Source organism: Ciceribacter ferrooxidans, from assembly GCF_004137355.1.
GTDB classification, from domain to species: domain Bacteria; phylum Pseudomonadota; class Alphaproteobacteria; order Rhizobiales; family Rhizobiaceae; genus Allorhizobium; species Allorhizobium ferrooxidans.
Genome location: NZ_SDVB01000253.1, coordinates 1 through 111,855 on the forward strand (window position 1 = coordinate 1; position 111,855 = coordinate 111,855).

Genomic DNA, 111,855 nt, shown 5'->3' on the forward strand with positions numbered 1-111,855 from the left:
CCTTTTTGCTTCAAAGAGTAACGCGGGGTGGAGCAGCCCGGTAGCTCGTCAGGCTCATAACCTGAAGGCCGCAGGTTCAAATCCTGCCCCCGCAACCAACAACAATCCCTGCGATAACAAAGAGCCCCCTCCGCGGGGCTTTCTGCGTTTCTACGCCACCAAAACCAATCCCATAAACCAAAGCCCCACAGCCAGATACCGCAGAGGCACAAAAATCCCCCTCCTGTTCAGGCAGGTCCTTCGATCCCGTCGGAAAGTCTCCGCCGCATCCACCATCCCTCATTGCACAGACCAGCATCCCGTTCGCAAAAGGAGGGAACATCTCCAGCGTCGGCTGGTTAGGCTGCGCGTATCTCAACACGAATGAAGACGAAGGGTATCTCTCATGCACGTCAAGGAGATAATCTCGACACATCCCCGGGTTCAGAGCAACACGGCTGATTCGTTGTTGCGCTGCACCGAGAAATGCTATGCCTGTACGCGGACCTGCACCAGTTGCGCCGATGCGTGCCTCGCCGAGGAAAACGTCAAGGAACTGACGCAGTGTATTCGCCGCAACCTGGACTGCGCCGACATTTGTGCGGCGACGGGTTCCATGGCCTCGCGCCGAACGGGATCGAACATGGACGTCCTGCACGCGGTCGTTCAGGCCTGCGCGGAGGCGTGCTGCGTGTGCGCCGAAGAGTGCCGGAAACATGCCGCACGTCACTAGCATTGCCGCGTGTGCGCCGACGCCCGCCGGAGCTGCGAGGAGGCTTGCCGCCGCGCCTTGCCTCAGATCCACTGACCCTGTGACGGCCGCCTCGGCATCGTCTCAGCGCATCTCGAAGCGGACCGGCGCCACAATCGTCGTGCTGGCGCCCGGTGGTGGCGCCGGGACGGGAGAGGCGCGGCGCACAAGCTGGAGCACCGCCTCGTCGAGGATGGCGTGACCGGACGACCTCGAGAGCTGGACGGAAAGCACGTTGCCGGAAGTGTCGATCCGGAAACGCACATAGACCGTGCCTTCCTGATGAGCCGATCGCGCCGCCGCAGGATAGCGTTTTCTCCGTTCGAGATGTGCCATGAGCCGAGATTGCCAGCGCGCGGGAGAGACTGCCGCACCCCGGCCGGCGGTTGTCTCGGAAGCTGCAGTGCGTTCGGACTTGGTGACGTCGATCGTGGCTTTGCGGGCCGCCTGCGAGGGCGGCGGTGCCTTGTGGGCGGGTGCCGGCTTCGGGGCCGCAGGGCGGGTGACAGGCACGGGAACCTCGACGTTTTCGAGAGCCGCAAGAACCTGCTGTTCGACCGGTTTCGACTCGACCTGCTGCGGTGGCACGGTCGCCGGTTCGGGGCTGGGGACGACCTTCTCCGCCGGTCTGTCCTCCGCCGGAGTGATCGGTTCCGGCGTCGTCTTATTGTTTGTCTCCAACGGCTTCGGTTCGTCGGGCGCTGGATCTGCTGCAGGGGAGATGATCTCCTCCGCATCCACATTGTCGGAAAAGATCTCTTCTTCTTCCCGGGTTTCCGTCGCTTCCGGTTCTGCGGCGAGCTCGATCATGATCGCCGCCTGCGGGCCCGGATCGGCGCCGATCTCCGGGGGCGTGTGCATCATAACGGCAAGAGCGGCAGCGTGGGCGGATGCAACGATCAGTGCCGCAGTGCCCCAGGCGACACTGTCTCCGGCGAGACTGCGGCGAAAGTCGTTGTGCAATACGGTCACGGCACGTTCGCCTCACTGCGCGGCGCTGCCCCGACCTCTTCTGTGGCAACCCGCCCGCTCTCAAGGCCCACCAGCGCGATCTTCAGGTAGCCGGCATCGCGCACGAGATTCATGACCTCCATGAAGTGTCCATAGTCGACGACCTTGTCAGCCCGAAGGAAAATGCGGCTCTCGTGATCTCCTTTGGTTACCTGTTCGAGGCTCGTCCTCAGGCCGTCCCGACTGACGGGGATATCGCCGAGCATCAGGGATAGATCGTCCTTGAGCGTAAGGTAGATTGGCTTTTCAGGCCGCGGAGCCGCCTTCGCCGTCGACGCCGGCAGGTCGACATTGGCGTCAACTGTGGCCAGCGGCGCGGCCACCATAAAGATGATGAGGAGCACCAGGATGACGTCGATAAACGGCGTGACGTTGATCTCGTGGTTTTCAGAGAGCTCGTCACCATGGCTTTCCCGAATTCCTCCGGCCATCGATCTATTCTCCAGCGGATGCCAGTTTCGCCCGACCCGGGTCGGCGAGATTCCGGAAATCGAGATCGCGGCTGACGATTCGTTCTATTTCAGCTGACGCGTCGGCAAGCAGATGCCGGTAGCCTGTCACGGATCGCGCGAAGACATTATAGATGATGACGGCGGGAATGGCCGCCACGAGGCCGATCGCTGTGGCCAGCAGCGCTTCGGCAATCCCAGGAGCAACGATTGCAAGGTTGGTTGTCTGTGCCTGCGAGATGCCGATGAATGAATTCATGATGCCCCAGACCGTACCAAACAGTCCGACGAACGGCGCCGTCGAGCCGATCGTCGCCAGCACACCCGTGCCCCTCGCCATGCGGCGTCCCGCCCTTGCTTCAGTCCGTGCGAGAGCGGAGCCGACGCGCATCTTCAGGCCCTCACCGCCCGCGTGATCGATCGCCGGATCAGAGAGTTCGAATTCCTGTTGGGTAGCGAGAACCATGTCAGCGACCGTACCGCTCCGCCCAGCAAGCGCAACGAGCGCGCCCGCCATCGTGGGCGTTTCCGACAAGAGGCGCAGACCGCGGCTTGCGCGAAATCGCGCGGCGGCGAGTTGCAGTGTCTTGGCGAGCCATATGGTCCAGGTCACGACCGAGGCGAAGACCAGAGAAATCATTACTCCCTTGACCACGTTGTCTGCCGCGAGGAACATTCCCCAGGGCGAGAGATCGTGCGGCAAAGCGGGAGGAGGAACCTCGGCGGCAGCGTTGTCGATCGCAAACGGCCCTGCCGGCGGGGGCAGGGACGGCACGACCTCCGTCGTCGTCGGACCGCTCTGTTGCTGCGCAAGGGCTGCGGTGGTTGCGCCAGCGAGCCAGAGAACGGGGCATATTATGAGAAGAGCCGTGGTGGCGATTGGTAGGAAATGAAGCCGCACCGTCAGGTCCTTTCACAAGATCAGGCCGGCATCGTGGTTTTTCGAGGCGCCGGCGCCGTGATTACCTCTCGTGGACCTGTAATAAACATGAGTAAAAAAGACAAGTAATAATGCGAGGGCAGATGCGGGAATATCGGGTCCCCTCGCCAATGTGGGGGCGTGTGAGAGATCAGCGATCTCGCGGACAAACGCTCTCAGCGTGAAAGTGAGAGTCCACTCTGAAAGACAAAGGAAGAACGATGCGAGCCGGTGACCTGGAGATTAGCGGCAGCCGTAATAGCGTTCCCATTGCTCTATGAGGTTGACACGCTGTGTCTCGTTGCGCGTGAGTTTCCCGAAGGGCGGGAAACATGCGCGCCCGAAAACGCTGCGCGCGCGGTCGGTTTTAAAACAATATCCCTTGGCGGCATAAATGGCGTTTCGCTCGTACCAGAGCTCGTCACAGCTCATCCGGTCGTAATCCTGTGCGAACACCTGCTCGGAGGTGACGGCGCAGAGCGGAACGACAATTGTGAGCATCAAGACTGCGGCGGATATTCTCTCTCGGGTCATTGCTGGATCCTCCTGGAGCCGGTCGCGACCGCATATTAGCACAAGCCCACGCACGGATACTGACACAGATCAAGACGCTATCCGCAAGGACCGTCCAACGTCGTCGCTCCTCGTTTGACGATCGGCGACCATGCCGCGGCACGGCTGGAGGGATAACGGAATTCGATGTGGTGCAAGAGATCCGCCCGGCAGCTGGCTCGATGCTCGACACGACGATAGAGTAGCTCGCCGTCGCGCGTGCCGGAAAGGACAAACCAGGTCCGCCCTTCGGGCAAATAACTCAACGTCCAGCCGTCCTCTTCCAGCACGCCTGTGAGGAAGCGGCGGTATTCGGCGAGGGAACTCCCCATCGGATTCAGGCCGCCGAAGATCGTTACGCTGCCGCCGTCGGAACTCGTAAATGTCTGGCCGTCACCATTGTCCGGAGGCGATGCCCTGACGAAGCCTGCCGGTACGTCGGCACTTGTGCCGAAGCGGGCGTTGACATAGTGCTGCCAGTCCGCAGCGGCACCTGAGGAGCCGGTGACGAGAACGGCCAGGGCAAGCATCGGAACTGATTTCATTCTCATGTGGCCTCCGGATCAAGGGGGCATTTCGACAATGCCTGCGGGATCGCTACCAGCTCCCTTTGGCGATGCAAAAGACCGCCGGTGCTGTTACACCGGCGGCCCTTGTCGTTGATCACGGGGCAGTACCCCGCCGCCGTTACTTTTGCCAGCTCTTGACGAGTTCGTCGTAGTTGACCGTAACCGCCTTTTCTTTCTCGTTTTCGACCTTCAGCTGCGGAGCGAGGTTGCCCTTCGAAACGGCATCCTTGTTCCAGTACTCGAGGTCATGCTCTTCGGCGAGCTTCGGACCGACATCGCCCTGCACGCCGGCACGTTCGAGACGCTGAAGGACCTTTTCCTGCTCGGCACAAAGCGAGTCCATGGCTTCCTGTGCCGTCTTTGCGCCGGAGGAGGCGTCGCCGATTGCCTGCCACCACAGCTGGGCAAGCTTCGGGTAGTCCGGGACGTTGGTGCCGGTCGGCGACCACTGCAGGCGCGCCGGCGAGCGATAGAACTCGATCAGGCCGCCGAGTTTCGGCGCACGATCGGTGAACGACTGATGGTCGAGGGTCGACTGACGGATGAAGGTCAGGCCGACATGGCTCTTCTTCACGTCGACTGTCTTCGAGGTGACGAACTGCGCGTAGAGCCATGCGGCCTTGGCGCGATCGTCCGGCGTCGACTTCATGAGTGTCCACGAGCCTGCGTCCTGATAGCCGAGCTTCATGCCGTCCTTCCAGTAGACGCCGTGTGGCGAGGGAGCAAAGCGCCACTTCGGCGTGCCGTCTTCATTCACGACGGGCAGACCTTCCTTGACGAAATCAGCCGTGAACGCCGTGTAGGTGAACATCTGCTGGGCGATTTCACCCTGGGACGGAACCGGACCGGATTCGGAGAAGGTCATGCCGTTGGCGGCCGCCGGCGCGTAGGCCTTCATCCAATCGAGATATTTCTGGATCGAGTAGACAGCGGCGGGGCCGTTGGTGTCACCACCGCGAGCAACGCAGGAACCAACCGGACGCGAGTTCTCGTCGACCTTGATACCCCATTCGTCGACGGGCTTGCCATTCGGAATGCCGCGATCGCCGTTCCCGGCCATGGACAGCCATGCATCGGTAAAGCGCCAGCCGAGGGACGGATCCTTCTTGCCGTAGTCCATGTGACCATAGACTTTCTTGCCGTCGATCTCGCGACCGGTGAAGAACTCGGCAATATCTTCGTAAGCCGACCAGTTGACCGGCACACCGAGGTCGTAACCGTACTTGGCCTTGAAGTCCGCCTTGTTCTTTTCGTCGTTGAACCAGTCGTAGCGGAACCAGTAAAGGTTTGCGAACTGCTGGTCGGGCAACTGGTAGAGTTTGCCGTCCGGCGCCGTCGTAAACGACTTGCCGATGAAGTCGTCGATATCAAGATTGGGGTTGGTGACGTCCTTGCCTTCATTGGCCATGAAGTCGGTCAGCGCGCGGGCCTGCTGATAGCGCCAATGGGTACCGATCAGGTCCGAATCGTTGATGTAGGCGTCGTAGATGTTCTCGCCCGACTGCATCTGCGTCTGCAGTTTCTCCACGACGTCGCCCTCGCCGATCAGGTCGTGGGTGATCTTGATACCGGTGATGGCGGTGAAGGCGGGTGCGAGCACCTTGGATTCGTATTCGTGCGTGGTGATGGTCTCCGACACCACCTTGATGTCCATGCCGGCGAAAGGCTTCGCCGCATCGACGAACCACTGCATTTCCTTTTCCTGGTCGGCGCGCGAGAGCGTCGAGAGATCCCCCACCTCCTTGTCCAGGAACTGTTTTGCCTCATCCATTCCGGCGAAGGCGGTGCCGGTCAGTGCCAGCAGCATGGCTGCCGTAGTCGTCAAGAGATGCCGTCGCATTGTATCCTCCCAGGGTTTTGCGATTGCAGATGCGAGTACCGGGCGCGGTGTTTGCGCCCATCTTTCTGCCCTAGACGAAGCGGAAAACGCCGATTGCGTAGACCACTGACAGGGCGAGAGCCCACCAAAGGTTCGAACCGAGAAGCCCGAGCCAAGCAAGATGGATGAATGCCGAACCGAGCAGCGAGACGAACAGCCGGTCCCCGCGGGTCGTTTCGAAGCGCAGGACACCGACCCTCGGATTCCCGCCGGGTGCGGCGTATTCCCAAACGGCCATCAGAGCGATCAACAGTCCGATGGTGAGAAAGAACAGCGCCCCCGGAAACGACCAGGCCATCCAGCCGCCCGGTACCAGCGGAGCGAACCAGTCAATCATGCCATCCTTCGCGGGCAGCATGGAATAGAGCGCCAGCACCGCGCCGGCATAGACGAGAAGGACCAGACCGAGTGGAAGCGGCCACCGACGTGCAGTATTCATCAGACCCTCCCCAGGGCGAAGCCCTTGGCGATGTAGTTGCGGACGAAATAGATGACCAGTGCGCCGGGAATGATGGTCAGGACGCCTGCTGCAGCGAGCACGCCCCAGTCCATTCCCGACGCTGACACCGTGCGAGTCATGGTCGCGGCGATCGGCTTGGCGTTGGTGGTGGTCAACGTACGGGCGATCAACAGTTCGACCCACGAAAACATGAAGCAGAAGAAGGCTGCGACGCCGATGCCGGAAGCGACCAGCGGCATGAAAATCCTCACGAAGAATCGTGGGAAGGAATAGCCGTCGATATAGGCGGTCTCGTCAATTTCCTTCGGTACGCCCGACATGAAACCTTCGAGAATCCAGACCGCCAGCGGCACGTTGAACAGGCAGTGGGCGATTGCGACCGCAATATGGGTATCGATCAGACCGAATGCCGAATAAAGCTGGAAGAAGGGCAGTGCGAAGACGGCCGGCGGCGCCATGCGGTTGGTCAGCAGCCAGAAGAACAGATGCTTGTCGCCGAGAAAGCGGTAGCGTGAGAAGGCGTATGCTGCCGGCAGCGCCACCGTCACCGAGATTACCGTGTTCAGCACGACGTAGATGATCGAGTTGATATAGCCGCTGTACCAGGAGGGGTCGGTAAAGATCACCTTGTAGTTTCGAAGGGTCGGATTCTCCGGCCACAACGAGAAGGTGCCAATGATTTCCGCATTCTCCTTGAAGCTCATATTGACCAGCCAGTAGATCGGCAGCAGCAGGAAGACGATGTAGAACGTCGGGATGATCCAAGAGAAGCCGGCTCGGGAATTTGCAGTGCTCATGATCTCGTCTCCACCCTAGTTCTGCGCGTCGTGACTGGTCATGACCGTGTAGAAGATCCATGACAGCAGCAGGATGATCAGGAAGTAGATGATTGACATCGCCGCAGCCGGACCGAGGTCGAACTGACCGACCGCCATCTTGACGAGGTCGATCGAAAGGAAGGTCGTGGAGTTGCCGGGGCCTCCGCCGGTGACGACGAACGGTTCCGTGTAGATCATGAAGCTGTCCATAAAACGTAGCAGCACGGCAATCAGCAGGACGCGCTTCATCTTCGGAAGCTGGATGTAGCGGAAAACGGACCAGCGCGAGGCGCCATCGATTTTGGCCGCCTGGTAATATGCGTCCGGGATCGAGACGAGGCCGGCATAGCAGAGGAGCACCACCAGGCTCGTCCAGTGCCAGACATCCATCACGATGACGGTAATCCAGGCATCGGTCGGATCTTGTACATAATTGTAATCGAGGCCGACTGCCTCCAGGGAGCGGCCTAGAAGCCCGATGTCGACACGACCGAAGACCTGCCAGATCGTACCGACGACGTTCCACGGTATGAGGAGTGGAAGGGCCATAAGGACGAGGCATACCGGCACGCCGAGGCCGGACTTCGGCATGTTGAGAGCAATGAAGATCCCGAGGGGGATTTCGATCGCCAGAATGACGAACGAGAAGATCAGATTCCGCAGCAGCGCATCCCAGAAGCGGTCGGAATGTAAGATTTCCAGGAACCAATCGGTACCGGCCCAGAAGAATTCGTTGTTCCCGAACGTATCCTGTACCGAGTAGTTGACCACGGTCATCAGCGGAATGACGGCCGAGAAGGCGACCAGCACAAGCACCGGCAGAACCAGGAACCAGGCTTTGTTGTTCCACGTCTTCTGCATTGTTCAGCCCCCCGTGCCGATGCGCCAGGAATCGGCGTACATGTTTATTTTCGTGGGCTCGAAGGTGACGCGCGCTTCGGCGGGTATCTCGCTGTCCTCCGGAACGACGATCGCCACCGAATGGCCTTCGAACCGGGCACGAACGATCTTCTGACGTCCTATATCCTCGACCTTGACGATGTTGACGGGCATGCCTTCGCGCCCAAGGCGCACGAACTCCGGACGAATGCCGAGTTCGACCTTGCTGGCCGCGCCGACGTTCGGGACAGCAGCAAGCGTGATCGTCTGATCGCCGACGGTGACCGTATTGCCCGCTACCTTCGCCGGTAGCAAATTCATGCCGGGGGAGCCGATGAAGTAGCCGACGAAGGTGTGGCTTGGCCGTTCGAACAGCTCGACAGGTGTTCCGATCTGGACGATTTCGCCTTCATACATGACGACGACCTTGTCCGCGAAGGTGAGAGCCTCCGTCTGGTCGTGCGTCACGTAAACCATGGTGAAGCCGAACTGCTTGTGGAGGCGCTTCAGCTGCGAGCGCAAAACCCATTTCATATGCGGATCGATGACGGTCAGCGGCTCGTCGAAGAGAATGGCGTTGACGTCGTTGCGCACAAGGCCGCGGCCGAGCGAGATTTTTTGCTTCTGGTCGGCGGTAAGGCCGCGCGCCGTTCGCTTGGCCCAGCCCGTCAGGTCGATCATCTCGAGTATCTCGCGGACGCGACTGTCGACTTCGGCTTCGGGAACGTGCCGATTCCGGAGTGGGAAGGCGAGGTTGTCGTAAACAGTCATCGTGTCGTAGATGACCGGGAACTGGAAGACCTGCGCGATGTTGCGGCGCTGCGTCGAAAGATTGGTGACGTCGAGCCCATCGAAAAGAATGCGCCCCTCGGACGGCCTCAGAAGCCCGGAGATGATGTTCAGCAAGGTCGTCTTGCCGCAACCGGAAGGGCCGAGTAGAGCGTAGGCGCCGCCGTCGTTCCATTCGTGATGCACTTCCTTCAGCGCGTAATCCTTTTCGGACTTCGGCGTCGGGCCGTAAGCGTGGCGGATATGCTCAAGGGAGATCTTTGCCATATGCGCTCTCCTCAGGCTGCCGTGCCGGCTTCGCCGATGGCCTTGCCGTCTGGCGCAAAGGCCATCAGGTGGCGGGTGTCAAGATGGAGCTCGACGGGCTGATCGGGATCGATATCGTGAATGCCATGCATGAGTGCGACCCATCTGGCGCCCATAAAGCCGACGTGGATGAAGCTCTCGGAGCCGGCGATTTCGGAAATCTGCGTCCGGGCGGAAAGGGGCACCGCCATGGGCGATGCCTTGAGCGAAAGTTGATGCGGCTGGAAGGCGATAGTCATGGGACCGTCGGTGATCGCGGACAGATGCGCCGGAACCGGGAATGCCTCGGCATCATTGACGCGGAACATGCCCCCGGACTTCATAACCGCAAGCGTATTGAGCGGCGGATCGGCGAAGGTCCGGGCCGTGACGAGGTCATGCGGCTTACGGTAGACGTCTATGGTGCGGCCGAACTGGGTGATGCGACCTTCGTTGAGGGTGACCGTGTTTCCGCCGAGGAGCAAGGCCTCCGAAGGCTCCGTGGTTGCGTATACGAAGATCGCACCCGATTCGGCGAAGATGCGTGGAAGCTCTTCGCGAAGTTCCTCACGCAGCTTGTAATCCAGGTTGGCAAGCGGTTCGTCGAGAAGAACGAGACTGGCATTCTTGACGATCGCACGCGCGAGCGCCGTGCGTTGCTGTTGCCCGCCGGAAAGATTGAGGGGCGTGCGGTCGAGATAAGGCGTGAGCTTCAGGAGATCGGCCGCCCGCCGCACTTCGCGATCGACCGTTGCGGCTTCCTTGCCGGCGATGCGCATCGGCGAGGCAATGTTCTCATAGACGGTGAGCGCAGGATAGTTGATGAACTGCTGGTACACCATTGCGACGTTACGGTTCTGCACGCGCACGCCGGTCACGTCGGCGCCGTCGAAGAAAATCGCGCCGCTCGTCGGTTTGTCCAGCCCTGCCATCAGGCGCATCAATGACGTCTTGCCCGAAAGCGTCGGTCCCAAAAGGACATTCAGCGTGCCCCGTTCAAGAACAAGGTCGGTCGGGTGGATGTGAACTTCTCCGCCCACTATCTTCGCGGCATTCCGCAATTCGAGCATTACGGTTCCCGTGCCTCCTCATCGACGGGACCACATGCGCTGCTATCCGGCCAATTGTGCCGGAACGGCAGCCATGTACTCCTCCAAATTCTTCGCTTCTTCCTGCGAGAGCCTGAGCCCCAGCTTCGTCCTCCGCCACAATACATCCTCGGATGTCCGGGCCCATTCCTGTATCATCAGCCAGCGGACCTCGCACTCGTAGAGGTCATGCCCGAAGTGACGACCGAGATCTGCCAAAGTCGACGTGCTGCCGAGCAGATCGTGTGCACGGGTACCGTAGGACCGGACGAGCCGTTCCGCATGACGCCCACTGAGGAACGAATAACGTTCCCTGAGCTTGCGTACCTCCGCGGCGTAGCCGGTCGGCGGAAAGTTGCCGCCAGGAAGGTGGCTGTCAGCCGTCCACGAGGTTCCCTTGATGCCGATCTTCTCGCCGATTTTTTCCACGGCGTGCTCCGCCAGCCGGCGGTAGGTCGTAAGCTTGCCGCCGAAGACGTTGAGCAGCGGGGCTTCGCCCGCACTCCCTTCGGTCTTCAGCACGTAGTCCCGGGTCGCTTCCTGCGCCTTGCTTGCACCATCGTCATAAAGCGGACGAACCGCCGAATATGTCCAGACGATATCTTCGCTACGGATCGGCTCAGCAAAATACTCGCTCGCCGCTGAACACAGGTAATTGACCTCCTCCGGCGTTATCTTCACGTCGCGCGGATCGCCGGTATAGTCATGATCGGTCGTACCGATTAGTGTGAAATCGCGTTCGTAAGGGATTGCGAAGATAATGCGATTGTCGGGATTCTGAAAGAAGTAGGCACGCGGGTCGTCGAACTTTTTCCTGACTACGATGTGGCTTCCCTGAACAAGACGGACGTTGTGCACGCCACTGTTCGCCATCGTCTCTGCCAGAACCTTGTCGACCCACGGACCGGTCGCATTGACGAGCATACGGGCTCTGACGGTGTTGATCGCGCCGGTCTCCCGATCTTCGATCTCAATCGCCCAGCAATCCGCTTCCCGGCGTGCGGAGACGACGCGGGAACGGCTGAAAATGCGGGCGCCACGATCGGCAGCGTCACGGGCGTTGAGAACGACCATCCGGGCGTCGTCCACCCAGCCGTCGGAATACTCGAATGCCTTGCCAAACAGTGGTTTCAGGGGCTTGCCGGCAGGGTCTCGTCGCAGATCGAGCGTCGTTGTTGCGGGCAGGAGCTTCCGCCCACCGAGGTGGTCGTAGATGAAAAGGCCGAGCCGGATCAGCCAGGCCGGACGGATGCCGCCTTTCTGAAAGGGGAGCACGAAGCGCAACGGCCAGATGATATGAGGTGCCATGGCCCAAAGGACCTCGCGCTCCATGAGCGCTTCCCGCACCAAGCGGAACTCATAGTATTCGAGATAACGCAGTCCGCCATGGATCAACTTCGTCGAGCCAGAGGAGGTGCCCGACGCAAAATCGTTCATCTCCGCCAGCGCAACTGAGTATCCTCGCCCGGCTGCGTCGCGAGCTATCCCGCATCCGTTGATGCCGCCGCCGATGACGAAGATGTCGTAAAGCCCTTGGACCACCATTTTCCCCGAATTTTGCGCATTGCACAAATTATGCGCAATTGCGAAAACGCAAGATAATTAAATTGAAAATAAATCGAATGTCAAACGAAAGTTTTCCGCGCTTCTTTCAGGTGTCAGCCGAACTGGGTGCTTCGATCAAATCGACGTCGTTCTCTACACAAATTCGTCGAATGGATTCGAGAGGGCAGTGGTCGGTTATGAAGGTATTGACCTGTGAGAGGTGTCCGATACGGACGGGTGCGGTCCGTTCGAACTTTGTCGAGTCCGCCACCAGAATGACGTGCCTTGCATTGGCGATGATTGCCTGCGCGACTTTCACTTCGCGAAAATCATAGTCGAGAAGAGCGCCGTCGGCATCGATGGCCGAGGCCCCGATCACCGCGTAGTCGACCTTGAACTGTCGGATGAAGTCGACCGCCGCCTCGCCAACAATACCACCATCCGAAGCGCGGACGACGCCACCGGCGATGACCACCTCGATTGCCGGGAGAAGTCGCAATTTGTTGGCTACATTGATATTATTGGTGATGACCATCAATTCCTGATGGCCTGCGAGAGCCTCTCCCACGGCCTCCGTCGTCGTTCCGATATTGATGAACAGCGAGGCGTTGTTGGAGATGAGCTTTGCCGCCGCGACGCCGATCGCCTGTTTCTCCTGCGCGGCGATCTGCCGGCGGGCCTCATACTTCATGTTGACGGTCCCGGAGGGAAGCGTCGCTCCACCGTGGATACGGGACAGGACACGCGCGTCGCAGAGGTCGTTCAGGTCTTTTCGGATCGTCTGCGGTGTTACGGAAAAACGTAATGCCAGTTCCTCGACGAGCACACGCCCATTGGCCTTTGCGAGCTCTACGATCTCGGCCTGTCGCCCGGTGAGGTACATTTCGCTTACCTTTCGTTTCTTTCGTGAAGCGCGGCAGATACGAAAATGCACTTATGTCGGTCCGAGTGCAACCGGGTTTCTGGTGCCTCGGGGCTTGTTTTCGCCTTGTCGACGCGGTGTTGTCGGCATCAGCCGATTAGATCGAGAAGTGTTCCCAGGCGGTCGGCGTCGCGCGGCAGCTTGTCGGTACGTAGCCGCGCGATACGCGGGAATCGCATGGCGACGCCTGATTTATGCCGTGTCGAACGATTGATCCCCTCGAAGGCGACCTCGACGACGAAGCCGTGGTCCGGCTCGGCACGCAGTGCACGCACGGGTCCGAAGCGGTCGACCGTGTTATGCCGGACATAACGGTCGAGGGTCTCAAGCTCGGCGTCGGTGAAGCCGAAATAGGCTTTACCCACCGGGACCAGTACGTCGCCCTCCTCGCCCGCCGTCCACACACCAAACGTAAAGTCTGAATAGTAGCTGGAACGTTTGCCGTGGCCCCTTTGTGCATACATCAGGACGGCATCCACATTCAGCGGCTCGCGTTTCCATTTGAACCATGGACCTTTGGCCCGGCCCGCTTGATAGGCGCTGTCACGTCGCTTGAGCATGACGCCCTCGATGACGGGATCCGGAGGATTGCGTCGGAGCGTTTCGAGCTCTTCCCAACTGGAGAAGGGCACAAGCGGCGAAAGGTCGAAACGCTCCTCCGGTGCTTGTTCGATCAGGCGCCTCAGTCGCTCGCGCCGGGCGACGAACGCCTCCCCACGCACGTCTTCCTGCCCTTCGAACAGTATGTCGTAAGCTCGCACGAAGGCGGGATAGTCTTGTAGCAGACGGGACGATACGCTCTTGCGATTCAGCCGCTGCTGAAGATCGGAGAACGTCCTCGTCGGCTCACCGGAACGAGACGTGCCGCCCACCAGAAGCTCGCCGTCGACGACCCCATCGAAGACGGCCGCGTCGACCACGTCCGGAAAGGCGGCCGATATGTCGTCGCCGGAACGGGAATAGAGCCTTATCTGCCCTCCGAAATGCGAAAGCTGGACGCGAATTCCGTCCCATTTCCATTCGGCTGCAAAATCGGAAGGGTCGAGTGTGTCGAGGTCACCTTCCCTGACCGGATTTGCGAGCATAACCGAATGAAAGATGGCGGGCGTCGCCAGTACCGGTCGCTCCTGCCGGCCTTCGAGCCACGCAAACAGGCTTTCATAGGGTGGCGCCAATCCGTGCCAGAGCGTCTCGATCTCCGCGACATCCTTGCCTCCCATGTCGGCCAGGGCCTGCTTCGCCAATCTCGCGGAGACGCCGATTCGCAGGCCACCGGTGACGAGCTTCAGAAAGGCAAACCTGCCGGAGGTATCCAGACGGTTCAGCAAGTCGCGGACTGCCTTTCGTACCTCCGTCCGGCCGAGCGATTGCATGAGCCGCACGACCTCGCCCGGCCGTGGCTGGGGTCGGTCCTCGGGGTCGCCGTCCCACACCAGCGCGATCGTTTCCGCCAGGTCCCCAACGTAATCGTAAGAGTAGCGGAAGAGAGTCTCGTCCATTCGTTCGAGCACCAGATCCCGCAGCATCATCGGTTTCACGGCGTTGAGTTCCAGTGTTCCCGCGAGGGCGGCAAGGGCGTAACCGCGATCAGGATCCGGGCTCTTGCGAAAATAGTCGACGAGCAGCGTCAGTTTGGCGGTACGGCCAGGTGTGAAGATGAGACGATCGAGCAGCTCGGCAAACGCTTTCATCGATCAGTCGCCTTCGTCTTCGTAGCCGACCATATGCAATGGCCGCGCAGCGACTCCCGCGAGCTTGCACCAGCGCACCAGTGCTTCCTCGCGGCCATGGGTCACCCAGACCTGGCTCGGCGCGATTTCTTGGAGCGTCGCGGTCAGTTCCCGCCAGTCGGCATGATCGGATATTACCAGAGGTAATTCCACACCGCGCTGTTTGGCCCGCTGGCGGACCATCATCCAGCCTGACGCAAAGATTGCGAGTGGGTCGGCGAAGCGGCGTGCCCAGCGTTCGTTAAACGACGACGGTGGGCCGATCACCACCTCGCCGCGAAACGTCGCCGGATCCGTCGACTCTGCAGTCGCCGGTCGCAGATCGCCCAACTCGACGCCCTCGCTTGAATAGTAGTCACAAAGCTGTGTCAGCGCCCCATGAATGAAGATCGGCCGTCGATAGCCTTCGGCACGAAGGAGGGCGATGAGGCGCTGCGCCTTGCCGAGCGCATAGGCGCCGACCAGATGAGTACGGTCCGGGAACTGCTCAAGCGAGGTCAAAAGCCTGGCGATCTCGGCGTTCGGATCGGGATGATTGAAGACCGGCAGGCCGAACGTTGCTTCCGTGATGAACACGTCGCAGCGAAGTGGTTCGAAGGGGGAGCAGGTCGGATCGGGACGGCGCTTGTAGTCACCGGACACCACGATGCGCATCCCGTCGTATTCGAGAGCGATCTGAGCCGAACCGAGAACGTGGCCGGCGGGATGGAAACCGACCCGGACGCCGTTGAGCTCGATCTCCTTGCCGATCTCGATGGGCTGCTCGCTGCCGCAAAAGCCAGGCCCGTATCGCAGTCGCATGATGTCAAGCGTCTGGCGCGTGGCGAGGACGGCACCATGCCCCGCCCTAGCGTGATCCGAATGGCCATGGGTAACCAAAGCACGAGCGACTGGACGAACGGGGTCGACGTAAAAGTCGCCGATCGGGCTATATAGGCCTGCAGGGCTCGGGCAGAGGAGATCTTCCGGTTTCATCGCCTAACGTTAGATAGGACGTGAATCCCCGGAAGGCCAGTAGGATCTTTCTGCGTCAGCTTGCGGGTCGACCGGCATCAGGTCGTCGACTGCCAGCTCCTGATGGCATCGAGCCCCTGTCGGAGCAGTTCTTGCGCCGACTCGGCTGCCTGCGCCTCGACATAGCAGCGCATCTCCGGCGCGTTCCCCGATGGGCGGAAATGGATCACGCGTCCATCGTCGAGTGTAACGCGAAGCCCGTCGATGTCCGTCGACGATCGCACCTTGCCGATGGGAGCGAGGAAATCTGAAAGTCCATCACTCGAATGCCGGAGATGCTTCATCAGTGAGGCGCTCCGCTCCACGGCGAAATTCTCGATCCGATCGCTAAGAGCAACGGGAAGGTTGTAGCTGCCGGAAAGCTGCGAAAGCGACCATCCGTTCGCAACGGCAGAACCGAGAACGGCCAGCGCCGGAAGGAAGCTGTCGCGGGTCGGCAATGCAGCAATGTCACGCCCATCAATGTCAAAGGCAGAACCGAGCATCGTGCCGCCATTGGCCTCGAAGCCGACCACGCCCTTGTCGCCTCGGGCCAGCGCACCGTTCATCGCGGCAATCACGAAAGGAGAGCCGACGCGTGTCCGAATCACCTCGAAACCACCGATCGACTCAATGCCGGAATTGGATGTAACCGGTGTCACGACCGTCGTTGCGTGGAGGTAACGTGCCGCAACAAGCCCGAGGAGGTCACCACGAAGTGGACGCCCGGCCTCGTCCGCGACTAGCGGACGGTCGCCGTCACCGTCGGTTGACACGATCGCGTCGAGCTTGTGTTCGGCAGACCATTTCCGCAGTAGGGCTTCCTTCTCGGCGGAGACTGCTTCGGTGTCGACCGGGATGAAAGTTTCGGAACGTCCGAGCGAGACGACAGTGGCGCCGTACTGCTTGAAAACGCTCGTCATCATGTCGCGGGCGACGCTGCTATGCTCATAGACGCCGATCCGCAGGCTCTTGAGGGCATCGGCCGGCAGTATGGAGAGATTGCGGTCGACAAACAGTGCCGTCGCTTCGGCTTCCTGGTTTTCGCCAGTTCCCTTCTCTACGCTGTTGGCGGTCTGGTCATTCGCAAGTTCTGCCGCAAGGCGAGTGATGGTCGCCTCGTCATCCTTGTCGATTTCGCCGTCCGGCCGATAGAACTTGATCCCGTTTCTGTCGGCGGGAATATGTGAGCCGGTGACCATGATCGCCGCCGCACCGATCTTTTGGGCGTACAGTGCGAGCGCGGGCGTCGGAATCCAGCCGCAGTCGACGGGAACGAGACCCACCCGACGGATCGCCGCCATGACCGTCGCAGCAATCTCGGGGCTCGATTCACGGAAGTCGCGTGCCACCGCCACCACTCCGCCGGCGGGCAGGTGATTCGACTCGACAAGAAAACGGGCAAAGGCCGTGGCATAGAGCGCCGACACGCTCCCCACGAGTTGCGTCGAAAGCCCGCGGAGCCCGCTCGTTCCGAATTTCACAGCCATGCCCGTCTGATCCTCCCGCCGTGGTCCCTTGGTCTCGTCGTCCTTATAGGTCGAGCGGCGAACGCGCTCAACTGCCTGCAAGTTCCTGCAGCGGAACGAGGTACGGCCCGTCCGACGAATGCGAAGGCTACGGGACGATGAAGTAGGCCGACAAAATGAAAAGAGCCCAGCGCGGGAGGAGGTGCGCTGGGCTCTTAAACTTGATCGGCAATTGGGAGGAGGAGGAGTATTGCCGATCCTATCTGACGACGCTGGGAGGAGGAGTGCGTCGCTTCGATGATTTGAAATATATCCGTACCGCTTTGGATGAACAGCGCAATTGCTGCAATGCAGCAGTGCGAGAGATGCATGGCTGACCACGTTCACGGAATCTCCGGCGTCATGCAGCTCCGGAAAGGGGCACTGTTGGAGGGCATATATATGACTGACCTGGGGAGAAAACGAGCAGACGAGGCGCGGTCTGTCTACCAAAGATGCATGGCTGAATAGAGTTCCGACTCGTCGCTGTGCGTTCCGTCCGCGTTTTTCATTTGCCACCTGCGGCGATCAAGAGGATTGTGCCGGGCGAGCCACCGGTTCTGGCATAAATTCGGGAGTTACTGCCGCATGAAACCCAATGTCCTGCTCGTGACCGCCGACCAATGGCGGGGCGATTGCCTTTCGTCGGTTGGACACCCGGTGGTGCGGACGCCGAATGTCGACCGGCTGGCAGTGGAGGGTGTTCTGTTCCGGCGACACTACGCCGGCGCCGCTCCATGTTCTCCGGCAAGAGCCTCCATTTACACCGGTCTTTACCAGATGAATCATCGCGTCTGCCGCAATGGTTCGCCGCTGGATGCCCGTTTCGACAATATTGCCATGGCTGCAAGGCGTGCGGGTTATGATCCGACCCTCTTCGGCTACACCGACGTTTCACCGGATCCCAGGACGCTTCACCGGAATGATCCGCATCTGACGACATACGAGGGTGTGCTGCCGGGCTTTACGACTGGCCAGGTCCTGCTCGAGAACGAAAAGCATTGGCTCAGCTGGCTGCGGAGCAGGGGGCACAGGGCGGCCTTCACCCGCGACGTCCACCGAACAGGAAATGTGGAGAGCGGCACCGCAAACAATGAGGTGCCCGACTACAGCGCCGACGAGACGCAGACTGCGTTCATCACAGAGAGCTTCCTTCGGTGGATGGAGCAACAGGACGCGCCGTGGTTCGCACATGTGTCATTTCTCAGGCCGCATCCGCCCTTTTGCGTTCCGGCACCTTACAACACCATGTTTGCACCCGGCGACGGTCCGGCCTACGCACGGGCCGGGGTGCGCGAAGACGAGCAGGCGCTTCACCCGCTGCTGGCCTATGGTCACCGGTTTCTCGGAAAATCGAGTTTCGTATACGGCGCTTCGGGAGCCGTCTCTGACTGGAACGAACGGGACTTCGACGTCATCCGGGCGGTCTATTTCGGCATGATCGCGGAGGTCGATGCCCAACTCGGGAGGATATTTTCCGCCCTGCGTGAAAGTGGCCGCTGGGACGAAACGATCGTTATCTTCACCTCCGACCACGGCGAGATGATGGGCGACCACTGGCTTCTCGGAAAGGGTGGTTTCCATGATGGGAGTTATCACATTCCGCTCGTTATCCGTGATCCGGCGGCAACCGCGGATGGGCGGCAGGTCGATGCTTTTACGTCCGCTGCCGATATCATGCCCACCCTGTGCGAACGCCTCGGCGTGGAGCCGCGTAATCATCAGGACGGGGCGTCGCTGCTGCCGTTTGTCGAGGGCTCGGAACCCTCCGGCTGGCGCGATGCCGCCTTCTGGGAGTTCGATTTCCGCGAGGTTGCTACAAGCGTGGCCGAGGACTATTTCGGCCTAGCCTCAAATCGCTGTAACCTTGCGGTCATTCGCGACGACGCATTCAAGTACGTGCACTTCGCCGGACTTCCGCCTGTGCTCTTCGATCTCGCAAAGGACCCCATGGAGCTTCGAAACCTCGCGGAAGAGCCCGAATATGCTGCCGTACGGTTGCGCTATGCCGAGAAGCTTCTTGCCTTGCGTGCCGCCCATCTCGACCAGACGCTCGCCTATGTCGAGCTCACCGAAGAAGGTCCGGTCAGCCGCCCAACACGATCGCACTCGTGACGTCACGAAACCGGTAGAGCGACAACGCGGTTTCGGCTATAGGCAGCCGAACGACAACCGCTCACGCTGGAGACATGGATGGCCCCGACGATCCGCTATCACGAAGGTGACATATCCGCAGCCGACGCCGGCCGCTACACGGGAGCGATCGCGATCGACACCGAAACGCTCGGACTTGTGCCGAGGCGCGACCGCCTTTGTGTCGTCCAGCTTTCGCCCGGCGACGGCACGGCGGACATTATTCGTATCGCGACCGGTCAAGCGGAGGCACCGAACCTCGTTGCCATGCTCGCCGATCACGAGCGGCAGAAGATCTTTCACTTCGGCCGCTTCGACATCGCTGTTCTCTTCCATACCTTCGGCGTCACGACCACGCCGATCTTTTGTACGAAGATCGCCTCGCGACTGTCGCGGACTTATACGGACCGCCATGGGCTAAAGGACAACCTCAAGGAAATGCTCGAGATCGACATTTCCAAGGCGCAGCAATCGTCCGATTGGGCGGCCGAAATGCTCTCGCCCGCGCAACTCGAATATGCCGCTTCGGATGTACTCTACCTCCACGCGCTGCGCGACAAGCTCACCGAACGTCTGATCCGCGACGGCCGGATGGAGCATGCCAAGGCCTGCTTTGAATTCTTGCCGACGCGTGCCAAACTTGATCTTCTGGGATGGGAAGAGACGGATATTTTTGCGCACAGCTGATTTGCGTTCGCGAAAACTGTATCGCTAGCCGAACTCAACGGTGTGCCGAAGGGGCTGACGAAGGTCAGCTTTCATTCGGCGGCCTGCTCACGGCACCCAACCGGATCATAACTTCGCGCGGGATGCCATAGCGCTTGATCGCATCGGTCTGGCTGCGAAACCCGCAGATTTCCCTCTGGACAAGAAATGACCAAACGACGTCGGCGGCCTCATTGAGGAGGCTCTCGCGCTCGCCGGCATTTTCCGTGGTGGGCGGGCACGCACTGAGGGCCGCCAGCGCCTTCTCCACCTTCAATCCCGCACGGGCCAAGGTATCCGCCTTTTCAGACATCAGCTCGTATTCGAGTGCACTGAGCGGTGTGTCGCCGCCAAGCGTCGACATTGCAGGAGGGGGCGGACGCAGAGCCATACTTCCTCTCAGCAGTGATCGTGACCTTACGAAGAGTCGCCCGTAAAGCCGAATGTTACAAGCCCAACGGCCCCAATTCGTGACTAACACTTCGTTAACGGAAATTTCCTAAAATCCTGTTGACCTGATGGATGCCTTGTTTGGGCACGAGACGCCCTTCACCCCGTGCAAAACCATCCGCCCGCATGAGCGGCGCGATACTTCTTGTTCCCGACGCTTTTGATGCGAGACGAGCGCCCATGTTGTCCGCCGTAACCGCGAAACACTCTTCCGTGGCCGATGCTCCGCTTCCGGGGAGCGGAAGAGAAGCAAGCCGAATGATGATGTCTTCTTCCGCCTCGGCGGAGCTCGTTACGGCGCCAATTTCCCGGAGGAGTCCGTCGCCCGAGGGACGACTGGCGATCCTCGTCCTTTCGGCTCAGGAGCGCGTTGCCGGCAACCTCGCTGGGCTCGCTGAACGACTGGGGGAAGAACTCGGCCTTTTTCGCGGGGAGAACGAGAGCAATGCCAGCTTTGTCGGCCGCCTTCTCGAGGCGATCGCCAGAGTGCCGAAGGAGGAACGGATCGCGTTGGGGAGTCAGCTCGCACGACTGGTCAAGGGGCTTCGTTTGGAGACGGTCCTTTCCGCTCTGCGCAACCCTGCAGGCCTGGAGGCTGCGAGAACCGCCATGGCCCTCGAGGCGAGCGGAAGGAACGATCCCGATCCGGTGGCGGGACGTGTGGTCTCGTCGTACAGGCAGAATGGCGACCAGATACCCTTGTCCACTCGGCCGGCGCCAGCATCCGACCCGCAGCAAGTGTCACCGCCGATCTCCGATTTGCCGAAACGGTCCGGATCCAAGATAGATAAGGCAGACGGGACGGCTCCTGCCAAGGCAATGCTCCGGCAGGGAGCGGAACCCGTGCGGGGAGCCACGGTCGCTGCACCGTCGGCCGGGAACATCGGGGGCACGGCAACGCGCGAAGAACTGCCGGGCCGGGCGAGCGAATACGGACCAGTCTTGTCCGATGGACCGCCGTCGAGAGCGTCATCGCCTGCTTCAACCCACTCGCAACTGTCGTTGCCGCAAGCGGACGCCGAGAGAACGGAGACCACGCACGGCCAGGAGCCCGGCGAGCGTTCCGTTTCCGACGACGCCGATGGCAGTGTTCGTGACCGCTCGGTGCAACGTGACCATAGCGGGATGCGCACGACCGTGTCGGGAGCGCGATCGGCGATCGTCGAAATCGAGGGCACATCTTCCGTCATGCGGCACAGGCCACCTGAAGGACCCTACACAGAAGGCAGGGATGGTGTCTTGCGTCCGGCCCTGAACGCGAGGCTTCTCCCTCTGCCTGCAGGGCTGGAGGAGCTCTCTGACGCCATCCCCGTTGCGCACCTCCTCAGCCACGTGCCGGAGCATGGAGGGCAGGCGGCGACCGGATCCGCAGAAATGCCAAATCGCACGCCTATTGCGACGGCCGTACAGGATCATAAGGCGGCGACATCTGTGCCGGTGGTATCACTCGATGAGGAAGCCGGCAGGAACGAGAATGGCGAAGTTCGATCGCAACGGAGGTTGTCGGGGGACGCGCCAGCACCGCTACCGGGAACCACGGAGGGGCGATTGCCTGCGGTAACGCTTTGGCGGGATAATCCTGCCTTCCCCTTCTTCGGCTACTCCCTCTTCGAGGATGATACTGTCTCTTCGGCAGAGGAGACGAAACGCCGCCGGGGCGACGAGCAGGACGGGAACGACGACCGTCGAGGCGAGAACGGGTCGGAAGACCGGCCTGGTTCAGGGGAGGCCAGCGGATCGGAGGGAAACGGTGAGAACGACGTCGATGAAGACATCGATGACGAAGCAATTGCCGATCCAGTGTCAGCTCTCGGCAGCGAAACGGTACTGGCGCATTACCTCACCATGTCGACGCTGACCTGAAAGGGCAGTTTCCCCAAATCGGCAAAAGAAAACCCGCCGGTCGTTCGACCGGCGGGTATCGTTCTTCTGAAATCGCGAGCGCTTATTCGGCGTTGCCGCGGTTCTTGAGCGCGGCGCCCAGGATGTCGCCGAGCGAAGCGCCGGAGTCGGACGAACCGAACTGTGCGACGGCTTCCTTTTCTTCTGCGATCTCGAGAGCCTTGATCGACAGCATGACCTTGCGATCCTTCTTGGAGAAGTTGGTGACGCGAGCGTCGACAACCTGGCCAACCGAGAAACGCTCCGGACGCTGTTCGTCGCGGTCGCGGGAGAGATCGGCACGACGGATGAAGGAAGTGATGTCCTCGTGATTGACGAGCTTCACTTCGATACCGCCATCGTTGATGCCGATGACTTCGCAGGAAACGACGGCGTTCTTGCGCAGGTCGCCGGAAGCGGCAGCTTCGCCGACCGAGTCGCGGCCGAGCTGCTTGATGCCGAGCGAGATGCGCTCCTTCTCGACGTCAACGTCGAGAACGACAGCCTTGACGACGTCACCCTTGTTGTACTCTTCGATGACCTGTTCGCCCGGACGGTTCCAGTCGAGGTCGGAGAGGTGAACCATGCCGTCGACGTCGCCTTCGAGGCCGATGAACAGACCGAACTCGGTCTTGTTCTTGACTTCGCCCTCAACTTCGGTGCCGGCCGGGTGGCTGTAGGCAAAGGCCTGCCACGGGTTTTCCAGCGTCTGCTTGAGGCCGAGCGAGATGCGGCGCTTGGACGGATCGACTTCGAGAACGACAACGTCGACTTCCTGGCTCGTAGACAGGATCTTGCCGGGGTGAACGTTCTTCTTGGTCCAGGACATTTCGGAGATGTGGATGAGGCCTTCGATGCCCGGTTCCAGTTCGACGAACGCACCGTAGTCGGTGATGTTCGTGACGGTGCCGGTGATCTTCTTGCCGACCGGGTACTTGGCGGCAATGCCGTCCCACGGATCCGCTTCGAGCTGCTTCATGCCGAGCGAAATGCGGTGGGTTTCCTGGTTGATGCGGATGATCTGAACCTTGACCTGCTGGCCGATGGACAGGATCTCCGAAGGATGGTTGACGCGGCGCCAGGCCATGTCGGTGACGTGCAGCAGACCGTCGATGCCGCCGAGGTCGACGAACGCACCGTAGTCGGTGATGTTCTTGACGACGCCGTCGACAACCTGGCCTTCTTCGAGGTTCTGAACGATTTCAGAACGCTGCTCGGCGCGGGACTCTTCCAGAACCGTACGGCGCGAAACAACGATGTTGCCGCGGCGCTTGTCCATCTTGAGGATTTCGAAGGGCTGCGGGTTGTGCATCAGCGGGGTAACGTCGCGGATCGGGCGGATGTCGACCTGCGAGCGCGGCAGGAACGCGACAGCGCCGTCCAGATCGACGGTGAAACCACCCTTGACCTGGTTGAAGATGACGCCTTCGACGCGTTCGCCGGCTTCGAACTTGGCTTCGAGCTTGACCCAGCTTTCTTCGCGGCGAGCCTTCTCGCGCGAGAGAACGGCTTCACCGAGCGCGTTTTCGATACGCTCGACGTAAACTTCGACTTCGTCGCCGACCTTCAGCGAACCATCCTTGGCCCGTGCGCCGAATTCCTTGAGCGGAACGCGACCTTCAACCTTCAGACCGACATCGACGATCGCGACGTCCTTCTCGATTGCCGTGATGATGCCCTTGGCAACATAGCCTTCGGCAAGATCGGTCTTGGCAAAGGATTCTTCGAGGAGGGCGGCAAAGTCCTCCCGCGTGGGGGTAGAAACAGACATGAAATCTCCTAATCGTGCCACATGGGGCACGGGTCTGCGCCGGGGGTTAGCGTTGCACTTGCCATACATCTCGTCCGCCCTCTTGGGGCTGTCCGGCGCGGGGACGGCGATGTCGGCGAATTCTTTCATATATGGAGCCGGCTCACCGGCTTCCAGATCTCTGTTCCTGCGTCAGGGCACCGTCAATGATGTCCCTGGCTGCCTGAAACGCCGCTTCTATACTCATTTCCGAGGTGTCAAGCAAGTGCGCGTCGTCGGCAGGCCGCAATGGGCTGTCGACCCGTCCCATGTCGCGCTCGTCACGCTTCTTCACGTCGGCACAAACCTCGTCGAAGACCGCCGAGCCTCCGCCGGCGACGATCTCGTCAAAGCGGCGCTTGGCACGCACCTCGGGTGAGGCCGTGACGTAGAGTTTCACCGGCGCGTTCGGGCATACGACCGTGCCGATGTCGCGCCCGTCGAGCACCGTGCCGGGCAATTTGGCGGCAAAGCGCCGTTGGGCCTCGACGAGCGCACGGCGAACCGCCGGCATGACCGCGATCCTGGAGGCGGCTTCGCCGACCTCGTGCCGGGCCAGGGTTGCCCGATCAAGTCCGGAAAGGTCGAGGTTGCGCGCGATCGTTTCCGCAACGCTTTCGTCGTCCAACGGTAGCCCCGCGTCGAGAAGCGCCTTTGCCGTCGCGCGATAAGTGAGGCCCGTATCCAGGTGGTGGAAGCCGTAATGGGCAGCGATCAGGCGGGAAAGCGTTCCCTTTCCGGCAGCTGCCGGACCGTCGATGGCTATGGTAAAGGAAGCGGTCATGGAACTCACTTTCGAGCGCCTCGGTCTCGCGCTCTTGTTCGTCATCAGATGAATAAAATCGGGAAGGCGGCTTCTAACCCGGGTGTTCTTCGCGGCCATTCTACCGTCGCGCCCGACCGACGGAAGCCGCGCATCCAATAGAGGAATTGGCGAAACGGCGGGTCGTTACCATATACGGCGCGAATGGTCATCCCTGCTGCGTCAAAATGCGGGAAACCTGTGGGCGAAGATTGCCTTTGACAGGAGAGATTGCAACGATTATGGGGACCGGCTAACAGTTTGACCGGTTGAATGCCGGATTGGCGACGAACGCCGTTATTCTTCAGGAATTCAAGAGGCTTTGACAGTGGCGAAAGCAGAACTTGGAACTAAGCGCACTTGCCCCGACACCGGCAAGAAATTCTACGATCTGAACAAGGATCCGATCGTATCACCTTACACCGGCAAATCCTGGCCGTTGTCGTACTTCGAAGAAACCTCGGTTGCCTCTATCATGGAAAAGGCCGAGGAGGAGGAAGTCGCGGAAGTCGATACCGAGAATACGGATGTCGAACTGGTTTCGCTCGAAGACGGCGATGACGCCGGTGCCGGCGATGATCTGCCGGATCTCGGCGACGACGACGTCGAACTCGGTGACGATGACGACGACACCTTCCTCGAGGCGGACGAGGACGACGACGACGAGGACATGACCGGCATCATCGGTGTCGCCGGCGACGACGACGACGTCTGATCATGTGTTTACCGGCCCGGGGAGAAAAGTTTCCGGGCCGTTCATTTTTCGGCTTGCCATCTTTCGAATCCGGAAGTAATAAGCCGCCACCCGCCGGGCAGCGAAGCCCGAAAGGTTCCCGGAACCGGCAGATGCCGGACCCTTGATGGGGCTATAGCTCAGCTGGGAGAGCGCTTGCATGGCATGCAAGAGGTCAGCGGTTCGATCCCGCTTAGCTCCACCAAAACTCTATTTTCTCCTTGATATGGCTGAAGAGTTGGCGCCGAGTGTGGGACTGCTGATTGAGTTCGTGTAGATCCTGGCGATATTATCACCTCCCGCACGATTCCCCCTGAGGTCTCTGACAGACTTTCTATGCCTGTTGTGTGCGGAATTGTGCGAGCGCCACCGCCCGCTCAGCGCTGGAGTAATGCTCCCAGTATCGACGAAGTCCATGACTGCCGCGCAAACCTCTTTCGCGCTGGGCGGCGAGGGAGGAAATGAGAAAACGTTGAGCGCAGATGGTGTTATATGGTTCTTCGCCGGCTAACCGAGGAGTTCCCCACGACCGTTGTCTTGACCTCTGTCGATCTGGCACCAGTCGGTGATGCGCGCCACGTCGAATCGAGCCTCGCGGTCCTTCAGCTGGACGCGTAGTTTGCCTTCGTCGATGCCGAGCGGGACCCCGACATAGATTCGATTGTTTCCTGCTTCATCGAGAATGTCTATTGCGAAGCGCATCGAATCTCCGGCCCGCCGCTTTCATATTTGAATCGCTTTATTCAGACTATTTTCGCTTTGCTATCTTGAGCGAGGCTTATTGAGCGTTTCCTGTATTTGCGTTTTGCCAACACCGTACGGACAACAGATCGATGTTTTTGTTTTCGAAGCTCTTTTGGATCGTCGCCCAACCACTGACGCTCGGCTTCCTCGCCGGTCTTGTCGGCACTGCCTGCACGGCGGTCCGCCGGCCGCGCATGGCACTTCTGTTCCTCGGCGCTTCTCTGACGATTCTCTTCGTCACCCTCTACACCTCCGCTGGAACTGTGGCCTTGCAGAGGCTCGAAGCACATGTCCAGCGACCGGAGCAGGATCCTGCGCAGGTGAGCTGTATGGTGGTTTTGGGCGGTGCCTTCGAAACCGAGGTGACGACCATTCGAGGTGGCACCGACCTCAACCAGGCCGCCGACCGCTTTGTCGAAACATTGCGCCTCGCCTTGAAGTTTCCCCGGTCGCGTATCCTGGTGTCTGGAGGCGACGGCTCCTTTAGCGGCACCTACGAGGGGGACGCTGCCGCCGCCCGGCGGTTCTTCACTCAATTCGGCGTCAGCGAAGATCGCCTGACAAGCGAGACGGCCTCGCGAACGACTTTCGAAAACGTCATCAACAGCAGGCGGCTGCTGGCCGACCCTGCGATGCGGCGGTGTCTGCTCGTCACTTCTGCCTTTCATATGCCGCGGTCCCTGGCATTGTTCCGCAAGGCGGGCATCGAGCTGACGCCGTGGCCGACCGACTACCGAACGAGCGGGAGAGCCACCCTGCGGCTCGATTTCACGCAGCCGACGCTCAACGCCCAGCAGACGGCCACCGCAATGCGCGAGTGGATCGGCCTTCTCGCCTACTACCTGACGGGACGAACGGCATCGGTGTTGCCGTGAAAGCCTCACGAGCCTATTTCTTGCTGATCGTCACGAACTTCGTGCCGCGGACGCGAACAGTCATTTCGCAGGGCGCGCTGTCGGTTCTCTCGCAGAAACGCGGGTGCATTCTAAAGACAAAGACCATGTTTCCGAACCGCTTGACGAAGTCGTAGCCGTAGACCTGCGCGGTTGCGATCAGCAGGTAGCCGCCCTCCTTGACCTGGACGTAGAAATTGTGGGGGCATCCGTCCTCGTTGCAGGCCGGTCCGCGTTCACTGTCACACGTGTACGCGCCGTGGTCGGAAATCGCGTCAATGATCCCGTCATTGTTGATGTCCAGCCTTCGGATGAAGCCATCGCCAAACTCGACGACCTTGCATTGGGAGCGAAAGTGGTCTTTCTCGTAGATCTCGGGATCGCTGACGAGACTCTGCTGGGCAGTGGCCGCAAGGGGCGCGCCAAGCAGAAGCGCAGTTTGCAGGAAGGCAAGCAGCAATTGTTTCACGGCAATCGTCCGAACGAATGAGAGGCCAATCGACCGGATGATGACGTTCCTGGCTTGTGCCGCCCTGACCCGAGGTGAAACTCAGAAAGGCTATCGATGACGTTGCTCGGCTTTCTCGACTACGCAGGTGTGGCCGTCTTCGCCGCAACCGGGGCATTGTCGGCATCGCGCAAGGAACTCGATGTGATCGGGTTTCTGTTCCTCGCCGCTGTGACCGGCATCGGGGGTGGCACGCTGCGGGACGTCGTGCTCGGCAGCCTTCCGGTCTTCTGGGTGGTCGATCCGGGATACATTCTTGTCTGCGTCTCGATGGGCGCTTTGGTCTTCTTCACCGCGCATCTTTTCGAATCGCGCTACCGACTGCTGATCTGGCTCGATGCCGTGGGGCTTTCGGCCTATTGCGTCATGGGTGCAGCCAAAGGCCTCGCGGCCTCAGGCTCGCCGACGGTCGCGATCGTCACCGGCACCTTGACCGCTGCCGCTGGCGGCATCTTACGCGACATCATCGCGGGCGAGCCCTCCGTTCTGCTTCGTCCTGAAATCTACGTCACAGCCGGCCTAGCCGGAGCCTGCGTATTTACAGGCGCGACTGTCGCCGGGACGCCGGTCGTCGTGGCTTCCGGGGCTGGCGCTCTCACGGCTTTTGCGATTCGCGGAGGCGCCCTGCGTTTCGGCTGGGCATTTCCACGCTACAAACCGCGACCTGGAAGGTCGCCGGAGGACGTGTTGAGATGAGGGCGGCTGGCTTTCGAACTACGCGCCTTTTTGCCGCAGGCGGATGACCACGTCGACATGACTGATCTCCAGCCCCTCGGGGGGCTCCGGGAGGTTGTCGATCACAATATTGCTCACAGGTATGTCGAGGACCTCGTTCTCGCCTTCGACGAAGAAGTGATGGTGGTCCGAGATGTTGGTGTCGAAATACGTCTTGGCGCTTTCGACGGCGAGCACGCGGATGAGGCCGGCTTCAGTGAACTGGTGCAACGTATTATAGACGGTCGCAAGAGAGACGGGAACGTCTGCCGCAAGGGCTTCTTCGTGCAGTTCCTCGACCGTCAGGTGACGATCACCTTTGGCGAAGAGCAGGCTCGCGAGCGCAATGCGCTGACGCGTGGGGCGAAGCCCAGAGCGACGCAGTCTCGCTTCCGTTTCCTTGAGGCGTTCTGCCATCATGGAGTTGCTCTCCGGTTCTACTCAAATGCGGGTCTTCTCGACTAGCGATATAACTTCTAAGCGTGGGGCTTTCAATACTTCAGTGCATGTAGGCAGCGCAAGAACGCCGGAAATACGGGATTTTCCGCCGATTGACTCTGGCCGCGTCGCGATGCTTCCTGTATGGCCACGGCTGAAATATGCGGCTCGAGGCGAGAGCGGGGCTGTCTGATGGCGGGCAGCGGCCATTGTGGGACTTCATTTTGTCCCTATCTTGCTCTATGGGTCCAACATTCGCGCAAGCCTGGGGACGACGAAGAAGAATGAAACCGAGACAATCCAGCTACAATTACGAAGAAATTCTGTCCTGCGGTCGTGGCGAGCTTTTCGGCCCCGGCAACGCGCAACTCCCCCTGCCGCCGATGTTGATGGTTCACCGCATCACCGACATCTCTGAGACCGGCGGCGCGTTCGACAAGGGTTACATTCGGGCGGAATACGACGTCCATCCGGACGACTGGTATTTTCCGTGCCACTTCCAGGGCAATCCGATCATGCCCGGCTGCCTCGGGCTTGACGGCATGTGGCAGCTGACCGGCTTTTTCCTCGGCTGGCTGGGCGAGGAAGGCCGCGGTATGGCGCTCTCCACCGGTGAGGTGAAGTTCAAGGGTATGGTCCGCCCGCACACCAAGCTTCTAGAGTATGGTATTGACTTCAAGCGGGTCATGCGTGGCCGCCTCGTGTTGGGAACCGCCGACGGCTGGCTGAAGGCGGATGGCGAGATCATTTACCAGGCGACCGACCTTCGCGTAGGTTTGTCGAAGGATAAGACGGCCTGATCTCAGGCACGTTCAATTGTGATAGCGAGAAGGTCTGTTGAGATGAGAAGGGTAGTTGTTACGGGTCTGGGTGTTGTTTCTTCCATCGGGAACGATGCCACAGAGGTTACGGAATCGCTGCGCAATGCGAAGTCCGGAATCTCCTTCTCTCCCGATTTTGCCGAGCACGGTTTTCGTTGCCAGGTCTGGGGAAAGCCCACACTGGATCCGACCGACCTCGTCGACCGGCGCGCCATGCGCTTTCTCTCCCAGGGGGGAGCATGGAACCACGTTGCGATGAAGCAGGCGATCGCCGATTCGGGCTTGGAGGAGTCCGACATCAGCGGTAACGAACGTACCGGCATCATCATGGGCTCGGGCGGTCCTTCCACACGCACGATCGTCGAGGCGGCCGACATCACGCGCCAGAACAACAGCCCGAAGCGCATTGGCCCGTTCGCCGTGCCGAAGGCCATGTCCTCGACTGCATCGGCGACGCTCGCCACCTGGTTCAAGATTCATGGCGTGAACTACTCGATCTCGTCCGCCTGCTCGACGTCGGCGCACTGCATCGGAAATGCGGCCGAGATGATCCAGTGGGGTAAGCAGGATGTGATGTTTGCCGGCGGCCACGAGGATCTCGACTGGACCATGTCGGACCTCTTCGATGCGATGGGCGCAATGTCTTCGAAGTTCAACGATACGCCCGCCAGCGCATCGCGTGCCTACGACGTCGCGCGTGACGGCTTCGTCATCGCTGGCGGGGCGGGCGTCCTCGTGCTCGAAGAACTGGAACACGCCAAGGCCCGCGGCGCCAAGATCTACGCCGAAATCGTCGGTTACGGAGCGACATCGGATGGCTACGACATGGTCGCGCCGTCGGGTGAAGGCGCCATCCGCTGCATGCGGCAGGCACTCTCGACCGTGAAGGGCGACGTCGACTACATCAACACCCACGGCACGTCGACCCCGGTGGGCGACTCCAAGGAAATCGGCGCGATTCGTGAAGTGTTCGGGACCAAGATTCCGCATGTTCAGTCAACCAAGTCGCTAACGGGCCATTCGCTGGGCGCTGCCGGTGTCCAGGAGTCGATCTATGGCCTCTTGATGATGCAGGAACGCTTCATCGGCGAGAGCGCGCACATCAGCGAGTTGGACCCGGAATTCGACGGCGTCCCGATCGTCCGCAAGCGGATCGACAACGCCAAGATCGACACCGTTCTGTCGAACTCCTTCGGCTTCGGTGGCACCAACGCCACGCTCGTGTTCCAGCGTTACAATGGATAACCGAATGATTGCCTCTATGCAGGGAAAACGCGGCCTCATCATGGGCGTCGCGAACAACCACTCTATCGCCTGGGGTATCGCCAAGGCGCTTGCCAGTGCCGGTGCCGAGCTCGCCTTCACCTACCAGGGCGAAGCTCTGGGCAAACGTGTGAAGCCGCTTGCTGCCGAGCTCGGGTCGGATTTCCTCCTGCCTTGCGACGTCGAAGACCTCGCTTCCGTCGACGCGGTCATTGCCGCCTTGAAGGAGCGCTGGGGAAAGCTGGATTTCGTTGTTCACGCGATCGGCTTCTCCGACAAGAACGAGCTGAAAGGGCTTTACGCGGATACCTCGCGTGAGAACTTCGTGCGTACAATGGTCATCTCCTGTTTCTCGTTCACGGAGATCGCCAAGCGCGCCGCCGATGTCATGTCAGATGGCGGATCGATGCTGACACTGACCTACGGTGGTTCGGTTCGTATCATGCCGAACTACAACGTCATGGGTGTCGCCAAGGCCGCGCTTGAAGCATCTGTGCGGTATCTCGCCGGCGACTATGGTCCACGTGGTATCCGCGTCAACGCTATCTCGGCCGGCCCGATCCGGACGCTGGCCGGTGCGGGGATCGCCGATGCTCGTGCCATGCTTTCCTGGCAGCAGAAGAACTCGCCGCTCCGCCGGACGGTGACGATCGAGGACGTAGGCGGTTCCGCTCTCTACCTCTTGTCCGATCTCTCGCGTGGCGTGACTGGAGAGATTCACTACGTCGACTCCGGCTACAACATCACGTCGATGCCGACCGTCGAGTTTCTGAACAAGGCCGATACGGAATAAACTCTCTGGAGGGCCAGAGAAACAAGAAAGCCCGGTGCTGTTCGTCAGCACCGGGCTTCTGTCGTTTGATGGAGACCTTTGGGATCCTTATTTTTTGGCCCACAGGACTTTGTAACGGGCGTTGCGACAGGTTTCTCCATGTTCGCGGAAGTTCTCGCCGAGTGTCGCCTCGTAGGGAAGGCCGCGATTGGCGACGAGCATCAACATCCCGCCGCCACGCAATGCCTGACTGGCGGCAGTGATCAATGCCTTCCCGAGCGATGGTTCTGCGGCGTGTCCCTCATGGAAAGGTGGATTCATGATGACCAGGTCATACTTCTCCCTGATCGGCTCGCGCGCGAGATCTTGCCAGAAAAAGCGTGCAGAGACATCCGGGCAATTCGCTGCCATGTTGGCCTTGGCGCATTCGAGCGCCTGATAATCGGCCTCGAAGAGGTCGATACGGTTGACCTGGGGGGAGCGTTCGGCGAGCATGACGGAAAGATAGCCCCAACCGGCTCCGAGATCGGCAGCATTGCCGTCAAAGTTCTCCGGCAGGCGTCCGGCGAGTAGTTCAGAACCGGCATCGATGCGATCGTGCGAGAACATGCCGGCGACGGTTTGAAAGCGGCCATCGACGGTCACTTGGGCAGCTTCGAGCGCGCCGACTGCCGCTGACCGATCTTCGGGTACCTCGAACCACAGCGCGACGCCGTGATATTTCGGCATGTGGTCCACGACGAGGCCGAGACCATCAAGGCGCTTGCGCAGCGGTTGAATGCCATCCTCCTTGCCGCCTGCTACGACGATGAGGCCGCCCGTCTTTGTGCGCTTCAATGCCTCTGCAATCCGGTTCTCGTTCTCGCCGCGATGCTTTCCGCACAGGACCAGAGCCCCGTCGTAGCCGCCTCCCTCCGGCAGAGGTCGCGGCGCGGCGCCGGCGGCCTCCAGTTGCAGAAAGGCGGGACGCAGCCCCTGCACGGCCGCGAGCGTCGCGCCGAAACCGTTCGGTGTGGCGACGCCGGCCTCAGCGCCGAGGAAGAGAAAGCGTTCTCCTGCCTGCGGCATCGGCAACACGTCGGAAGCGAACGGGTGGAACAGAGTCTTCAGGGTATCGCGGCTCATGGTTCGGTCTTCTTTCTCGGCGAACAAAAAAGGCGCGGAATTTCTCCCGCGCCTCGGATCGGGGACGAAACGTGCTTATTCGGCAGCCTCGCCTTCGTCCTTCTTCTTCTCGGCAACGATTTCCTTGCCGGTCGCCTGGTCCACGGCCTTCATCGACAGGCGGACCTTGCCGCGTTCATCGAAGCCCATGAGCTTGACCCAGACCTTGTCGCCTTCCTTGACGACATCCGTGGTCTTGGCGACGCGTTCGGAAGCGAGCTGCGAAATGTGGACGAGACCGTCGCGCGCGCCGAAGAAGTTGACGAACGCGCCGAAGTCCGCGGTCTTGACAACCGTACCCTCATAGATCGCGCCGACTTCCGGCTCTGCGACGATCGAGTGGATCCACTTGCGGGCGGCCTCGATCTCCTTGCCGGAGGAAGAGGCGATCTTGACGGTACCATCGTCTTCGATGTTGATCTTCGCGCCGGTCTTTTCAACGATCTCGCGGATGACCTTGCCACCCGAGCCGATGACTTCGCGGATCTTGTCGACCGGGATGTTCATCACTTCGATGCGCGGCGCGAATTCGCCGAGCTGGCCGCGGCTTTCGGTGATGGCCTTCGCCATCTCGCCGAGGATGTGCTTGCGACCACCCTGTGCCTGGCCGAGTGCGACCTTCATGATCTCCTCGGTGATGCCGGCAATCTTGATGTCCATCTGCAGCGAGGTGATGCCGTCGGCCGTGCCGGCAACCTTGAAGTCCATGTCGCCGAGGTGGTCTTCGTCACCGAGGATGTCGGAAAGAACGGCGAAGCGCTCGCCTTCCAGGATCAGGCCCATGGCGATACCGGCAACCGGCTTCGCCAGCGGAACGCCAGCGTCCATGAGAGCGAGCGAGGTGCCGCAGACGGTGGCCATCGAGGACGAACCGTTCGATTCCGTGATCTCGGAAACCACGCGCAGCGTGTAGGGGAACTGCTCGGCGGTCGGCAGCATCGGGTGGATCGCGCGCCAGGCGAGCTTGCCGTGGCCGATTTCGCGACGGCCCGGAGAGCCCATGCGGCCCGTTTCACCGACCGAGTAGGGCGGGAAGTTGTAATGCAGCATGAAGTTTTCTTTGTACATGCCGGTCAGGCTGTCGACATACTGCTCGTCTTCGCCGGTGCCGAGCGTGGCAACGACGATGGCCTGGGTTTCACCGCGGGTGAAGAGAGCCGAACCGTGGGTACGCGGCAGAATGCCGACTTCCGCGACGATCGGGCGAACGGTCTCGAGATCGCGACCGTCGATGCGGCTCTTGGTGTCGAGAATGTTCCAGCGGACGATCTTGGCCTGCAGGTGCTTGAAGACGGCACCGACTTCCTCGGCCGAGTACTTGGCTTCGCCTTCCTCGGGGAGGAAGTGAGCCTTCACCTTGGCCTTGACGGCGTCGACGGCGGCGTAGCGCTCGGCTTTCTGCGTGATCTTGTAGGCGTCGCGCAGTTCGGCTTCGGCGATCGAGAGCATCTCAGTCTCGAGAGCGGAATGGTCTTCCGGTTCGAATTCGCGCGGCTCCTTGGCAGCGACTTCGGCGAGCTTGATGATCGCGTCGATGACCGGCTGGAAGCCGCGGTGACCGAACATGACCGCGCCGAGCATGACGTCTTCCGGCAATTCCTTGGCTTCGGATTCGACCATGAGAACGGCGTCCGAGGTCCCGGCGACGACGAGGTCGAGGCTCGATTCGTCCATCTCGTCGAGGTGCGGGTTCAGCACGTATTCGCCATTGATGTAGCCGACGCGGGCGCCGCCGACCGGGCCCATGAAGGGGACGCCGGAGAGCGTCAGGGCCGCCGAGGTGGCAACCATCGACAGGATGTCCGGATTGTTCTCAAGGTCGTGCTGGATGACCGTGACGACGACCTGAGTGTCGTTCTTGTAGCCTTCCGGGAACAGCGGGCGGATCGGACGGTCGATCAGGCGCGAAACCAGCGTTTCATTTTCCGACGGACGACCTTCGCGCTTGAAGTAGCCGCCCGGGATCTTGCCGGCGGCGTAGGTCTTTTCCTGGTAGTTGACGGTGAGCGGGAAGAAGTCCTGGCCCGCCTTCGGCGCCTTGGCCGAAACGACGGTCGCGAGAACGACGGTTTCGCCGTAGGTGGCGAGAACGGCACCGTCCGCCTGGCGGGCGATCTTGCCGGTTTCGAGCTTCAGCGGACGGCCTGCCCACTCGATTTCTACGCTGTGAATGTCAAACATTGTCTTTTCCTTCTCCGCGGGGAAGCAGCGCTCATGTTCCTTCTTGCGGAACAGGCCGTCGCGGCCGCGGAATGCTGACGTATCACGGGCAAGACAGCAGGAAGCTTTTCAGGTGGAGCATGGCGTCCGCGGTCGAGGTTCCGCGCCATCACGCCCCGCGCTCTCGAAGCCAAGGCTTCGTTGCGCGTGCCAGATTGTCCTGGCAAAAGCACCCGGCAATCCTGCCCCATGACAGGTCATCGGTTGGTTCTGGCGGAACCGGCCCATCCGGCCCGCCATATGTTGCGGCCCGGGAGCATTTCGCTCCGGCCGGGCCATCGGGACATCTATCCCGATAGAAAGCCGGCGGACCTCCAGAAGGAAGTCCGCCGGGACACGTTAGCGGCGAATGCCCAAGCGAGCGATCAGGCCGTTGTAGCGGGCCTCGTCCTTCTTCTTGAGGTAGTCAAGAAGCGAACGACGGCTGGAAACCAGGGTCAGAAGGCCACGACGGGAGTGGTTGTCCTTCTTGTGGCCCTTGAAATGTTCCGTCAGGTTGTTGATCCGCTCGGTCAGGATTGCAACCTGTACTTCCGGCGAACCCGTGTCGCCTTCCTTGGTTGCGTATTCCTTGATCAGGGCAGCCTTGCGCTCTGCAGTAATCGACATCGCAGTATCCTTTCAATGTCAGGAGAGAAGACGCCAAATGCCGAGATGTCGTCCAGCATTGGCCACGAAAAGCAGGTGGACGGACCGCCATGCTGGCGCTGCCTATAAACCATTCAGGTCGAAATTGGAAGCGCTGATTGCAAACCGTCGTCTCAGCTGAAAACCCGCCGCGGATGGAACTCTCCACCGGCAATCTCGCCGATCGCGACAAGCTTTCCGGCGGCGAGCGCAACCGCTTCCGGTTCCGTAACGGGGGCGTCGCGACCACGCAGGATGATCGGATTGCCCATGCGGAGGCGATGTGCCTGATCCTCACTCACCCTGATCTGCGGCAAGGCGGCGAGCGCTTCGCTGGTGTCGATGAGGAATTCGTCCAGCGCCGCCAATCGCTCGTCGCGCTCCTCGATCTTCTCCAGTGCGACGAGATCCGCCAGAGGCACCATGGTTTCCTCGCCAAACGGGGCGACATAGGTGCGCCGGAGGAGCGAGATATGGCCAAAGCAACCGAGGTCGCGGCCGAAATCGCGGGCCAAGGACCGGACATAGGTGCCCTTGCCGCATTCCACCTCGAAATGTGCCTTGTCGTTCTCGCACTTGAGCAATGTCAGGCGGTGAACCTCGACCTCGCGCGACGGGATGTCGACGGTCTCGCCGTCGCGGGCAAGGTCGTAGGCGCGTTCGCCGGAGATCTTGATCGCCGAGAATTGCGGGGGCACCTGTGAGATGACCCCGGTATACCGTGGGAGCAGCGCTCGTATCGCCTCTTCCGTCGGACGAGCCGCGGACGTCTGGGTGACCTCACCTTCGAGATCGTCGGTTGAGCGTTCTTCACCCCAGGCAACGGTGAACTCGTAGATCTTTCTGCCGTCCATGACATAAGGAACGGTCTTCGTCGCATCGCCGAGCGCGATCGGAAGCATGCCGGACGCGAGCGGATCGAGCGTGCCTGCGTGCCCGGCCTTCTGGGCGTTGAACAGCCACTTGATTTTGGAAACGGCTTCCGTTGAACCGAAATCGGCGGGCTTGTCGAGGATCAGCCAGCCCGAAACTGGGCGGCCCTTGGGCTTGCGGGGCTTGGACATGCGTCTCTATTCTTGTTCGTCGTCTCGGTCGGCGTCGAGATCACGGCTGACCTCGGGCGAGCGCAGCAGTGCATCGATCTTCTGGTAGTTGTCGAAACTGGTATCGTCGCGGAAGCGGACTTCCGGCATGTACTTCATCTGCCGTAATTGCGGGCCGAGGCGCCCGCGGATGTACTTCGCATTGCGGTTCAGCGCATCGATGACTGCATCGTGGTCCGGGACGCCGAGCGGCGTCACATAGGCTGTTGCAATCTTCAGGTCCGGCGACATGCGGACCTCGGAGATGGAGATAACGGTCTTTTCGATCAGTGGATCGCGGACTTCGCCGCGCTGCAGCACTTGCGTGATCGCGGCGCGTACCTGTTCGCCGACGCGCAGCATGCGCTGGGATGGAGCGGAAGAGGTTGGTCTGGTCATCGTCATACTGCCTTAAACAAAGCGAGCGCCGGATCGCCGGCGCCCGCAACTTGTTCGGATTGTGATCGCCGGCCTTAGAGCGTGCGCGTAACGTGTTCCACGCGGAAACATTCGATAACGTCCCCGGCCCGGATATCCTCGTAGTTCTCGAAGGCCATACCGCACTCCTGCCCGACCGGTACTTCCGAGACTTCGTCCTTGAAGCGCTTGAGCGTCTTGAGCTTGCCCTCGTGGATGACAACGTTGTCGCGCACCAGGCGGACACCTGCACCACGTTCGACCTTGCCTTCGGTGACGCGGCAACCCGCGACCTTGCCGACCTTGGTGATGTTGAAGACTTCGAGGATCTCCGCATTGCCGAGGAAGGTTTCGCGCCGTTCCGGCGAGAGCAGGCCCGACATCGCCGCCTTCACATCATCTACCAGATCGTAGATGATGTTGTAGTAGCGGATTTCGATACCGCCGCGTTCAGCCGCTTGGCGGGCTTGCGTGTTTGCACGGACGTTGAAGCCGATGATTGCAGCGTTCGACGCCTCGGCAAGCGAGATGTCGGACTCGGTGACACCGCCGACCGCCGAATGGACGATGCGCGCACGAACTTCCTCCGTGCCGAGCTTCTCCAGCGCGCCGGCAATCGCCTCGATCGAACCCTGCACGTCGCCCTTGATGACCAGCGGGAATTCCTTCATGCCGGAAGTCTGAAGCTGGCTCATCATCTGTTCGAGCGAGCCGCGAGAGCCGGACTGGCGCGCTGCCGCCTTATCTCGGGCCAGACGCAGACGGTATTCCGAGATTTCGCGGGCGCGGGCCTCGTTCTCGACGACGGCGAACTTGTCGCCGGCTGCTGGTGTGCCGGAAAGACCGAGAACCTCGACCGGCATGGCCGGACCGGCTTCCTTGACGTGGTCGCCCTTGTCGTTGACGAGCGCGCGCACGCGCCCCCACTGGTCGCCGGCGACGATGATCTGGCCGGGGCGAAGTGTACCCTTCTGCACGAGGACAGTCGCGACGGCGCCGCGACCGCGGTCGAGCTCGGCCTCGATGACCGTTCCTTCCGCCGTGCGGTTCGGATTGGCCTTGAGGTCAAGGATTTCAGCTTGCAGCAGGATGGCCTCGAGCAGCTTGTCGAGATTGGTGCCGTTCTTCGCCGAAACCTCGACGTCGAGAACTTCACCGCCCATGGACTCGACGAAGACTTCATGCTGCAGCAATTCCGTACGGACCTTCTGCGCGTTCGCCGTCGGCTTGTCGATCTTGTTGATCGCCACGATGATCGGAACACCCGCTGCCTTGGCGTGGTTGATCGATTCGATCGTCTGAGGCATCACGCTGTCGTCGGCCGCGACCACCAGAATGGCAATGTCGGTCGCCTGAGCACCGCGGGCGCGCATCGCGGTGAAGGCGGCGTGGCCGGGCGTGTCGATGAAGGTGATCTTCTGACCGTTCTGCTCCACCTGGTAGGCGCCGATGTGCTGGGTAATGCCCCCGGCTTCGCCGGCTACCACGTTGGCGTTCCGGATGGCGTCGAGCAGCGAAGTTTTGCCGTGGTCGACGTGACCCATGATCGTTACGACCGGCGGACGCGACAGCAGTTCGCCCTCGCTGTCGACGACGTCGAAGATACCCTCCTCAACATCGGATTCCGAAACGCGCTTGACGGTATGGCCGAATTCGGTCGCGATGATTTCAGCAAGGTCGGCGTCGATGACGTCGCCGGGCTTCATCATCTGGCCTTCCTTCATCAAGTACTTGATAACGTCGACCGCGCGTTCGGACATGCGCTGCGACAGTTCCTGGATGGTGATGGTTTCCGGGAGAACGACCTCGCGCACGATCTTTTCACGCGGTTCCTGCATCTGACTGCGACGGAACTTCTCCTGGCGGCGGCGCATCGATGCAAGCGAACGGCCACGCGAAGGCGCGCCTTCTTCGTCCACATCGGCGCTGGTTACGGTCAGCTTGCCACGCCGGCGGTCGTCTTCACCTTTCGGACGGGCGGGAACCTTCGCCGGTGCCGGCGCCGCGATCTTGCCGCGCGCCGGACCGCGAGCGGCATTGCGCTCCTCTTCTTCTTCCTCTTCCTTCCGGCTGCGGCCGAAAACCGGAGCGGAAGGCGCTGCAGGGCGCGGGACGGGACGAACTTCGGCAGGACGCGCCGGGGCTGCTGCCGCTGCCGGAGCTTCGGCTTCCTGGACGTGCGTTCCCTCTTCCTTCACTTCCGTCGCTCGCTGCGCGGCATCCTCGGCAGCGCGCAGGGCGGCCTCTTCAGCTTCTGCCTTGCGACGCTCTTCGTCGATGGCGCGCTGTTTGGCTTCCTCGACTTCGCGCGCCTGTGCTTCCACGAGTGCGCGGCGGCGCGCTTCCATCTCGCCGGCGGACAAATCGTGAAGGACGGCACCGCGCGGGCGCTCCTGGCGGGCGGGCTGCTGTGCTTGAGGCGCCCGCTGCTGCGGCGCGCTCGGCTGATGAATGCGCGGAGCAGGCGTAGCCGGCCGCGGAGCTACCGGAGCCGGAGCGGGCTCGGCAGGACGGGCCTGTGAAACCGGGGCGGAGGGCTTCTCGTCTTCAGGACGGGTCAGGCGCCGTTTGCGCGTCTCGACCACAACCGCCTTGGTGCGACCGCGACCGATATCCTGACGCACGGTGCCTTGGCTCACGCCCGAGGGTTTCAGGGTGAGAGTCTTCTTGCCCGTTACGCTAAGTGTCTTGTCGTCTTTGTTGTCGGTCATTCCGTTCCCGTTCCTTCGAGCGTGGCCGGATGCCCTGCATCGACCGCGCCGCTCAATTCCTGTTCATCGATGCAGTGGCCGGCCGAACCGGTGACCGCGTCATTGTGGTTTCTGGCTGGCGCCACCCGTCGTTTGCGGCGCGCCGCCGCGATACGTCTTGAGCAGGTTTGCGCGTTTCACTACACCTTCACCCGCCTGCCCCGCAAGCGCTGCCGCATGGATAAAAGCATTCTGACCCATCAGTTCTTCCATTTCCGCCTCGGACAAGAGCCGAAAGGAGGGTATCTCCGCGTCGGTCTCCATTCCGAGGTGCCAAGCCTTGCGCGCCTGGTCGATTTTCCTCACGCCGTCTGCCGCCGCGTCCATCGCGTGGAAGACGGCAATCGCCTCTCCGCTGCGGACCGCCAGGTCGACCTTGGAGCTACCGGTGATGAACTGGCCGGCCTTGCGCGCCATGTTCATCATCCCCACAAGCTGTGCGACGAGCAGGCAGTCGACACGCCGGCCGAGATCGGGGTCAGCCTTGACGTCCGCCTTCAGCGCGCGCGCGAAAAGCTTCTTTGCTACCGCCTTGTCGACCGCCTCACGGCTTGCCGAAACCCAGCATCCGCGACCGGGAAGCTGCCGCTTGATATCCGCAACGACGCTGCCGTCGGGGCCGGCGACAAAGCGGATCAACGTTTCCGGTGCTCCGCTCTGCCGCGTGACGATGCACGTGCGACCATTCATGTCCGCACCTTCGGCGGTATCATCATTCGGCAAGCTTTCCAGCGCATCGCCTCGCATCATTCAGCCTTGTCTTCGTCCTCGGCCGCTTCTTCTTCAACGGCCTCTGCAGCGAGGTCGTCTTCGGTAATCCAGCCGGCCGCCAGACGGGCCTGAACGATCATGTTTTCGGCTTCCGCGCGGGAAACGTCGAACTTCGAGAACAACCCCTCGAACTTCTTGGTCTCGCCGTCCTTGCGCTCGCTCCAGCCGACGAGGTCGTCGGCCGCACAGCCGGCAAAGTCCTCGATCGTCTTGATGCCGTCCTCGCCGAGGGCGACCATCATCTGGGCCGTCATGCCGTCGATCTGGCGCAGGTCGTCGGCAACGCCGAGCTCCTTGCGCTTGGCGTCCATTTCCGCCTCGATCTTTTCCAGATAATCGCGGGCGCGGGACTGGATTTCCTGGGCGGTGTCCTCGTCGAAACCCTCGATGGAGGCGATTTCGTCGAGATCGACGTAAGCGAGCTCCTCGACCTGGGCGAAGCCCTCGGAGGCGAGCACCTGACCGATCATCTCGTCGACGTCGAGCGCGTCCATGAACAGGTTGGTGCGTTCGTTGAATTCCTTCTGACGACGCTCGGATTCTTCCTGCTCGGTCATGATGTCGATGTCCCAGCCGGTCAGCTGCGACGCGAGGCGCACGTTCTGACCGCGACGACCGATGGCGAGCGAAAGCTGTTCATCCGGAACGACGACCTCGATACGTTCGGCATCCTCGTCGAGAACGACCTTCGAAACCTCAGCCGGCTGCAGGGCGTTGACGATGAAGGAGGCCGGATCCTGGCTCCACGGGATGATGTCGATCTTCTCGCCCTGCAATTCGCCGACGACGGCCTGGACACGTGAGCCTCGCATACCGACGCAGGCGCCGACCGGGTCGATCGACGAGTCGTTGGAAATGACGGCAATCTTGGCACGCGAGCCCGGATCGCGGGCAACCGACTTGATCTGGATGATGCCGTCGTAGATTTCCGGCACTTCCATGGTGAAGAGCTTCACCATGAACTGCGGATGGGTACGAGACAGGAAGATCTGCGGGCCCCGCTGTTCGCGGCGGACGTCGTAGACATAGGCGCGAACACGGTCGCCGTAACGGAAGGTCTCGCGCGGGATCATCTCGTCACGGCGGATGATACCTTCACCGCGGCCGAGATCGACAATCACATTGCCGTATTCGACGCGCTTGACGGTGCCGTTGACGATTTCGCCGACACGATCCTTGAATTCGTCGTACTGGCGATCCCGTTCGGCTTCGCGCACCTTTTGTACGATAACCTGCTTGGCGGACTGGGCGGCGATCCGGCCGAAATCCATCGGCGGCAGCGGATCGGCAATGAAGTCACCGATCTTGGCATCCGGATTGCGGTCACGGGCAAGCTCGAGTGCAATCTGCGTGGAATAATCCTCGACCTTCTCGACGACTTCCAGAAGGCGCTGCAGACGGATTTCGCCGGTTTTGGAGTTGATATCGGCGCGGATATTCGTTTCGGAGCCGTAGCGAGAGCGGGCCGCCTTCTGGATCGCATCGGCCATTGCGGCAAGCACGATCTCACGGTCGATCACCTTCTCACGCGCGACCGCGTCAGCGATCTGCAAGAGCTCGAGCCGGTTAGCACTGACTGCCATTGTTTTATGTCTCCGTCTTCACTGCCGGGGCCGTGCCCTCAAGGCGGTTAGTCTATCGAGGTTTCGTCGTCGTTCTGATTTGCCGCCTTGGCCCGAGCCGCCTTGTCGGCCTTCAGCGCATCGCGGATGAGATCGTCTGTCAGGATCAGTTTCGCTTCCGCCAGCGCACTGAACGGAATGGTCACGCGCGGTTCTTCTCCATACGCGATCTGGTCTCGCTCGATGGTAAAGCCGTCTCCGTCAACCGCTGCAATCTTGCCGCGGAACCGCTTGCGGTTGTCGACCAGAATCGACGTCTCGCATTTGACGATGTGACCCTGCCAGCGCTCGAAGTCGGACTTGCGCACCATCGGCCTGTCGATACCCGGGGAGGATACTTCCAGATGATAGGCCTTGTCGACCGGATCTTCGACGTCGAGCACCGGCGAAATCGCCATCGAAAGCTCCTCGCAGTCCTCGACTGTCATGGTGCCGTCGTTGCGTTCGGCCATGATCTGGAGGGTAAGCCCGTTCTGGTTCAGGAGCCGAACCCGCACGAGTTTGAAACCCATGGCAACGGTCACGGGCTCTATGATTTCAGCGATGCGCCGATCCAGGCCGGTTTCCGTGACAATGCGCGGCTCGCGGTCCTGCGGCGCCGGTACTTGTTCCGACACGCGTCATCCTCCTGGATGAATTCTGCAGCTTTCCCGACCGTTAACAAAAAAGAGCGGGTCCTTGCGGCCCCACTCTTCATCCATCGATCAAGAATTTAGGCACGATATACGCTTGCTCGCGTGCAAATGCAAGCTTTGCGAGGAACCATGCCGTCCCGGTGCTATTTTCGTGTTCGGGGCAGCGGGACATAGGCAGCGTGCGTCGGATTTGCCTATAGTGGCACGCTCCGCTTCGAAAGCTGCAGGTGAACAGGACGTGTCGGATCGCAAATCGCCGTTGGCGCCACTGAAGAACGAATTCTATCGGACAATCTGGTTTGCGAGCATTTCGTCGAATCTCGGCGGTCTTATCCAGGGCGTGGGGGCAGCCTGGCTGATGGCGTCCATCTCCCGCTCGGAAAACATGGTCGCTCTTGTCCAGGCGTCCAATACCCTGCCCATCATGCTGTTTTCGTTGCTTTCCGGTGCCGTCGCCGACAGCTTTGATCGTCGCAAGGTCATGTTGCTCTCGCAGTTCTTCATGCTCGCCGTGTCGGTCTTGCTCGCGGTCTTTGCTTTTCTCGGACAGATTTCCCCCTGGTCGCTGCTGTTCTTCACATTTCTGATCGGTAGCGGCACGGCGCTCAACAATCCTTCCTGGCAGGCTTCCGTCGGCGACATGGTCCCGCGCAGCGATCTCCCGGCCGCCGTCGCCCTGAACAGCATGGGCTTCAACATTACCCGAAGCGTCGGTCCGGCACTCGGCGGCATGATCGTCGCGGCATCCGGCGCCGCCGTCGCGTTCCTCGTGAACGCCTTCAGTTATCTGCCGCTCGCCTACGCGCTCTATCGATGGCGTCCGGAAGTCCCGCAGACGACGTTACCGCGCGAGCAGCTGGGCGCCGCGATCTCTGCCGGGCTTCGCTACGTCGCGATGTCGCCGAATATCCTGAAGGTGCTTTTCCGCAGTTTCGTCTTCGGCCTGACCGCGGTCGCGATCCTCGCTCTTCTCCCGGTCGTCGCGCGCGACATGATCGCGGGCGGACCGCTCACCTACGGCATTCTGCTCGGCGCCTTCGGCGCAGGTGCGATCGCGGGGGCACTCTCAAGCGCCCGGCTGCGCGAGATCCTGTCGAGTGAGGACATCGTTCGGTTGTCGTTCGCAGGTTTTGCCCTGAGCACGGCAGTGATCGGCGTCAGCGGATCGGCGTGGCTCACCGGGGTGGCACTTCTGCTTGCCGGTGCCTGCTGGGTGCTAGCGCTGTCGCTCTTCAATACGGTCGTACAGCTTTCCACGCCGCGCTGGGTCGTCGGTCGTGCCCTCTCGCTCTACCAGACAGCCACCTTTGGCGGCATGGCGACCGGCAGCTGGCTATGGGGCCATGTGGCCGAAACCAATGGTGTCGGACATGCCCTTCTCGTGTCCGCATTGGTGATGATTGTCGGCGTCGCAATCGGATTCCGGCTTCCGATGCCGCCTTTCGCGTCCCTCGACCTCGATCCGCTCAACCGCTTCAACGAGCCGGAGCTCCGCCTCGACGTCAAGCCGCGCAGCGGTCCCATCGTCGTGCAGATCGATTACGAGATCGATGACGACGATGTGCAGGAGTTCCTTTCATTGATGGTCGAAAGGCGCCGTATCCGCCTTCGTGACGGGGCTCGAAACTGGGCACTGATGCGCGATCTCGAGAATCCGGAGGTCTGGACCGAGACCTATCACACCCCGACCTGGGTGGACTACGTGCGCCACAACCAGCGGCGGACGAAGGCGGATGCGGAAACCAGCGATCGTCTGCTCGGTCTTCACAGGGGGACTTCAAAGCCCCGCGTTCATCGGATGATCGAGCGGCAGGGCATTCCACCGGCGGACGACGTTTTCCACCAGACCCACATCGAGCCGCACTGAGGAGCGTCAGCGAAGCTTCGCCTTCAGGCTCTCGTCGGGGAAACAGGTCGGAGAAAAGCCGCTCTTCGCCTGCCACTCGCCGAGCGACCGGCGGGTTTTGTAGCCGGGCAGCCCATCGACTTTGCCGACATCGTAGTCTTTCGCGACGAGTGTCTCCTGCATGGCCAGCACGTCTGAGCGCAGCATCTTGCCGACATCACCCCATTTGCCGACGAAAGGACCGCTTCCATAGGCGATGCGATCGGCGAGATTGCCGATGAACAGGGCGTAGAGATCGGAGTTGTTGTACTCCTTGAGCACGTAGAAATTCGGTGTGACGAGGAATTCCGGGCCGTGTGTGCCGGCCGGGACCAGCATCATCGTCGAAGCTGCCGCCTCACGGTCTGGGAAGGGTTTGCCTGAGATGCGCCGGATCCCCGTCGCCACCCAGGCGGAGAGAGGCTGCGCGCGGTCCGGCCCTTCCTGGGCACAGGAGACCGCCTCCGGAATGACGACCTCGTAACCCCAGCTGCGCCCTCTCTGCCATCCCTTGTGGACGAGATAGTTCGCGATCGAGGCGAGGCTGTCCGGAACCGAGCTCCAGATGTCCCTGACGCCGTCTCGATCGAAATCGACGGCGTGCTCAAGATAGCTGGTTGGCATGAACTGCGGCTGGCCGAGGGCACCGGCCCAGGAGCCCATCATCCTGCCGGCGCTGATGTCGCCGCCATCGATCATGTGCAGCGCTGCAATCAGCTCGCGCAAGAAGAGGTCCTTGCGCGTCGACATGAAAGCCTTGGTCGCGAGCACCTCCACCGCGGGATAAGGCAGTTTGGCCTGCCCGAAGCCCGTTTCTCGTCCCCAAATCGCAAGCACGACCGATCCGGGAACGCCGTAGGTCTTCTCGATTTTCTGGAGTGTGCGAGCGTGCCGCGTTGCCAGACCACGACCGGCGGCGGCCAGCCCCTGCAGTCTATTCTCGGAAAAATAGGATCCGGGCGAGGAGAACTCGGCCTGACTCTGCTTCCGTTCCTTCGGGGGTTTGCTGCCCGGTGGGACGAGATCCGGCAGATCCCAGTTGAGATGAAGGCCGGCGGTTGCTCGCTCGAAGGCGTTGCGGCTGACGCCGGACTTCTCCGCCAGCGGCCACAATTCCTGTTGCAACCAGGTTTGGAACCGGGCTTCGACCGCACCCTTGTCGAGTGCTGCAACGGGAAGCGAAGAAAGGAGCAACAGCAAAAATGAAAGGATGGCGGAGTGTCGTCTCATGGAGCCTCACATCACCCTCGAATGGGGCGGATTTCAGATCGTCGTGCGGGCTCTCAGCGCCGCCGCCAGCGTTCCCTCGTCAAGATAGTCGAGCTCACCACCGACAGGCACGCCATGGGCGAGGCGGGTAATCTTCACCTCCAGACCCACCAGATGATCGGTGATGTAATGAGCGGTCGTCTGTCCTTCGACGGTCGCGTTCACGGCGATGATGACCTCGCGGATGCCGCCTTTGGACACCCTGTCGATAAGGCCCTTGATGTTCAGATCATCCGGCCCGACGCCGTCGAGCGGTGACAGCGTTCCGCCAAGCACATGATAGGCTGCGTTCATCGCGCCCGCGCGCTCAAGCGCCCAAAGGTCGGAGACGTCTTCCACGACGATGATTACCGACTGGTCGCGACGATCATCAGTGCACACGATGCAGGGATCGCTGGTGTCGACGTTGCCGCAATGAGAGCAAATCTTCACCTTGTCGTAGGCGTCGCCCATTGCGTGCGCGAGAGGCCCGAGCAGCTGATCCTTCTTCTTGATGAGATGCAGCGCCGCCCGACGGGCGGAACGTGGCCCGAGGCCGGGTACCTTTGCCAGCAGCTGGATCAGTTTTTCGATTTCGGGACCGGTGACTCGCTTTGCCATGGGCGGTTCTTAGCCGATATCATTGGCAAACGAAATCATTGAACGAGGCGCGACTGATGAAAATTCGGCCTGTAGCCAGGGTGGCGCCGCAATGCCTGAGGGGCACCTGGATCGGGCCGGTCGGTTGGCACCGCAAGGCCCGATCCACGACCTGAGGTTAGCGCACCCAGCCCTCGGTCGCCATCAGCGCCTGCGCTTCCGGCGTCACCAGGAATGCGAGGAATTCGGCGGTTTCCGGGTCGGCTTCGGGTGACTGGGCGACGTTGACGTCGCGCCAGATCGTCCGTTCGGGAGCAAGGTCGACCTGTTCCAGGACGTCCGAATGGGTTACCGGCCAATCCGGCCAGGTGACCCAGGCGTCGGCATCCTTTGCCTGAAATGCCTTGAGGCTAGCGCCTGAGCCCTTGCTGAAGTCGACGATGTTGCGGCGGAAGGCACGGATATCGTCCAGCCGGCCCAGCCGGCCGGCTACGTCTTCCCAGGTTCCCGTGCCGGACGTGTTGGCAATGCCCGCGCCTTCGGTCACGACGATCTTGATGCCGTCCCGGAGCAGATCGTCAAAACCATGGATACCCTTGGGATTGCCCTTCTTGACGGCGATGATCGTGGGTCGAACATAAATCGGCTCGACCTGCTCCGAGGAAAAGGTCTTGTAAGTCTCGAGGAAGGCCGTCATCGACTGTTCGGATGTTCCCCACAAGATATCGGCGTCGGCTTGCGCCTTGGCCGACCATGTGGACTCCGGTCCGGCAGTGATTTCGACTGTCTTGCCGGTCTTCGCCTTCCACGCATCGGCGACCTTCTGAAATGCAGTATGCGGCCCGCCCGCGCCATAGAAGCGAACCACCCCATCCTTGGGCTGGTGCTTGATCGAAGGATCGTAAAGCTTGCTTTCCTCGCCGAAGGCAGCCGGGGCGAGCCCCAGCAGTGCCGCTGAAAGTACCATCATGAAACGCATGAAATGTCTCCATCATGTCAGGTTCGAACGCACCGTTGCTGGAGCGCTCGTGGGCTGAGACAACTGGGGAGAACGATCTATTCCATCGGGGCCATCAACAGTGTGTGAGGCGCTGTGATCAAGAGGAGGCCGAACGGAATCTTCGGCGTGGCGGAATTGCGGGCTAGCACGTCCGTGTAGTCCGTAGGGCCGGCTCCCGCCCGATCCAGCACAGGTCGCACGCGAAGAACGGCGGTGTGCGTCATAGCCTCGCGTAGATGAGCCGGTAATACGAAACGAGGAGGCCAATGGCAGTACCGAATCCTGCACCGGCGGCGGGTTCGGTTCTCGTTGATCAGAACGGCAATTTCATGCCGGGTGGGATCGGCAGGCCGGCGGTCATTTCCCTGGTCTTTTCCGCCATCACCGCTTCCGCCTTGTCTTTCGCGTCCTTGTGGGCGGCGACGATAAGGTCTTCGAGGATCTCGACCTCTTCTTCCTTGAAGAGCGAAGGATCGATCTTGAGGCCCTTGAGCTCGCCTTTGCCGGTCATCGTCACGGTCACGAGACCTCCGCCGGATTTGCCTTCGACTTCGAGAGCGGCGATCTCCGCCTGCATCTTCTCCATCTTGGCCTGCATTTCCTTGACCTTGCCCATCATGCCCATGATGTCGCGCATCGTCACTGTCTCCCTGAAATATTGGCGAATGCCGTCTTAGAATTCGATGTCGTCGCCCGGAAGAATGTCTCCCTCGGCGGATTCGGCTGCCGACGGGATATTCAGCGTCTCGTCTTCATCACTGGCGGAGCGAATGCGCACATCGGTTATCCTCGCCCCGGGGAAGCGGGCCAGGATCGCCGCCACGTCCGGATCCTGCCGTGCGTCGAGGAGCCTCGCCTCGCGGTTTGAACTTTCGGTTTCCGCAAGTGTCGGCCTGCCGGCTTCGCGTGACAGGATGACCATCCAGCGGATTTCCGTCCACTCCTCGAGCCGTCGTTGCAGGTCTCCTGCAAGCGTCTTCGGTGCTTCGGCCGGCAGGTTGATCTCAAGTCGCCCCGGCTCAAGACTCACAAGCCGCACATAGGAACGCAGGAGAGCCTTCAGCTTCGGGTCACGGTTCTGCGTGCAGAGCTCGGCGATATCCTCGAGCGACTTGATGGGAACCTTGGGGACCGGCGTGGGTTTCGTTTCGACGCGCCCCAAGACAACTGGCTGCGATTCGAGCGTCGGCACACTCTGGAGATGGGCAGTCGGTCTTGGCGCAGTTGCTTGCGCTGAGCGATCCAGCGCCTGCCCGCCGACCGCTGCCGTGCGATAGGACGCCTGGGTGCCGCCGCCGTTGCCTTCCGTTGGAGCCGGGGAAGGCATGCCGGTTTGTCCGCGCTCTGTCAGTTCCGCAAGCCGGCGCGCCGCATCCTCGGGCGACGGCAGGTGAGCCGCATGAGCAAGCCGAATGACGACCATTTCCGCGGCACCGGCAGGGCGCGCGGAGTTTTCCGTTTCCGGAATGCCCTTCAGCAGCATCTGCCAGATGCGGGAGAGCGTCGAAACGCTGACGCTTGACGAAAGCTCGACCCCGCGAACGCGCTCGACCTCGCTGAGGGATGCGTCCTGAGCCGCCGACGGGATGTATTTGAGCCGGGTCACGAGATGGGTGAAGTCGGCAAGGTCGGTCAGGACCACGGTCGGGCTGGCGCCGGATTCGTACTGGCTGCCGAACTCGGAAAGGGCTGCCGCGACGTCGCCGCGCACGACATGCTCGAAGAGGTCTACGACGCGGGCGCGATCGGCGAGGCCGAGCATTGCACGCACCGCATCGGCCCTCACGACGCCTCCTCCGTGGGCAATCGCCTGGTCGAGCAGCGAGAGCCCGTCGCGTGCCGAACCCTCGGCCGCCCGCGCGATCATCGCGAGCGCTTCCTCGTCGGCGGTGATGCCTTCCTTGGCCGCAATCGTCGAGAAGAGGCCGACCAGATCGCTCGCGCTGATGCGCCGCAGATCGAAACGCTGACAGCGGGAGAGCACGGTGATCGGCACCTTGCGGATCTCGGTCGTTGCGAAGATGAACTTGACGTGTTCCGGCGGCTCTTCGAGCGTCTTCAGCAAACCGTTGAAGGCCGCGGTCGAGAGCATATGCACTTCGTCGATGATGTAGACCTTGTAGCGGGCGGAGACGGGGCGATAGCGAACCTGCTCGATGATCTCACGGATATCGTCGATGCCTGTGTGAGAAGCAGCGTCCATCTCGATGACGTCGACATGGCGACCTTCCATGATCGCCTGACAGTGTTCGCCCGGGAGCTTGAGGTCGATCGTCGGCTTGTCGATCTCTGCGGTCTTGTAGTTGAGCGCGCGTGCCAGGATGCGTGCGGTCGTCGTCTTGCCGACGCCACGTACACCTGTCAGCATGTAGGCCTGCGCGATACGACCCGTCTCGAACGCATTCGTGAGCGTTCGGACCATCGGCTCCTGGCCGACCATCAGATCGGTGAAATCTTTGGGACGATACTTGCGGGCCAGGACTCTGTATCCTGCGGCACCGCCGTTTGCATGTGCTGCTGTCGGCTCGAAGTCGCTCATCGCTCCTGCCAGCGTTAGAGTCGTCCCGTTCGGGTCTCTCGACCCTGCAATCCTGCCGGCCATGTGGAACGGAAGGTGGGAGGCTGGCACGATGACCCGTGCCGGGCTCGTTAGGGCTGCTTCCTTCCGGACCTGACCCGGTTGGCGAGTGGCTCGTCCACCACCAACCTCCCGAGAGCACATATCGGCAATTACGGAAGCAAATGCAAGCCAAGCCACCAAAAAACTGCTATGTATAGAGAAACGCTGGAAAAGGAGGCATTCTTGGTCAAGTTCGAGCTCGATGAGAGACTGACGCGTGACAGCGAGCGCCTGACGCTGCTCGGCCTGTGCGACGTCCGGCTTATGCGCGACAGTCGCTGGCCGTGGCTCGTTCTCGTGCCGCAACGTCCGGACGTCAGCGAGGTCTTCGACCTCACACCGCTTGACCAGGCAGTCCTGACCTTCGAGCAGAATCTGGTGGCGTCCACGTTGAAGAAGGCGACGGGCGCCGTCAAAATCAACGTCGGTGCTCTTGGCAATATTGTTCGACAGCTTCATGTTCACGTCATCGCGCGCTTCGAAGGGGACGCGAATTGGCCGGGTCCCGTCTGGGGCCACGGCTCGGCCGTTCCCTACGAGGCTCAGCCTTGCGATGAATTCAAACGGAAGTTTCTCGAAGCCCTTCAGTCATGAGCAAAACCATCTTCGATCTCGACACTCCGCATCCCGAAGCCAGCACGCTTACCGCCTTTTCCCGGAATGGACTGGACCGACGCAGCGAACACCGGGAAGAGGACTGCCTGGAGCAGGCGCTCGCGCTTGAAGGTGCCCACATCCTTGCATTCGCCGGGCCGAAGCTCATCCTCAAGCACGACGGGCAGGTTCTTGATCCGCTCTTCGCACCCTACGAGTTGCCGGAGCTGGATCCTGATTTCGACAACGCTGTTCTCCTGGGATTCCAGCCGACAGGCGAACCGCGACTTGCCGTGCCTGTGCGAAGTGCCGCAGAGGAACTTGCCAATCACTACAAGGCGGCCGACGCACGTTCGCTCTTTCGTGACGCGTTGGTCGGGGAGGATCTGCAGGGCGAGGCGGCACAGGCACTCAGCCTGCTTCAGTGGAACATGGACAACCGATTTTGTGGCCGTTGCGGCAGCGCAACGGAAGGCCGCATCGGCGGCTACAAACGGGTCTGCCAGGCCTGCGACCACACGATTTTCCCCCGGACAGATCCGGTCGCGATCATGCTCGCAATCGACGTGACACGCGACCTGTGCCTCCTTGGACGCAATCATCGCTTTCCGGACGGCATGTATTCCTGTTTGGCTGGCTTCGTGGAACCGGGCGAGACGATCGAGAATGCGGTTCGTCGCGAAACCTACGAGGAAGCGGGAATCGAGATCGGCCGGGTGCGCTATCACGCCTCGCAGCCCTGGCCCATGCCGCATCAGATGATGATCGGGTGCTTTGCCGAGGCGCTGTCGAACGAAATCAGCCGTGACACATTTGAGCTTGCCGACTGCCGGTGGTTCACAAGGAGCGAGGTTGACGAAATGATGGCGTCGCGCGCCGCCAACGGCTGGACGACGCCGATCGAAGGAACGATCGCCAATCGTCTGCTGCGGGACTGGCTGGACTGGCCCCGTTGAGGCGGCCCCCGGAGAGTGCGGAAACCGTGCGGTCCAGGGGCGAACGGACCTAGAGTTTGCCCCGCATCGGGTGACCCTTGTAGACGCCGAGAATACGGACTTTCTCGGAGAAGAAACGCAGTTCTTCCAGAGCCTGCCTGACCGGGGTGTCGTCCGGGTGGCCTTCGATATCCGCATAGAACTGGGTTGCGACGAACTTGCCCCCGATCTGGTAGCTTTCCAGCTTCGTCATGTTGATGCCGTTCGTGGCAAAGCCGCCGAGTGCCTTGTAGAGCGCGGCGGGAATGTTGCGGACGTTGAAGATGAAGGTGGTGACGATGAGTTCGTCAGGCGAAGAACGTTTGGCAATGGTCTCGTCGCGCGACAGGACGACGAAACGGGTGACATTGTTTTCGGTATCCTCGACATTCTCTGCAATGATTTCGAGACCATAGAGATCGGCGGCAAGCCGCGGTGCAAGGGCTGCCATGGATCGTTCGCCGGTCTCGGCGACCAGCTTCGCGGCGCCGGCGGTGTCCCCGGCGACGACCGGCTTCCAGCCATTGTTACGGATGATCTTGCGGCACTGCCCAAGCGCATGGATATGGCTGTGCACTGTACGGATCTCGTCCCTCGCGACGCCGGGAAGCACCATCAGCTGAAAGCGGATGGGCATGAAGTACTCACCGACGATGTGCAGACGAGACTCCGGCAACAGGTGATGAATGTCGGCCACGCGTCCGGCGATGGTGTTCTCGATCGGAATCATGGCGAGATCGGCATCGCCATTCTCTACGGCGACGAAGGCGTCCTCGAACGTCGGGCACGGGAGGGGCGACATGTCGGGAAACATGTCGCGGCAGGCCATGTCGGAATTCGCGCCGAAATCGCCTTGGAAGGCGATCTTGTTGGTCCTGTTTGTCATCGGAGGAGTCCGTTACTGGTTGCTTTGGGCGGCAAGGATTTGTCGCGCCTTCTCGAGATCTGCGGGCGTGTCGACGCCGAGGGGGATCGATTTGACGATCTCCACATCGATCCGCATCCCGGCTTCGAGCGCCCTCAGTTGCTCGAGCGATTCGCGTCTCTCGAGAGGTGAGGGCGGCAACGAGACGAATTTCTCGAGCGCCGCGCGGCGGTAGGCGTACAGGCCGATGTGATGATAGAGCGGTCCGGCGCCATGGGGAGCGGTTGCGCGGGTGAAATAGAGCGCCCGCAACCGGGTGGTGGAGATCGGCGAGCCGACGACCTTGACGACGTTCGGGTTTGTCTTTTCTTCCTCGTCGGTGATCTCCACCGTCAGCGTCGCGATGTCCGTCCGCTCATTCTCTAGCGGGCGCAGAGCCGCCCGAATCGTCTCGGGTTCGATCGTAGGGAGGTCGCCCTGTACGTTGATGACCGTTTCGATCCGACGGTCCGGATCGGCCTTGGTCAGTGCCTCATAGATTCGGTCCGAGCCCGAGGGATGATCGGCGCGGGTCATGACGACCTCGAAACCGGCTTTCTCCACTGCCTCGAAGGTGCGAGGATCGTCGACCGCCACGATAATCCGGCCGACATCGGCTTCGCGAGCGCGACGTGCGACCTGTACGATCATCGGTTGCCCGCATATGTCGGCGAGCGGCTTGCCGGGAAGCCGGGTCGACGCCATCCGGGCCGGGATCAATACCAGTGTCTTCTCGAAAACGGGTTTGTTCATCGCCAGCCCTTCTAATCCCGCGGGAAAAGTGTCAAAAAGTCCCAATTCCGGGACCACAATCGTGTTGCAACTGTCAAGCAAAAGACATAGGTTCCGCCCGATTTCAAGATCGTCCGGTTCGTGACCGCCGGCTGCATGGGGAGCGTTTGCAGATGAACTCATATGTGAACATGGGCGTTGGAGCTCTGCTTGGGACCGTCTTCGTTCTGTTGACGGTGTCCATCGCCTCTGAAGGCATCTTCAGCTCGGAGAAGCCGGAGAAGGAGGGCTACGCCATTGTCGCAGAAGGCGCTGCGCAGGCTGAAGCCGGTGCCGAAACTGCCGCAGCCGCGGAGACCCCGATCGCGACCCTGCTGGCAACTGCCGACGCCGCCGCTGGCGAGAAGGTCTTCAAGAAGTGCACGAGCTGTCATGATGCCTCGAAGGGCGGCCCGAACAAGGTCGGGCCGAACCTCTACGGCATAGTCGACCGTCCGGTCGCCTCTCACGAAGGTTTCGGCTATTCGGCCGCGATGAAGGACTTCTCGCAGGGCGGCGCGACGACCTGGTCTTATGACAACCTGAATCACTTCATCAACGCGCCGAAGAAGCTTGTCGCGGGCACGGCAATGGGTTTTGCTGGTCTGAAGAACGAGAAGGAACGTGCGGACCTGATTGCCTACCTGCGTACGCTCTCCGACGCACCGGCTCCTCTTCCGGCGCCGACGAACTGATCAGCTTTTCGAGCGATCTCGCAAATGATGCCCGGCCTTTGCCGGGCATTTTTGTTTGGCCTGCCGGCTTCCGGTTTAGCCCCAAGATTCGTGGCAATCGTTCAACTCAATAACCAGGCCCAGAAGGTAACGGTCGCCACGCCCGCTGCCGTCGTCAGGGTGATTGTCGAGGCCGCGAGGGCGTGCCCGACGCCAAAACGATTGGCGATTAGCCACGCATTGATGCCTGTCGGCACCGAGGACGTCAGTACCATTGCCATCGTCCATTCAGGGCCGAGGCCGAGCAGATGGCACGCTGCCCAGACGCAGGCCGGCATCAATAGTAGCTTAAGCCCCGAGATCGCGCCGGCGATCCGGAAATTTCCCGATACCCCATATTTGTTGAGAGCCATGCCCAAAGAGAGCAGTGCCGTGGGTGCGGCCATCGCAGCGATCTGGTTGACCACGCTGTCCAGGACGGCGGGGATCGGCAGGCCGGAGACATGTGCGATGACGCCGGCTGCAAGTCCCAACACGAGCGGGTTGCGGGCGAGATTGCCGCCGATCTGCGTGAGGATGGCGCGCAGCCCACGTGAACTGCCGCCGCTGATCTTTCGTTCGGCCTGCTCCATGAGAACCGTGCCGATGATCATCATAAGTGGCAGATGGACGGCGAGCAGGATGGAAAGGGCGACGATGCCATCACTACCGACGATGCGGCTGACGAGCGGCAGACCGATGAAGACGTTGTTTGCGAAGGCGGAGGAGACGCCCGCCAGTACGCCGACACGCGCGTCGCGCTCGAAAACGCGTGTCGCGATCAGGTGACCCACGGTCCAGGTTACGCCGACGCCGGCGAAATAGGCGATCCAGAGCCGGAAGGGAGAGGCGCCGTGAAAGTCGGCTTCCGCGATCGTCCGGAAGAGAAGGACCGGGACCGCGACCTTGAAGACGAACTCGCCGAGCGAGTCTCCGAGTTCGTCTTTGAGCAGCCCTGTTCTGACCAGGGCCCACCCGATCAGAATAAGGATGAAGATCGGCAGGACATTCAAGGTGATTTCCGGCATTTCGGGGAGATGCTCACGAAGGCGGGACGAGAGAGGTACCACTCTAACGTTACAGTTCCGCCACGACCAGCCGTAAGCCCCGAGGGGGGTACGTTTCCCGACGCTAATCTACGAGCCTTGTGACATTGCCGCACCAACTGCCGGATTGCGACGCCGCCAGTACATCCGTGGCCGGCGGCAATCCGGTGTCCGGAGATGATCGCTCCGTTCGTTGGCGTGCTGGGTGACGGGAAATCGCATCACGGCGCGTAACGAGTTCTAGCGGCCTCATGTAACGGCCGTGTGACGCCGTGAAATCGCCGCAGGCTGGCGTTTGGCCTTCCCAACGGCGGAAAAAACGCTATGACCTCCCACGGACATGTCTCAGAGGGGATCCGTATTTCATGGTCAAGTTCGATGTGCTCACGGTGGGCAACGCCATTGTCGACATCATTTCCAGATGTGACGACAGTTTCCTGACGGAAAACGGGATCACCAAGGGAGCCATGAACCTGATCGATGCGGAGCGGGCGGAGAGGCTCTACTCGCTGATGGGACCGGCTGTAGAGGCCTCCGGGGGCAGTGCCGGCAATACAGCCGCGGGGATCGCCAACCTCGGCGGCCAGGCCGCCTATTTCGGCAAGGTGGCTGACGACCAGCTCGGCAAGATCTTCATTCACGACATCCGCGCTCAGGGCGTTCACTATGAGACGCGCCCGAAGGGCAACAATCCCCCGACCGCGCGCAGTATGATCTTCGTGACGAGTGACGGAGAGCGTTCGATGAATACGCATCTCGGTGCCTGCGTCGAGTTCGGGCCCGAGGATGTCGAGGCGGACGTCGTCGCGTCGTCGAAGGTCACTTATTTCGAAGGATATCTGTGGGATCCTCCGCGTGCGAAGCAGGCTATCCTTGATTGCGCGCGCATCGCGCATGAGAACGGCCGCGAGATGTCGATGACGCTCTCGGACAGCTTCTGCGTTGATCGATACCGCGCGGAATTTCTTGATCTCATGCGCTCGGGAACAGTCGACATCGTCTTTTCGAACACGCAGGAGGTCCTCGCGCTGTACGAGACGGACGATTTCGACCTCGCACTGGACCGGCTGGCTCGTGACAGCAAGCTCGCAGCCGTGACGATGAGCGAGAAGGGTGCCGTGATCGTGAAGGATGCAGAACGTATCCGGGTCGATGCGTTGCATATCGAGGAACTCGTCGACACCACCGGTGCAGGCGATCTCTTCGCTGCCGGCTTCCTCTATGGCTATACGCAGGGACGCTCGCTTTATGACTGCGGACGGCTCGGTTGCTTTGCCGCGGGTGTCGTCATCCAGCAGATCGGCCCGCGCCCGCTGATCTCGCTCGAGCAGGCCGGCCGGGAACTCGGGCTTATTTGAAGGCTTCACCCGGATAGGCGCCCCAGATCTCCCCCTGCGAAACCCAGCCCTCGACGCCGTTTGCCTCGGCATGGCACCAGTTGCCGTTGCACTCGTCCAGCGTCAGCACGACGCCTGGCTCCAGTTTGGCGACGACGGCTGCAGTCGGCAGCGAGTCCCGCCGCAGATTTACGTAGACGTTGTCGCCGCGCATCCATGGTGCGGCAATTGCCGTTCGTTCACCCGAAAGCAACGACTGGTTCACCCAGCCCTCGGTACCGTCGGCATCGCGGATGCGCCGCCAGTTGTCGTATTCCTGGATAATTTCGACGGGTAGCCCGGACTTGAGATATAGCCACGAGACCGCGTAGTCGGTGCTCGGTCCGATGCGCAAGTTGACGCGCTTGGCCTTGAGGCTGACGAAACGTGGGAGGGGGAGTCCGCTCAAGCCTTTCGATACTTGGGCTCCGGCGGCGGCAGGTGCCCCGAAGGTTGCCGCGAGGACCAGACTTGTCGCTAGACCGATTCGAAGCACAAGTTCACGCATGATCGTTCCATAATCCAAAGAGGTCAGGACTTCTCCGGCGGGCTTGCGCCGCTGCGGCGGCTCTGCGACGAAAACCCAAGTCCGCCGTTGCGAGTTTTGTTTGTCTTCGCTGGCGGGTTTGGTAGAAATTGCCCTGAATGGTGGGATTATCATCGCACTTGGTTAATGACCTCTGAACAAGGTATCGAACGTTCCCATGACGAACAAGAAAAGACCGAAGGTTTACATAACCCGGAAACTGCCGGACGCCGTGGAAACCCGGATGCGTGAACTCTTCGATGCCGAGCTCAATATAGACGACAGGCCCCGCACGCAGCCCGAGCTGGTGGCCGCGATGCAGACGGCCGATGTCCTCGTGCCGACCGTCACCGATCGGATCGACGCTGCCCTGATCGAGCAGGCCGGCCCCCAGATGAAGCTGATCGCCAGCTTCTCGAACGGCTTCGACCATATCGACGTCGATGCCGCTGCCCGCAGGGGCATCACAGTCACCAATACACCGAACGTACTCACCGAAGACACCGCCGACATGACCATGGCCCTCATTCTGGCCGTGCCGCGCAGGCTCGTCGAAGGCGCGCGCATCCTGATCGAAAATCCCGGCGAGTGGGCGGGATGGTCGCCGACCTGGATGCTCGGACGCCGGATATGGGGCAAGCGGATCGGCATTATTGGCATGGGACGTATCGGGACCGCTGTCGCCCGGCGTGCCAAGGCCTTCGGCCTGTCGATCCATTATCACAATCGCAAGCGCGTAAACCCGGCGACCGAAGAGGCTCTTGAGGCGACCTATTGGGACAGTCTCGATCAGATGCTCGCCCGGGTAGACATAGTTTCGGTCAACTGCCCCTCGACACCTGCGACCTTCCATCTCCTGTCTGCGCGCCGGCTCGCGTTGATGCAGCCGACCAGCTACATCGTCAACACCGCCCGCGGGGACATCATCGACGAGTCGGCGCTGATCCAGTGCCTGCGCGAGGGCAAGATCGCTGGTGCCGGCCTCGACGTTTTCGAGAACGAACCGGCGATCAATCCGAAGCTGGTGAAGCTCGCAGCCGAGGGCAAGGTCGTGCTTCTCCCGCATACGGGCTCCGCGACGATCGAGGGGCGCATCGACATGGGCGACAAGGTCATCATCAACATTCGCACCTTCTTCGACGGACACCGCCCCCCGAACCGGGTGCTGCCAGGTCGCGCATAGAGGTTACGAGAGCACCTTGCGCATCTCGAAAGAGGTCGTTCGGTCGAAGCCTGGATGCCGGCTCTCGGCCGTCTTGACGAAACCGAAGCCTGCAAAATAGCTGTGGTTGCGGGTGAGCTCTACCCGCACTTCCAGCCGCAAGGCGCAAAGGCCTTCCGCCCGCGCTATTTGCTCTGCAAGCTTCAGAAGCCGAGCTCCGACGCCTTTTCCCTGCGCATCCGGCAGGACGGCCAGCTTCCCGATATACAACGTTTGCGGCGGCTCCGGCCGCAGGAAGATGCAGCCGACGATGTGATCGTCCTTGAGAGCCACATAGGCGATTTCGCTGCCGCTCTTGTCTTGTAGCAACTGAGGCGTCAGCCGTGTCGCGGAGGAGGGGGGATCGATGACGCCTTCCATGTACGCGAACGCCGTGAGGATGACCTTCAGCAGTTCTTCATACCGTTCGAAGCGGTCATCAACGCGCGCGATTTCGATTGCCATTGCCGCCCCTCTGCGAACAGGATCAGCCACCTGATGGCGCGCGGCGCTTGTAGCGAACCGTGTCGAAGCGTCCGGCAAGGGCGTCATACAACAGGAGCCTGCCGATGAGTGGATCGCCGATGCCGGTGATGAGCTTGATCGCTTCCATCGACATGAGCGTGCCGATGACGCCGGTGAGGGCGCCGATGATTCCGGCCTCCGCGCACGAAGGTATGAGGCCGGGTGGTGGAGCGGAAGGGAAAAGATCGCGATAGGTCGGATTGGCAAGGCCGTCGGGGCCGACTTCGTAAGGTTTCAGCACTGTCAGAGATCCGTCGAAGCGCCCGACAGCGCCGGTGATCAGCGGCACGCGCGCGCGCTCGGCCGCATCAGCAGCCGCATAGCGTGTGTCGAAATTGTCCGAGCCGTCGATCAGGAGGTCAAAGCGTCCAAGGTGATACTCCGCCATTTCAGCCGAAAATCGCTCCTCATAGGAAAGGACCGTCACGTGTGGATTGAGCCGGGCAATCGCATCGGCGGCGCTCCGGGTCTTCATCTCGCCGATTGTGCCGCTGTCGTGGATCACCTGCCGTTGCAGATTGGAGAGCGAGACGCGGTCGTCGTCGACAATACCGATCGTGCCGACACCGGCTGCCGCCAGATACTGGAGAACGGGTGAGCCGAGTCCACCGGCACCGATCACCATCACGCGTGCCCTTTTGAGCTTCTGCTGCCCAGCTCCGCCCACTTCGGAGAGCAGGATGTGGCGCTTGTAACGGGATATCTCTTCGGGGGTCAGTGCTTCCATGAGTGGATGATGGCATGCTTTACGTGACGGAGAAAGTGTCCGCATCAGCCGCTGAGGTGGCCGTCGCTGACGGTGACAAACCGGGCTCGGTCACCGAGCGCGGAAAACATCGACTTGTCTGTTCCCGTCATGAACGCCTGACCGCCGAGCGCATCGATACGGTCGAACAGCGCGGCGCGTCGGCCCTCGTCGAGATGGGCGGCGATCTCATCGAGGAGGAGGATCGGCGCGTGTCCGGTCATATTGGCGACGAGCCGTGCATGGGCAAGCACCAGGCCGACCAGCAGCGCCTTCTGTTCGCCTGTGGAGCAACGTTCGGCCTCCATGTCCTTTTCCCGGTGGCGCACGAGAAGATCGCTGCGGTGAGGACCTTCGAGCGTTCGTCCGGCGGCCGCATCGCGGTAGCGACCCTCCTTCAGCATTGCCACGTAGCGGTCTTCGAGATCGATCGCCGGAGCGACAAGCTCGCCGTCCAGGAAGCCGGAGAGTGCGAGGCTGGCGGAAGGAAAGGCCGAGGAGAGGTACTGGGCGTCAACGAGGGCCGTGAGCAAGCCCAGCATCTCCTGGCGCGCGAGCGCCATTGCCACCCCGAGGGACGCCATTTGCCGCTCGACACCACTGAGCCAGGCAGGATCGAAGCGACCCTCGGCGAGGAGCCGGTTGCGCCCGCGCATCGCCCGCTCGAAGTCGCCCGCGCGTCTGCCGTGGGCAGGATCGAGTGACAGGACCAGGCGGTCGAGGAAGCGCCGGCGATCGGCCGACGGCCCCGTGAAGAGGCCGTCCATCGCGGGTGTCAGCCAGAGCACGCGGAGATGATCGGTGAGTTCATCGACGGATTTCGCGGATGTGCCATTGATGCGCAGGCGCCGCACCGGGCCTTCGTCCCCCCCTTCCGTTCCGGTACCGATCTCGACATCGCCCTCCATTCCCTCGATGTCGGCGAAGACGGCAAAGCCACTGGCGGCACCGACGCGCGCGACATCCGCCAAAGCGGCGCGGCGGAGCCCCCTGCCGGGAGAGAGAAAGGAGACCGCCTCCATGAGATTGGTCTTGCCGGCCCCGTTTTCGCCGGTGAGGACGACATGGCGGCTGTCGAGCGGCAGCGACACCCTCGCATAGTTGCGGAAGTCGGTAAGCTTCAGCTCGCGGAGAAAAACTCGATGCGTCATCGTTGCCGGTTTCAGTGTTCCCCACGACCTAGGCGGAATGTCCGGCGAAGGCAAGGACGAGCGTCGATTTTCCGCCCTGCACGAGCACGTGAGACGGCGCGACGATCTGCCGGTGGCGATCCAGATCCACCCTAATATATTATCGAAACGAGATGAATGAGCAGCACGAAGACCTGAAGGCGTAGCCTATGATGCACGATCGCGACGAACTGACACCCGAAGAGGCGCGCCGGGATCACTGGGAAATGCTGCGCTTCCTCGCGTTCAATGCCGCCTTCGGCGCCCTTCTGGGCGTTGGCGTTACCGTCCTTCTGATATGGCTTGACGTCGGCGGGCTAGGCACACGGATCGTTCATGCGCAGAATCCGATCCTGCCGGCAGTCCTCATCGGCGCCCCTTTGGCGTTGACCTTCGCCGCGGCCGTGACCGCCTCGGCGATCATGCTGATGCCTTACAGGAAGAAGAAACAACGTTAGCACGGACGGGAGCAATTGACTCATCGAGCCGGTTTTCTGCATGAACGCGTGAGACCAACCCGAGGCGGAGAGTGCCATGTCAGAAGAAGAGAACCGCATCATGCGTCTCGAGGAGATGCTCGCCCATCAAGGACGGGTGATCGAGGAGCTTTCCGAACAGCTTGCCAGCCAGTGGAAGGTCGTCGAGCAGACCCGTGCCAAGCTCGACAGGCTGACGGAACGCTTTCTGGCGCTGGAGGAGCAATCGCTCGACGCGCCGGCGATCACCAAGCCACCGCATTACTGACCGGGCAGAGGTTATCCCCGACCACGAATACCGTCCAGAATGGTCTTCACCACCTTTCCGGCCTCTTCCTCGTCAATCTCGAGGCGGTTGGTCAGCAACCTTATCCAGGCAAAGCCCGAGAGCATTTCGGCCACCAGTTCCGGGTTCACCTCTGCTCCGATATTCTCTCGCGCCTGGGCCGCCCGGATTTGCGCTCCCAGGTGCTTGCGGCGCTCCGCGAGGTAGGCGGCCAGCGCCTCGCACGCGGCCTGGTCGGTCTGCGCTTCGGCGATCACGGAACGGAAAATAGCGCCACAGCCGCCTCGACGCCAGAAGGCCAGCAGTTCGGTCAGGAACCAGGTGAGGTCACGCTGCAGGTCACCAGTATCGGTGTGCAGATTGGGATTCTTCTGACGATGATAGGCGTCGAGGAGAAGCGCCGCCTTATTCGGCCACCACCGATAGATCGTCGGCTTGCCCGCCTTTGCGCGCTTGGCGACCGCCTCGATGGAGAAGGAGCCGGGTCCGCGTTCTGCAAGAATCTCCGTCGCCGCCTGCAGGATCGCCTCCTGGCTCGCCGGATTGCGTTGGGCCCCGATCGAGGTGCGGCGTTTGGTGAGATCTTGGTTGTCGTTCATTGCTGTCGCCATTTCGATGGCCGAGGATAGCACAAAAAAGCACTTGAACGAAACGGTCCGTTTCTATATAGAACGAAACGTTCCGTTCATATGGAGTCTCCCATGACGCATATCGATTCCGCCCGGACCGGCAGAATGCCGGCTCCTTCGAAGCTCCGCCTCGCAATGATCATGTTGGTCGCCGTCTATCCGTTCGTGACGGCCTTGCTCTACATCGTATTGCCGCTGACGGAGAGCTGGCCTCTCTGGCAACGCACTTTGGTGATCGCTCCGGTGATGGTCTTCTCGATCATCTACGGCATCGCGCCCGCGATTCATCGGCACCTCGGCTGGCTTGTCGCCCGGTCGCCGCGTTCATAGGTGCCCGGCCTACGTCGCAAATGCAAAAGCCGGGAGACGCATCCCCCGGCCTTTCCAATGTCTGCATATCTTTCGTGCTCAGTCACTGAGCGTATCGAAGAAGTCCTTCATCCGGGCGAAGAAGCCGCTGGACTGCGGATTGTTTTCCTTCGACGAGATCTGTTCGAATTCCTGCAACAGCTCGCGCTGACGCTTGGTGAGCTTTTGCGGCGTCTCGATCTGGATCTGGATGTAGAGGTCACCCGTCTGCGACGATCTCAGCACCGGCATTCCTTTCGCCTTCAGGCGGAACTGCTTGCCGGCTTGCGTACCTTCTGGAACAGTCACGCGCGATTTCGTTCCGTCGAGTGTCACCACGTCGAACGTGCCGCCGAGTGCAGCGGTGGTCATTGAGATCGGGACCGAGCAGTAGAGATCGGCACCGTCGCGCTGGAAAAATTCGTGCGGCTTGACTGAGAGGAAAATGTAGAGGTCTCCGGCGGGGCCGCCCCGCAATCCGGCCTCACCTTCTCCCTGCAAACGAATACGCGTTCCGTCCTCGATGCCGGCGGGGATGTTGACCGAAAGCGAGCGCTCCTCGGTAACCCGGCCCTGTCCATGGCACTTGGTGCAAGGGTCGGAGATCGTCTGACCGCGACCGTGACAGGTCGGGCAGGTCCGCTCAATGGAGAAGAAGCCCTGGGCGGCCCGGATCCGGCCGCTGCCCTGGCAGGTGGCGCAGGTCGTCGGCTTTGTTCCCGGCTTGGCCCCGGTTCCCGTGCAGACGTCGCAAGTGATCGAGGTCGGCACACGGATTTGCGCCGTCTTGCCGGTGAAGGCCTCCTCAAGGGTGATTTCCATGTTGTAGCGCAGATCGGCGCCGCGTTCGCGGCCTCCGCTGGAGCGGGCGCGGCCACCACGACCACCGCCCATCATCTCGCCAAAGATGTCTTCGAAAATATCGGAGAATCCGCCGCCGGCAAAGCCGCCACCTTGGAAACCGCCGGCGCCCATGCCGCCCTGTTCGAACGCCGCATGACCGAAGCGATCATAGGCCGCGCGTTTTTGCGGGTCCTTCAGCGTCTCGTAGGCTTCGTTGATTTCCTTGAACTTCCGCTCGGCATCCTGGTCGTTCGGATTCTTGTCCGGATGATACTTCATCGCCAGCTTGCGAAAAGCGCTCTTCAGTTCCTTCTCGTCTGCGGTGCGGCTGACCCCGAGGGTTTCGTAGTAATCTGCTTTTGCCATGGTCTTACAAAGCTCTCAAAGCCTTCTCCACACTCGTGTGGCTGCCGGTATTCCTTCGTATCAGCTTCTCGCAGGTCCGCATATCCTGACGGAAATCTGTCGCCGCAGACGCGGCGTCCTGGAAAAGGATACGTCGGCCTTCCCCCTGATTGGCGAGGCCCTCGGCGGCCGAGACGGCCGCAAACGCCAGCGAGTGCGCAGCCATGTCGCAGGCGGTCGTCTCCTGCCCTTGTTCACGGCGTTGCAGGGCCGCTTCGATAAGCTGGCCCAGTTCACCGGCGGTTTTTGCCAGCGCATTGCTGTCACGCCGGCCGAGCGCACGCACCACGACCGCTTCCGCGGAACTCACCTTGCGAAAGACGTCTTCCGGGCGGTTGGCGGTTTCAGCGCTTACGGCTGCGGCCGTCGCGCAGAGGATCAACGTAAATGCGGCTGGCCCGAAGGCCAGCCTCTGGAGTGTCCGACGCTTCTTCGGCCCGCGCATCAGGCGGACTTCTTCGCGTCTTCGTCCTTGACTTCCTCGTAGTCGGCATCGACGACATCATCGTCGCCCTTGGCCGATGCTCCACCCTCGCCGGCTTCCGCCTGCTGGGCTTCGTAGATCGCCTGACCGAGCTTCATGGAAACCTCCATGAGCGACTGGGTCTTGGCTTGGATGTCGTCGGCGTTCGGCTCGGACGCCTCGACGGAGGTCTTGAGGGCGGCGACGGCATCCTCGATGGCCTTGCGATCGCTCTCCGAAACCTTGTCGCCATATTCCTTCAGCGACTTCTCCGTCGAATGGATCAGGCTTTCGGCATGGTTCTTCGCTTCGACACCTGCACGACGCTTCTTGTCTTCCTCGGCATGAGCCTCGGCGTCCTTGACCATCTTCTCGATGTCGGCGTCGGAGAGGCCACCGGAGGCCTGGATACGGATCTGCTGTTCCTTGCCGGTACCCTTGTCCTTCGCAGACACCTGGACGATGCCGTTGGCGTCGATGTCGAACGTGACCTCGATCTGCGGCACGCCGCGCGGAGCCGGCGGCAGGCCGACGAGGTCGAACTGGCCGAGCAGCTTGTTGTCGGCCGCCATTTCGCGTTCGCCCTGCGACACCCGGATGGTCACGGCCTGCTGGTTGTCATCAGCCGTCGAGAAGACCTGGCTCTTCTTGGTCGGGATCGTCGTGTTGCGATCGATCAGACGGGTGAAGACGCCGCCGAGCGTTTCGATGCCGAGCGACAGCGGGGTCACGTCGAGAAGCAGGACGTCCTTGACGTCACCCTGCAGGACGCCGGCCTGGATGGCGGCACCCATGGCGACCACCTCATCCGGGTTCACACCCTTGTGCGGCTCCTTGCCGAACAACTGCTTAACGGTTTCCTGAACCTTCGGCATGCGGCTCATGCCGCCGACCAGAACCACTTCGTCGATTTCGCTGGCGGAAACGCCGGCATCCTTCAGCGCCGCCTTGCACGGTGCGACGGTGCGCTGGACGAGATCGTCGACGAGGCTCTCGAACTTGGCGCGGGTGAGCTTCATCGTCAGGTGCTTCGGACCGGAAGCGTCAGCCGTGATGAACGGCAGGTTGATTTCGGTCTGCTGCGCCGAGGAAAGCTCGATCTTCGCCTTTTCTGCAGCTTCCTTCAGACGCTGCAGGGCAAGCTTGTCATTCTTCAGGTCGATGCCGTTGTCCTTCTTGAACTCGTTGGCGAGATACTCGACCAGACGCATGTCGAAGTCTTCACCGCCGAGGAAGGTGTCACCATTGGTCGACTTCACTTCGAAGACGCCATCGCCGATTTCCAGGATCGAAATATCGAAGGTACCGCCGCCAAGGTCGTAGACGGCAATCGTCTTGCCTTCCTTCTTGTCGAGGCCATAGGCCAATGCGGCCGCCGTCGGCTCGTTGATGATGCGCAGGACTTCGAGACCCGCGATGCGGCCGGCGTCCTTGGTTGCCTGACGCTGGGCGTCGTTGAAGTAGGCGGGAACGGTAATGACGGCCTTCTCGACCTTTTCGCCGAGATAGGATTCGGCCGTTTCCTTCATCTTCTGAAGGACCATGGCGGAGATCTGAGACGGGGAATAACCCTTGCCGTTTGCCTCGACCCATGCGTCGCCGTTATCGCCCTTGACGATATGGAACGGGACGAGGCCCTTGTCCTTCTCGACGGTCGGGTCCTCGTAGCGGCGACCGATCAGGCGCTTCACCGCAAAAAGCGTGTTGGTCGGATTGGTCACGGCCTGGCGCTTCGCCGGCTGACCTACCAAGCGCTCGCCATCATCGGTAAATGCCACCATGGACGGCGTGGTGCGCGCGCCTTCGGAATTCTCGATAACTTTGGCGTCTTTGCCGTCCATCACGGCGACGCAGGAATTGGTCGTTCCAAGGTCGATACCGATTACTTTTGCCATGTCATTCTCTCCTTGAAGCAAGCTGTCGGAACCCCGAACAGGCATTCCCCTGACAGCCCCTCGACGTGGATGGTCCTAAAATCGCAGTCTCGTCTGCGGTTATGTCGCGTATATAAGAAGCGGTTTTTCGGACTGCAAGGCTCCAAATCCGCTGTAATCCAGTAAAAAGAAGAGATTGGGCGTCACCGGGGGAGGCGGTTTTCGCCGGCGTCGGACGTGGCGGGTGTCAGCCGTCGGGGACGTTGATGCAGCTTGCCGCTCACTGTCCCATGATGATGTCGAGAAGCGTCGTTCGCCGGGCGGCCTGCGGCGGTGTTGCCTCCCCGCTGCCTACTTCGCCGGGCGGAATCGGCATCTGCGGTATCCCCGCGGCATCGCCGTCCGACGCGGCAGGCGCGACTGGGGCTGCGGGAACCGCAGGATAGCGTTCCTCGGCGGGTGAGAAGACCTCCGAAATGATCGAGCCGATGGAAAGCTGTTCCGGCTGCTGCATGTCTTGCGGGTCGTAGGGTGCCCCACCGAGGGGCATCGGCGCAAGACCAGAATGGGCGGCCGTCATGAACTCGTGCCATGCTTTCGCCGGCAGACCGCCACCGGTCACCTTCTTCATCGACGTGCCGTCGTCGTTTCCAAACCAGACGCCCGTTGTCAGGTTGCTCGTATAGCCGACAAAAAGCGCATCTCGGAAGGATTGCGTGGTTCCGGTCTTGCCGGCAGCCGGCCAGCCTTTCAGGCGCGCGTTCCTGCCTGTGCCTTCCTCGATGACATGCGTCAGCATCATGTTCATTGCAGCGACGATCTGCTCGCTCAGAACCTGCGGAGGATTGGCATAGTCATTTTCATAGAGGACCTTTCCGTCGGGCGTCGTGACGCGGCGAACCACGTGCGGGGTTGCCTTGTAGCCACCGTTCATGAAGGGGGCATAGGCTGAAGTAAGTTCGAGCAGCGACACCTCCGAGGTCCCGAGCGCGATCGATGCGTTCGCCTGCAACTCGGATTCGATGCCGAGGCGGTGGGCGACCTTGACCACATGTTCGGGGCCTACCTCCATCACGAGTTCGGCCGCGATGGTGTTCAGGGAGTTGGCGAGCGCGGAAGTCAACGTGACGGGACCGCGATACTTCTGGTCATAGTTCTCCGGTGTCCACTTGCCGATTCTGACCGGGGCGTCGTTGCGGACCGATTCCGGCCGTAGTCCGATTTCAAGGGCGGAGACATAAACGAACGGCTTGAAAGCGGAGCCCGGCTGCCGCTTCGCCTTGACGGCGCGGTTGAACTGGCTCTCGGCGTAGTCCCTGCCACCAACGAGCGCGCGGATTGCTCCGGTGCCGTCGATCGAAACCAGCGCCGCCTGGGAGGCCCTCGACTTTTCGCCGTCGCGTGCGAGCGCATCGACGAGCGCTGCTTCCGCCTTCTTCTCGAGCGACATGTCAATCGTCGTCTCGACGACGAGATCGTCCTCTACCGTTCCGATCAGCGCACGCACGTCGTCCATCACCATGTCGGCCACGTATTGGCCGGCACCCGACCAGTAACGCTTCGCGCGAGTGGGTGACTGCGACATGGCCGTCTTGATCTCGTCATCGGTGATGAAGCCGGCCTCGCGCATCGCGCCGAGAACGACCTGGGCGCGAGCCTCTGCGGCCTCGGGGTCGCGTGCGGGCGACAGCCTGGACGGAGCCTTTAGCAATCCTGCCAGCAGCGCCGCCTCGCCAAGGTTCACGTCGCGCGCCGACTTGTTGAAGTAGCGCCGCGATGCCGCTTCGACGCCGTAGGCATTGGAGCCGAAGTAGACGCGGTTCAGGTACATCGCAAGGATCTGGTCCTTGGTGTACGTGTGCTCGAGCCAGAAGGCGAGCAGCACTTCCTGCACCTTTCGTTCGATCGTCCGTTCCGGTGACAGGAAGAGGTTCTTGGCAAGCTGCTGCGTCAGCGTGGAGCCGCCCTGGGTGCCGCGACCGGGCAGCGCGTTGTTTATGATCGCCCGGGCGAGCCCGAATGGGTCCACGCCGAAATGAGAATAGAAGCGGCGGTCCTCAATCGCGATCACCGCCTGTGGAATGTAGGGAGACATGTCCTCGAGCGCGAGCGCCTCGCCGCCCGTCATCCCGCGGTTTGCGATCACCTCACCTTCGACGGAGACGATCTTGATGTTGGGCGGACGTTCGGGAATCGACCAGGTGCTGGCGCTCGGCATCCGCGCGCCATAGTAGGCGACGATTCCGGCCAGGCCGATTCCACCCCAGAGCCCGAGCACGATCGACCAGTAGACCATCCTGCGCAGAAGGCCGCCCAGGCCGCCTTCGCTTCGGCGTTTCGGACGGGAGCGGGAGGGCTTGCCAGATTTCGGTTTGCCGCCGCCTTTCGCGGCGGAGGATCCGCGTGCGATGCGATCACCGGCCGACAGGCGAAAGTCTTCGCTGCCGCGCCTTTCCTCAAAGGTCGGCTCAACACGCTCGTTCGCTCTGCCTCGTCCTGCCATTCGCTGCCGGTGGTGCTCCTGATCTTGGCGCCGCCATCGTCTGTCCGGGCGTCGTGGTGGCCGTGCTGAGGTGAGATCGACACCTTATGCGATCGCGGCCGCCTTCAACCTTAAATGCGGCGATTTAAGGGGAGGTTAAAGAAGGGCCTGACGAATATCTATGTCTTTCAAGGCACTAGTCGTTCTCACAGCGTGTGCCGCTCACTGGCAGAGATCGGCCCACTCGGCTCCCGTCAGCGCAATCAGCCGCTGTGGGGTGATCCGCACGGCTGCGTTGGTCGCACCCGCTGCGGGGACGACTTCATCGAAGGCCTGAAGGGAAACGTCGCAAAAAATCTTGATCGGCGCCGGCAGCCCGAAGGGGCAGACGCCGCCGACGGGATGAGAGGTAGTCGCCAGGACCTCCTCGGCATCGAGCATCCGCGGTTTGACGCCGAACCGGTCCTTGAACTTGCGATTGTCCAAACGCTTCGTACCAGCTGCAACGACGAGCACGGGTTCGGCGCCAATTCGCAGACAGATCGTCTTGGCGATCTGGTCAGGGACGACCCCGTGCGCCTCGGCGGCGAGCGCAACGGTCGCCGAGCTTGCTTCCGTCTCGATGACGGCAATCTCGGGGGCGTGGCGGCCGAAGAAATCTTTGACGGATTGAAGGCTCATTGCAGTTTCCAGAACAACCGACGTGACATCAACAGAGCACAGGCGTTGCCGACCATTCAAGATTGCTCGCGTTAACCCCAGGTTAACCTTGAGGCGACAGCATCGGCGTCATGAGGTTGGTCGGCGCAAGATGAATGCACCACGAGCCGAGACAGCGCCCATTTCCGGTCCTGACCACGGATGTACTGGCAGGACCGGAAAATGGAGGAAAAGGTCGGGTCATTCCCGGCCTTTTGCTTTTTGGCTACTTGGCGCCCTTCGCGAGCGCGTCCAGAATACGGATCCACGACCGGATGCCCTTGTGGAAGGACTTGAGGTCGTACTTCTCGTTGGGCGAGTGGATGCGATCGTCGGTAAGTCCGTAGCCGACCAGCAGCGAGTCCATCCCGAGCATCTTCTGGAAATCACCGACGATCGGGATCGAGCCGCCCATGCCGATGACGACGGCCGGCTTCGGCCACTCTTCCGAAAGCGCATTCTTTGCCTTCGTCAGCACCGGCGAATCGTAGGACAGCTGGATGGCCGGCGATCCACCGTGCTCGTGGAAATCGACAGAGCAATCCGCCGGAATCCTGGAAAGGACATAGGCGCGGAAGCTCTCGCGGATCTTTACCGGATCCTGTTCCCCAACCAGCCGGAAGGAGACCTTGGCCGATGCTTTCGCCGCGATCACCGTCTTGAAGCCTTCACCGGTATAGCCACCGGTGATTCCGTTGACCTCGGCGGTCGGACGCGCCCAGGTCAACTCGAGCACGGAACGGCCCTTCTCGCCTGCCGGGACCGAAAGTCCGACCTGGCCGAGGAAGTTTTCGGCCGTGCGTCCGAGGGTTTCCCACGAGGCCTTGATGTTGGCGGGCGTTTCTTCGACGCCGTCGTAGAAACCGGGCAACGTCACCCGGCCCGTTTCGTCATGCAGGCCCGCAAGCACGTCAACGAGAATGTGAATCGGGTTTGCCGCGGCACCTCCGAAGAGGCCGGAATGAAGGTCGCGGTCGGCGGCGGAAATGACGATCTCCTCTCCGACGAGCCCGCGAAGCGCCGCGGCGATCGCAGGCGTTTCACCGTCCCACATGCTGGTGTCGCAGACGAGCGCGAAGTCGGCCTTCAGTTCCTCGGCGTTCGCGGCGAGGAACGGCTTCAGCGAAGGAGATCCCGATTCCTCTTCGCCCTCGAAGAGAATGGTGATGCGGACCGGGAGCGTCCCGTTGATCTCCTTGTAGGCTCGGCATGCCTCCACAAAGGTCAGCAACTGCCCCTTGTCGTCCGAGGTGCCGCGACCGCTGATCACCTTGCGGCCGGCTTCGATCTCCTTGATCGCCGGTTCGAAAGGATCGTTTTCCCAAAGGTCGAGCGGGTCGACGGGCTGGACGTCGTAATGTCCGTAGAACAGGGCGTGCGGTGCATCCGGTGACCCTGCCGCGTGATGCGCCACCACCATCGGATGACCGGGCGTGTCCCGGACCGAGGCGTCGAAGCCGAGGGCCGTCAGTTCGCGCACCAGCCATTCCGCCGCTTTGCGGCAATCCGCCTTGTAGGCAGGGTCGGTCGAGATCGATTTGATTCTGACGAGATCGAAAAGCCTGTCGAGGCTCTGGGGAAGCGCCTTGTCGGCGCAGTCGAGTACGGCGGAAATGTCGCTCATCATCCTGTCCTGTCGTTTGAATCGGGCGGACGATAGCCGAAACCATGTCGGGTGACGAGGCTGGCAGACGACAAATTGATGTGTGGAAAGATGATCGTCGGCAAAAGCAAAGCCGCCGAGGCCTGGAGGAGGGGCCACGGCGGCTTCGCCAAAAAGCTGGGACAAAGGCCCGGAGAGGGGGATAAGGCCTTTGCCCAAGTCTGAAGCGGCGGGGGACGGGCCTCTTTCAGACTACGGCGTGATCAGTCGCCGATGACCAAGAGATGAGATGCAGAATGCGGCTTTTCAAGGGAATGCTGGATTACAAATTTGTAAGATTCTCAGGAAGGTCGTTCAGGCCTCCGGCGTTCCAGGAGAAAGAGGCCGATCTGGATCGCCGCCATCACTATCGTCGCGACGAGGAAACCGCGAAAGGTGGTGTGCAGCGGCACGTCCGGCCTGAAATTAACCAGTGTAATCAGGACCCCGAACAGGACGGCGCTCAGGAGTTTGAACTCTATCCATGTCGCCAGGCTGCGTGTGGCGTCATGCTGTTCGGGAAAACGGGCGCGAAGCCCTTCCAGCGACAGCAAGTACACGCCGCTACCGAGAAACTTCACGAACACGAGCGATGCGGAGTCTTCCTGCATCCACGACACGCCTGCGATCAGCAACATGAACAGGCCATAGAAGATGTAAGTTCTGATGATCGGGTTCATCGTGTTCCCCTCGGAATGCGGCGCCATATCGCCGAGCCAGTTTAAATCAGGATCAACAAACCGCAATGGACCTTTGCGCCGTCGCAGGCTATCCATGCATCTATGAAAAAGGGCGATCATCTTTTCCTCGTTGACGGTTCGGGCTTCATCTTCAGGGCGTTCCACGCCCTGCCGCCGCTCACCCGAAAATCGGACGGCCTGCCGGTGGGCGCAGTCGCCGGCTTCTGCAACATGCTCTGGAAGCTGTTGACGGATGCGCGCGATACTTCCGTCGGCGTGACGCCCACCCATTTCGCCGTTGTCTTCGACTATTCCTCCAAGACGTTTCGCAAGGAGCTCTACGACGCGTACAAGGCGAACCGCTCGGCGCCGCCGGAGGAATTGGTGCCGCAGTTCGGATTGATTCGCGAGGCGACCCGTGCCTTCAACCTTCCCTGCATCGAGAAGGAAGGTTTCGAGGCTGACGACATCATCGCGACCTATTCGCGTCAGGCGGAGGCCGTCGGTGCCGACGTCACGATCATCTCTTCCGACAAGGATCTGATGCAGCTCGTGACGCCCAACGTCCACATGTACGACAGCATGAAGGACAAGCAGATCGGTATTCCGGACGTCATCGAGAAATGGGGCGTGCCGCCTGAGAAGATGATCGATCTGCAGGCGCTGACCGGCGACTCGACGGACAATGTTCCAGGCATCCCGGGAATCGGGCCGAAGACTGCTGCCCAACTGCTCGAAGAGTATGGCGACCTCGATACGCTGCTTGCACGTGCGGATGAGATCAAGCAGGTGAAGCGGCGCGAGAACATCGTCGCAAATGCAGATCTGGCGCGGCTTTCGCGCACGCTCGTCACCCTTCGTACCGACGTGTCTCTTGATGTACCGCTGGACCAACTGGTGCTCGAAAACCAGAACGGCCCTCTGCTCATAGGCTTTCTCAAGACGATGGAGTTCAATACCCTGACCCGTCGCGTGGCGGAGGCTTGCGGCTGCGATGCAAGCGCGATCGAGCCGGCGCCGGTGAAGATCGAGTGGGGTCCGGCTGCTCACGGACCGGATCTCGAAGTCGGCGAACTGCAGGCTCAGGGCGAAGCCACGGCAGTTGAGTTCCCCGTTGCGGGCCCCGTCGTCGCGTCGGCTGCTGGTCCGAGCGGCCCGGCACCCGCTGATCTCGCCAAGGCCCGTGCCGACGCGTTCCACGGCAAGACGATCGATATCGGCGCCTACCACGCGATTCGTGATCTGCCGACACTGGAGACGTGGATTGCCGCTGCGCGCGAAAGTGGTCTCGTCGCCTTCGACACGGAGACGACGTCGCTCGATCCGATGCTTGCGGAACTCGTCGGTTTCTCGCTTGCGGTCGCGGACAACACGCATTCGGCCGGCACGACCGAAATTCGCGCCGCCTATGTGCCGCTTGCCCATAAGACCGGTGTCGGTGACCTGTTGGGTGGAGGCTTGGCGGAAGGACAGATTTCGATGTCCGAGGCGCTCGCCGCTCTCAAATCGCTGTTGCAGGACCCGGCGGTCCTGAAAGTCGGCCAGAACATCAAATACGACTACCTGCTGATGAAGCGGCACGGGATCGTCATCGAGAGCTTCGACGATACGATGCTGCTCTCTTACGTCCTGGAGGCGGGCCGCACTAACCACGGAATGGATGCGCTATCGGAACGGTGGCTCGGGCACACGCCGATTGCCTACAAGGATGTTGCCGGCTCCGGAAAGTCGTCGGTAACCTTTGACCTGATCGACATCGACAAGGCGACTGCCTATGCGGCCGAGGATGCGGACGTCACCTTGCGGCTATGGATGGTGCTGAAGCCGCGGCTCGCCGCTGATGGCCTCACCAAGGTCTACGAACGGCTCGAGCGGCCGCTCGTTCCGGTCCTTGCCCGGATGGAAGAGCGCGGCATTACCGTCGATCGCCAGATACTCTCTCGGCTCTCCGGCGAACTTGCCCAGAAGGCGGCGGCATTCGAATCCGAGATTTACGAACTTGCCGGCGAACGCTTCAACGTCGGATCGCCCAAGCAGCTCGGCGACATCCTGTTCGGCAAGATGGGATTGCCGGGCGGATCGAAGACCAAAACCGGGCAGTGGTCGACCTCCGCGCAGGTCCTGGAAGACCTGGCCGCAGCCGGCGTCGAGCTGCCGCGCAAGATCGTCGACTGGCGCCAGCTGACCAAGCTCAAGTCCACCTACACAGATGCGTTGCCCGGCTACGTGCATCCGCAGACGAAGCGTGTGCATACGTGCTACTCGCTCGCCTCCACCACGACGGGCCGGCTTTCGTCGTCCGAGCCCAATCTGCAGAACATTCCCGTCCGGACCGCGGAAGGCCGCAAGATCCGCACCGCCTTCATTTCGACGCCAGGTCATCGGCTCCTTTCGGCTGACTACAGCCAGATCGAGCTTCGGGTACTTGCCCATGTCGCCGACATTCCGCAATTGCGGCAGGCGTTCGCCGACGGTATCGACATCCACGCGATGACCGCTTCGGAAATGTTCGGCGTTCCCGTCGAAGGCATGCCGGCCGAGGTGCGTCGGCGCGCCAAGGCGATCAACTTCGGCATCATCTACGGCATCTCCGCCTTCGGCCTCGCCAACCAGCTCGGCATCGAGCGCTCGGAGGCGGGCGAGTACATCAAGAAGTATTTTGAACGCTTCCCCGGCATCAAAGACTATATGGAGTCGACAAAGGCCTATGCCCGCGAGAACGGCTATGTCGAGACCATCTTCGGTCGACGTGCACATTACCCGGAGATCAAGTCCTCTAATTCCCAGGTCCGCTCGTTCAACGAGCGTGCCGCGATCAACGCACCGATCCAGGGTTCGGCTGCCGATATCATCCGCCGTGCCATGATCAAGATCGAGCCGGCGCTCGCCGCCGCAAGGCTTTCAGAGCGCGTGCGCATGCTGCTGCAGGTGCATGACGAACTTATCTTCGAGGTCGAGGAAGGGGCCGTCGCCGACGCGCTGCCGGTGATCGTTTCCGTAATGGAGCAGGCGGCCATGCCGGCGATCTCCATGAGGGTGCCGCTGAAGGTCGATGCCCGCGCCGCGACCAACTGGGACGAGGCGCACTGAGTCTAGAAATGCCCCTGCTGGGCCGACACATGGTCGCGAATCGCCTGCATCATCAACGAGAGCGATGCGCTTGGCTCGATGCCGTCGCGCGTGGTCAGTCCGACGGCGCCCCGTGTTTCGCTCGTGTCGATATCGAGCGCAACCAGCCGCCCGCTGGAAAGTTCGTCTGCCACGACACCGCGCGAGATGATCCAGACGGCGTCATTGCGTGCAACGAACGCGCGACCGAAGGAGTCGGATACCGTTTCGATCGTGCGCGGCAGTTCCGGGATGCCGTTGGTGAGGAAGAGCCGGTCGACGAATGGGCGGATGACCGCTCCGGACGGTGGCATCAGGACGACGAAGTTGGCGAGTGCGTTGAGGGTGAAATTACGCCGGGCGAGCAACGGATGCGAAGCGCGTACGACCAGGACGACTTCCTCCGTGTACAGCGGTTCGAAGAAAAGACCTGTCATGACCTCCGGCGCTGCCAGTCGCCCTACCACTAGGTCTAGCTCGCCGAGCCGCAGGGACCCGAGAAGTGCTCTGTTTTCACCTGAGGCGATCGTCACCTGACTGCCGGTGCCGCTTGCGAGGAACTGTGCCACGGCCCCCGGCATGAAGGTGGCCGACGCCGTCGGCAGAGTTCCGATCCGGACCGGAGGTCCCTCCGACTTGAGGGCCTGTGCCACGGAGTCCATCCCGCGTTGCACGGCGGCAAGGCTCTCACCGGCATGCTTCAGGAAGATCTCGCCGAAATGGGAGATACGGATCCCACGGCCTTCGCGCTCGAAGAGGGGCACTCCAAGGATGTCCTCAAGCTCGCGGACGGTGCGTGTCACCGCCGGCTGGGTGATCGCGAGCGCGTCTGCGGCCTTGCCGACGCTGCGTTGACGGGCCACCTCCAGGAAGGTCTGCAGGTGACGAAATTTGATCCTGGCGTCCATGAATCATGCCCATCTGGTTATGGAATTTGGCCAAAATATCATTTTACCGAACAAAAACCATTAGCTACCTTCGCAATCAGAGGAGAAAACCATGGCTTTTGCCGCGATCAACGGAATTACGGTTCACTACGAATTCATCGGCGATCCCGGTGCTAGGCATACCATTGTCTTTTCGAATTCTCTGGGGACCGATTTCCGCATCTGGCTGCCGCTTTTCGATGAACTCGGCGACGACGTCTCGGTGCTTCTCTACGATTCCCGCGGGCATGGACTTACCGGTCTCGGCGCCGCCGAGTTCTCAATGGAGGACCTCGTCGGCGACCTTGTCGCCCTCGTGGATCATGTCGGCATCGGCAAAGCCGTCTTCTGTGGGCTTTCGGTTGGCGGAATGGTCGTGCAGGGTCTTTGGCGCAAACGACCGGATTTGGTGCGCAAGCTGGTGCTCTGCGACACCGCACCGAAGATTGGCACTGCGGAAACCTGGAACAACCGGATCGAAGCAATCCGCAAGACTGGTCTTGCCGGCATTGCTGACAGCGTCATGGAGCGTTGGTTCACGAATTCCTTCCATGAGGAGCGGCGGGTGGACCTCGCCGGCTATCGCCTGATGTTGGAGCGACAGTCGGCGGCAGCCTATATCGGCACTTGCGAGGTGATCCGCGATACGGACCTTTCCGCAATCCCCCCGACGATCACCGTTCCGACGCTCTGCGTCGTCGGCGATCAGGACGGGTCCACCCCCCCGGACCTCGTCCGCGGCATGGCCGACATGATCCCCGGTGCCCGCTTCGAAGTCATCGAAGGATGCGGTCACATCCCCTGCGTAGAGCAGCCTCAGCGGCTGGCCGCGCTGATCGAACCCTTTGTCAAAGGCATGAAAGGACGTCCATGAACGAGGCCGCCGACAAGTCTCCGCGTTACCGCGAGGGCATGGCCACGCGCCGGCACGTGCTCGGAGACAGATACGTGGACCGAACCGAGGCGCAGAGATCTGCCTTCGATGAGCCCTTTCAGGATCTGATAACGGAGGCTGCTTGGGGTCATGTCTGGTCTCGTCCGACCTGGACCAAGCGCGAGCGTTCGATGGTCACCATCGCGCTGCTGGCCGCCCTTGGCCACCATGAGGAGGTCGCGTTGCACGTTCGTGCCACCGTCAATACCGGCGCCACCAGGGAGGATATCATGGAAGCACTTCTCCATGTGGCGATCTATGCGGGTGTGCCGGCTGCCAATCACGCGATCAAGGTCGCCAAGGCGGCGTTGGAGGAGATCGAAATGCCGAACGGTGGGATGGAGGAGAGACGTGAAGAACACCATGCCTGAGACGGGGGCATTCTTTCCCCGCGACCGCGAAATGCATCCGCCGGCCTATACGCCGTGGTACAAGACCACCGTTCTTCGCTCGCCACAGCGCGCGCTGATATCGCTGGAGGGAACGAGGAGCGAGATCACCGGACCGGTCTTCGGCCATAACATGCTGAACGAGTTCGACAACGATCTCATTCAGAACTATGCGCGCCCCGGCGAAAGTCCGATTGGCCAGCGCATTCTCGTGCACGGACGGGTGCTCGACGAGCGCGGCAGGGGCATTGCTGGTGCCTTGGTCGAGTTCTGGCAGGCGAACGCTGGAGGACGGTATCGTCACAAGAAGGAAACCTACCTCGCGGCTCTCGACCCGAACTTTGGTGGCGTCGGGCGGACCATCACCGACGAGGATGGCTACTACTGGTTCAAGACAATCAAGCCGGGCCCGTATCCCTGGCCGAACGGGGTTAATGACTGGCGCCCCGCACACATCCATTTTTCGGTCTTCGGCCACGGCTTCGCTCAACGCCTGATTACCCAGATGTACTTCGAGGGCGATCCACTGATCTGGATCTGTCCGATCGTGAAGACGATTCCTGACGAGGAGGCGATCCAACGCCTCATTGCACCGCTCGACCTCAACGCGACGATCCCGATGGACATGCGCGCCTATAAGTTCGACATCGTCCTTCGCGGGCGACGTTCGACGATGTTCGACAATCGCAAGGAGGGCAATTGAGATGGTTCAGTCGCTCGGTTATCTGAAGGAATCCCCGTCGCAGACGGCCGGTCCTTACGTTCATATCGGCTGCACACCCAATTTTACCGGGATCGAGGGGGTGTTCGAAAAGGACCTCGGCTCCGGTCCGCTCTACAATGAACGCACGCGAGGCGAACGAATAACGATCCGCGGCCGCGTCATCGACGGATCGGGCACGCCGCTCAAGGACGCGCTCGTCGAGATCTGGCAGGCCGATGCCGACGGGCTCTACAACAGCCCCTCGGAGACTCGCGGAAAGGCGGATCCGGACTTCGCGGGCTGGGGTCGCTGTCCGGCCGACATGGAGACTGGCGAGTACATTTTCGAAACGATCAAGCCGGGGCGCGTGCCGTTTCGCGATGGTCGGCTAATGGCTCCCCACATCACCTTCTGGATCGTCGCCCGCGGCATCAATATCGGCCTTCACACGCGCATGTATTTCGCCGACGAGACAGAGGCGAATGCCGCTGATCCGGTCTTGGCTCGCATCGAACACAAGGTACGCGTCCCGACCCTGATTGCCGCCCGCGACGGTGACATTTACACCTTCGACATACATCTCCAGGGCGAAAACGAAACGGTGTTCTTCGACATCTGAACCTGCGAACTTCATTTCGGCACGTCGATAGCGGGCATTGCCGGACGGGCCGGAAGGGGCCTTCAAATGAACAAGACAATTGCAGACCTGGCCGAGGCCGTTGCCGAAATCGGTGACGGCGCCACCGTGATGATTGGCGGCTTCGGGGGCTCCGGTGCACCGATCGAGTTGATCCACGCGCTGATCGACAAGCGCCCGAAGGAACTGACGGTCATCAACAACAATGCCGGCAACGGTCGCATCGGCATTGCGGCCATGATTGATGCGGGCATGGTGCGAAAGATGATCTGTTCTTTTCCGCGCTCGTCCGATCCCCGCGCGTTCACGGAAAAGTACCTCGCCGGTGAAATCGAACTCGAACTGGTGCCGCAGGGTACGCTTGCCGAACGCGTCCGCGCCGGCGGTGCCGGCATTCCGGCCTTTTATACGCCGACAGCCTACGGTACCGAACTCGCGGAAGGAAAACCCGTCGCCGAATTCGACGGTCGGTGCTATGTCCAGGAACGCTGGCTCAAGGCCGATTTCGCGCTCGTCAAGGCAGAACTCGGCGACACGCACGGCAACCTCACCTACAACAAGGCCGGCCGCAACTTCAATCCGTTGATGTGCATGGCGGCGGCAAGAACGATCGCGCAGGTCTCTAGGATCGTGCCCGCCGGAGGCATCGATCCCGAACATGTCGTCACACCCGGCATCTTCGTGGACGCCCTCGTCGAGGTCATTGATCCGCAGCAGGAAGAAGTGCTCATACGAGCCGGAGTGGCCTACGCATGACGACCGTTGCGCGCGAAGAGGAAAAACTCTCCAACGCCCAGATCGCCTGGCGCGCCGCCCAGGACATCGCCGATGGCGCCTATGTCAATCTCGGGATCGGCTTTCCCGAGATGGTCGCCCGCTATCAGCCTGAGGGCAGAGAAGCCATTTTCCACACGGAAAACGGCATCCTGAATTTCGGCGAGCCGCCACCGGAAGGCGAGGAGGACTGGGACCTCATCAATGCCGGCAAGAAGGCGGTGACCGTGAAGCCTGGAGCATCCTTCTTCCACCATGCCGACAGCTTCGCCATGGTGCGCGGCGGACATCTGGACGTCGCCATTCTCGGCGCCTACCAGGTTGCCCAGAATGGCGACCTGGCAAATTGGCGGGTCGGGTCGAAGGGCGTGCCGGCGGTGGGCGGAGCCATGGATCTCGTGCACGGCGCGAAGCAGGTCTTCGTAATCACCGAGCACGTTACCAGGGATGGCCAGCCGAAACTCGTCGAGCGCTGCACGTTTCCGCTGACCGGCGTCGGCTGCATCACCCGCGTCTATACGAGCCATGCGGTCATCGACATCGTCGGCGGCAGGTTCGTGGTGCGGGAAAAAGTGGCGGCCATGACCATGGACGAACTCCAGGCCATGACCGGCGCGAAACTCCATATTGACGGCCCGGTAGCCGACCTCGTCGTGCCGGCACTTTAAGGACTTCATCATGACCGACGCCTTTATCTGCGACTATATCCGGACGCCTATCGGCCGCTTCGGCGGGGCCTTGTCGGCGGTCCGGGCCGATGATCTGGGTGCCGTGCCGCTGCAGGCGCTGATGGAGCGGCACGCCTCGGTCGATTGGGAGGCCGTCGACGACGTGATCCTCGGCTGTGCCAATCAGGCCGGCGAGGACAATCGCAACGTGGCACGCATGTCGTTGCTCCTCGCCGGGCTGCCGGTGTCGGTCACCGGCACTACCATCAATCGCTTGTGCGGTTCGGGCATGGACGCGGTCATTACCGCCGCGCGCGCGATCAAATCGGGCGAGGCGGATCTGATGATCGCCGGCGGTGTGGAGAGCATGAGCCGCGCGCCCTTCGTCATGCCCAAGGCGGATTCTGCCTTTTCCCGCCATGCGGAGATCCACGACACCACCATCGGATGGAGGTTCGTCAACCCGCTGATGAAACGTCTGTACGGTGTCGACTCGATGCCCGAAACGGGCGACAATGTCGCCATCGAGTGCGGCGTTACACGGGAGGATCAGGATGCCTTCGCCGTCCGCAGCCAGGCAAACGCGGCGGCTGCCCAGGCGAGCGGCCGTCTGTCGAAGGAGATCACGGGCGTGAACGTTCCGCAGCGAAAAGGGGAAGATGTGCTCGTCGAGCGTGACGAGCATCCGCGCGAGACGAGCCTGGAAGCGCTCGCGCGGCTGAAGCCCGTCAACCAATTGAATCAAGCCACCGTCACGGCGGGGAACGCTTCAGGCGTCAATGATGGTGCCGCGGCTCTGATTATCGCCTCGGAGAAGGCGGCCAGACTGCATGGCCTGACGCCGGTCGCCCGCATCCTGGGCGGGGCGACGGCCGGTGTGCCACCGCGTGTCATGGGCATCGGCCCTGCGCCCGCGTCGCAGAACTTGATGAGTCGCCTCGGAATGAAGATTGAGCAGTTCGACGTCATCGAACTCAACGAAGCCTTCGCAAGCCAGGCGCTTGCGACGCTTCGCCAGCTTGGCCTCCCGGACGACGACCCGCGGGTCAACCGCAATGGTGGGGCAATCGCGCTCGGACATCCGCTCGGCATGTCCGGCGCCCGCATTACCGGGACGGCGGCTCTCGAGCTCGCTTTGTCCGGCGGTCGCTACGCTCTTTCGGCGATGTGCATCGGGGTCGGCCAAGGCATCGCGATCGCTCTGGAGCGCGTATAGTAATGCTCACCGGACTCGCATTCTTCAACGGTCTCCTGGGTGACGGCGAAATCGCCAACCTGTTGGATACCGGCGCGGACGTGCGTGCCATGCTGCGTTTCGAAGCGGCGCTTGCGCGGGCTCAGGCGGCAGCGGGTATGGTCGATGAGAAGGCCGCTGCGGCGATCGAGTCGGTCTGCAGACGTTTCGTTCCGGACATGGAAGCACTGACCAGCGCGACGGCACGCGATGGCGTCGTCGTCCCCGAGCTGGTCCGCCAGCTGCGCCATGCTGTTGGCGAGCCGCATGACAGGTTCATCCATCTCGGTGCCACCAGTCAGGACGTCATCGATACCGCTGCGGCACTGAGACTTGCTTCCGTTCTCGATGTTTTTGATAGCCGGCTAACAAGCGTGCTCTCGCAGCTCGATGTGCTTGAGTTGCGCTTCGGCGGAAACCGTCTCCTGGCGCGAACGCGTATGCAGGCGGCGGTGTCGATCACGGTTGGCGACCGGCTGAGAGCATGGAAGAGCCCCTTGCAGCATCTGGCAGTAGAACTACCGCACCAGCGTGAACGGCTCCTGATTCTGACGCTCGCCGGAGCGGCGGGGACGTCGGAGAAGTTCGGCGACAAGATTTTCCCCGTGCGGCAGTCGATGGCGCGCGATCTCGGTCTCTTCTTGCCCGATTACGTGCCGCATACGGACAGGGGGCGGGTTGCGGATTTTGCCGGCTTCCTGTCGCGTCTCAGTGGCGCTTTTGGAAAGATCGGACAGGATCTGGCGCTCATGGTCCAGAACGGCATTGATGCGGCGGAGATTTCGGGAGGCGGCGGTTCGTCCGCCATGCCGCACAAGCAGAACCCCGTAATGGCCGAGATACTCGTCGCACTTGCCCGCTACAATGCGACCCTGCTCGCCGGTGTTCATCAAGCGCTCGTGCATGAACAGGAACGGTCGGGCAGCGCCTGGACGCTGGAATGGCTGCTTATGCCGCAGATGATCGAAGCGTCGGGCCTTTCGCTCCGTCACGGGAGTGCCTTGCTTTCGTCGGTCGAGCGGTTCGGAGATCCCGCCTGAACGTCAGGCGACGCCGGTGGGCTCCGAAAGCAGATCCACGAGCACGTCTGTCAGTCGCTCCCCCGCATCGGCGAGAGCGCCGCTGTTGTCGATTGTCACGGTTCGAAAACCCTCTGGAATTGCCAGCGAGCCTCGCTCCAGCCGTTTGCTGACATCGGCCTCTGTCTCCCTGCCGCGCTGCTGCAGGCGGTGTGCGAGAATATCCGTTCTCGCGACGACGTTCACGACGAGCAATCGCGGAAAAACCTCGGCGAAGTCGTTGAGAGCCGAGCGGGAGCCGTTGGCAACGATCACATGCCCGCGCGCCAGTTCATCATTGACGGAAGCCGGTATTCCGTAGCGAAGGCCATGGGCGCTCCAGTGAACGGCAAAGCCGCCTTTCTCACGCATGTCCTCGAAGTCCCCCGTGGCGATCGCAAGGTGGTCTTCGCCGCCGGCATTGCCGTCGCGCGTGATCAGGCGCCGCACGAAGTGGATGTCCGGCCGCGATGCGAGACGCCTTTGAGCATATGAGATCAGGCTGTCCTTGCCGGCGCCGCTCGGCCCGACGACCGCCACGAACGTGCCTGGAAGTTCACGAACCGAAGGTATGAACGCCCCGCTTGTCATCAGGCGACCCGTCGTCCTTCGCGCCAGACCGCACGCACGACCGGCACTCCGGACCGCCGGCGCACGCGCACCAGATCAGCTCGGAGTCCTTCGGCAATACGACCGCGGTCAGAAAGTCCGACCGTCTTGGCGGGTGTCGCCGTCACCATGGCGAGCGCCTTCGGGAGAGACAGGTTCGGCAGAGCATCGGCGAGCACGAAGGGAGCGTGCAACAGGCTGAGCGGCACATAATCTGAGGAGAGGACGTCCAGAACGCCGCGCTCCGCGAGATCGCGGGCGGCAATATTGCCGGAATGAGATTTGCCGCGCACGATGTTGGGAGCGCCCATCAGCACACTCATTCCCGCCTTGTGGGATGCTTCGGCCGCGTCGAAGCTCGTCGGGAACTCCGCAAGCCTGACGCCATAGCCGATCGCTTCGTCCACGTGGTCGAGCGTTGCGTCGTCGTGGCTTGCGATCGTGACGCCGCGTTCGGCGCAGGTCTTGGCCAGAGCGTTGCGGTGCGGGGCAGCATAGCGCGCGGAGGACTCCTGACGGCGGGCGACGAATTGCGCAAATGCATCCTCCGAGAGGCCACGCTTCTTCTTGTAGTAGAGCGTGTACTGCTCCATCGTCTGGAACTGGCGCTGCCCCGGCGCATGGTCCATCAACGAGACCAGGCGGACATGTGGGTCGCTCTCGAAGTCTGAGAAGTGATCCAGGACATCGGGAGCGGACACTTCGCAGCGCAGGTGCAGAAGGTGTTCGGCCCGTAGGCGGTCTTCACGCTCGGCCGTCTGTATGGCGTCTGCCATCTCGCGCATCTCGCCTTTGCTGAAGCCACCGTCCTCGTCGGACCCCATGCGCAGGCAATCGAAAACCGTGGTTATGCCGGACGTCACAACCTGAGCGTCGTGTGCCTGGATCGCCGAGATCTTGTCCCAGCGCACACCCGGCCGCGGTGAGTAGTGGGCCTCCAAGTGGTCGGTGTGCAGTTCGACCAGGCCCGGCAGGATATAGTCCCCTTCCATATCTTCGCCGGATGCCGTCGAGCCTTCCGAAAACTCGACAATAAGGCCGTCGCGGACGACGAGCGTGCCGGAGATGATATCGTCCTCGAGGACAATGCGGGCATTGGTGAATACGGCTTCAGTGGCCATCGGTCGGTTGTCCTTTCGATCAGGCGCCAGACAGAGGCAGCCAGGAATGAATGGTGAAGGGCGTTCCGCGCTCTTTTTCGACGTAGAGCGCAAGGCCGGAAATGCCGAGTGGACGACCGACGAAATCGGCGAAGCGACCATTGAGAAGGTCACGCATGGCCGCCGCCCGTTCTGCCTTGACGGGCCCGGTCAGCGTCATGTGGAAGCGGAACTCGTCCATGACGTAGGGGTAGCCCCAGCGAACCAGATTGGCGCGTTGGGTTTCACTCAATGTTTCGGGTTTGCGCCGCGCCACATCCCCGTCGCTCAACGGTGCCCGATAAGGCTCGAAGGCCTCGACGATCTCGGCTGCAAATGCCTGCAGCGGCGTGAATGGCTGCTCCGGAACGAGTGCAAAGAAGTGGCCGAGTTGCCCGATCACGACCGAGGGGATCGTGAAGGACGATGTCTTCCCGCAGAAGCGCCCCACGGCGTCGACGAACTCGCCTTCGCGGCAGTCCGCAGCAAGAGAGAAAGGAGCCTTCATCGTCGCATGGAAACCGTAACGCTGCGGGTCTGCGGTGAGGTCGGCCAGTTCCTCATAGCTGAAACCGTCGGTAGGGGAGATCGGCAAAGTCTTCCCGCTGAATGGATCACGACCGAGCCAGTGCGCTGCTGCCCGCGACAGCGGGTCATGCTCGGGTGGCGTGAAGTAGAGCGCGTAACGCAAAGACTGATTCCTTCCAGTTGCAGTGGCTGCAAGAATGACGCGAGCGCTGCGGCATTTGCAGGGCAACGTTGCCGATGGCTTTCGACGGCGTTGTAGTGTGTCTCACACGCTAGCTCCGTCTGCCGATGAGACGAGAACGCAGGGCATTCGAGATCGAGTCGAAGATGAAGACGACGATCAGGATGAGGAGAACCATGTAGCCGACATTCTCCCAGTCCTGGTTAGTCCGCATCGCCTCCCAGAGCTTGAGGCCGATGCCGCCGGCGCCGACGGCGCCGATGATCGTTGCCGAGCGTGTATTGGATTCCCAGAAGTAGAGCGCCTGAGAGGTGAAGACCGGCAGAACCTGCGGCAGGACGCCGAAACGCTGAACAGCCAATGGAGCTGCGCCCACCGACTTCACACCCTCGCGCTGTTTGTCATCGATGTTTTCGAGTGCTTCTGAATAGAGTTTTCCGAGCGTTCCGGTATCCGTGAAGAAGATCGCGGAGATACCCGCAAGCGGTCCGGGGCCGAACGCGCGTGTGAAGAACAGCGCCCAGATGAACATGTCGACCGAACGCTGGAAGTCGAAGAAGCGCTTGGTGATCTGGTTTACGACGCCGTTGCGTGTGATGTTGCGGGCGGCAACGAACGAGAGTGGAAAGGCGACGATCGTCGCGAACAGCGTGCCGACAAAGGCCATGACGATCGTCTGCAACAGCTTGGTCCAGACATCGAGATGCTGCCAGGAAGGATTGTAGAGAAAATTCTCCAGCGCCAGTGAGGCATTGCTGCGAGCGGGGTCCAGCCGCTCCTCCGACACCAGCAATTGGAGCACTTCTCCTGCCGATTTGCCGAAGAAAGGCGAATCGATATCGAAGAAGAAGTTTTCCCAGCCGAAAAAGCGCTTGTGGATCTTGACGGCGTCGTCGCGGATTTCCGCCCAGCCAGAGAAGCCGAAGGCGAGCACGATCTTCTCGCCGGGCGCGCGCTGGGTTGCCCAGGCGGGCAGTTCGCCCTCCGCCTGAACGCCGTTGCGGCCGAGCGCGACGGCGAGTTTTTCCGTCCCGCGATGGACCTCTACATGCTCCGGCAATATATCGATCCGATCAAGGGAGTTCATCGACACGGTCGCATGAGTGACAATCTCTTCGGTATGGGTTTCGGTCCGAGCCTCGGTCGCCTCCTGCTGGCTGCCTGCATCGCTTGGGGCAACAAAGCTGAACGACGATTTCGGCTTGACCTGTGCTTCGGTTGCCGGAATCACGACCGTCCGGGTTACCGTCTTGCGTTCTGCCTGGAGCCAGTCCGGATGCGGGTCAGGGCCGATCGGATCGTAACGCGAGAATTCGATCTGCATCGTTCCGTCGGCACGGATCGCTATGTCCGGCCGCACCTCGTAGGAGATCCAGTCTGCGAGGTAGGTCGCAGCGATACCCCAATTGGCAGTTCCGAGCACCTGACCGATGGAGAAGAACCACCAGCAGAAGACGAAATATAGGGCGACCGCGCCACCGGCCAGCGCTATGCGAAAGCGCGACCAGAATGAGGGGGCGAGAAGCTGCGGATGGCGAGCAGCGACTGCCTCGAATTCGGAAAGGCTCATCGTTTTCAAGGTGCACTCCTACATCACGGCCTGGAAGGCCTGATCTCCGACCAGCTTGCGGCGCAGCCAGGCGGAGAGTTGATCGACCGCGATGATCGTCACAAACAGCAGGAGAACGATCGCCAGCGTCTTCGCCTCGTGCCCACGGCTGATCGAAAGACGCAGTTGTTCGCCAATGCCGCCGCCGCCGACCGCGCCGATAATGGTCGAAGCACGCACGTTTATTTCGAAGCGCAGCAGGAAATAGCTGACGAAATTCGGCATCACCTGCGGCACCATACCGAACCAGGCGCGCTCGATCCACGAGGCGCCGACCGCTTTCAGCCCTTCGTCAGGCTTCATGTCCGCGTTTTCGATGACCTCGAAGAAGAGCTTGCCGAGCGCCCCGATTGTGTGGATCGAGACCGCGATGATCGCCGGAATCGGACCGAGCGACAGGATCGCCAGAAAGAAGCCTGCGAGAACAATTTCAGGAAATGCGCGCAACAGCTCCATGAAGCGACGCACGGGAACGCGTATCCACGGACTGGGTGTCATGTTCTTCGCTGCAAGAAACGACAGCAGGAAGCCGAGGGCGAAACCGATGATCGTCGACAACAACGCAATGTTCAGGGTTTCCGTCATCTTGTAGACGTACTCGGGTATGTAGAGGCTGTCGGTGACGTAGTAACGGCCTTCGGGATAATTGTACTTGAGGCTGCCGTCGAAATAGGGCGAGGGAAGGTCCAGCAGCGCGCGCCAGATCTCGAGACCGTCGCGAGGCATCAGGTCTCCGATGAAATCAAAAAAATGCGGCAGGCGCTCGAAGAACTTGCCCGAATTGGTTTCATTGGCAAACCACAACGAACCCGTCAGTGCCAGCGCGAGTAACGCGCACGAGAGCATCGTGTAGAAGCGGCGGCCTCTGGCAAGATCGCGCCAGTGGCCTTCGATGAAGGCACCCTTCTCGCTTAGCTCGGGCTTGTAGGTAGAGGAACTCATTGCAGGCGGTCCGCTTCTGGTCGCGTCATCACAGGGGCGTGCGATGACAAAGAGTCGCCGGATGCCTCATGCATCCGGCGACTTTGTTTCGGATCAGGATGTCAGCCGCCGATAGTTGCCTTGCGGGCGTCGATGATCGGCTTGTAGAAGTCGACGTTCACTTCCGCATAACCCTTGAATTCGCCACCCTCGATCGCGGCGAAGCAGGCCGGATCGGACTCCGGAAGCTTGGCGAAGAAGTCCTTCACCTTCGCCTTCATGCCATCCTCCATGGAGGTGCGCAGCACGATCGGGCCATTCGGGATCAGCGGCGACTTCCAGAGCTCGACGAGATCGTCCATGTTCAGGATGCCCTTGTCGACCATCTTGCGCAGATTGCCGGACGAGTAGCCGTCCTTGAACTCGCCCACGCCGGACGCCCAGGTCGTACCGGCGTCGAAGGTGCCCTTCAGGACTTCGAGAACGAGGTTTTCATGGCCGCCGCCGAAGCCGGTTTCACCGAAGAATTCCTTGACCGGCGCGCCTACGGCTTCCGGCAGGGTAACCGTCGGGACCAGATAGCCGGAGGTCGAATCCGGGTCAGCAAAACCGAGCTTCTTGCCCTTCATGTCTTCCAGTTTCGTGATGCCCGAGTCCTTGCGGGCAACCATGACCGAGTGGTAGCCCATCGAACCGTCGGTCTGGACCGTGGTAAAGATCGGTTCGACAGCATCTGCCTTCGCCAGATAGGTCTTGGCGTAACCCGAGGCGCCGAGTTCGGCGAAATCGAGCGTGCCGCCCAGCAGGCCCTGAATGACGCCGTCATAGTCGGCGGCCGGGAACAGTGAGACCTTCTCGACGCCGATGGCGGCAGGCAGCTTGTCGACGAGGCACTGGAAATTACGCAGGCGGTCGGCTTCGTTTTCGCCGCCCAGAATGCCGATACGGAATTCCTTGAGGTCTTCCGCAGCAACTGCACCGGCCGTGGCGACGAGCGCGACGGCGGCAAGAAGGGTCTTCTTCAACATGGGTCTCTCCTGTTTCTCCGGGATCGGATCGGGTGATGAAAGCTCTTCGGCGTGGGTGGCCGATCAGGCATCCGCTGCGGCAAGCGGACGAAAGCCGGCGACTTGCCGGGCGGCGGTGGCCTTCGGGCGACTGATCTCGATGCTTGTCGACGTCATGCCCTCATCGATGCCGCTGCCATCGGCATTCGCGCCGTAGATCTGCCGTACAATATCCGCCGTGAGCGCTTCCGGCCGGCCGTCGAAAACGACGGAGCCTTGCGCCATGCCGATGATTCTGTCGCAGTAGGTTCGCGCGGTATCGAGGGTGTGCAGATTGGTGATGACCGTAATGCCCTCGCGGACGTTGATGTCGCGCAGTGCATCCATGACGATCTTCGCGTTCAGGGGGTCGAGCGAGGCGATCGGTTCGTCGGCGAGCACCATCTTCGGTTCTTGCATCAGTGCGCGTGCTATTGCGACGCGCTGCTGCTGCCCGCCGGAAAGCGTGCCGGCCGGCTGCAACGCGGTCTGCTCGATGCCGAGCCTTTCGAGGGCAGCAATCGCCATGATCCGCTCCTCGCGCGTGAAGTAGTTGAGAATGCTAAGCGTGGTCGGGCGATGGTTCAGCCGGCCGAGCAGGACGTTGGTCAGGACATCCAGCCGCGGCACCAGATTGAATTGCTGGAAGATCATCGCACAGTCACGCTGCCAGTCGCGCAGCGCCCGCCCCCGCAAGGACGAGACTTCTGCATCGCCGAAATGGATGGAGCCGGAAGATGGTTGGACCAGCCGGTTGATCATCCGCAGCAGGGTCGACTTGCCGGCACCAGACCGCCCGATGACCCCCACCATCTCTCCTTGTGGGATATCGAGACTGACGGCATTGACCGCAACATTGTCCCCGAAGCGGCGGGTGATGTCTCTCAGCTCAAATCTCATCTTGGCGCTTCCGATCTTCTGTCCTTGCGGTTGATAAAGCCTGTATCGGACCTGGATGAAGTGCGAATGTCAGATTTGTGTAGGTATTGTAAAATCTGGCATCTACTTGAATGTATTTATTATTTTCCGTATTTTGCGACGAAGGCGGCGCCATCCAGTCGCCGGAAATCTTCGAGGGCGGCATGCAGCCGGTCGTGGGGCCAGTCCCACCAGGCGAGCGCCTCCATTTCGGCTGCGACATCCGTCGGAAAGCGCTCGCGGAGGAGCCGGGAGGGAACGCCGCCGACGATCGTGTAAGGTGCAACGGACTTGGAAACGACAGCTCCGGCACCGATCACTGCCCCGTTGCCGACCTGAACCCCGGGAAGGATCGTCGCCCCATGTCCGATCCAGACGTCATGTCCGATCACCACACGGTTCTCGCGGCGCCACGCGAAGAATTCTTCGTCATTCTCCGCGCCTTCGAAATAGGATGCCGCCCGGTAGGTGAAGTGATGCAGTGTCGCCCGCCATGTCGGGTGATTGGGCGCGTTGATGCGCACCGCCGCGGCGATATTCACGAATTTTCCGATCGTGGCGCACCAGGCGGAACTATCCTGCATCATGTAGGAGTAGTCGCCGAGTACCACCTCATCGAGGCGGCAGCGCTCGGCGACCTCGGTATAGCCTCCGAGGGCTGAGTTCACGACATGCGCGGTCTCGTGAACAAGTGGATCGAGCCCGAGCTTCTTGCTCATGCAGCTGCCTTTCTCGGCGAGAACGCGGTCACGTCGAGAATGCGGTCGGCCACCGCCTCGCGCACCTCTTCGTCATGGAAGATCCCGAGCAGGGCGACGCCGGCCGCCTTCTTCTGCCGGATCATGTCCACCACCACGGCCCGGTTCGTGGCGTCGAGGGAGGCCGTTGGTTCATCGAGAAGGAGGATGCGATGATCGGTGATGAAGCCGCGAGCGATGTTCACTCGCTGCTGCTCGCCGCCGGAGAAGGTCGCAGGCGGCAGTTGCCACAGGTCCTGCGGCAGATTGAGCCGTTCCAGCAGTTCGCCGGCACGGATGCGCGCGGTATCCACCCCGGTACCGCGAACGACCAGGGGCTCGGCGACGACGTCGATTGCGGCGACACGTGGGACGGTCCGCAAGAACTGGCTCACATAGCCCACGGTGGTACGGCGGATGTCCATGATCATGCGCGGATCGGCGGTCGCCATGTCGACGATGTGACCACGATGCTCTACGAGCACCTGTCCGGCATCCACGGCATAGTTGCCATAGAGCATCTTGAGGATTGAACTCTTGCCAATGCCTGAAGGGCCGCCGAGGACGACGCATTCGGCCTCGGCGATAGAGAACGAGACGTTCGCGACGACCGGCAGGCGGATGCCGTCGCGCAGGTGCATGGTGAAGCTCTTCGAGACTTCGGAGACGACGAGGGGCGTGGCCATGGCGCTTTCCGTTCAGACTTGCAGGATCGAGGAGACGAGCAGTTGCGTGTAAGGTTCGCGCGGGTCGTCGAGGACCCGGTCGGTGAGGCCCTGCTCGATCACCATGCCATCTTTCATCACCATCATGCGGTGGGAGAGGAGCCGAGCGACCGCCAGGTCGTGCGTGACGACAATCGCCGAAAGACCGAGATCGTTGACGAGGCCGCGGACGAGATCGAGAAGGCGGGCTTGTACCGAGACATCGAGGCCGCCCGTCGGTTCGTCCATGAAGACGAGGCGCGGGGCGGTGACCAGATTGCGGGCGATCTGCAGGCGCTGGCGCATGCCCCCGGAAAAGGCGCGCGGCTGGTCGTCTATACGGTCGGTGCTGATTTCGACGCGTTCGAGCCATGAACCGGCAGTTTCGCGTATCTTGCCGTAATGCCGGTCGCCGATCGCCATCAGCCGCTCGCCGACATTGGCGCCGGCCGACACGGCCATCCGCAGGCCGTCTGCAGGGTTCTGATGAACGAAGCCCCAGTCCGTGCGCATGAGGAAGCGCCGCTCGGCTTCGCTCATGTGATACAGGTCGCGATAGTTTCCGTCACGGGTATGGTATTCGACAGTACCGGTGGTCGGCATCAACCGCGTCGAGAGGCAATTGAGAAGGGTGGTCTTGCCGGAACCGGACTCGCCGACGATCGCCAGCACTTCCCCGGGCCAGAGGTCGAAGGCCACGTTGCTGCAGCCGATCCGGTTGCCGTAGAATTTCGAGACATCGCGGACTTTCAAGAGCGGTGTGTCGGTCATTCCGCTGCCTCCTTCTGCGTGGCGAGCAAGTGCCCGACATGACCTTGTTCACGTCGTTCCTCGCAGTGATCGGTGTCCGAGCAGACGAACATGCGCCCGCCCTTGTCGTCGAGCACCACCTCATCGAGATAGACACCTTCTGCGCCACAGAGTGCGCACGGCTGGTGGAACCTCTGGATCTCGAAGGGGTGATCCTCGAAGTCGAGGCTCACCACCTCCGTGTACGGAGGTACGGCATAAATGCGCTTTTCGCGTCCGGCTCCGAAGAGCTGGAGAGCGTCCGACATATGCATCTTCGGATTGTCGAACTTCGGCGTCGGGGAGGGATCCATGACGTATCGGCCGTTGACCTTCACCGGGTAGGCGTAGGTCGTTGCGATATGGCCGTTCCTGGCGATGTCTTCGTAGAGCTTTACGTGCATGAGCCCGTATTCCTCGAGCGCATGCATCTTGCGGGTCTCGGTTTCGCGGGGTTCGAGGAAGCGCAACGGTTCCGGGATCGGCACCTGATAGACGAGCACCTGATTTTCGTTGAGCGGCTTTTCCGGGATGCGGTGGCGTGTCTGGATAAGGGTCGCCTCGTGCGTATGTGTGGTGACCGCGACATTGGCGACCTTCTGAAAGAAGGCACGGATCGATACCGCATTTGTGGTGTCGTCGGCGCCCTGGTCGATTACCTTCAGCACGTCATCCGCACCGATGATCGAGGCCGTGACCTGCACGCCCCCGGTCCCCCAGCCATAAGGCATCGGCATTTCACGCGACGCAAACGGGACCTGGTAGCCGGGAATTGCGATCGCCTTCAGGATGGCCCGCCGGATCATCCGTTTTGTCTGTTCGTCGAGATAAGCGAAATTGTATTGGGCGAGCTCTGGAACGGCGCTCATTCCGCAGCCTCCTTCTCGGTGAAACGATTGGTCCGACCGGCCTCGTATTCGGCCCGCATGCGGCGCACGAGTTCGAGTTCGGCCTGGAAGTCGACGTAGTGCGGTAGCTTCAGGTGTTCGACGAAGCCGGTCGCCTGCACGTTGTCGGAGTGAGAGATCACGAATTCCTCGTCCTGTGCCGGGGCGACGATGTCTTCGCCGAATTCCTCCGCGCGCAGGGCGCGGTCGACGAGCGACATGGCCATCGCCTTGCGTTCGCTCTGGCCGAAGACGAGGCCGTATCCGCGCGTGAACTGCGGCGGTGCTTTCGCTGATCCCTTGAACTGGTTGATCATCTGACACTCGGTCACCCGAATGCATCCGAGCGAGACGGCAAAGCCGAGTTCGGGAACGTGGATCTCTACCTCGACTTCGCCGATGCGAATTTCGCCGGCGAAGGGGTGGGTGCGGCCGTAGCCGCGCTGGGTGGAATAGCCGAGGGCAAGCAGGAAGCCTTCGTCGCCACGGGCAAGTGCCTGAAGGCGCAGGTCGCGCGGCATCGGGAAGTCGATCGGCTCGCGGGTGATGTCGCCCGTCACATGGTCCTCGGGCATGTCGCCGTCCGGTTCGACGAGGCCTTCTTCCGCAAGGATCTCCGAAACCCGCATTATTCCTTCAGATTCGCTCTCCTTGAGGGCTGGCTCCGCGACCACATCGTCACCCATCAGATCCGGATCGAGCAGGCGATGCGTATAATCGAACGTCGGACCCAGGAGCTGCCCGCCGGGAAGATCCTTGTAGGTCGCCGAGATGCGGCGCTCGATCTTCATGTCTACGGTGTCGATGGGAACCGAATAGCCGAAACGCGGTAGCGTCGTGCGGTAGGCGCGCAGAAGGAAGATCGCTTCGATGAGATCGCCGCGCGACTGCTTGATGGCGAGTGCAGCGAGCGCGCGGTCGTAGAGTGAGGCTTCCGCCATGACACGATCGACGGCAAGACCAAGCTGCTCGCTGATCTGGTCGATCGTGACCGACGGAAGGTCGCGGGGTCCGCGGCGCCGGTCCGCCAGCAGGCGATGAGCGTTCGCGATCGCCGTTTCTCCACCTTTGACGGCAACGTACATTCGTCAGACCTCCCCGGTACTGATGTTGCAGGTTCTGGGCAGGCAGAGGATCTGCCGGCCGGCGGTCAGGACGACGTCGATTCCCCGTGGAAAGAGCGCACGGTTATCGGCCCACTGCCGGAGGAAGATGTCTGGAAGTCCGACGGGAGCGATCGTCGCGCTTTCGCGGATGCCCGGTCCGCGCAGGATAAGCGGTGCGCCCCCTTCCAGGCAGGAGACCTCGATGACCACGGTTGTCGACCGGTCCGGATACTCCTGGCTGCCGAGCGCAAAGAGGCCGAAGGAGGCGACTGGGGAGCGCGCCTCGACGAAGGCGAATCGCGCTTCCGACTTTTCTCGCGTCACCGGTGCACCGGTATGAAAGGTGATCCATTCAGCGACGGTCGATTTCGCTAGACTGGCGGAAAGCCAGACAGAAGTGTCATTGTCGCAGAGCGCGAGCGCTATTGCGCCGGCCGCTGAACCCATGGGGGCGGGTGGGTCGACGGAGGGAAGGATCGCCTTGGTCGTTCCCGGGCGAGCCATGCAGTCCATCAACATACGAAAAGTAGTTTGGGCGTCGTGGACCGGATCGAGGTAGCCTCCGGTCAGCGCTTCTGTCCTGAGGGTCATCAGTCCTCTCCTCTCACCATTGTGAAGAAATCGACGCGCGTCGCCGCGGTTTCCTCGGTTCTGCGTCGGTCTTCCGCGGCAATGCGGGCGGCGACCGGCAGCAGCAGCCGTGCCTCGACGAAATCGCGTGTGTCCTCCTGTTGCCAGAGAGCATCGAAGATGGCCGCGAGCCTTGCCTTTTCGCGATCCGTGCCGAGCGCCTGGCCGAAGCCAACGATGCCGCTTGCCAGCCGTACCGTCGCGCGGCTGACCGTCGCTTCGCCGAGATTGAAGGGCGAGCCGCCGCCGCCGATCCGACCTCGAACCATGACGAGCCCGGTTTCAGGTCCGCGCAGCATCTGAACGTCCGGTCGCGACGATAGTGCTGTCCAGCCGGCGGTCAGCTCACTGATGGTGGCGCGGGCCAGTAAGTCCATCGTACGCTTGCGATCGCCGTCTGCCGTTTCTCCGGATGTATTTTGTTTCTTTGCATCCATTGTCAGGCTCCGAAATGTCTATTAATATAGACAACTATACAACTGAAGCTATGGATAACCAACGGGCGTGACAAGCGTGTGACATGACGGATCTGAAACGGGTTGAAAGACAGGCGGGCGTTGCGCTGTGGCGCCAGATTGCTGACCGAATTCGGGAAGCCATTTCCAGGGGAGAATTCGACGAAAGCGGCATGGTGCCGCCAGAGATGATGTTGGCCGCACAATTTGGCGTCAACCGCCACACGGTGCGCAGCGCGCTCGCAGCGTTGACCCAGGAGGGTGTCGTCCGGGCCGTTCAGGGGCGTGGAACGCTCATCGTTCGCAAGGAACGCTTCAATTTCCCCATCTCGCGGAGGACGAGGTTCACAGAAGGCATCGGCGATCAGGCGCGCGATTTGCAGGGACTATTGCTGTCGTCGGAAATTGAGCCAGCCGACCCGGAGGTTGCCCGTTGGCTCGCACTTGAGGCGGAGACGCCGGTTGTCCGGCTGGAGGCCTTGCGCAAGGCCGACGGCCGCGCCGTATCGCGCTCGACCGCCTGGTTTCCGGCCGAGCGCTTCAAGGGTATCGGCGAGGTCTTCGCCCGCAGCGGTTCGATCACGGAAGCACTTGCGGCGCTGGGTCTGGGCGACTATCTGCGCTCCGTTACGGAGATTTCCGCGACCCACGCCGAAGCCGCCGACATTGCCGCTCTTGAGCTTACGCCGGGGGCGATCCTGCTGGTGACGAGGGCCGTCAATACGGATCTTTCGGGAGTCCCGATACAGTACGCAGTCACCCGGTTTCCGGCTGACCGCGTCCAGTTCACGATCGCAAGTTGATCGCGCCGCGGTGCTTCAGTGGGCGCCGGACATATCGCCGAGCACTTCCTTGCTGGCGACCGTCGAGTCCGGATTGAGCTTGTAGACCATCGGCACGCCGGTCGCCAGGTTGAGCTTGAGGATCTGCTCTTTGGAGAGACGGTCGAGAACCATGACGAGCGCGCGCAGCGAATTGCCGTGCGCGGCGACCAGAACCTTCTCGCCGCGCAAGACGCGCGGCAGGATGTCGGTCATGTAGTAAGGCCAGACGCGGGCGCCGGTGTCACGCAGGCTCTCGCCGCCCGGCGGCGGAACGTCGTAGGAGCGCCGCCATACATGAACCTGCTCCTCACCCCATTTTGCACGGGCGTCGTCCTTGTTGAGGCCGGAGAGATCGCCGTAATCCCGCTCGTTCAGGGCCTCGTCGCGGATCGTCTCGAGGCTCGGTTGCCCGACCTTGTTCAGGATGATGTCGCAGGTCTTCTGCGCTCGAGACAAAGCAGAGGTGAAGGCGATGTCGAACTTGATCCCATAGTCGGCGAGAGCCTGGCCTCCGGCTTCGGCCTCCTGGATGCCGAGTTCGGTCAGTCCCGGGTCGCGCCAGCCGGTGAACAGGTTCTTGAGATTCCATTCACTCTGGCCGTGGCGAACCAGCACGAGAGTACCGCTCATGGGAAAATCCTCCGCAAGGAATTATCTAGTTGGATGAAGAAAGCCCGAGGACATCGAGCATGGAATAAAGGCCGGGCTTCTTGTCCCGCGCCCAGAGTGCAGCCCGGAGCGCACCGCGCGCAAAGAGCGAACGATCGCCGGCGCTGTGAGAAAGAGTAATCGTTTCGCCTTCACCGGCGAAGAGCACGGAGTGCTCGCCGATCACCGAGCCGCCGCGCAGCGTGGCAAAGCCGATGCTGCCCTCCTCGCGTGGTCCTGTATGTCCGTCGCGCACGCGGACGGAATGGTCGGCAAGATCGATGCCGCGCCCTTCGGCGGCGGCTTGCCCGAGGAGCAATGCGGTCCCTGAGGGCGCGTCCACCTTGCGCTTGTGGTGCATTTCCAGCACCTCGATGTCCCAGCCCGCGGCATCGAGCGCCTGTGCCGCACGTTTAACGAGGACGGAAAGCAGGTTGACTCCGAGGCTCATATTGCCGGACTTGACGATGCGCGCATGGCGTGCCGCCGCGGCGATTTTCGCATCGTCGTCCGCCGTGCAGCCGGTCGTGCCGACGACATGGACGATCCGCGCCTGCGCGGCAAGGCCGGCATATTCGACGCTGGCCGCAGGCGATGTGAAATCAATGACCCCATCGGCGTGAACGAAGGCTGCGAGCGGGTCGTCGGTCACCGGAACGCCGATGGAGCCGAGCCCGGCCAGCTCTCCCGCATCCCTGCCGATCAACGGCGAGCCGGATCGTTCGACCGCGGCGTGAACCACAGCACCTTCCGTCGCCTGGATGAGGCGCAGCACTGTCTGGCCCATGCGGCCACCGGCTCCGACGACGACAAGTTTCATGGCATCACTCATGGGCGGTCCAACCTCAGAAAAATTCGTTATTTCCGCTGCCCGGCTGCAGCTGGTTCAGTCGAGCGTAGAGGCCGTTGGGACGCTGTGCAAGTGACTGATGGGTGCCTTCCTCGGCGATTGTCCCGCTCTGCATCACGATGATCTTGTCCGCCTTGATGATCGTCGACAGCCGATGGGCAATGACGATCACGGTGCGTCCAGTCATTGCCTCGTCCAGCGCCTTCTGAACGGCGGCTTCCGACTCGGTGTCGAGTGCTGATGTTGCCTCGTCGAGCAGCAGGATCGGTGCGTTGCGAACCAGCGCGCGGGCGATCGACAGCCGCTGCCGCTGGCCACCGGAGAGCGTCACGCCGTTTTCGCCGACAGGGGTGTCATAGCCCATCGGCTGAGCGAGGATGAAATCGTGCGCATAGGCGAGGCGGGCCGCTTCCTCGATCTCGGCATTGGTCGCATCAGGACGGCCGTAGCGGATGTTGTCGCGGATCGTCCCTTCAAAGAGATAGGGCTGTTGCGAAACGTAGGCGATGTGCCTGCGCAACGATGCCTTTGTGACCGAGGCGATGTTCTGGCCGTCGATCAGGATCTCTCCCTCCGCCGGATCGTAGAACCGCGGGACGAGCGTGATCACCGTCGACTTGCCGGCGCCGGAGGGGCCGACAAGCGCCGTGGTCTTGCCCCCTTCCGCGACAAAGTCGATGCCCTTCAGCACCGGCTCGTTGCTGCCGTAGGCGAACTTGACGCCACGAAATTCGATGCGAGCCTCGCCGACCTGGAGCTCGGTTGCTCCACGCCTGTCGCGCTGCGGGCTCTCCATGTCGAGGATTTCGTAGATCATCCGCGCGTTGACGACGGCGCGTTCCATCTGCACCTGCAGCTTGGCGAGCCGCTTCGCCGGTTCGTAGGCCATCAGCAGTGCCGCGATGAAGGAGAAGAAGGCGCCCGGCAGCACGCCACCATAGATCGACCGGAACGCCGCGTAGGCGATCACGCTGGAGATGGCGACGCCCGCGAAGGTCTCCGTGAGCGGTGAGGTGCGTTCGCTGAGCCGGGCGATGCGGTTCGCGCGGCGTTCGGCCGCGGCGATCGTGCTCTGGACCTTGCGGTCCAGCTCGTCTTCCATCGTGAAGGCCTTGACGATCGCGATACCCTGGATCGTCTCCTGCATGGCACCCAGCACGTGGCTGTTGAAGATGATCGACTCGCGTGTTGCCGCACGCAGGCGCTTCGATAGATAACGCAGGGCATAGAGCAGGGGTGGCGCGACAATGAAGACGATCAGCGTCAGCAGCCAGTCCTTTGCGAACATGACGCCGATGAGTGCAATCAGCGTCAGCAGATCGCGCGCGGTAGACGTGACGGTGAGATTGAGAACATCACGGATGCCATTGATGTTCTGACTGATCTGCGCGGCCAGGTGGGCCGAGCGGGACTCGCTGAAGAAGCCCAGCGAAAGGGTCATCAGATGCGAGAAGAGCCGGCGCTGATAGCGCGCGACGATGTTGTTGCCGATCTTCGACAGGGTGACCGCCTGTCCGTAGCTTGCAAGGCCGCGCAGCATGAAGGCGCCGAGAATGGCACCACAGATGAGCCAGACGATGTCCGCTCTCTGGTTGGCGAACGCCTCGTTTACCACCGTTTCCATGATCCATGCGGTGAAGGCGGTCGTCAGCGCCACTACGGCAAGGCAGAGGACGGCGAAGATGTAGCCATTGACGTGATCGCGACCGTTCTCGGCGATGATCCGCTTCAGAACGGTTGTGATGCTGCTCGAGCTGACGGGTGTCTTGTGTGTCCTGCTGGCTTCCAAATAAAGGCATTCCCCGTGGAACTGGGCGTCCGGACCCGCGGACGCGATGGCCTAGGGCTCTATAACCAGTCGCAACCCCCTTGGCCACAAAAAAGCGGACGCCCCGCTCTCATCGTCAGCGGCGCCAGCGCCTTCCATCGGTTGCGAGACCGAAATTGGCAGGTGTACGTGCGAAATTCGCGAGACCTGACAGCGCGGCGAGCGGATGGGTGACCACGAAGGTCGGGATGGTGTGCATCAGCCCGGTATGCGGTGCCTTGTCTTCGAAGGCGGCGCGGAATTCCGGACGCTTCAGCGCAGGCAGTATTTTCTGGGGAATGCCGCCGGCGAGGAACACGCCGCCCCGGGCCATGAAGACGAGGGCGAGATCCCCGGCAAGCCGCCCGAGATAAGTGACGAAGAGCGAGAGAGTCTCGGCAGCTTGTTTGTCATTGCCGGAAAGTCCGTGTGTCGAAACGTCGGCCGGGTCGCTCCACTGCGGTTCGACACCGTCGGCCGCACAAATCGCATCGTAGATGTTGACGACACCACGACCGCAGAGGAGCTGTTCGCCGGAGATGCGCCCGTCGATCCGCGCGAGGTGCGGGAATATCTCGAAATCGCGGTCGCTGCGCGGTCCCATGTCGACGTGTCCACCTTCGCCGGGTATCGGAAACCAGGTGTGCTGCGCATGCAGCAGCCCGGCGACGCCGAGACCGGTGCCGGGACCCAGCACGACGCGCGAGGCGATCGGACTCTCGGAGAGTGGACCGATCGGTTCGCGGTTCTCGTCCGAAAGCGAAGCGACAGCGAGGGCCTGCGCCTCGAAGTCGTTGACGATCAGAACGTCCTCGAACCCCATCTCTTCAATCATTGCCTTCGGACGCACGACCCAGTCGCAATTGGTCAGCGGAATTTCGTCGGCATTGATCGGACCCGCGATCGCAAGGATCGCCGAACGCGGCTGGATCGACGTCTTGTCGAGTACGCCCTGCTGGATCGCGTCCTCGATCGTCGAGAAGGCGGCTGTGTGGACGATCGGAAACTGCCGGGGCTCGGCATAGGTGTCGATAAGGATCGAAAAGCGTGCGTTCGTCCCTCCGATGTCACCGATCAGGATGGGAAAGGTAAGCTGCTCGTTCTCTGTGATCTTGGGCATGGGCCGGCTCCTGCGATCCAAATCGGGCGCTGCGTCAGTTCTTCTTTGCAGTCATCAATATCTCGGCGGTCGCGAGATTCAACGCCATGGGGATGTCGTAAACGATGGCAAGCCGCATCAGCGCTTTCACGTCCACGTCATGGGGCATGGCGGTCAAGGGGTCGACGAAGAAGATAAGCATCTGCACCTCGCCCGTGGCGATCATCGCCCCGATCTGCTGATCGCCGCCGAGGGGGCCGCTCTTCATGCGCACGACATCCAGACCCGGGCACGCTTCCGCCACCCTTCCGCCCGTGGTGCCCGTGGCAATGATGCGGAACCGAGCAAGGACTTCCGCATGGCGGCCGGCGAACTCTGCGAGTTCATCCTTCTTCTGGTCGTGGGCGATCAGGGCGATGCAGTGGCGCTCGGGCATTGGATGGATCCGGTCGGGATTTAAATCGATTTGAAAGCCTTCTACAGCACGACTGTTGCCTTGAAAAGATAGCCCACCCGAAAGGCTGCGAGCATGCCGTCAGCGGTCGAGAGGGCGAGGCAACGGAATCGGGATTTCCTCCGGAGTCACGTCGATCGGCTGGCCGGCCATCGCGGTCGGCGGCGCAGCGGTAGATGGGGCATAGGCGGCGACCGGAGTGGCACCACCGCCCAATGTCACCTCGCTTTCACTTGCCACCGAAGGCGCTTTGAGCACCGCCAGGCAGGATTTCGGCAGGTCGGAGACGCCGATCTCCCGCGGTTTCGGCGCGGGCTTCTTGGGATCCGTCTTTGGTTTTGCCCAGGGCTCGGCGGTAAACCACCAGGCAAGGGACTTGTCGCAGCCGTCTCCGGGCGGAGGGGCGGCCTGGGACTTGCATCCGCCAGCCCCGACCGGACACTTGATGCGCACATGAAAATGCGCGTCGTGACCGTAGATCGGCCGCACCTTGCCGAGCAGCGAGCGATCGCCGGTCCAGGTATCGCAAAGCTTCTTCTTGATCGCCGGATTGACGAAGACGCGTTCTACCTGCGGGTAGCTCGCCGCCAGCATGATGAGGCGCGCATGGGATGGCGTCCATAGCCGGGCGTCGACGGTGAGGAACTTGTCCTTGCGCAGCATGGAGGTAAACGGGAGGTCTTCACGCTCCTGCGCGCTGAGCTGCCGGTCGGGCATCGGGGTGAGCCAGATGTCCGCATCGAGCCCGATCTGGTGCGAAGCATGGCCGTTCATCATGGGGCCGCCGCGCGGCTGCGAGACGTCCCCGACGAGCAGACCCGGCCAGCCGACCTTGGGAGCATCGTGGGCGAGCTGTTCGAGCAACGAGATCATCTGCGGGTGTCCCCAGCGACGGTTTCGCGAGAGCCGCATGGCCTGCCATGTTGGGCCGTCGGTCGGCAGCGCAACAGCCCCGGAAATGCATCCCTTCGAGTAAAATCCGTAGGGCGCCGGTGCTGCCCGGCTCGGAAGCTCGATGCCGCCGAATATCTGCTTGGCCGGCACCTGCTCGGTTGCCTTCCCGCTTTCCGCGAGCATTAGAAACGGTGCGGCTATGGCAATCGCTGCTAACCGAATCAGCCTCGTTTTCGTCCGCAATCTCATGTCCTCGTTCCGCCGAAAGGCTGTCTTCGCCGCCGCAGGTGATTTGCTTTCAAGTGTAGCGTGGATTTGGAGTTTGGTGAATCCGTGGCCGCGCGTACCCTCATTCGCCGCATTCGTCCAAGGCCTGTTTTTTGCCGCTGTTTTGCTTATGGTGGCTGAAACTCTAGAGAATTAAGGGGTGATTTGGCATGCGGTTGGCTCTTGTACGATTTGGTGTCGCAGCGCTGTTGCTTTCGATCACGGCGCCGCTTCAACTCTCGGCCAGCGAACCTCAATTGCGCCACGCAACTGCAATTCTCGGCGAACCAGAATTGCCGCCGGATTTCAAACATCTGCCCTATGTGAACGTCGACGCGCCGAAGGGCGGCGAGCTGCGCCTCTCGGATGAAGGCACCTTCGACAGCTTCAATCCCCTGATCGACAAGGGCAATGCCGCGGCCGGTATCGCCTCCATCTTCGACACGCTGATGCAGCAATCGGAAGACGAGGTATCTGTCACGTACGGCCTGTTGGCGGAAGCTCTTTCCTATCCGGAAGACCTGTCTTCGGTCACCTACAGGCTACGGCCGGAAGCGAAATGGGCCGATGGCCAGCCGGTGTTGCCGGAGGATGTCATTTTCAGCTTTGATAGCGCGAAGAGGCATAGCACGCTGTACGCCAGCTATTACCGGCACGTGATCAGCGTCGAGAAGACCGGGGCGCGCGAGGTCACCTTCCGCTTTGACGAAAAGAACAACCGCGAACTGCCGTCCATCGTCGGCGACTTTCCAATCCTGCCGAAACACTGGTGGGAGGGCAAGGACGCGCAGGGCCAGCAGCGCGACATCTCGCGCACTACGCTTGAGCCGCTCATGGGCTCTGGACCCTACAAGATCGCCGCCTTTCAAGCTGGATCGACGATCCGTTATGAGCTGCGCGATGACTACTGGGGCAAGAATCTGCCTATCAATATCGGGCAGAACAACTTCAAGGTGATCACCTATACCTACTTTTCCGATCCCGACGTCGAATTCGAAGCTTTCCGCGCCGGTACGCTGGACTATTATCAGGAGCAGAGTTCCAGCCGTTGGGCCACTCGTTATGATTTTGCCGCGGTCAAGGATGGCCTCGTGATTCGTGAGGCATTGCCCAATCCGTTCCGGGCCACCGGCGTCATGCAGGCTATGGTACCAAACATGCGCCGGGACATCTTCAAGGATGCTCGTGTGCGCGAGGCCCTGAACTACGCCTTTGACTTCGAAGATCTGAACAAGAACCTTGCCTATGGCGGATTGAAGCGTGTCGACAGTTATTTCTGGGGCACAGAACTTGCTTCCTCCGATCTGCCGCAAGGCCGCGAGCTGGAAATCCTCGAGGGACTGAGGGAGCAGGTGCCGCCACAGGTATTCACCACGCCCTACACCAACCCGGTCGGCGGCGATCCACAGAAGGTCCGGGACAATCTTCGCAAAGCCATAGTCTTGTTGAAAGAAGCCGGATGGGAGCTCAAGGGCAACCGCATGGTCAATCACAACAGCGAGCCGATGAGCTTTGAAATCCTACTGAACAGCCCATCGTTGGAGCGGTCGGTGCTGCCCTACGTTGCGAGCCTCAAGAAGATTGGCATCGATGCTCGGGTGCGTACCGTTGACTCCTCGCAGTATACCAACCGAATCCGGAGTTTCGACTATGATATGATCTGGGCCGTTTGGGCTCAGACGATGAATCCCGGCAATGAACAGGCCAACTATTGGGGCTCGCAGTCGGTGGAAGCCGTCGGCTCGCGCAACTATGCCGGCATTTCCGACCCTGCAGTCGATCGGCTGATCGGCATGATCAATGCGGCTCCCAACCGTGCAGAGCAGGTGGCGGCGGTCAAGGCGCTGGACCGCGTTCTCCTGGCTAATCACTTCGTCGTTCCGCTATTCTATTCCGGTGAGATTAAGATCGCATATTGGAACAAGCTTACGCATCCGCCTCGGCTCCCAACCTATGGCATCGGCTTTCCGCAGATTTGGTGGGCCAAAGGTGCGACGCAATGAAGAGCAGGGGTTTGCGTCGTTCCCCTGACGGGCTAGGAATGGGTAATGCGAATCGCCGCTCGCCGAGCGAGGCCGCGGCTGGAAAGGACTAACCAGTTGATCGCAGGGCATGAGACGGACATTGGCGTGACAAGCATCCGGCTTGTCGGAGCAATGATACGATGAGCGGCTATATCCTGCGGCGCCTGCTTCTGATGATCCCGACTATTGTCGGCATCATGGGTATTTCCTTTCTGGTGATTCAGTTCGCGCCAGGTGGACCGGTCGAGCAGGTGATCGCGCAGTTGACCGGTCAGGGCGACAGCGCCGACCAGCGCCTGACCGGTGGTGGCGATCTCGTCGCCCAGCAGCAGTTCGGGGCCGACGAAACGAGCTCGAAATACCGCGGGGCCCAGGGTCTCGATCCCGAACTCATCGCCAAGCTCGAGAAACAGTTCGGCTTCGACAAACCTCCGCTCACGCGCTTCGTCGAGATGATGTGGAACTACATCCGCTTCGATTTCGGCGAGAGTTTCTTCCGCAACACCTCCGTTGTCGATCTGATCATAGAGAAGATGCCGGTATCGGTTTCCCTCGGCGTATGGATCCTGCTGATTTCCTACGCGATCTCGATCCCGCTCGGCATCAAGAAAGCCGTGCAAGATGGTACGCCCTTCGACGTCTGGACCTCCGGCGTCATTGTCATCGGATATGCAGTTCCGAGCTTTCTCTTCGGTATCCTGCTGATCGTGCTTTTTGCCGGCGGTTCCTTCTTCGACTGGTTTCCGTTGCGCGGGCTCGTGTCGGATAATTTTGCCGAGCTCTCCTGGTGGGAGAAGATCATCGACTATTTCTGGCACCTGACGCTGCCGTTGATTGCGCTTTCGCTTTCGGCCTTTGCCACGACGACCCTGCTTACCAAGAACTCGTTCATCGACGAGATCAAGAAACAGTATGTCATCACGGCGCGCGCCAAGGGTCTTTCCGAGCGCCAGGTGCTCTACGGCCACGTCTTCCGCAACGCCATGCTGATCGTCATCGCAGGTATTCCGGGCGCCTTCATCTCGGCCTTTTTCACTGGCTCCCTGCTGATCGAAAACATCTTCTCGCTCGATGGCCTCGGACGCCTGGGCTATCTGTCGGTGGTCAATCGTGACTATCCGATCGTCTTTGCGACGCTCTACATCTTCTCGCTGATGGGCCTCTTCGTCGGCCTCGTTTCGGATCTGATCTATACCTGGATCGATCCGCGCATCGACTTCGAACGGAGGGATGTCTGAGATGTCCGTTTCCGAACCGATCGCCGCCAGCGGGGCTGAGGCGCCGGGCAGGAAGCCCTGGCTGTCTCCGACCAATCGTCGGCGCCTCGAAAACTTCAAGGCCAACCGGCGGGGTTTCTGGTCTTTCTGGATCTTCATGATCCTTTTCGTGCTCAGCCTCTTTGCGGAGTTGATCGCCAATGATCGGCCGCTCGTTGCCTCTTACAAGGGCGAACTCCTGTTTCCGGTCCTCGTCGACTACCCGGAAGAGAAGTTCGGCGGCTTCCTCGCTGTCACCGATTACCGTTCACCCTTCATCGCCGATGAGATCAATGCCAACGGCTGGATGGTCTGGCCGCCGATCCGCTATTCCTATCGCACGGTCAACTCGGAGATCCCCCATTCAGCGCCGACGCCGCCCTTCTGGCTGATGAGCAAAGAAGAGCGCTGCAAGGGCTATCCACTCGGGGCGGAGGATCCGGGCTGCGTGCTCGGGAACCTCAACTGGCTCGGCACCGATGATCAGGCCCGGGATGTTACCGCCCGCATGATCTATGGCTTCCGTATCTCGGTGCTGTTCGGCCTCGCGCTCACCCTCTGTTCGGCTGTCATCGGCGTCACCGCCGGCGCGGTACAGGGTTATTTCGGCGGCTGGACAGACCTCCTGATGCAGCGCTTTATTGAAATCTGGTCGTCGATGCCGGTGCTCTACATCTTGCTCATCATCGCGGCGATCCTGCCTCCGGGCTTTTTCGTCCTGCTCGGCATCATGCTGCTCTTCTCCTGGGTGAGCTTCGTCGGGATCGTCCGCGCCGAGTTCCTGCGGGCCCGCAACTTCGAATATGTGAACGCTGCCCGCGCTCTCGGAGTGGGCAACTGGACGATCATGTTCCGCCACCTCCTTCCCAATGCGATGGTAGCCACGCTGACTTTCCTCCCGTTCATTCTGTCGGGTTCCATCACCACCCTCACCTCGCTCGATTTCCTGGGCTTCGGCATGCCGCCGGGCTCTCCTTCGCTTGGTGAGCTCATTGCACAGGGCAAGCGCAACCTGCAGGCGCCGTGGCTCGGTCTCACCGCCTTCTTCACCATGTCGATCATGCTGTCGTTGCTGATCTTCGTGGGTGAGGCCGTGCGTGATGCCTTCGATCCGAGAAAGACCTTCAAATGACCGAGGCGCTTCTTTCGGTCCGGGACCTTTCAGTTGCCTTCCGGCAGGGTGACCGGGAAACGCTCGCCGTCGATCACGTGAGCTTCGACGTCCGGCAGGGCGAGGTCGTCGCCCTGGTCGGCGAGTCGGGGTCCGGCAAATCGGTATCGGCGAACTCCGTCCTAAGACTCTTGCCCTATCCGGCGGCAAGCCATCCTTCGGGCGAGATCCTCTTTGAGGGTCGCGACCTGCTGAAGCTTCCCGAAACGGATCTCCGCCGTGTGCGTGGCAACGACATCACGATGATCTTCCAGGAGCCGATGACCTCGCTCAATCCGCTCCACACCATAGAGAAGCAGATCGGCGAGATTCTCGCCCTGCATCAGGCGATGGGCGGGTCGGCGGCGCGCGACCGGACGCTTGAGCTGTTGCGTCAGGTCGGAATTCGCGATCCGGAGAAGCGACTTGCCGCCTATCCGCATGAGCTTTCGGGCGGGCAACGTCAGCGCGTGATGATCGCCATGGCGCTCGCTAACCGTCCGAAGCTGCTGATCGCCGACGAACCGACGACCGCGCTCGACGTTACCGTTCAGGCACAGATTCTCGAACTCCTCCGTTCGTTGAAGGCCACCCACGGCATGTCGATGCTATTCATCACCCATGACCTCGGCATTGTCCGCAAGTTCGCCGATCGTGTCTGTGTCATGACCGGGGGGTGTATCGTCGAAAGCGGCCCGGTCGAGGAGATATTTTCGAACCCGCAGCATGCCTATACACGCCATCTTCTCGCCTCCGAGCCGCGCGGCGTACCGCCGGTCTCCGAACCGACCAAGCCGGTCGTTATGGAGGGAAAGGACATCCGTGTCTGGTACCCCGTGAAGGCGGGCTTCCTGCGCAAGGTGGTCGATCACGTCAAGGCGGTCGACGGCGTGGACATGGTGCTAAGGGCCGGCCAGACCCTCGGCGTGGTCGGGGAATCCGGTTCCGGCAAGACGACCCTCGGCCTGGCGCTCGCGCGCATGATTTCGTCGACCGGGCGCATCAGTTTCATCGGTCAGGAGATCGATCGCTATACGCACAGTTACATGCGCCCGTTGCGCAACCGGCTGCAGATTGTGTTCCAGGATCCCTACGGCGCGCTCAGCCCGCGCATGTCGGTCGGCGAGATCATCGCCGAGGGTCTCAGGGTCCACGAGCGGGCGCTGTCGGCCGACGAGCGCGACGCCAGGGTCTGCTGGGCGCTGGAGGAAGTGGGTCTCGATACGACGACCCGATGGCGCTACCCGCACGAGTTTTCCGGCGGTCAGCGGCAGCGTATCGCGATCGCGCGTGCTATGGTGCTGAAGCCGCGTTTCGTCATGTTGGACGAACCGACCTCGGCGCTCGACATGAGCGTGCAGGCGCAGGTGGTCGATCTCCTGCGTGATCTGCAGAAGCGCCACGACTTGGCCTATCTCTTCATCAGCCACGATTTACGCGTCGTGAAGGCGCTTGCAAACGATGTCATCGTCATGCGCATGGGCCAAGTGGTGGAGCAGGGTCCGGCCGGCGAAATCTTCGGGAATCCGAAGACCGAATACACCCGCGCTTTGCTCGCCGCAGCCTTCAATCTTGAGGCGGTCAGCACCACCGCAATCAGTCAGTAGCCGGATAAGGGTACCCCATGGCCAAGAAGAGCCCCGTCGTCATCGATCTCAAGTTCGGCCGCGCAAGTGTGACCGCGGCGCTTGGGAACGCGTTTGCCGGCCGTGAAGTCATCGACATGGCGCTGCCCGAAAACGCCGGCCGCGATTTGAGCGGCATCCCCTATGCGGTGGTCTGGAAGCCCGACCCGCAGCTCTTCGCTCGCGCAGGCGATCTGAAAGTGATCTTCTCCGGCGGAGCCGGCGTGGATCACATTCTCTCGGCTTATGAACTGCCGGACCTGCCTGTCGTGCGCTTCGTGGATCGCAGCTTGACCGACCGAATGAGCGAATGGGTCGTGTTGCAAGCGCTCGCCCATCTGCGCCGCGTTCCGGCCTATGCGGTGCAGCAGCGCGCACGGGTCTGGCATGAGATCGATCCGCAGCCGGAGGCGCGCGATGTCACCGTCGGCATCATGGGGCTCGGCGTCCTCGGCCAGGACGCGGCCCGAAAGCTCAAGGTCATGGGCTTCAACGTCATCGGCTGGTCCCGAACCGCGAAGATGATCGACGGCATCAAAACCTTTGATGCCGCCGGCCTCGATGCATTCCTCGGCGGGACCGACATCCTTGTCGGCCTGTTGCCGCTCACTCCCGATACGCGCGGCATTTATGACGCGCGGCTGTTTGCCCGACTGCGTCAGGGTGGTGCGCTCGGCAAGCCGGTTTTCATCAATGCGGGGCGGGGCGGCAGCCAGGTCGAGGTCGATGTCGTTGCCGCGCTGGAAAAGGGAGTCCTGGGCGGAGCTTCGCTCGACGTTTTCGAACGAGAGCCGCTTTCTCCGGAAAGCCCGCTATGGGGCATGGAAAGCGTGATTGTTACCCCGCATGCCGCTGCCGCCTCGGATGTCAGGGCATTGTTTGCTCACGTCGAAGAGCAGATCGAGCGGTTCGAATCCGGCATGTCGCTCCAGCACGTCGTGGACCGGAAGGCGGGCTACTGACCTCGGCCATGTGTTTGCCGGGAACATTGGTCCCGGCCGTCCGTTCCTCCTTCGATTGCTCGAAAGCCGGAAGTAACTCGGCGAGGAGAAAGCCATGGCCAGCCCGGACAAGCAGGAAAGCAACATCGAGAACAGCCATGCCGACGGGCGCCCGCGGCCCGCGCCCGCCGTGCAGGCGCGACAGGGCTATCTCGGTCGGCCGGTGCTGGTCGTCCTGCTCGTGGGTCTGATCCTTGCGATGCTGTTCTGGGTGCCGGTGGAGTGGTGGGGCAATGCGATTGCCCCGGAGCGGGAATCAAATGACACCCGGATCGAACAGCCGGCATCGCCAACCGCGCCAAACGACGCCACTGGCGGAACGAGCGGCGGCGGCTGAGCATAGCTTCCGTTCTGCTATGGACTTTGGGAGAGGTTTTTTCGATAAGGTTGCGTCGGGAGCAGTCGACCCTCAGGCCGGCTCGTGAACTGGCGGCCTGACCCGGCCGTATCTGGCAGGGCGGACATCCGATGACCAAGACCGATATCGCGACGCGTGTGTACAATCACACTTGGAAGCTTGACCCCATCGTCCGCAGCCTGATCGATACGGACTTCTACAAGCTGCTGATGCTGCAGATGATCTGGAAACAGTATCCGGACGTCGACGCCACCTTCAGCCTGATCAACCGGGCAACCACCGTGCGCCTCGCCGACGAGATTGACGAGGGGGAACTGCGCGAGCAACTCGACTACGCCCGCTCTCTGCGTCTTTCCAAGAAGGAAGCGATCTGGCTCGCCGGCAACACGTTCTATGGCAAGTCGCAGATATTCGAGCCGGAGTTCCTGAGTTGGTTTACCGACTTTCAACTCCCGGAATACGAGCTGTCGAAGAAGGGTGGCCAGTACGTTCTGCATTTCCATGGACGCTGGAAGGAAACCACGATGTGGGAGATTCCGGCGCTCTCGATCATCAATGAGCTGCGCTCGCGCGCCGTCATGAAGTCGCTGGGTCTCTTTACACTCGACGTACTCTATGCCCGCGCCAAGGCTAAGATGTGGGCGAAGGTTGAACGCCTGCGTGACCTCCCGGGACTGAGGATTTCCGACTTCGGCACGCGCCGCCGGCATAGTTTCCTCTGGCAACGCTGGTGTGTCGAGGCGCTGAAGGAGGGGATCGGTTCCGCCTTCACCGGCACCAGCAACGTCCTGCTCGCGATGGACTCCGACCTCGAGGCAGTCGGCACCAACGCGCATGAACTGCCAATGGTCCTGGCGGCGCTTGCGCGGAACGACGCCGAACTCGCTGCTGCTCCCTACCAGGTGCTGCGCGACTGGAAGCAACTCTACGGCGGCAACTTGTTGATCGTGCTGCCGGATACGTTCGGCACAGCGGCTTTCCTGCGCGATGCGCCCGACTGGGTTGCCGACTGGACGGGGTTCCGGCCCGACAGTGCACCGCCTATCGAGGGCGGTGAGGAAATCATCGAGTGGTGGCGCAAGATGGGCCGCGATCCGCGTCAGAAGCTCTTGATCTTCTCCGATGCGCTCGACGTCGACGCGATCATCGACACGTACCGGCACTTCGAGGGCAGGGTCCGGATGAGCTTCGGCTGGGGAACCAACCTCACCAATGACTTTGCAGGTTGCGCTCCGCGTGAGATCGAAAGCCTGAAGCCCATCTCGCTGGTCTGCAAGGTGAGTGAAGCCAACGGCCGGCCGGCTGTCAAACTCTCCGACAATCCGCGCAAGGCGACGGGAGAGCAGGCCGAAATCGAGCGTTACCTGAGATTTTTCGGCGGTTCCGGCCGCGTCGAGCAGCCCGTCGTCGTCTGATCGCGGCCTTGCCAAGCAGATCGGGGCGCCTGTAAGCTGCCGGCGAGGAGCTTGCGAAACGGGAGGATCGACGATGGACATGAGCGGAACGGAACGCATAGAGGCGCCGATCGGCACCGTCTGGCAGGCCTTGAACGACCCGGAAATCCTGCGGCAAGCCATCCCGGGCTGCGAGAGCCTCGACAAGACGAGCGACACCGACATGACCGCGAAGGTCGTGCTGAAGATCGGTCCCATCAAGGCGAAGTTCGAGGGCGCCGTCGCACTTTCGAACCTCGATCCGCCACGCTCCTATACGATCAGCGGCGAGGGCAAGGGCGGGATGGCCGGCTTCGCCAAAGGAGGCGCCGACGTCGCACTGGAAGCCGACGGCGATGCGGCGACCGTACTCACCTACAACGTCAAGGCGGAGGTTGGCGGCAAGATCGCGCAACTCGGCAGCCGGCTCATCGATTCGACCGCGAAGAAACTGGCGGGAGAGTTCTTTTCTCGCTTCGCCGTGCTCGTCGCCGGCCCGGCACAAGAGGAAGCCTTGCCGTCTGCCTGAAGCGTCGAAGGATAGCGAGGAGAGATGGCGGACAGGGAGGGATTCGAACCCTCGGTACGCTTTCACGTACACACGCGTTCCAGGCGTGCGCCTTAAACCACTCGGCCACCTGTCCGGTTGACAGCCAGTATGCCGAGGAAGGCAATGCGGCCGGTCGGGCGCGATATATACCGAGGATTCGTCCGGGATCAACCGGAATCTGACAGAATTTTGACTTGCCCTTCCGAAACCCTATGTAATCATCGCCATGAGCCCTAAAGCGTCGCGGTACGGGCACTCTGACCGGCGGAGAATAGATTGATACGTTTTGTCTTCCGCCTGCTGAGTCTGATCGCGCTCTGCATCGCCGTTGCGGCAGGCGTCCTGGACTCGATCGCCTCCGTCTCCGCGTCCGAGGTTATGGTTACCCCCCTCGGCATCGCGTGGCTCGAGCTGAGCCCCGACACGCTGAGTGTCGTTAGCGACACGGTACAGCGCGACTGGGGACCCAACGCTTGGGGCTTTACAATCCGCTGGCTGCTACCGCTCCCGGCGTTTTCGGTCTTTCTCGCCCTTTCTCTGGTGCTGTGGATGATCGGATACAAGAGGCGCTCGCCCGCCGGGCGTTTCGCCGCCTGAGCAACAGCGTCGTTCGCGGGCGCAGAATGGAGATTCAGATGTTCCTGATCGATATGTTCAACAAGAAGATGACGATGCCGACGCCGGAGACGGCTCTGCCCGGTCGGCCGTCGCCCATTCCGACGGCGACGACCCATTTCGTCAATGGTCGACCACTGAAAGGTCCCTATCCGGAGGGAATGAAGACCGTCTATTTCGGTATGGGCTGTTTCTGGGGGGCGGAACGCCTCTTCTGGCAGACGGCGGGCGTATGGGTAACGGCCGCGGGCTATCAGGGCGGTTTCACGCAGAACCCGACCTATCAGGAGACAGTAACGGGGCTGACCGGCCATGCCGAAGTGGTCAAGGTTGTCTACGATCCCGACGCGGTTCCATTCGAAGATCTGCTGAGGCTCTTCTTCGAAAATCATGACCCGACTCAGGGTATGCGCCAGGGGAATGACGTCGGAACCACGTATCGTTCGGTGATCTTTGTTGAAGGGATCGAGGACTTCGAGCGCGCGCAGAGGATGCGTGACAGGTTTCAGCAGGCGCTGGTCGCAGC

Annotated in this window: 112 protein-coding genes, 3 tRNA genes and 1 other RNA gene (1 of these 116 only partly in view); 41 read left to right on the forward strand and 75 right to left on the reverse strand. The window is 61.4% G+C overall.

Features of this window, described 5'->3' with window-relative positions:
* Positions 1-21: 21 nt before the first annotated feature.
* A tRNA-Met gene (locus EUU22_RS16245) sits at positions 22-98 on the forward strand.
* 287 nt (positions 99-385) lie between these two features.
* Complete coding sequence (locus EUU22_RS26425) at positions 386-712, forward strand: four-helix bundle copper-binding protein (RefSeq protein WP_500681145.1); 327 nt, start codon at positions 386-388, stop codon at positions 710-712.
* 102 nt (positions 713-814) lie between these two features.
* On the opposite strand, the gene EUU22_RS16255 is transcribed toward EUU22_RS26425, so the two are convergent.
* The 16 genes from EUU22_RS16255 to EUU22_RS16330 form a co-directional block, all read right to left on the reverse strand.
* On the reverse strand, positions 815-1,702 hold the full coding sequence (locus EUU22_RS16255; RefSeq protein WP_245485092.1) for an energy transducer TonB: 888 nt from the start codon (positions 1,700-1,702) through the stop codon (positions 815-817).
* Positions 1,699-2,172, reverse strand: coding sequence for a TonB system transport protein ExbD (exbD, locus tag EUU22_RS16260; protein WP_129333025.1), 474 nt, complete (start codon positions 2,170-2,172; stop codon positions 1,699-1,701). Before exbD ends, EUU22_RS16255 begins: the two co-directional genes overlap by 4 nt.
* Before the next feature lie 4 nt (positions 2,173-2,176).
* On the reverse strand, positions 2,177-3,070 hold the full coding sequence (gene exbB / locus EUU22_RS16265) for a tonB-system energizer ExbB (protein ID WP_439329166.1): 894 nt from the start codon (positions 3,068-3,070) through the stop codon (positions 2,177-2,179).
* A 282-nt stretch (positions 3,071-3,352) separates the two neighbouring features.
* Positions 3,353-3,643, reverse strand: a complete 291-nt coding sequence (locus EUU22_RS16270) for a YARHG domain-containing protein (protein ID WP_245485094.1) — start codon at positions 3,641-3,643, stop codon at positions 3,353-3,355.
* A gap of 77 nt (positions 3,644-3,720) precedes the next feature.
* Positions 3,721-4,212 (reverse strand): hypothetical protein, encoded by a 492-nt coding sequence (locus EUU22_RS16275; protein ID WP_165351199.1) that lies wholly within the window; start codon positions 4,210-4,212, stop codon positions 3,721-3,723.
* A 136-nt stretch (positions 4,213-4,348) separates the two neighbouring features.
* Positions 4,349-6,070 carry an ABC transporter substrate-binding protein gene (locus EUU22_RS16280; RefSeq protein ID WP_129333027.1) on the reverse strand — a complete coding sequence of 574 codons (1,722 nt, stop codon included), beginning with the start codon at positions 6,068-6,070 and terminating at the stop codon, positions 4,349-4,351.
* A 70-nt stretch (positions 6,071-6,140) separates the two neighbouring features.
* A complete protein-coding gene (locus EUU22_RS16285; protein WP_129333028.1) occupies positions 6,141-6,548 on the reverse strand; it encodes a DUF2160 domain-containing protein in 408 nt (135 codons plus the stop codon).
* Complete coding sequence (locus EUU22_RS16290) at positions 6,548-7,366, reverse strand: carbohydrate ABC transporter permease (protein ID WP_129333029.1); 819 nt, start codon at positions 7,364-7,366, stop codon at positions 6,548-6,550. Before EUU22_RS16290 ends, EUU22_RS16285 begins: the two co-directional genes overlap by 1 nt.
* A 15-nt stretch (positions 7,367-7,381) precedes the next feature.
* The gene (locus EUU22_RS16295) at positions 7,382-8,248 is read right to left on the reverse strand and encodes a carbohydrate ABC transporter permease (RefSeq protein ID WP_129333030.1); all 867 of its coding nucleotides are present in this window, start codon (positions 8,246-8,248) and stop codon (positions 7,382-7,384) included.
* A 3-nt stretch (positions 8,249-8,251) separates the two neighbouring features.
* Positions 8,252-9,322, reverse strand: coding sequence for an ABC transporter ATP-binding protein (locus EUU22_RS16300; protein ID WP_129333031.1), 1,071 nt, complete (start codon positions 9,320-9,322; stop codon positions 8,252-8,254).
* Positions 9,323-9,333: 11 nt separating this feature from the next.
* Positions 9,334-10,410, reverse strand: a complete 1,077-nt coding sequence (locus EUU22_RS16305; RefSeq protein ID WP_129333032.1) for an ABC transporter ATP-binding protein — start codon at positions 10,408-10,410, stop codon at positions 9,334-9,336.
* A 42-nt stretch (positions 10,411-10,452) separates the two neighbouring features.
* On the reverse strand, positions 10,453-11,970 hold the full coding sequence (gene glpD, locus EUU22_RS16310) for a glycerol-3-phosphate dehydrogenase (protein ID WP_439329157.1): 1,518 nt from the start codon (positions 11,968-11,970) through the stop codon (positions 10,453-10,455).
* A 109-nt stretch (positions 11,971-12,079) separates the two neighbouring features.
* Positions 12,080-12,856, reverse strand: coding sequence for a DeoR/GlpR family DNA-binding transcription regulator (locus EUU22_RS16315; RefSeq protein WP_129333034.1), 777 nt, complete (start codon positions 12,854-12,856; stop codon positions 12,080-12,082).
* A 128-nt stretch (positions 12,857-12,984) separates the two neighbouring features.
* Positions 12,985-14,586: a cisplatin damage response ATP-dependent DNA ligase gene (locus EUU22_RS16320; RefSeq protein ID WP_129333035.1), complete on the reverse strand. Its 1,602-nt coding sequence runs from the start codon at positions 14,584-14,586 to the stop codon at positions 12,985-12,987.
* Between the two features lie 3 nt (positions 14,587-14,589).
* Positions 14,590-15,600 carry a ligase-associated DNA damage response exonuclease gene (locus EUU22_RS16325; RefSeq protein WP_129333036.1) on the reverse strand — a complete coding sequence of 337 codons (1,011 nt, stop codon included), beginning with the start codon at positions 15,598-15,600 and terminating at the stop codon, positions 14,590-14,592.
* A gap of 77 nt (positions 15,601-15,677) precedes the next feature.
* Positions 15,678-17,108, reverse strand: coding sequence for a phosphomannomutase (locus EUU22_RS16330; RefSeq protein ID WP_129333037.1), 1,431 nt, complete (start codon positions 17,106-17,108; stop codon positions 15,678-15,680).
* A 606-nt stretch (positions 17,109-17,714) separates the two neighbouring features.
* On the opposite strand from EUU22_RS16330, the gene EUU22_RS16335 reads away from it, so the two are divergent.
* Together EUU22_RS16335 and EUU22_RS16340 are read left to right on the forward strand one after the other, a co-directional pair.
* Positions 17,715-19,241, forward strand: coding sequence for an alkaline phosphatase family protein (locus tag EUU22_RS16335; RefSeq protein WP_129333038.1), 1,527 nt, complete (start codon positions 17,715-17,717; stop codon positions 19,239-19,241).
* Positions 19,242-19,319: 78 nt separating this feature from the next.
* Entirely contained in the window at positions 19,320-19,946 is a 627-nt protein-coding gene (locus EUU22_RS16340) for a ribonuclease D (protein WP_129333039.1), read from the forward strand.
* Positions 19,947-20,010: 64 nt separating this feature from the next.
* On the opposite strand, the gene EUU22_RS16345 is transcribed toward EUU22_RS16340, so the two are convergent.
* Positions 20,011-20,355, reverse strand: coding sequence for a DUF6665 family protein (locus EUU22_RS16345; RefSeq protein WP_129333041.1), 345 nt, complete (start codon positions 20,353-20,355; stop codon positions 20,011-20,013).
* Between the two features lie 317 nt (positions 20,356-20,672).
* On the opposite strand from EUU22_RS16345, the gene EUU22_RS16350 reads away from it, so the two are divergent.
* Positions 20,673-22,277 (forward strand): hypothetical protein, encoded by a 1,605-nt coding sequence (locus tag EUU22_RS16350; RefSeq protein ID WP_129333043.1) that lies wholly within the window; start codon positions 20,673-20,675, stop codon positions 22,275-22,277.
* 82 nt (positions 22,278-22,359) lie between these two features.
* Here the strand turns inward: EUU22_RS16350 and rpsA are convergent, their stop codons facing one another.
* Positions 22,360-24,066: a 30S ribosomal protein S1 gene (gene rpsA, locus EUU22_RS16355; RefSeq protein ID WP_112686158.1), complete on the reverse strand. Its 1,707-nt coding sequence runs from the start codon at positions 24,064-24,066 to the stop codon at positions 22,360-22,362.
* A gap of 142 nt (positions 24,067-24,208) precedes the next feature.
* Positions 24,209-24,868: a (d)CMP kinase gene (gene cmk / locus EUU22_RS16360; RefSeq protein WP_129333044.1), complete on the reverse strand. Its 660-nt coding sequence runs from the start codon at positions 24,866-24,868 to the stop codon at positions 24,209-24,211.
* A gap of 346 nt (positions 24,869-25,214) precedes the next feature.
* Between cmk and EUU22_RS16365 the strand changes: the two genes are divergently transcribed.
* Both EUU22_RS16365 and EUU22_RS16370 read left to right on the forward strand, forming a co-directional pair.
* Entirely contained in the window at positions 25,215-25,601 is a 387-nt protein-coding gene (locus EUU22_RS16365) for a TIGR02300 family protein (RefSeq protein WP_129333046.1), read from the forward strand.
* Positions 25,602-25,748: 147 nt separating this feature from the next.
* A tRNA-Ala gene (locus EUU22_RS16370) sits at positions 25,749-25,824 on the forward strand.
* 302 nt (positions 25,825-26,126) lie between these two features.
* Here the strand turns inward: EUU22_RS16370 and EUU22_RS16375 are convergent.
* Entirely contained in the window at positions 26,127-26,321 is a 195-nt protein-coding gene (locus EUU22_RS16375; protein WP_129333048.1) for a hypothetical protein, read from the reverse strand.
* 131 nt (positions 26,322-26,452) lie between these two features.
* Between EUU22_RS16375 and EUU22_RS16380 the strand changes: the two genes are divergently transcribed.
* Positions 26,453-27,238 (forward strand): YdcF family protein, encoded by a 786-nt coding sequence (locus EUU22_RS16380; protein ID WP_129333050.1) that lies wholly within the window; start codon positions 26,453-26,455, stop codon positions 27,236-27,238.
* A 13-nt stretch (positions 27,239-27,251) separates the two neighbouring features.
* Here EUU22_RS16380 and EUU22_RS16385 read toward each other — a convergent pair whose 3' ends face one another.
* Complete coding sequence (locus EUU22_RS16385; protein WP_129333051.1) at positions 27,252-27,725, reverse strand: hypothetical protein; 474 nt, start codon at positions 27,723-27,725, stop codon at positions 27,252-27,254.
* A 96-nt stretch (positions 27,726-27,821) separates the two neighbouring features.
* On the opposite strand from EUU22_RS16385, the gene EUU22_RS16390 reads away from it, so the two are divergent.
* Complete coding sequence (locus tag EUU22_RS16390) at positions 27,822-28,460, forward strand: trimeric intracellular cation channel family protein (protein WP_129333053.1); 639 nt, start codon at positions 27,822-27,824, stop codon at positions 28,458-28,460.
* Between the two features lie 18 nt (positions 28,461-28,478).
* On the opposite strand, the gene irrA is transcribed toward EUU22_RS16390, so the two are convergent.
* Positions 28,479-28,898, reverse strand: coding sequence for an iron response transcriptional regulator IrrA (gene irrA / locus EUU22_RS16395; protein WP_129333055.1), 420 nt, complete (start codon positions 28,896-28,898; stop codon positions 28,479-28,481).
* 302 nt (positions 28,899-29,200) lie between these two features.
* On the opposite strand from irrA, the gene fabA reads away from it, so the two are divergent.
* The 3 genes from fabA to fabI are packed head-to-tail and all read left to right on the forward strand — an operon-like array spanning position 29,201 to position 31,793.
* The gene (gene fabA / locus EUU22_RS16400; RefSeq protein WP_129333057.1) at positions 29,201-29,716 is read left to right on the forward strand and encodes a 3-hydroxyacyl-[acyl-carrier-protein] dehydratase FabA; all 516 of its coding nucleotides are present in this window, start codon (positions 29,201-29,203) and stop codon (positions 29,714-29,716) included.
* 42 nt (positions 29,717-29,758) lie between these two features.
* Positions 29,759-30,982, forward strand: coding sequence for a beta-ketoacyl-ACP synthase I (fabB, locus tag EUU22_RS16405; protein ID WP_129333059.1), 1,224 nt, complete (start codon positions 29,759-29,761; stop codon positions 30,980-30,982).
* A gap of 4 nt (positions 30,983-30,986) precedes the next feature.
* Positions 30,987-31,793 (forward strand): enoyl-ACP reductase FabI, encoded by an 807-nt coding sequence (gene fabI / locus EUU22_RS16410; RefSeq protein WP_129333061.1) that lies wholly within the window; start codon positions 30,987-30,989, stop codon positions 31,791-31,793.
* An 87-nt stretch (positions 31,794-31,880) separates the two neighbouring features.
* Here fabI and EUU22_RS16415 read toward each other — a convergent pair whose 3' ends face one another.
* The 10 genes from EUU22_RS16415 to rimP all read right to left on the reverse strand — a co-directional run bounded on the left by EUU22_RS16415 (position 31,881) and on the right by rimP (position 43,042).
* The gene (locus tag EUU22_RS16415) at positions 31,881-32,897 is read right to left on the reverse strand and encodes a class I SAM-dependent methyltransferase (RefSeq protein ID WP_129333063.1); all 1,017 of its coding nucleotides are present in this window, start codon (positions 32,895-32,897) and stop codon (positions 31,881-31,883) included.
* A gap of 75 nt (positions 32,898-32,972) precedes the next feature.
* Positions 32,973-35,117, reverse strand: coding sequence for a polyribonucleotide nucleotidyltransferase (gene pnp / locus EUU22_RS16420; RefSeq protein WP_129333065.1), 2,145 nt, complete (start codon positions 35,115-35,117; stop codon positions 32,973-32,975).
* Positions 35,118-35,495: 378 nt separating this feature from the next.
* A complete protein-coding gene (rpsO, locus tag EUU22_RS16425) occupies positions 35,496-35,765 on the reverse strand; it encodes a 30S ribosomal protein S15 (protein ID WP_112686132.1) in 270 nt (89 codons plus the stop codon).
* Between the two features lie 152 nt (positions 35,766-35,917).
* Positions 35,918-36,847 (reverse strand): tRNA pseudouridine(55) synthase TruB, encoded by a 930-nt coding sequence (gene truB, locus EUU22_RS16430; RefSeq protein WP_129333067.1) that lies wholly within the window; start codon positions 36,845-36,847, stop codon positions 35,918-35,920.
* Between the two features lie 6 nt (positions 36,848-36,853).
* Positions 36,854-37,264 carry a 30S ribosome-binding factor RbfA gene (gene rbfA / locus EUU22_RS16435; RefSeq protein WP_129333069.1) on the reverse strand — a complete coding sequence of 137 codons (411 nt, stop codon included), beginning with the start codon at positions 37,262-37,264 and terminating at the stop codon, positions 36,854-36,856.
* Positions 37,265-37,338: 74 nt separating this feature from the next.
* Complete coding sequence (gene infB, locus EUU22_RS16440) at positions 37,339-39,993, reverse strand: translation initiation factor IF-2 (RefSeq protein ID WP_129333071.1); 2,655 nt, start codon at positions 39,991-39,993, stop codon at positions 37,339-37,341.
* Complete coding sequence (locus EUU22_RS25995; RefSeq protein WP_280956500.1) at positions 39,990-40,118, reverse strand: hypothetical protein; 129 nt, start codon at positions 40,116-40,118, stop codon at positions 39,990-39,992. Before EUU22_RS25995 ends, infB begins: the two co-directional genes overlap by 4 nt.
* Positions 40,093-40,782, reverse strand: coding sequence for an RNA-binding protein (locus EUU22_RS16445; RefSeq protein ID WP_439329158.1), 690 nt, complete (start codon positions 40,780-40,782; stop codon positions 40,093-40,095). Before EUU22_RS16445 ends, EUU22_RS25995 begins: the two co-directional genes overlap by 26 nt.
* Positions 40,779-42,386: a transcription termination factor NusA gene (gene nusA / locus EUU22_RS16450; protein WP_129333072.1), complete on the reverse strand. Its 1,608-nt coding sequence runs from the start codon at positions 42,384-42,386 to the stop codon at positions 40,779-40,781. Before nusA ends, EUU22_RS16445 begins: the two co-directional genes overlap by 4 nt.
* A gap of 47 nt (positions 42,387-42,433) precedes the next feature.
* Positions 42,434-43,042 carry a ribosome maturation factor RimP gene (rimP, locus tag EUU22_RS16455; RefSeq protein ID WP_129333074.1) on the reverse strand — a complete coding sequence of 203 codons (609 nt, stop codon included), beginning with the start codon at positions 43,040-43,042 and terminating at the stop codon, positions 42,434-42,436.
* A 256-nt stretch (positions 43,043-43,298) separates the two neighbouring features.
* Here rimP and EUU22_RS16460 point away from each other — a divergent pair, with 256 nt between their 5' ends.
* Positions 43,299-44,927 carry an MFS transporter gene (locus EUU22_RS16460; protein WP_129333075.1) on the forward strand — a complete coding sequence of 543 codons (1,629 nt, stop codon included), beginning with the start codon at positions 43,299-43,301 and terminating at the stop codon, positions 44,925-44,927.
* 6 nt (positions 44,928-44,933) lie between these two features.
* Here the strand turns inward: EUU22_RS16460 and EUU22_RS16465 are convergent, their stop codons facing one another.
* From EUU22_RS16465 to ffs, 6 genes are all read right to left on the reverse strand, one after another.
* Entirely contained in the window at positions 44,934-46,175 is a 1,242-nt protein-coding gene (locus EUU22_RS16465; RefSeq protein ID WP_129333077.1) for a lytic murein transglycosylase, read from the reverse strand.
* A 33-nt stretch (positions 46,176-46,208) separates the two neighbouring features.
* Positions 46,209-46,814 (reverse strand): recombination mediator RecR, encoded by a 606-nt coding sequence (gene recR, locus EUU22_RS16470; RefSeq protein WP_129333079.1) that lies wholly within the window; start codon positions 46,812-46,814, stop codon positions 46,209-46,211.
* A gap of 157 nt (positions 46,815-46,971) precedes the next feature.
* Positions 46,972-47,763, reverse strand: coding sequence for a substrate-binding domain-containing protein (locus EUU22_RS16475; RefSeq protein WP_439329167.1), 792 nt, complete (start codon positions 47,761-47,763; stop codon positions 46,972-46,974).
* A 343-nt stretch (positions 47,764-48,106) separates the two neighbouring features.
* Complete coding sequence (locus EUU22_RS16480; protein ID WP_114363814.1) at positions 48,107-48,430, reverse strand: YbaB/EbfC family nucleoid-associated protein; 324 nt, start codon at positions 48,428-48,430, stop codon at positions 48,107-48,109.
* Positions 48,431-48,466: 36 nt separating this feature from the next.
* Positions 48,467-50,332, reverse strand: coding sequence for a DNA polymerase III subunit gamma/tau (locus EUU22_RS16485; protein ID WP_129333083.1), 1,866 nt, complete (start codon positions 50,330-50,332; stop codon positions 48,467-48,469).
* A gap of 75 nt (positions 50,333-50,407) precedes the next feature.
* Positions 50,408-50,504, reverse strand: an RNA gene (gene ffs, locus EUU22_RS16490) — signal recognition particle sRNA small type.
* 92 nt (positions 50,505-50,596) lie between these two features.
* On the opposite strand from ffs, the gene EUU22_RS16495 reads away from it, so the two are divergent.
* Complete coding sequence (locus EUU22_RS16495; RefSeq protein WP_129333085.1) at positions 50,597-51,007, forward strand: HIT domain-containing protein; 411 nt, start codon at positions 50,597-50,599, stop codon at positions 51,005-51,007.
* Positions 51,004-51,963, forward strand: coding sequence for an NAD(+) diphosphatase (nudC, locus tag EUU22_RS16500; protein WP_129333087.1), 960 nt, complete (start codon positions 51,004-51,006; stop codon positions 51,961-51,963). Before EUU22_RS16495 ends, nudC begins: the two co-directional genes overlap by 4 nt.
* A gap of 49 nt (positions 51,964-52,012) precedes the next feature.
* On the opposite strand, the gene EUU22_RS16505 is transcribed toward nudC, so the two are convergent.
* Positions 52,013-52,867, reverse strand: a complete 855-nt coding sequence (locus EUU22_RS16505; RefSeq protein WP_129333088.1) for a prephenate dehydratase — start codon at positions 52,865-52,867, stop codon at positions 52,013-52,015.
* Between the two features lie 12 nt (positions 52,868-52,879).
* Positions 52,880-53,638, reverse strand: a complete 759-nt coding sequence (locus EUU22_RS16510; RefSeq protein ID WP_129333090.1) for a 3-deoxy-manno-octulosonate cytidylyltransferase — start codon at positions 53,636-53,638, stop codon at positions 52,880-52,882.
* A gap of 152 nt (positions 53,639-53,790) precedes the next feature.
* On the opposite strand from EUU22_RS16510, the gene EUU22_RS16515 reads away from it, so the two are divergent.
* A complete protein-coding gene (locus EUU22_RS16515) occupies positions 53,791-54,351 on the forward strand; it encodes a c-type cytochrome (protein ID WP_129333092.1) in 561 nt (186 codons plus the stop codon).
* Between the two features lie 101 nt (positions 54,352-54,452).
* On the opposite strand, the gene EUU22_RS16520 is transcribed toward EUU22_RS16515, so the two are convergent.
* Positions 54,453-55,397: an AEC family transporter gene (locus EUU22_RS16520; RefSeq protein ID WP_129333094.1), complete on the reverse strand. Its 945-nt coding sequence runs from the start codon at positions 55,395-55,397 to the stop codon at positions 54,453-54,455.
* Positions 55,398-55,780: 383 nt separating this feature from the next.
* Here EUU22_RS16520 and EUU22_RS16525 point away from each other — a divergent pair, with 383 nt between their 5' ends.
* Positions 55,781-56,773, forward strand: coding sequence for an adenosine kinase (locus EUU22_RS16525; protein ID WP_129333096.1), 993 nt, complete (start codon positions 55,781-55,783; stop codon positions 56,771-56,773).
* Here the strand turns inward: EUU22_RS16525 and EUU22_RS16530 are convergent.
* On the reverse strand, positions 56,766-57,299 hold the full coding sequence (locus tag EUU22_RS16530) for an SH3 domain-containing protein (protein WP_129333098.1): 534 nt from the start codon (positions 57,297-57,299) through the stop codon (positions 56,766-56,768). The two genes, EUU22_RS16525 and EUU22_RS16530, sit on opposite strands and share 8 nt — an antisense overlap.
* A 196-nt stretch (positions 57,300-57,495) precedes the next feature.
* Between EUU22_RS16530 and EUU22_RS16535 the strand changes: the two genes are divergently transcribed.
* Positions 57,496-58,500 carry a 2-hydroxyacid dehydrogenase gene (locus EUU22_RS16535; protein ID WP_129333100.1) on the forward strand — a complete coding sequence of 335 codons (1,005 nt, stop codon included), beginning with the start codon at positions 57,496-57,498 and terminating at the stop codon, positions 58,498-58,500.
* 3 nt (positions 58,501-58,503) lie between these two features.
* Here EUU22_RS16535 and EUU22_RS16540 read toward each other — a convergent pair whose 3' ends face one another.
* Genes EUU22_RS16540 through recF form a run of 3 tightly spaced genes read right to left on the reverse strand, consistent with a single transcriptional unit; the run spans position 58,504 to position 60,939 of the window.
* Positions 58,504-58,983 carry a GNAT family N-acetyltransferase gene (locus EUU22_RS16540; protein WP_129333102.1) on the reverse strand — a complete coding sequence of 160 codons (480 nt, stop codon included), beginning with the start codon at positions 58,981-58,983 and terminating at the stop codon, positions 58,504-58,506.
* A 22-nt stretch (positions 58,984-59,005) separates the two neighbouring features.
* Positions 59,006-59,815 (reverse strand): molybdopterin-synthase adenylyltransferase MoeB, encoded by an 810-nt coding sequence (gene moeB / locus EUU22_RS16545; RefSeq protein ID WP_129333104.1) that lies wholly within the window; start codon positions 59,813-59,815, stop codon positions 59,006-59,008.
* The gene (gene recF / locus EUU22_RS16550; protein ID WP_129333106.1) at positions 59,815-60,939 is read right to left on the reverse strand and encodes a DNA replication/repair protein RecF; all 1,125 of its coding nucleotides are present in this window, start codon (positions 60,937-60,939) and stop codon (positions 59,815-59,817) included. Before recF ends, moeB begins: the two co-directional genes overlap by 1 nt.
* A gap of 188 nt (positions 60,940-61,127) precedes the next feature.
* Here recF and EUU22_RS16555 point away from each other — a divergent pair, with 188 nt between their 5' ends.
* Both EUU22_RS16555 and EUU22_RS16560 read left to right on the forward strand, forming a co-directional pair.
* Positions 61,128-61,415 (forward strand): hypothetical protein, encoded by a 288-nt coding sequence (locus EUU22_RS16555; protein WP_205687912.1) that lies wholly within the window; start codon positions 61,128-61,130, stop codon positions 61,413-61,415.
* Between the two features lie 76 nt (positions 61,416-61,491).
* Entirely contained in the window at positions 61,492-61,701 is a 210-nt protein-coding gene (locus EUU22_RS16560; RefSeq protein ID WP_129333108.1) for a SlyX family protein, read from the forward strand.
* 11 nt (positions 61,702-61,712) lie between these two features.
* Here the strand turns inward: EUU22_RS16560 and EUU22_RS16565 are convergent, their stop codons facing one another.
* Positions 61,713-62,318 carry a TetR/AcrR family transcriptional regulator gene (locus EUU22_RS16565; RefSeq protein WP_129333110.1) on the reverse strand — a complete coding sequence of 202 codons (606 nt, stop codon included), beginning with the start codon at positions 62,316-62,318 and terminating at the stop codon, positions 61,713-61,715.
* Between the two features lie 102 nt (positions 62,319-62,420).
* Between EUU22_RS16565 and EUU22_RS16570 the strand changes: the two genes are divergently transcribed.
* A complete protein-coding gene (locus EUU22_RS16570; RefSeq protein WP_245485095.1) occupies positions 62,421-62,678 on the forward strand; it encodes a putative antibiotic biosynthesis monooxygenase in 258 nt (85 codons plus the stop codon).
* Positions 62,679-62,756: 78 nt separating this feature from the next.
* Here the strand turns inward: EUU22_RS16570 and dnaJ are convergent, their stop codons facing one another.
* The 7 genes from dnaJ to EUU22_RS16605 form a co-directional block, all read right to left on the reverse strand.
* A complete protein-coding gene (dnaJ, locus tag EUU22_RS16575) occupies positions 62,757-63,905 on the reverse strand; it encodes a molecular chaperone DnaJ (protein ID WP_129333112.1) in 1,149 nt (382 codons plus the stop codon).
* 4 nt (positions 63,906-63,909) lie between these two features.
* A complete protein-coding gene (locus EUU22_RS16580; protein ID WP_129333113.1) occupies positions 63,910-64,389 on the reverse strand; it encodes a hypothetical protein in 480 nt (159 codons plus the stop codon).
* Complete coding sequence (dnaK, locus tag EUU22_RS16585) at positions 64,389-66,302, reverse strand: molecular chaperone DnaK (protein ID WP_129333114.1); 1,914 nt, start codon at positions 66,300-66,302, stop codon at positions 64,389-64,391. The genes EUU22_RS16580 and dnaK overlap by 1 nt, the downstream gene beginning before the upstream one ends.
* Positions 66,303-66,561: 259 nt before the next feature.
* Positions 66,562-68,784, reverse strand: a complete 2,223-nt coding sequence (locus EUU22_RS16590; protein ID WP_129333115.1) for a transglycosylase domain-containing protein — start codon at positions 68,782-68,784, stop codon at positions 66,562-66,564.
* Positions 68,785-68,985: 201 nt separating this feature from the next.
* The gene (locus EUU22_RS16595; protein ID WP_129333116.1) at positions 68,986-69,444 is read right to left on the reverse strand and encodes a YbaK/EbsC family protein; all 459 of its coding nucleotides are present in this window, start codon (positions 69,442-69,444) and stop codon (positions 68,986-68,988) included.
* Between the two features lie 244 nt (positions 69,445-69,688).
* Positions 69,689-71,086 (reverse strand): M20/M25/M40 family metallo-hydrolase, encoded by a 1,398-nt coding sequence (locus EUU22_RS16600; RefSeq protein WP_129333117.1) that lies wholly within the window; start codon positions 71,084-71,086, stop codon positions 69,689-69,691.
* A 320-nt stretch (positions 71,087-71,406) separates the two neighbouring features.
* Positions 71,407-71,904, reverse strand: coding sequence for a hypothetical protein (locus EUU22_RS16605; RefSeq protein ID WP_129333118.1), 498 nt, complete (start codon positions 71,902-71,904; stop codon positions 71,407-71,409).
* Between EUU22_RS16605 and polA the strand changes: the two genes are divergently transcribed.
* Complete coding sequence (gene polA, locus EUU22_RS16610; protein ID WP_129333119.1) at positions 71,887-74,874, forward strand: DNA polymerase I; 2,988 nt, start codon at positions 71,887-71,889, stop codon at positions 74,872-74,874. The two genes, EUU22_RS16605 and polA, sit on opposite strands and share 18 nt — an antisense overlap.
* A gap of 2 nt (positions 74,875-74,876) precedes the next feature.
* Here the strand turns inward: polA and pcaQ are convergent, their stop codons facing one another.
* Positions 74,877-75,800: a pca operon transcription factor PcaQ gene (pcaQ, locus tag EUU22_RS16615; RefSeq protein ID WP_129333120.1), complete on the reverse strand. Its 924-nt coding sequence runs from the start codon at positions 75,798-75,800 to the stop codon at positions 74,877-74,879.
* A 91-nt stretch (positions 75,801-75,891) separates the two neighbouring features.
* On the opposite strand from pcaQ, the gene pcaD reads away from it, so the two are divergent.
* The 8 genes from pcaD to EUU22_RS16655 all read left to right on the forward strand — a co-directional run bounded on the left by pcaD (position 75,892) and on the right by EUU22_RS16655 (position 82,197).
* Complete coding sequence (gene pcaD / locus EUU22_RS16620) at positions 75,892-76,692, forward strand: 3-oxoadipate enol-lactonase (RefSeq protein WP_129333121.1); 801 nt, start codon at positions 75,892-75,894, stop codon at positions 76,690-76,692.
* Positions 76,689-77,123 carry a 4-carboxymuconolactone decarboxylase gene (pcaC, locus tag EUU22_RS16625; RefSeq protein WP_129333122.1) on the forward strand — a complete coding sequence of 145 codons (435 nt, stop codon included), beginning with the start codon at positions 76,689-76,691 and terminating at the stop codon, positions 77,121-77,123. Before pcaD ends, pcaC begins: the two co-directional genes overlap by 4 nt.
* Positions 77,104-77,844, forward strand: a complete 741-nt coding sequence (gene pcaH / locus EUU22_RS16630; RefSeq protein WP_129333123.1) for a protocatechuate 3,4-dioxygenase subunit beta — start codon at positions 77,104-77,106, stop codon at positions 77,842-77,844. The genes pcaC and pcaH overlap by 20 nt, the downstream gene beginning before the upstream one ends.
* A gap of 1 nt (position 77,845) precedes the next feature.
* Positions 77,846-78,463: a protocatechuate 3,4-dioxygenase subunit alpha gene (gene pcaG / locus EUU22_RS16635; RefSeq protein ID WP_129333124.1), complete on the forward strand. Its 618-nt coding sequence runs from the start codon at positions 77,846-77,848 to the stop codon at positions 78,461-78,463.
* A gap of 66 nt (positions 78,464-78,529) precedes the next feature.
* Positions 78,530-79,237 (forward strand): 3-oxoacid CoA-transferase subunit A, encoded by a 708-nt coding sequence (locus EUU22_RS16640; RefSeq protein ID WP_129333125.1) that lies wholly within the window; start codon positions 78,530-78,532, stop codon positions 79,235-79,237.
* A complete protein-coding gene (locus EUU22_RS16645; protein ID WP_129333126.1) occupies positions 79,234-79,923 on the forward strand; it encodes a CoA transferase subunit B in 690 nt (229 codons plus the stop codon). The genes EUU22_RS16640 and EUU22_RS16645 overlap by 4 nt, the downstream gene beginning before the upstream one ends.
* 10 nt (positions 79,924-79,933) lie before the next feature.
* Positions 79,934-81,139: a 3-oxoadipyl-CoA thiolase gene (pcaF, locus tag EUU22_RS16650; protein ID WP_129333127.1), complete on the forward strand. Its 1,206-nt coding sequence runs from the start codon at positions 79,934-79,936 to the stop codon at positions 81,137-81,139.
* A gap of 2 nt (positions 81,140-81,141) precedes the next feature.
* On the forward strand, positions 81,142-82,197 hold the full coding sequence (locus tag EUU22_RS16655) for a 3-carboxy-cis,cis-muconate cycloisomerase (protein ID WP_129333128.1): 1,056 nt from the start codon (positions 81,142-81,144) through the stop codon (positions 82,195-82,197).
* 3 nt (positions 82,198-82,200) lie between these two features.
* Here EUU22_RS16655 and phnN read toward each other — a convergent pair whose 3' ends face one another.
* From phnN to phnG, 14 genes are all read right to left on the reverse strand, one after another.
* On the reverse strand, positions 82,201-82,806 hold the full coding sequence (gene phnN, locus EUU22_RS16660) for a phosphonate metabolism protein/1,5-bisphosphokinase (PRPP-forming) PhnN (RefSeq protein WP_129333129.1): 606 nt from the start codon (positions 82,804-82,806) through the stop codon (positions 82,201-82,203).
* Complete coding sequence (locus tag EUU22_RS16665; RefSeq protein ID WP_129333130.1) at positions 82,806-83,945, reverse strand: alpha-D-ribose 1-methylphosphonate 5-triphosphate diphosphatase; 1,140 nt, start codon at positions 83,943-83,945, stop codon at positions 82,806-82,808. The genes phnN and EUU22_RS16665 overlap by 1 nt, the downstream gene beginning before the upstream one ends.
* 19 nt (positions 83,946-83,964) lie before the next feature.
* The gene (locus EUU22_RS16670; RefSeq protein WP_129333131.1) at positions 83,965-84,654 is read right to left on the reverse strand and encodes a DUF1045 domain-containing protein; all 690 of its coding nucleotides are present in this window, start codon (positions 84,652-84,654) and stop codon (positions 83,965-83,967) included.
* Between the two features lie 109 nt (positions 84,655-84,763).
* Positions 84,764-86,242 (reverse strand): phosphonate ABC transporter, permease protein PhnE, encoded by a 1,479-nt coding sequence (gene phnE / locus EUU22_RS16675; protein WP_129333733.1) that lies wholly within the window; start codon positions 86,240-86,242, stop codon positions 84,764-84,766.
* Positions 86,243-86,260: 18 nt separating this feature from the next.
* Positions 86,261-87,223, reverse strand: a complete 963-nt coding sequence (gene phnE, locus EUU22_RS16680; RefSeq protein ID WP_129333132.1) for a phosphonate ABC transporter, permease protein PhnE — start codon at positions 87,221-87,223, stop codon at positions 86,261-86,263.
* 101 nt (positions 87,224-87,324) lie between these two features.
* Positions 87,325-88,230 (reverse strand): phosphonate ABC transporter substrate-binding protein, encoded by a 906-nt coding sequence (gene phnD / locus EUU22_RS16685; RefSeq protein ID WP_129333133.1) that lies wholly within the window; start codon positions 88,228-88,230, stop codon positions 87,325-87,327.
* Positions 88,231-88,293: 63 nt separating this feature from the next.
* A complete protein-coding gene (gene phnC, locus EUU22_RS16690) occupies positions 88,294-89,148 on the reverse strand; it encodes a phosphonate ABC transporter ATP-binding protein (protein WP_129333134.1) in 855 nt (284 codons plus the stop codon).
* Between the two features lie 119 nt (positions 89,149-89,267).
* Positions 89,268-89,885 carry a DapH/DapD/GlmU-related protein gene (locus EUU22_RS16695; protein ID WP_129333135.1) on the reverse strand — a complete coding sequence of 206 codons (618 nt, stop codon included), beginning with the start codon at positions 89,883-89,885 and terminating at the stop codon, positions 89,268-89,270.
* The gene (gene phnL / locus EUU22_RS16700; RefSeq protein WP_129333136.1) at positions 89,882-90,589 is read right to left on the reverse strand and encodes a phosphonate C-P lyase system protein PhnL; all 708 of its coding nucleotides are present in this window, start codon (positions 90,587-90,589) and stop codon (positions 89,882-89,884) included. The genes EUU22_RS16695 and phnL overlap by 4 nt, the downstream gene beginning before the upstream one ends.
* Positions 90,590-90,601: 12 nt before the next feature.
* Complete coding sequence (gene phnK, locus EUU22_RS16705) at positions 90,602-91,378, reverse strand: phosphonate C-P lyase system protein PhnK (protein ID WP_129333137.1); 777 nt, start codon at positions 91,376-91,378, stop codon at positions 90,602-90,604.
* Positions 91,375-92,265 carry an alpha-D-ribose 1-methylphosphonate 5-phosphate C-P-lyase PhnJ gene (locus EUU22_RS16710; RefSeq protein ID WP_129333138.1) on the reverse strand — a complete coding sequence of 297 codons (891 nt, stop codon included), beginning with the start codon at positions 92,263-92,265 and terminating at the stop codon, positions 91,375-91,377. Before EUU22_RS16710 ends, phnK begins: the two co-directional genes overlap by 4 nt.
* Entirely contained in the window at positions 92,262-93,368 is a 1,107-nt protein-coding gene (locus tag EUU22_RS16715; RefSeq protein WP_129333139.1) for a carbon-phosphorus lyase complex subunit, read from the reverse strand. The genes EUU22_RS16710 and EUU22_RS16715 overlap by 4 nt, the downstream gene beginning before the upstream one ends.
* A 3-nt stretch (positions 93,369-93,371) precedes the next feature.
* Positions 93,372-93,980, reverse strand: a complete 609-nt coding sequence (gene phnH, locus EUU22_RS16720) for a phosphonate C-P lyase system protein PhnH (RefSeq protein ID WP_129333140.1) — start codon at positions 93,978-93,980, stop codon at positions 93,372-93,374.
* Positions 93,980-94,456, reverse strand: a complete 477-nt coding sequence (phnG, locus tag EUU22_RS16725; protein WP_129333141.1) for a phosphonate C-P lyase system protein PhnG — start codon at positions 94,454-94,456, stop codon at positions 93,980-93,982. The genes phnH and phnG overlap by 1 nt, the downstream gene beginning before the upstream one ends.
* 83 nt (positions 94,457-94,539) lie before the next feature.
* Between phnG and phnF the strand changes: the two genes are divergently transcribed.
* Positions 94,540-95,277 carry a phosphonate metabolism transcriptional regulator PhnF gene (phnF, locus tag EUU22_RS16730; RefSeq protein WP_129333142.1) on the forward strand — a complete coding sequence of 246 codons (738 nt, stop codon included), beginning with the start codon at positions 94,540-94,542 and terminating at the stop codon, positions 95,275-95,277.
* Positions 95,278-95,292: 15 nt separating this feature from the next.
* On the opposite strand, the gene EUU22_RS16735 is transcribed toward phnF, so the two are convergent.
* The 6 genes from EUU22_RS16735 to mepA all read right to left on the reverse strand — a co-directional run bounded on the left by EUU22_RS16735 (position 95,293) and on the right by mepA (position 101,299).
* On the reverse strand, positions 95,293-95,928 hold the full coding sequence (locus tag EUU22_RS16735) for a 2,3-bisphosphoglycerate-dependent phosphoglycerate mutase (RefSeq protein WP_129333143.1): 636 nt from the start codon (positions 95,926-95,928) through the stop codon (positions 95,293-95,295).
* 25 nt (positions 95,929-95,953) lie between these two features.
* Positions 95,954-96,778 (reverse strand): 4-hydroxy-tetrahydrodipicolinate reductase, encoded by an 825-nt coding sequence (dapB, locus tag EUU22_RS16740; RefSeq protein ID WP_129333144.1) that lies wholly within the window; start codon positions 96,776-96,778, stop codon positions 95,954-95,956.
* 13 nt (positions 96,779-96,791) lie between these two features.
* A complete protein-coding gene (locus EUU22_RS16745; protein ID WP_129333145.1) occupies positions 96,792-98,585 on the reverse strand; it encodes an ABC transporter ATP-binding protein in 1,794 nt (597 codons plus the stop codon).
* A gap of 115 nt (positions 98,586-98,700) precedes the next feature.
* Positions 98,701-99,723 carry a glucokinase gene (locus tag EUU22_RS16750; RefSeq protein WP_129333146.1) on the reverse strand — a complete coding sequence of 341 codons (1,023 nt, stop codon included), beginning with the start codon at positions 99,721-99,723 and terminating at the stop codon, positions 98,701-98,703.
* 34 nt (positions 99,724-99,757) lie between these two features.
* The gene (locus tag EUU22_RS16755; RefSeq protein WP_129333147.1) at positions 99,758-100,138 is read right to left on the reverse strand and encodes a methylglyoxal synthase; all 381 of its coding nucleotides are present in this window, start codon (positions 100,136-100,138) and stop codon (positions 99,758-99,760) included.
* Between the two features lie 99 nt (positions 100,139-100,237).
* Complete coding sequence (gene mepA / locus EUU22_RS16760; protein ID WP_129333148.1) at positions 100,238-101,299, reverse strand: penicillin-insensitive murein endopeptidase; 1,062 nt, start codon at positions 101,297-101,299, stop codon at positions 100,238-100,240.
* A gap of 188 nt (positions 101,300-101,487) precedes the next feature.
* Here mepA and EUU22_RS16765 point away from each other — a divergent pair, with 188 nt between their 5' ends.
* The 8 genes from EUU22_RS16765 to EUU22_RS16800 all read left to right on the forward strand — a co-directional run bounded on the left by EUU22_RS16765 (position 101,488) and on the right by EUU22_RS16800 (position 110,693).
* Positions 101,488-103,320, forward strand: a complete 1,833-nt coding sequence (locus EUU22_RS16765; protein ID WP_129333149.1) for an extracellular solute-binding protein — start codon at positions 101,488-101,490, stop codon at positions 103,318-103,320.
* Positions 103,321-103,481: 161 nt separating this feature from the next.
* Complete coding sequence (locus EUU22_RS16770; RefSeq protein WP_129333150.1) at positions 103,482-104,579, forward strand: microcin C ABC transporter permease YejB; 1,098 nt, start codon at positions 103,482-103,484, stop codon at positions 104,577-104,579.
* A 1-nt stretch (position 104,580) separates the two neighbouring features.
* Positions 104,581-105,729: an ABC transporter permease gene (locus tag EUU22_RS16775; protein ID WP_129333151.1), complete on the forward strand. Its 1,149-nt coding sequence runs from the start codon at positions 104,581-104,583 to the stop codon at positions 105,727-105,729.
* Complete coding sequence (locus tag EUU22_RS16780; protein ID WP_129333152.1) at positions 105,726-107,354, forward strand: ABC transporter ATP-binding protein; 1,629 nt, start codon at positions 105,726-105,728, stop codon at positions 107,352-107,354. Before EUU22_RS16775 ends, EUU22_RS16780 begins: the two co-directional genes overlap by 4 nt.
* A gap of 17 nt (positions 107,355-107,371) precedes the next feature.
* A complete protein-coding gene (locus EUU22_RS16785; RefSeq protein WP_129333153.1) occupies positions 107,372-108,334 on the forward strand; it encodes a 2-hydroxyacid dehydrogenase in 963 nt (320 codons plus the stop codon).
* Between the two features lie 94 nt (positions 108,335-108,428).
* The gene (locus tag EUU22_RS16790) at positions 108,429-108,710 is read left to right on the forward strand and encodes a hypothetical protein (protein ID WP_129333154.1); all 282 of its coding nucleotides are present in this window, start codon (positions 108,429-108,431) and stop codon (positions 108,708-108,710) included.
* A gap of 131 nt (positions 108,711-108,841) precedes the next feature.
* The gene (gene pncB, locus EUU22_RS16795; protein WP_129333155.1) at positions 108,842-110,146 is read left to right on the forward strand and encodes a nicotinate phosphoribosyltransferase; all 1,305 of its coding nucleotides are present in this window, start codon (positions 108,842-108,844) and stop codon (positions 110,144-110,146) included.
* Between the two features lie 73 nt (positions 110,147-110,219).
* Positions 110,220-110,693, forward strand: coding sequence for an SRPBCC family protein (locus EUU22_RS16800; protein ID WP_129333156.1), 474 nt, complete (start codon positions 110,220-110,222; stop codon positions 110,691-110,693).
* A 25-nt stretch (positions 110,694-110,718) separates the two neighbouring features.
* On the opposite strand, the gene EUU22_RS16805 is transcribed toward EUU22_RS16800, so the two are convergent.
* Positions 110,719-110,808, reverse strand: a tRNA-Ser gene (locus EUU22_RS16805).
* A 182-nt stretch (positions 110,809-110,990) separates the two neighbouring features.
* Here EUU22_RS16805 and EUU22_RS16810 point away from each other — a divergent pair.
* Together EUU22_RS16810 and msrA are read left to right on the forward strand one after the other, a co-directional pair.
* Positions 110,991-111,311 (forward strand): hypothetical protein, encoded by a 321-nt coding sequence (locus EUU22_RS16810; RefSeq protein WP_245485099.1) that lies wholly within the window; start codon positions 110,991-110,993, stop codon positions 111,309-111,311.
* A 38-nt stretch (positions 111,312-111,349) separates the two neighbouring features.
* A protein-coding gene (gene msrA, locus EUU22_RS16815) for a peptide-methionine (S)-S-oxide reductase MsrA (RefSeq protein WP_129333157.1) crosses the window boundary here: on the forward strand, positions 111,350-111,855 show its 5' portion. The gene runs 145 nt beyond the window's last position; the window shows 506 of its 651 coding nt (coding positions 1-506); the start codon lies at positions 111,350-111,352; the stop codon falls past the right edge of the window.

Excerpts from the sequence above, each read along its gene's own strand:
- EUU22_RS26425 (WP_500681145.1), top strand. The coding sequence starts at position 386 with ATGCACGTCAAGGAGATAATCTCGACACATCCCCGGGTTCAGAGCAAC.
- exbD (WP_129333025.1), bottom strand. The coding sequence starts at position 2,172 with ATGGCCGGAGGAATTCGGGAAAGCCATGGTGACGAGCTCTCTGAAAAC.
- EUU22_RS16270 (WP_245485094.1), bottom strand. The coding sequence starts at position 3,643 with ATGACCCGAGAGAGAATATCCGCCGCAGTCTTGATGCTCACAATTGTC.
- EUU22_RS16275 (WP_165351199.1), bottom strand. The coding sequence starts at position 4,212 with ATGAGAATGAAATCAGTTCCGATGCTTGCCCTGGCCGTTCTCGTCACC.
- EUU22_RS16280 (WP_129333027.1), bottom strand. The coding sequence starts at position 6,070 with ATGCGACGGCATCTCTTGACGACTACGGCAGCCATGCTGCTGGCACTG.
- EUU22_RS16285 (WP_129333028.1), bottom strand. The coding sequence starts at position 6,548 with ATGAATACTGCACGTCGGTGGCCGCTTCCACTCGGTCTGGTCCTTCTC.
- EUU22_RS16290 (WP_129333029.1), bottom strand. The coding sequence starts at position 7,366 with ATGAGCACTGCAAATTCCCGAGCCGGCTTCTCTTGGATCATCCCGACG.
- EUU22_RS16295 (WP_129333030.1), bottom strand. The coding sequence starts at position 8,248 with ATGCAGAAGACGTGGAACAACAAAGCCTGGTTCCTGGTTCTGCCGGTG.
- EUU22_RS16300 (WP_129333031.1), bottom strand. The coding sequence starts at position 9,322 with ATGGCAAAGATCTCCCTTGAGCATATCCGCCACGCTTACGGCCCGACG.
- EUU22_RS16305 (WP_129333032.1), bottom strand. The coding sequence starts at position 10,410 with ATGCTCGAATTGCGGAATGCCGCGAAGATAGTGGGCGGAGAAGTTCAC.
- EUU22_RS16315 (WP_129333034.1), bottom strand. The coding sequence starts at position 12,856 with ATGTACCTCACCGGGCGACAGGCCGAGATCGTAGAGCTCGCAAAGGCC.
- EUU22_RS16320 (WP_129333035.1), bottom strand. The coding sequence starts at position 14,586 with ATGAAAGCGTTTGCCGAGCTGCTCGATCGTCTCATCTTCACACCTGGC.
- EUU22_RS16325 (WP_129333036.1), bottom strand. The coding sequence starts at position 15,600 with ATGAAACCGGAAGATCTCCTCTGCCCGAGCCCTGCAGGCCTATATAGC.
- EUU22_RS16330 (WP_129333037.1), bottom strand. The coding sequence starts at position 17,108 with ATGGCTGTGAAATTCGGAACGAGCGGGCTCCGCGGGCTTTCGACGCAA.
- EUU22_RS16335 (WP_129333038.1), top strand. The coding sequence starts at position 17,715 with ATGAAACCCAATGTCCTGCTCGTGACCGCCGACCAATGGCGGGGCGAT.
- EUU22_RS16340 (WP_129333039.1), top strand. The coding sequence starts at position 19,320 with ATGGCCCCGACGATCCGCTATCACGAAGGTGACATATCCGCAGCCGAC.
- EUU22_RS16345 (WP_129333041.1), bottom strand. The coding sequence starts at position 20,355 with ATGGCTCTGCGTCCGCCCCCTCCTGCAATGTCGACGCTTGGCGGCGAC.
- EUU22_RS16350 (WP_129333043.1), top strand. The coding sequence starts at position 20,673 with ATGATGATGTCTTCTTCCGCCTCGGCGGAGCTCGTTACGGCGCCAATT.
- rpsA (WP_112686158.1), bottom strand. The coding sequence starts at position 24,066 with ATGTCTGTTTCTACCCCCACGCGGGAGGACTTTGCCGCCCTCCTCGAA.
- cmk (WP_129333044.1), bottom strand. The coding sequence starts at position 24,868 with ATGACCGCTTCCTTTACCATAGCCATCGACGGTCCGGCAGCTGCCGGA.
- EUU22_RS16375 (WP_129333048.1), bottom strand. The coding sequence starts at position 26,321 with ATGCGCTTCGCAATAGACATTCTCGATGAAGCAGGAAACAATCGAATC.
- EUU22_RS16380 (WP_129333050.1), top strand. The coding sequence starts at position 26,453 with ATGTTTTTGTTTTCGAAGCTCTTTTGGATCGTCGCCCAACCACTGACG.
- EUU22_RS16390 (WP_129333053.1), top strand. The coding sequence starts at position 27,822 with ATGACGTTGCTCGGCTTTCTCGACTACGCAGGTGTGGCCGTCTTCGCC.
- irrA (WP_129333055.1), bottom strand. The coding sequence starts at position 28,898 with ATGATGGCAGAACGCCTCAAGGAAACGGAAGCGAGACTGCGTCGCTCT.
- fabA (WP_129333057.1), top strand. The coding sequence starts at position 29,201 with ATGAAACCGAGACAATCCAGCTACAATTACGAAGAAATTCTGTCCTGC.
- fabB (WP_129333059.1), top strand. The coding sequence starts at position 29,759 with ATGAGAAGGGTAGTTGTTACGGGTCTGGGTGTTGTTTCTTCCATCGGG.
- fabI (WP_129333061.1), top strand. The coding sequence starts at position 30,987 with ATGATTGCCTCTATGCAGGGAAAACGCGGCCTCATCATGGGCGTCGCG.
- EUU22_RS16415 (WP_129333063.1), bottom strand. The coding sequence starts at position 32,897 with ATGAGCCGCGATACCCTGAAGACTCTGTTCCACCCGTTCGCTTCCGAC.
- pnp (WP_129333065.1), bottom strand. The coding sequence starts at position 35,117 with ATGTTTGACATTCACAGCGTAGAAATCGAGTGGGCAGGCCGTCCGCTG.
- rpsO (WP_112686132.1), bottom strand. The coding sequence starts at position 35,765 with ATGTCGATTACTGCAGAGCGCAAGGCTGCCCTGATCAAGGAATACGCA.
- truB (WP_129333067.1), bottom strand. The coding sequence starts at position 36,847 with ATGTCCAAGCCCCGCAAGCCCAAGGGCCGCCCAGTTTCGGGCTGGCTG.
- rbfA (WP_129333069.1), bottom strand. The coding sequence starts at position 37,264 with ATGACCAGACCAACCTCTTCCGCTCCATCCCAGCGCATGCTGCGCGTC.
- infB (WP_129333071.1), bottom strand. The coding sequence starts at position 39,993 with ATGACCGACAACAAAGACGACAAGACACTTAGCGTAACGGGCAAGAAG.
- EUU22_RS16445 (WP_439329158.1), bottom strand. The coding sequence starts at position 40,782 with ATGATGCGAGGCGATGCGCTGGAAAGCTTGCCGAATGATGATACCGCC.
- nusA (WP_129333072.1), bottom strand. The coding sequence starts at position 42,386 with ATGGCAGTCAGTGCTAACCGGCTCGAGCTCTTGCAGATCGCTGACGCG.
- EUU22_RS16465 (WP_129333077.1), bottom strand. The coding sequence starts at position 46,175 with ATGAGACGACACTCCGCCATCCTTTCATTTTTGCTGTTGCTCCTTTCT.
- recR (WP_129333079.1), bottom strand. The coding sequence starts at position 46,814 with ATGGCAAAGCGAGTCACCGGTCCCGAAATCGAAAAACTGATCCAGCTG.
- EUU22_RS16475 (WP_439329167.1), bottom strand. The coding sequence starts at position 47,763 with ATGATGGTACTTTCAGCGGCACTGCTGGGGCTCGCCCCGGCTGCCTTC.
- EUU22_RS16480 (WP_114363814.1), bottom strand. The coding sequence starts at position 48,430 with ATGCGCGACATCATGGGCATGATGGGCAAGGTCAAGGAAATGCAGGCC.
- EUU22_RS16485 (WP_129333083.1), bottom strand. The coding sequence starts at position 50,332 with ATGAGCGACTTCGAGCCGACAGCAGCACATGCAAACGGCGGTGCCGCA.
- nudC (WP_129333087.1), top strand. The coding sequence starts at position 51,004 with ATGAGCAAAACCATCTTCGATCTCGACACTCCGCATCCCGAAGCCAGC.
- EUU22_RS16505 (WP_129333088.1), bottom strand. The coding sequence starts at position 52,867 with ATGACAAACAGGACCAACAAGATCGCCTTCCAAGGCGATTTCGGCGCG.
- EUU22_RS16510 (WP_129333090.1), bottom strand. The coding sequence starts at position 53,638 with ATGAACAAACCCGTTTTCGAGAAGACACTGGTATTGATCCCGGCCCGG.
- EUU22_RS16515 (WP_129333092.1), top strand. The coding sequence starts at position 53,791 with ATGAACTCATATGTGAACATGGGCGTTGGAGCTCTGCTTGGGACCGTC.
- EUU22_RS16520 (WP_129333094.1), bottom strand. The coding sequence starts at position 55,397 with ATGCCGGAAATCACCTTGAATGTCCTGCCGATCTTCATCCTTATTCTG.
- EUU22_RS16525 (WP_129333096.1), top strand. The coding sequence starts at position 55,781 with ATGGTCAAGTTCGATGTGCTCACGGTGGGCAACGCCATTGTCGACATC.
- EUU22_RS16530 (WP_129333098.1), bottom strand. The coding sequence starts at position 57,299 with ATGCGTGAACTTGTGCTTCGAATCGGTCTAGCGACAAGTCTGGTCCTC.
- EUU22_RS16535 (WP_129333100.1), top strand. The coding sequence starts at position 57,496 with ATGACGAACAAGAAAAGACCGAAGGTTTACATAACCCGGAAACTGCCG.
- EUU22_RS16540 (WP_129333102.1), bottom strand. The coding sequence starts at position 58,983 with ATGGCAATCGAAATCGCGCGCGTTGATGACCGCTTCGAACGGTATGAA.
- moeB (WP_129333104.1), bottom strand. The coding sequence starts at position 59,815 with ATGCGGACACTTTCTCCGTCACGTAAAGCATGCCATCATCCACTCATG.
- recF (WP_129333106.1), bottom strand. The coding sequence starts at position 60,939 with ATGACGCATCGAGTTTTTCTCCGCGAGCTGAAGCTTACCGACTTCCGC.
- EUU22_RS16555 (WP_205687912.1), top strand. The coding sequence starts at position 61,128 with ATGATGCACGATCGCGACGAACTGACACCCGAAGAGGCGCGCCGGGAT.
- EUU22_RS16560 (WP_129333108.1), top strand. The coding sequence starts at position 61,492 with ATGTCAGAAGAAGAGAACCGCATCATGCGTCTCGAGGAGATGCTCGCC.
- EUU22_RS16565 (WP_129333110.1), bottom strand. The coding sequence starts at position 62,318 with ATGAACGACAACCAAGATCTCACCAAACGCCGCACCTCGATCGGGGCC.
- EUU22_RS16570 (WP_245485095.1), top strand. The coding sequence starts at position 62,421 with ATGACGCATATCGATTCCGCCCGGACCGGCAGAATGCCGGCTCCTTCG.
- dnaJ (WP_129333112.1), bottom strand. The coding sequence starts at position 63,905 with ATGGCAAAAGCAGATTACTACGAAACCCTCGGGGTCAGCCGCACCGCA.
- EUU22_RS16580 (WP_129333113.1), bottom strand. The coding sequence starts at position 64,389 with ATGCGCGGGCCGAAGAAGCGTCGGACACTCCAGAGGCTGGCCTTCGGG.
- dnaK (WP_129333114.1), bottom strand. The coding sequence starts at position 66,302 with ATGGCAAAAGTAATCGGTATCGACCTTGGAACGACCAATTCCTGCGTC.
- EUU22_RS16590 (WP_129333115.1), bottom strand. The coding sequence starts at position 68,784 with ATGGCAGGACGAGGCAGAGCGAACGAGCGTGTTGAGCCGACCTTTGAG.
- EUU22_RS16595 (WP_129333116.1), bottom strand. The coding sequence starts at position 69,444 with ATGAGCCTTCAATCCGTCAAAGATTTCTTCGGCCGCCACGCCCCCGAG.
- EUU22_RS16600 (WP_129333117.1), bottom strand. The coding sequence starts at position 71,086 with ATGAGCGACATTTCCGCCGTACTCGACTGCGCCGACAAGGCGCTTCCC.
- polA (WP_129333119.1), top strand. The coding sequence starts at position 71,887 with ATGAAAAAGGGCGATCATCTTTTCCTCGTTGACGGTTCGGGCTTCATC.
- EUU22_RS16605 (WP_129333118.1), bottom strand. The coding sequence starts at position 71,904 with ATGATCGCCCTTTTTCATAGATGCATGGATAGCCTGCGACGGCGCAAA.
- pcaQ (WP_129333120.1), bottom strand. The coding sequence starts at position 75,800 with ATGGACGCCAGGATCAAATTTCGTCACCTGCAGACCTTCCTGGAGGTG.
- pcaD (WP_129333121.1), top strand. The coding sequence starts at position 75,892 with ATGGCTTTTGCCGCGATCAACGGAATTACGGTTCACTACGAATTCATC.
- pcaC (WP_129333122.1), top strand. The coding sequence starts at position 76,689 with ATGAACGAGGCCGCCGACAAGTCTCCGCGTTACCGCGAGGGCATGGCC.
- pcaG (WP_129333124.1), top strand. The coding sequence starts at position 77,846 with ATGGTTCAGTCGCTCGGTTATCTGAAGGAATCCCCGTCGCAGACGGCC.
- EUU22_RS16640 (WP_129333125.1), top strand. The coding sequence starts at position 78,530 with ATGAACAAGACAATTGCAGACCTGGCCGAGGCCGTTGCCGAAATCGGT.
- EUU22_RS16645 (WP_129333126.1), top strand. The coding sequence starts at position 79,234 with ATGACGACCGTTGCGCGCGAAGAGGAAAAACTCTCCAACGCCCAGATC.
- pcaF (WP_129333127.1), top strand. The coding sequence starts at position 79,934 with ATGACCGACGCCTTTATCTGCGACTATATCCGGACGCCTATCGGCCGC.
- EUU22_RS16655 (WP_129333128.1), top strand. The coding sequence starts at position 81,142 with ATGCTCACCGGACTCGCATTCTTCAACGGTCTCCTGGGTGACGGCGAA.
- phnN (WP_129333129.1), bottom strand. The coding sequence starts at position 82,806 with ATGACAAGCGGGGCGTTCATACCTTCGGTTCGTGAACTTCCAGGCACG.
- EUU22_RS16665 (WP_129333130.1), bottom strand. The coding sequence starts at position 83,945 with ATGGCCACTGAAGCCGTATTCACCAATGCCCGCATTGTCCTCGAGGAC.
- phnE (WP_129333733.1), bottom strand. The coding sequence starts at position 86,242 with ATGAGCCTTTCCGAATTCGAGGCAGTCGCTGCTCGCCATCCGCAGCTT.
- phnE (WP_129333132.1), bottom strand. The coding sequence starts at position 87,223 with ATGAGTTCCTCTACCTACAAGCCCGAGCTAAGCGAGAAGGGTGCCTTC.
- phnD (WP_129333133.1), bottom strand. The coding sequence starts at position 88,230 with ATGTTGAAGAAGACCCTTCTTGCCGCCGTCGCGCTCGTCGCCACGGCC.
- phnC (WP_129333134.1), bottom strand. The coding sequence starts at position 89,148 with ATGAGATTTGAGCTGAGAGACATCACCCGCCGCTTCGGGGACAATGTT.
- EUU22_RS16695 (WP_129333135.1), bottom strand. The coding sequence starts at position 89,885 with ATGAGCAAGAAGCTCGGGCTCGATCCACTTGTTCACGAGACCGCGCAT.
- phnL (WP_129333136.1), bottom strand. The coding sequence starts at position 90,589 with ATGGCCACGCCCCTCGTCGTCTCCGAAGTCTCGAAGAGCTTCACCATG.
- phnK (WP_129333137.1), bottom strand. The coding sequence starts at position 91,378 with ATGACCGACACACCGCTCTTGAAAGTCCGCGATGTCTCGAAATTCTAC.
- EUU22_RS16710 (WP_129333138.1), bottom strand. The coding sequence starts at position 92,265 with ATGAGCGCCGTTCCAGAGCTCGCCCAATACAATTTCGCTTATCTCGAC.
- EUU22_RS16715 (WP_129333139.1), bottom strand. The coding sequence starts at position 93,368 with ATGTACGTTGCCGTCAAAGGTGGAGAAACGGCGATCGCGAACGCTCAT.
- phnH (WP_129333140.1), bottom strand. The coding sequence starts at position 93,980 with ATGACCCTCAGGACAGAAGCGCTGACCGGAGGCTACCTCGATCCGGTC.
- phnG (WP_129333141.1), bottom strand. The coding sequence starts at position 94,456 with ATGGATGCAAAGAAACAAAATACATCCGGAGAAACGGCAGACGGCGAT.
- phnF (WP_129333142.1), top strand. The coding sequence starts at position 94,540 with ATGACGGATCTGAAACGGGTTGAAAGACAGGCGGGCGTTGCGCTGTGG.
- EUU22_RS16735 (WP_129333143.1), bottom strand. The coding sequence starts at position 95,928 with ATGAGCGGTACTCTCGTGCTGGTTCGCCACGGCCAGAGTGAATGGAAT.
- dapB (WP_129333144.1), bottom strand. The coding sequence starts at position 96,778 with ATGAGTGATGCCATGAAACTTGTCGTCGTCGGAGCCGGTGGCCGCATG.
- EUU22_RS16750 (WP_129333146.1), bottom strand. The coding sequence starts at position 99,723 with ATGCCCAAGATCACAGAGAACGAGCAGCTTACCTTTCCCATCCTGATC.
- EUU22_RS16755 (WP_129333147.1), bottom strand. The coding sequence starts at position 100,138 with ATGCCCGAGCGCCACTGCATCGCCCTGATCGCCCACGACCAGAAGAAG.
- mepA (WP_129333148.1), bottom strand. The coding sequence starts at position 101,299 with ATGAGATTGCGGACGAAAACGAGGCTGATTCGGTTAGCAGCGATTGCC.
- EUU22_RS16765 (WP_129333149.1), top strand. The coding sequence starts at position 101,488 with ATGCGGTTGGCTCTTGTACGATTTGGTGTCGCAGCGCTGTTGCTTTCG.
- EUU22_RS16770 (WP_129333150.1), top strand. The coding sequence starts at position 103,482 with ATGAGCGGCTATATCCTGCGGCGCCTGCTTCTGATGATCCCGACTATT.
- EUU22_RS16775 (WP_129333151.1), top strand. The coding sequence starts at position 104,581 with ATGTCCGTTTCCGAACCGATCGCCGCCAGCGGGGCTGAGGCGCCGGGC.
- EUU22_RS16780 (WP_129333152.1), top strand. The coding sequence starts at position 105,726 with ATGACCGAGGCGCTTCTTTCGGTCCGGGACCTTTCAGTTGCCTTCCGG.
- EUU22_RS16785 (WP_129333153.1), top strand. The coding sequence starts at position 107,372 with ATGGCCAAGAAGAGCCCCGTCGTCATCGATCTCAAGTTCGGCCGCGCA.
- EUU22_RS16790 (WP_129333154.1), top strand. The coding sequence starts at position 108,429 with ATGGCCAGCCCGGACAAGCAGGAAAGCAACATCGAGAACAGCCATGCC.
- pncB (WP_129333155.1), top strand. The coding sequence starts at position 108,842 with ATGACCAAGACCGATATCGCGACGCGTGTGTACAATCACACTTGGAAG.
- EUU22_RS16800 (WP_129333156.1), top strand. The coding sequence starts at position 110,220 with ATGGACATGAGCGGAACGGAACGCATAGAGGCGCCGATCGGCACCGTC.